This is a genomic window from Streptomyces sp. NPDC047002, assembly GCF_040704505.1.
In the GTDB taxonomy this organism is placed as follows: domain Bacteria; phylum Actinomycetota; class Actinomycetes; order Streptomycetales; family Streptomycetaceae; genus Streptomyces.
Genome location: NZ_JBEYWC010000007.1, coordinates 56,484 through 170,044, shown reverse-complemented (window position 1 = coordinate 170,044; position 113,561 = coordinate 56,484). Strand labels below are relative to the sequence as shown.

Sequence of the window (113,561 nt, the reverse complement as noted above, 5' to 3'; positions counted from 1 at the left end):
CGCGGCCCTCGACGCCTGGGCCGCGCGCCAGACCGAGGGGCGCATCGACCGGATGCCGGTCGACGTCGGCCCCGGTGTCCCGCTGGTCCTGGCGAGCGCGCTGCGGCTGACGACGCGCTGGGAGCACCCGTTCACCGGCGGCCCTGCGCGGCCCGTGGCCGCGGGCCCCTGGGCGGGCCTGCCGCTCCCCCTCCTCACCCGCACCACCCCAGGGCTCGGCGACGCCGCGGTGGCGGACACCCGGCACGGCCCGCTGACGCTGCTGCGGGTGCGGGGCGACAACGGCATCGACGTGCACCTTCTGCTCGGCCCGCCCGGCGCAGGCCCCGGCGAGGTGCTCGGCGGTGCGGTGGCCGCGCTCGCGGGGCGGTGCGCGGTGACCTCCGCGGACGCGCTGCCGTACGGGCCACAGGCGGGGCCCGGCCTCGCCAAGGACGTGATCGAGTCGACGCGCCCCGCGCCCGGCCCGCTGCTCCGCGTCGACGTGCCGGCCTTCCGCCTCACGGCCCACCACGATCTGCTGCGCCGCGCCGAGGTGTTCGGCCTAGCCGCGGCGAGCGACGCCTCGCGCGGCCACTTCCCCGGCATCTCGCCCGCGCCGCTCGCCGTCGGCTCCGCCGCGCAGGCCGCGACGGCGGAGTTCGGCGCCGAGGGCTTCGAGGCGGCGGCCGTCACGGCGTTCGGCATGCGCGCGGGCGCCGCCGCCGCGGCGCCCAGCCGGGTCCCCCGCGTCACCGCCACCCTCGACCGCCCCTTCGGCTTCGCGGCCGTCCAGCGCGCGACCGGCCTCTGCCTGGTCACCGGCTGGGTGGCGAGGCCGCCGTCCGGCACGGACCGCGCCGAGGACTGACCTGCGGACGGAGCGGCTGTGCGCCCGGTGGCCGGCCGCACCCGGGCGCACGGACCGCCCGGGGGCCCGGGGGCCGTACCCGGCGCACGGAACCGCTGCGCGCCCGAGGCCCGGCCGCACCCAGCGCACGGACCGCCCGCGGGCCCCGGGACTCCGGGATCAGGAGCGGCCGCGGGGCCTGCCCCTGCGGTTGCCCTTGGGCGCCGCCCCCGAGCGGCGCTGAGGTGTGCGGCCGCCCGCCGCCGACTGCTTGCCGCGGGCGGCGGGCTTGCGCTCCGGCCTCTGCTTCTCGGCGGGCTGCGCCGCGGTCCTCGGCCTGCCGCGGCTGCTGTTGACCGTGCGGCCGCGGACGATGCCGATGAACTCCTCGACCAGGTCGGTCGTCGCGTCCTCCCGCCACGACAGGGCGACCCGGGAGGCCGGGGCGTCGGTGACGGGGCGGTAGGTGAGGTCCCTGCGGTGGTGCAGGCGGGCGAGCGACTGCGGTACGAGGAGCACGCCGATGCCCGCGGCCACCAGCTGGACCGCGTCGGCCGTCGTCGCGGGCCGCTCGACCGCCGGGCGTCCGGGCAGCCGCTCCCAGTCGAGGGTGTCGTCGAGCGGGTGCAGCACGATCTCGTCGGCCAGGTCCTCCGTGGTGACCTCGTCGGCCGCCGCGACGAGGTGGTCCTTGGGGACCACGACGACGGTCGTCTCGGTGTAGAGGGGGATCGCACTGAGGTCCGTACGGTCGACGGGCAGCCGCAGGAACCCGGCGTCTGCGCCCCGCTCGCGCAGGACGCCCGCCGCGTCGGCCGCGGGTACGCCGGTGAGGGTCAGCGGGACCTCGGGCAGGCGCTCGTTCCAGATCCGCACCCACTTGGCGGGCGTCACCCCGGGAACGTACGCGAGCCGGAAAGCGGGGGATACGTCCGAGCCGGTCACCGCCCCAGGTTAACCGGCCGTGGTCGGGCGGGGCGCCCGCGCTCGTTACGCTGGACGGCATGACGTCGCACAAGAGCACCCAGACCATGAAGCCCGCGACCGCGGCGAAGAAGCTGGGTGTGTACCTGGAGGCCACCCCCGCGGAGTTCCGTGAGGGCACCGTCTCGCGCAGCGAGCTGAACGCGCTCCAGGCCGACCCGCCCGAGTGGCTCAAGGAGCTGCGCCGCGACGGCCCGCACCCCCGCCCGGTCGTCGCGTCGAAGCTGAGCGTCTCCATCGCGGGCCTGGCGCGCGGCGGCGTCACCGAGCCCCTCACGACGGACCAGATCGAGGCGCTCAAGCAGGACGACCCCGAGTGGCTCAGGCGCGAGCGCGCCACCCAGGCCGAGGTACGCAAGGAGACCGCCCGCCTCAAGGAGCGCGCCCGCACCCGCACCGCGGACTCCGACGACACCTGACCCTCCTCCCGCGCGCCCGTGCCCGTGCCCGTGCCCGTCCGGGAGCCGATGTGCCCGGAATCGGCCGTACCAGGGCGAAAACCGGGCTGCGGCGACCGGGGGCCGCAGCGGGTTCCGCGCCGGCGTCTATGTTCGGCTCGGCCGGAACATTCGCCAAGGGGCGGTTTTCCGCCGCATTCACGGTCCGGCTCGCCGTCATGGCGCGTCAGGACGGAATGACGGGGCCGTACCGGAGGAAAACCGGCGGCCGGCCGCGGAGAAGCCTGGGAGAGGAATGCCATGAGCATACGGAGAACCCCCGTCTCGCTGCTGCTTGCCGGCGCTGTCGCGGTCGGGCTGCCGGTGGCGGTGTCGGGCACCGCCTCGGCCGCGAGTGTGCCGTCCGGCTGCTATGCGACCTCGTTCACCTCCTCGTCGGTGACCATCACCTGCAAACAGGGTCCAGGAGAGGTGCGCGTCGCGGTGCTGTGCCAGGACGGCATCACCGGGAACACCGAGACGTCCTACGGGCCGTGGGTGGCGTGGAACAAGAAGTCCACCGGCTCCTGCGGTTCGCCGCAGCGCTATGTGGCGGTGTCCTGGAACTACCAGACCCGAGCCTGAGCCCGCCTCCCGTCTGCGGTGTCACCGCCACCCCGCGCGGGGCCAACGGGGTTGCCGCCACCCGTACTTGCCGTCCTGTCCGGCCACGGAGGCGGTCCTGTGCGATCGCCCGGGCGCGGCTAGCATGCGCGGGGCGCGGGACGTTCCGCCTGCGCCGGTGTGTCGAGCGAGGGGGCAGCCTGTGAACGCACTCGATCCCGCCGCCGAGGGGGCGGGGCCAGGCGCCCAGGACCCGGCGGACGAGCACCGGGCGGGGGTGGCGGCGGTCGCGGGCCTCTTCCGGTCCGTGCTCGACGGGCTGCGCGGCCTCGACCTCGGCGACATCCCGCCCGCCGCCGCCTACCGGGCCGTGGAAGGAGGCGACGATGCAGCCGTATGAGCTGAGCCTCACCGACGCCTCGCGGGCCGTAGAGCGCCGCGAACTCTCGCCCGTGGAGCTGGCGGAGTCCGTGCTCGGCCGCATCGCGGCCGTCGACGCGCGGCTCTGCGCCTATGTGACCGTCACGGCGGACGCGGCGCTGCGCTCGGCCAGGCAGGCCGGGAGCGAGATCGCGGCCGGCCGGTGGCGCGGTCCGCTGCACGGCGTCCCCATGGCGCTCAAGGACATGATCGACGCGGCGGGCGTGCCGACCACGGCGAGCTCCCGGGTACGGGAGGGCCATGTCGCGAAGCAGGACAGCGCGGTGGCGGCCCGCCTGGCCGAGGCGGGCGCCGTGCTGCTCGGCAAGACCCACACGCACGAGTTCGCCTACGGCCTGATCACGCCGCAGACGCACAACGCCTGGGACCCCGGGCGCGTCGCGGGCGGGTCGAGCGGCGGTTCCGCGGTGGCCGTCGCCGCGGGCGCCGCCACGTTCGCGCTGGGCACGGACACGGGCGGGTCGATCCGCGTGCCCGCGGCGTTCAACGGCATGGTGGGGTTGAAACCGACGTACGGCCTCGTCCCCCGCCACGGTGTGACGTCGCTGTCCTGGTCGCTCGACCACGTGGGGCCGATCACCCGCACCGTGCGGGACGCGGCCCTCGTACTCGCCGCCGTCGCGGGACACGACCCACGCGACCCGGCCAGCCTTGCAACGCCCCTGCCGGACCTGCGACTTGAAGACAGCGCCGCCGACCTGAAGGGCGTAAGGGTCGGCGTGCCGGGGACGTACTACTTCGAGCACGTCTCCGCCGAGGTGGAGACCGCGGTGCGCGCGGCCGTCGAGCGGCTCGGCGCGCTGGGCGCCGAACTGGTCGACGTCGACATCCCCATGGCGCGGCACGTCCAGGCCGTGGAGTGGGGGCTGATGGTGCCGGAGGCCACGGCGTACCACGAGGAGACCCTCGGCTCGACGCCCGAGCTGTACACGCCCGAGGTCCGGGTCGTGCTGGAGGCCGGCGCGCTGGTCCCCGCCGTCGACTACCTGCGGGCGCAGCGGGCCAGGACGCTGATACGGGAGGCATGGGCCGAACTGTTCCGCCGGGTCGACGTGATCGCCGCGCCGACCGTGGCCGTGACGGCCGTCCCCGCGGACCGGCAGACCGTTCAGTGGCCCGACGGCACGGTCGAGCCCGTCGCCGACGGCTGCCTGCGGCTGTCCGCCCCGGCCAATGTCACCGGCGTGCCCGCCGTCAGTGTCCCCGCCGGCTACGGCGAGGGCGGCATGCCGATCGGGATGCAACTGCTGGGACGCCCACTGGACGAGGCGACCCTGCTGCGCGTGGCCAGGGCACACGAACTGGCCGACGGCCAGGAGGGCCGGCTCGCACCCGTCGCGGCGTGAGGGCGCGGGCCGCGGAGTGCGCTGGTGGCCCCGGGGCGGACGGCCCCGGCGGTCATGCCGCGTCCTGCGGCCCAGCGAGCTCCGGCCACCGACTCGCCGTGCGCCGTGCGCCAGGCCATGTCCCGCATCAGCCGAGTGCGGGCGAGGGCGGCACGACGGCCTCCAGCCGGCCCCAGGCCCGGCCTGACACAACGTCGGCCTCCTGGCGGCAGGCGGTCGTGCGCCTCGGCACTGAGGCCGTTCAAGAGTTCGGTGGGCAGCCATGCCTCTGGGTCCAGCGGAGTCGGCGCGTGGAGGCAGGCGAGGTGCCCGTCCGTCCGAAAGTCCGAAACGCCATTTCGTGCCGCAGGCTCTCGGCCGTCGGCCTGGCAGGGCCTGCGGGGCCTTCATCCGGATCTCCGACCCGGACGACATCCGCACCGTCCAGCTATGCCCTCAGACGACCAGCCCGCGGGGGGCCCAAAGATCGTCCGAGGCAAACAGAGCGCCGGCGCATCAAGAGCCAGGATGGCCCCGCGTAGGGGCGGCGGCATGGATGTCGGGGATACTGACGCCATCGTTCCGGCGTCTGTTGCAGCCGACCACCCCAGCCACCAACAAGGATTGCTGAAAGAGCATGTCCGGGGCCGAACCACTTGCGGGAATACAGGCCCATCCGTGCCGACCCCACCCTTCCCAACCTGTCGGACGGCGGCGCCAAGGCCCTCGACGTAAACAACCCCCGTCCGCACCCTGAAGCCGCAACACTCAAAGAGCTCAACGAATCATCCAGTATGCCCGACTTAATCCACTTTGACATATAGGATATAGATTAAGTTCGAGAATTTGTTCGACATTGATCCTCCAGTAACAAGTCAACCGACGCGATCATGTACCACACAAGCTTGCCTTCGACAGGAAAGTAGCTTGTGCCGCCCTAGTGCTTTCCACCAGCGGCTCCACGTACCATGCGGCGCATGGCAGCTGACAACTCGTTCCCATACACGCCGACCCCCGGGAAGCTTGAAGAATTCCTGGAAAAGCTTCAGGGCATCGGCGTACCGGCGAGGATCGACCAGCAGTACCTTGGCTCGGTAGGGTTCGCGTCATCGAACAGTCGGCCATTCATCCCGCTAATGAAGAAGATCGGGCTGTTGGACGGCTCCAGTAAGCCAACCGAGCTCTACACCAAGGGCCTCCGCGGCGGGGAGAGCGGTCGCGCCCTGCTCGCGGCAGGTATCCGTGCCGGGTACGACAACGTGTTCCAGACCTACAGCGACGCATACGACCGGTCTGACGCCGACCTGGAGACCTTCTTCAGGAGTCACTCAGTTTTGGATGACAAGAAGGTGGGACTCGCGGTCAAGACTTTCAAGACCGTGTGCAAGTTTGGCAACTTCCACCCGGTCGCCGGTGCAGCAGGCAATGAAGACGAAGGCGGCAAGGGTGATACCGACGAGCAGGCCGAGTTGGCAAAGGGGCGCCGCAAACGCGAGCAAGGCAACAACACGTCCGGCTCGGTGGTCATCAACGTGAACATCGCACTCTCCATCGATGCGACCAGTGACGCCACTGTCTACGACGCGTTCTTCGCGGCAATGGCGAAGCACCTCAAGGGTCTGACGGATGGCGGCGCCTAGGACTCCGCGCGAGGTCGCCAACTGGGCGGCCAATGCGCAGGACGAACTGCGTAGGCTCCTCGCCAAGCGGGAGACCTCTACGTATCGCGTGATGACGGTAACCGAATCCTATGACAAGCTGATGAACCTCAACATCAAGCAGGATAAGCTTTTTCGCGAGGCACTTCAGTGCGTAGAGCATGGGCTCTATCGATCTGCCCACGTCACGTCATTCGCCGCACTGATAGATTTCATCCACGAGTGGATCGCGAACGACGCCTCCCGTCTCTCGGCGATCCAAACCAACTATCCCACATGGAACATCAAGCAGGCTTCGGACTTTCGCGATCAGAAGGATCACAGCCTCTTCGAAGTGATGAAGAAACAGGCCTTCATCACCAACGGAATGATGAAGGCCCTACAGGGGCTGCTGGCCAAGCGGAACGAGTGCGCACATCCGGACGACTACGAGCCGGGCATAAACGACACACTTGGTTACCTCGACGAAATGATGAAGCGGATTGGGACGCTACAGAAATAGTAAATAAAGCTGGGCAGGCAGTAGGCCCATCGCCTGGCTGACATCCCTGTAGAAGCTGGCGCTGCCTGAATTTCCCCCTCAGGCTCCGACATTTCCGTCGCACGTTACTGTGAGGCACAGTCGCTGGTGACGTGGGTCCTCGCCTGGTACGGCGCGATGTAGCCAACGGTCGAGTGGATCCGCTCCCGGTCGCAATGTTCCGCGATCCGCCGGAACATTCCTGCCGAGCCTGCGCCCGGTCCCCCATACCATGCCTATCTCGACTTTCAGGAGGGCGAAGGAGTTCTCCTTAGCGGCGGCATCGAAGCACGAACCGGCATGGCCAACGCTTCGCCGGATATCCAACTCAACCAAGACTCTGCGAAATTCGCGAGAGGCACTTTGCGATCCGCAGTCGACATGGAAAATCGCGTTGCCTGCCGCGCGGCCGCCCGCATAGACCACCCGGATCGCCTCTGCGACGAGTTCCGCGCGCATGTTGGGCGGCTATCGACCAGCCCACGGCCTCCGGTGCACACAGACCGATCAGCGTCGCCGGATGCAGCCACCCCTCGGCCGTCGGCAGACGGGTGATGTCGTCAACGAATTTCAGGTTCACGCCCGGCGTCGGCACGGTAAAGTCCCGCCGGACGAGATTCGGAGCCGGCGGTACCGTACGGTGCTGCTGGGTCATCGACCGCGATTTCCGTCACAGACGCTTGGTTCCCTTCCCATCATTGGTCATACCGGCATCCTCCGCCGCCTGGATGCGAGCCCTGTCGTCGCAAACCCACCTTCGCAGGATCTACAGACGAATGCCCATACTGCGGGTGATATTCGGTGAGGGAGCGGCTCGAGGAGGACCGCACCCGATCCGCAGCGCCTGTCTTGAACTCTCCGGGACAGTTCTTCCGTTTTGCCACCATGGATCGCTTTCCTTGGATGACGAAAAATCCAGCGCCCAGGCATCGGAATCTTGGCGGGCGACTCCACCTACTGAAAGAGCCCTCGATCAACCCGGAAGCCGCCATCAGAGGCGAACTTAGCGCTCTCATAGTTTGAACCCGTAGCGTGAACCGCTCCGGGGGCAGGCCGGCGCCTCCATCAGACCCGGCGATCACGAACTTCAGAACAGGCAAAAGGGCTCACCTTCCCAGGCAAGCCCTTTGAGAAAAGTGGATTAAATTTCAGTTACACATTGAACCGAAACTCTACCACGTCGCCGTCCTGCATGGTGTATTCCTTGCCCTCCATGCGGGCCTTGCCGGCTGCGCGGGCCTCGGCTACCGAGCCGGTGGCCAGGAGGTCCTCGTAGGAGATGACCTCGGCCTTGATGAAGCCCTTCTGGAAGTCGGTGTGGATCACGCCGGCGGCCTCGGGGGCCGTGGCGCCCTTCTTGATGGTCCAGGCGCGGGACTCCTTGGGGCCTGCCGTGAGGTAGGTCTGGAGGCCGAGGGTGCGGAAGCCCACGTGGGCGAGGGTGGCGAGGCCGGGCTCCTGCTGGCCGACGGACTGGAGGAGTTCGAGGGCCTCGTCGTCGTCGAGCTCGGCGAGGTCCGCCTCCAGCTTGGCGTTGAGGAAGATCGCCTCGGCGGGCGCGACGAGGGCGCGCTGCTCGGCCTTGAAGGCGTCGTCCGTGAGCTCCTCCTCGTCCACGTTGAAGACGTAGAGGAAGGGCTTGGTCGTCAGCAGGTGCAGGTCGTGGAGCGGCTCGGCGCGCTCGGTGCCCTGGGCGATGCCGGCGGCGAAGAGGGTCTGGCCGGACTCCAGGATCGACTGGGCCTCCTCGACCGCGGCGACCTTCGGCTGGATGTCCTTCTTGATCCGCGACTCCTTCTGGAGGCGGGGCAGGACCTTCTCGATGGTCTGGAGGTCCGCGAGGATCAGCTCGGTGTTGATGGTCTCGATGTCGTCCTCGGGCGAGACCTTGCCGTCGACGTGGACGACGTTCTCGTCCTTGAAGGCGCGGATGACCTGGCAGATCGCGTCGGACTCGCGGATGTTCGCGAGGAACTTGTTGCCGAGGCCCTCACCCTCGGAGGCGCCGCGCACGATGCCCGCGATGTCGACGAAGTCGACGGTGGCGGGGAGGGTGCGCTGGGAGCCGAACAGCTCGGCGAGCTTGTCGAGGCGCGGGTCCGGCACCCCGACGACGCCGACGTTGGGCTCGATCGTGGCGAACGGGTAGTTGGCCGCCAGCACGTCGTTCTTGGTCAGGGCGTTGAACAGGGTCGACTTGCCGACATTCGGCAGACCGACGATTCCGATCGTGAGCGACACGGTGGCGACTTCCGGTGGGTGCGGGTGGATGGAGGGCGTGTTCGGGGGCACGGGTGGGGGATGGGGATGTCGGCTTGCAATTCTACGGGCGGACGCGGCGATCCCGGGCCACAGGGGCACCGGGAGGCCGCAGGGCAGGGGGCGCGCTCGGTCACGGGGCCGCGGGAGCGTGCGGCCGCCGGGCAGCGGGAGCGTCCTGGCGCATCGGGCGGGGCGCTCGAACGCAGCGCCAAGGTCGGCCAAAGGGCGTGTCCTGTGCCCGTTTCCTCACCCTCAGGGACCTACGTTGGTGCGGTGGACCAGTACAGGACACGTCAACCTCAGCGCCGTACCTCCTCCTCCGTGCCGCGCGGTGCCCTGGCCCAGCCTGCGGGCGGCTACCGCACGCCCGTCTCGCGTGGTGCCTCCGCGCCCTCGGGGCGGGTGCCGCCCGTCGCCGCCGCGCTCCGCGCGCTGCCGAACCCGCGCCTGACCGGCCTCGGCACGGGGCTGTTCGCGACGGTCTCCATGGTCTTCCTCGGCTTCGTGGACAGCTTCCTCTTCGGCAGCTCGCCCGCGTTCTTCGGCGCGATGTTCCTGCCGGTCAGCGCCGCGACGGCGCTGTGGGTGCGCACCGCCGACCTGGTCACCGCGCCGATCGCGGTGCCGATCGCGTTCGCCCTGGGGACGGTGCCCGTCTCCGGCGGCACCGGCGGGTTCGCCGCGCAGGCGATGGCCGTCGTCACGTCGCTCGCGATGCACGCGGGGTGGCTGTACGGCGGGACGCTGATCGCGGGCGTCATCGCGACCGTGCGCAAGATCCGGCAGATGGGGCGGCGGCAGTCGGAGCGTGACGCCGCGGCGCGCGCGGCGGAGTCCGCGCGGTCCGGCGCCGCGGTGCGCGCCGCCGTACGGGCCCCGCGGCGCGGCTGAGTCCGTACGTCCGTATGCGTACGGACGTACGGACGTACGCGTACGGGCGGGGGGGCGGCCGCGCCGCGCCCCCTGCCCCTACGGGCTACTGGCGCGCCGCCGTCATCGCGGCGCCGACGATCCCCGCGTTGTTCTGGAGCTGTGCGGGGACGATCTCCGCCCTGATGCCCTCGATGTGCGGCAGGAACTTCTCGGCCTTGCGGCTCACGCCGCCACCGATGATGAACAGCTCGGGCGAGAACAGCATCTCCAGGTGGGCCAGGTACTTCTGCACGCGGTGGCGCGCCCAGTGGCTCCAGCTGAGGTCCTCGTCCTCCTTGGCCTTGGACGACGCGCGCTTCTCCGCGTCGTGGCCGTGCAGCTCGACATGGCCGAGCTCGGTGTTGGGTACGAGGACGCCGCCGCTGAAGAGGGCGCTGCCGATGCCCGTGCCGAACGTCAGCAGCATCACGACGCCCTTGCGGCCGCGGCCCGCGCCGAACTCCATCTCCGCGACCCCGGCGGCGTCGCCGTCGTTCATGACGGTGACCGGCATGCCGAGGCGGTCGCCGATCAGGCCGCCCGCGTCGACGTCGACCCACGACTTGTCGACATTGGCCGCGGTCCTGATGACCGATCCCGTGACCACGCCGGGGAAGGTGACCCCGATCGGGCCCGACCAGTCGAAGTGCCGTACGACCTCCACGACGCCTTCGAGCACGCCGTCCGGCGTCGCGGGATGCGGGGTCAGTACTTTGTGCCGGGGCTCCGCCAGGTCGCCGCGGTCCAGGTCGACGGGTGCGCCCTTGATGCCAGAGCCGCCGATGTCCACTCCGAAGACGTTCATGAACACCACGTTAAGGCCCGGCACCTGGCCGCACGGCAGGACCGCGGGATTCCCGCAGGGCGCGGGGCGGCGAGCACCCGCGGCCCCTTCGCCCGGCGCCCCGCGGCCCCGTCATCGAGCACCCGCGGCCCCGCAGCCCGGGGCGTCCCGCGGTGCCGTCAGGAAGCGCCGAGCTCCGCCCGCAGGTCCCTGCGCAGCTCCTTCGGCAGGGAGAAGGTGATCGACTCCTCGGCCGCCTTCACGATCTCCACGTCCTCGAACCCGCGCTCCGACAGCCACGCGAGGACACCCTCGACGAGCACGTCGGGCACGGAGGCGCCCGAGGTGAGGCCGACCGTCGTGACCCCGTCGAGCCACGCCTCCTCGATCTCCTCCGCGCCGTCCACGAGGTGCGCGGTGCGCGCGCCTGCGCCGAGGGCGACCTCGACGAGGCGTACCGAGTTGGAAGAGTTCTTCGAGCCGACGACGATGACCAGGTCCGCGGCCGCGCCCATCTGCTTGACCGCGATCTGGCGGTTCTGCGTCGCGTAGCAGATGTCGTCGCTCGGCGGCGAGACCAGCGCGGGGAACTTCTCCTTCAGCCGGTCGACCGTCTCCATGGTCTCGTCCACGGAGAGCGTGGTCTGCGACAGCCAGACGATCTTCGACTCGTCGCGCACCTCGACGTCGGCGACGTCGTCGGGGCCGTCCACGATCGTGATGTGCTCCGGCGCCTCGCCCGAGGTCCCGATGACCTCCTCGTGGCCCTCGTGGCCGATCAGGAGGATGTCGTAGTCCTCCTTCGCGTACCGCACGGCCTCGCGGTGCACCTTGGTGACGAGGGGGCAGGTCGCGTCGATCGTCGCGAGGTTGCGGGCCGCGGCCTCCTCGTGCACGACGGGGGCGACGCCGTGCGCGGAGAACATGACGATCGAGCCCTCGGGGACCTCGGCCGTCTCCTCGACGAAGATGGCGCCCTTCTTCTCCAGGGTTTTCACCACGTACTTGTTGTGGACGATCTCGTGGCGGACGTAGATCGGGGCGCCGTACTGCTCCAGGGCCTTCTCCACGGCGATCACGGCGCGGTCCACGCCCGCGCAGTACCCGCGGGGGGAGGCGAGCAGGACGCGCTTTCCTGCGGACGGCGCGGGCTGGTCGGGCGTTGCAGTCATGCGGCCCATCGTACGGGGGATGCGGGCGCGCGCGGGAGCGCCGCCCGCCCCCGGTGTCGGGGCCCTGCGGCGTGCGGCGCCGCGGTGTCGGAGGCGGCCGTTACGCTCGCGGACATGGCACTGACGACTTCCCCGGAGGCACCGCTGCCCGTCGGCGAGGTGTCGCGGCTCATCGGCGGGTGGATCGACCGGCTCGGCGCCGTCTGGGTGGAGGGGCAGATCACCCAGCTCTCCCGCAGGCCGGGTGCCGGGGTGGTCTTCCTGACGCTGCGCGACCCGTCGTACGACATCTCGGTGGGCGTGACGTGCTACCGCCAGGTGTTCGACGCCGTGGCCGACGTGGTGTCGGAGGGGGCGCGCGTGCTGGTGCACGCGAAGCCCGAGTGGTATGCGCCGCGCGGCCAGCTGTCGCTGCGCGCCGCGGAGATCCGGCCCGTCGGCATGGGCGAGCTGCTCGTCAGGCTCGAACAGCTGCGGAAGTCGCTGGCGGCCGAGGGGCTTTTCGCGGCGGAGCGCAAGCGGCCGCTGCCGTTCCTGCCGCAGCTGATCGGGCTGGTGTGCGGGCGGGCTTCTGCGGCCGAGCGCGACGTGCTGGAGAACGCGCGGCGCCGGTGGCCCGCGGTCCGCTTCGAGGTGCGCAACACGGCCGTGCAGGGGGTGAACGCGGTCGCGCAGGTCGCGGAGGCCGTGCGGGAGCTCGACGCGCTGGACGAGGTGGACGTCATCGTGGTGGCGCGCGGCGGCGGCAGCGTGGAGGACCTGCTGCCGTTCTCGGACGAGCAGCTGATCAGGACGGTCGCCGCGTGCCGTACGCCGGTGGTGTCGGCGATCGGGCACGAGCCGGACTCGCCGCTGCTCGACCTCGTCGCCGACGTGCGCGCCTCGACGCCGACGGACGCGGCGAAGCGGGTCGTGCCGGACGTCGGCGAGGAGCTCGACCGGGTGCGCGTCCTGCGGGAGCGTGCGCTGCGCACCGTGCGGGCGCTGGTGGAGCGCGAGGAGCGGGGGCTCGCGCACGCGCTGGCCCGGCCGGTGATGGAGCGGCCGCAGCGGATGGTGGACGAGCGGGACGCGGAGGTCACCGCCCTCGCCGACCGGGGCCGCCGGGTGCTGCGGCACCTCCTGGACCGCGCGGACTCCGAGCTGTCGCACACGCTCGCCCGTGTGGTGGCGCTCTCCCCCGCGGCGACGCTCGGCCGCGGCTACGCGGTCCTGCAGCGCGAGGACGGCGCGGTGGTCCGCTCCCCGCGGCAGGTCACCGCGGGCGAAGTGCTCCGCGCCCGGGTGGCGGAGGGCGAGTTCCCCGTACGCCCGGACTGACCCCGCGACGCCTGCGCGGCGGCGGGGCGTGGGGGCGGACGGCCTGCGGCGCCGCCGACCGGGTGCGCCGTGCCCGCGCGGGGCCGGCCGTCGTCGGCTCGGGACGTGGCGCCTGCCCCGGGGCGTACGGGCGCGATACGGCGACGCGTCGCGGACAGGCGTCGCGGCCCGGGGCGGGCCCGGGTCAGTCCTCGGCGGGGGTGTCGGTGGCCAGGGCGGCGTCCAGGCGCTCGCGGGCGCCGTCCAGCCAGCGGCGGCAGACCTTGGCCAGCTCCTCGCCGCGCTCCCAGAGGGCCAGCGACTCCTCAAGGCTCGTGCCGCCCGCCTCCAGCTTGCGCACGACCTCGATCAGCTCGTCCCGCGCCTGCTCGTAGCCGAGCGCACTCGTGGGCTGCGCGACTTCCTCACCGGTCTCCGTCTTGGCCATGCCCCCACCTTAGGGTCGGGCGCCGACAGTCAGCCCTTCGTCCCCGCGAAGTCCAGCGCGGCGGCCATGGCGGTGAGGTCCTGCCGCGACGCGGTGCCCGTCACGACGGTCGTGGCGCCGCCCTCGGTGCTGACGAGCGCGTCGTAGTGGCCGCCGGTCCAGCGCTGCCAGCTCCGGCCCGCGATCTCCTGGGTCCTGCCGGTGTCCCTGGCGTTCTGGCTGACGTCGGTCACATAGCCCTTCGCGGGCGAGGTCGACTGCTCGACCGCCACGTACTCGCCGTGCGGGTCGAGGAAGCCGAGGTGCCAGGCGTGGCCGTCGCTCCCGTCGTACGTGACGGACGTGGGCTTCCACGTCTTCGGCAGGCCGGTCGGCGCGGCGACCTGGTAGGGGGCGGCGCGGCGTGCGGTGAGGAGTTCGACGCGGTAGTCGACGCGCTTGACCGCGCTGCCGCCCTTGTCGTCGTGCGGGATGAAGAGGGTGTAGATCACGGCCACAGCGGCGCCGATGACGAGGAGCGAGAGGATCATGCCCCGCACGGTCCTGTTGCGCTGCCGCGAACCGCCACCGCCGGCGGCAGGCGCGGCCGTTCCCTGCGCCGCCCCGCCCGCGGTACCCGCGGTCGCGCCCGCCGCAGCGGCGCCGCGGGCCCCGCCCGTACCGGCTGCGGCACTCGCGGCCGCACCCGCCTCCGGGCCGCCCGCGCTCCGGTCCGTACCGGCTGCGGCGCCGCCGGTCGGGCCCGTACCGCCGGCAGGGCCGGTGCCGGAGCCCCGTCCGCCCGCGGCCGATCCCCCGGTTTCCGGGGCGCCCGCGGCCGATCCACCCGTGCCCGGGGCCGTCGCGTTCGGGGCTACCGCGGCCGATCCGCCCGCGCCCGGGGCCGCCGCGTCCGATCCACCCGCGTGCGGGGCGGCCGCACTCGGGCCCGCGCCGGACGCGGTCCCGTCACCCGCCGCCGGGCGGGCCGCCGCCGCGCCGGACGCCGCCCGGTCGCCCGTCGCCGGGCCGCCCGCGGGGGTGGGGGACGCGGGGCCGCCTGTCCCGGGTGCGCCCGCAGGGGCCTGAGCGGTGGCCGCCGCTTGGGAGGGTCCCGCGCCGGGGGCGCCCGCCTCCGGTGCCGCCGTGTCCGCCGTGCTCGCGCCGTGCTGTTCTTCGCCTGCCACGCCCCATATGGTCGCACCCGTACCGCGCGCTCATCCGTGGGGCCCACTGCTCAATCTGGCGTACTACCGATAGAGTCGGATCATCCGCTCTCCGTACAGGGCGGGCAGGGCCGTCACCCCGATCCGCCGACCGGCACAGCGGAGCCGGCAGGTTCCGCAGAGCAGCAAGAAAGGTGCGCGCTCCGATGACAGACCATCACCTGCCGCCGCCGCTCGACGTGGCGCCCGAGGCGCCCGACCGCAACCTCGCCCTCGAACTCGTGCGCGTCACCGAGGCGGCCGCGATGGCCGCGGGGCGCTGGGTGGGCCGCGGGGACAAGAACGGCGCGGACGGCGCGGCCGTCAATGCCATGCGGACCCTGGTCTCCACCGTCTCGATGAACGGCGTCGTGGTGATCGGCGAGGGCGAGAAGGACGAAGCGCCCATGCTGTTCAACGGCGAGCACATCGGCGACGGCACCGGGCCCGAGGTCGACATCGCGGTGGACCCGATCGACGGGACCACGCTCAACGCGAAGGGCATGCCCAACGCGATCGCCGTGCTCGCCGCGGCCGACCGGGGCACGATGTTCGACCCGTCGGCGGTCTTCTACATGGACAAGCTGGTGACCGGCCCCGAGGCCGCGGACTTCGTGGACATCAACGCCCCGGTGTCCGTGAACATCCGCCGGGTCGCGCGCGCCAAGCACTCCTCGCCCGACGACGTCACCGTCGTCGTGCTCGACCGGCCGCGGCACGACGGCATCGTCAAGGAGATCCGCGAGACGGGCGCGCGGATCAAGTTCATCTCGGACGGCGACGTGGCCGGCTCGATCATGGCCGTGCGCGAGGGTACGGGCGTCGACCTGCTCATGGGCATCGGCGGCACACCCGAGGGCATCATCACGGCCTGCGCGATGAAGTGTCTGGGCGGCGTCATCCAGGGCAAGCTGTGGCCGAAGGACGACGAGGAGCGGCGGCGCGCGCTCGACGCGGGCCACGACCTGGACCGGGTGCTGACCACGGACGACCTCGTCGGCGGCGAGAACGTGTTCTTCGTGGCGACCGGCATCACCGACGGCGAGCTGCTGCGCGGGGTGCGCTACCGCTCGGAGACCGCGACCACCCAGTCGCTGGTGATGCGCTCGAAGTCCGGCACGATCCGGCAGATCGACTCCACCCACCGGCTCTCGAAGCTGCGCGCGTACAGCGCCATCGACTTCGACCGCGCCAAGTAGCGCGCGCCGGCCGGGAGTCGGCGCGCGGCACCGAGCCACTGCGGTGACATGCGAGAGGTGCCCCCGTGTGCGGCGGGGGCACCTCCCGTACCCGCGAAGAGTGCGGCCGGGCTCAGCCGGCCGCGGCTATGCGGCCCGACGAGGCGGCGCTCGTCGCCGCCTTGCGCAGCTCCACCTCGCGCCTCCTGCGGCGGGCGAGGACCACGCGGCGCTCGGCCGCGGTGAGACCGCCCCAGACGCCGTACGGCTCGGGCTGGACCAGTGCGTGCTCCCGGCACTCCACCATCACAGGGCAGCGGGCGCAGACCCGCTTCGCGGCCTCCTCACGCGACAGCCTGGCGGCCGTCGGCTCCTTGGAGGGGGCGAAGAACAGTCCGGCCTCGTCCCGACGGCACACAGCCTCCGAGTGCCACGGGCCCGCCTGATCCTCGCGCCTCGGGGTGTGCTGGGGCAAAGCGGCGGCGACCTGTAGTGGCTTCTGCGGCAGATGCAGCACGGTCTACTCCTGACGACGGCTTCGCGAGCGAGAGACGATGCAGGGGTCCCTACCCGCTGTACGCACGCCTATGCACTGCGTGGCCCGCCGTTCGCACCGCCGAACACCGTCCGGAATACGGGACGTCGGAGGCCGAGCCGGGACAAGTACGGGCATTGCCACGGCAGCTGCCGCGCCGCCGGGCGCGCGCCCCTGGCCATTGCCACCGCGAAACCGGCGGCGGGCCCGAGCGGTCAGCCGAGCCGCTTGCGGAGGCGGTCGCGCAGGTCCGCGATGACCTTGCCGCGCTTGGGCTTGGCCTCGACGTTGCCGAAGACCGCGAGGCCGTTGACGATCACCACGGGGGCGTCGGGGTCGGGGCCTTCGAGCGTCCGCACCTCGAAGTTGCCGAAGATCCCGGTGCCGTTGCCGCGCAGCGAGATGTTCTCCGGCACGCGCACCTCGACGTTGCCGAAGACGGAGGTCGCGTTGATCACGGTCTCCCGCTGGGCGAACAGCGCCTCGGTCAGGTCGACCTCGATGTTGCCGAACAGGCTGAACGCGTTGGTGCGCGGCCCGATCCGCCACCGCCCCTTGCGGACGTTGGAGCTGAAGACGGCGACCAGGGTGTCGGCGGGGGCGCCCGCGCCCTCCTGCCCGTATCCGTAGGCCGCGCGGGGCTCGGGTCCCGCGGCGGGGCGCGGCGCGCCGCCCGCCCCGGCGGGCAGGTCCCCGACCAGCGGCTCAAGATCGCCGACGGTCTTGGCGCGATAGACCGCGTCGACGCGCTCGCTGTGCTCGTCCGCGTCGAGGCGGCCCTCGGCCAGGGCGTCCCTGAGGATGTCGGCGACCCTGTCCCGGTCGGCGTCGGAGGCGCGGATCGCTCCGGGCGCGACCGGCGCCGCGGGCTTCTTGGGGTGCTTTTCGAGGTCCACACGACCAGACTAGCGAAACGCGATAGATCGCGACCAGGGGTTGTCGCGGCCCGGCGCGCCGGTGCCCGCGGGGCCCTTGCGGGCGGCGCGGCCGCTCCCCCGAAGCCCGGCCCGCGGCCCGGCCGTGCACAGGTGAGCGTCACCTCACACAGGCGGTGTCCGCACCGGGTCCTACGCTAAGGAGGCTGCCCAAGACGAGGGCAGCCGCGGCCCGTCGAGTGAGGAATGGCCCCAAAATGCCGGATTTTGCGTACTCCGATCTGCTGCCCACCGGCGAGGACACCACGCCGTACCGGCTGGTGACCGCCGAGGGCGTCTCCACCTTCGAGGCCGACGGTCGTACGTTCCTCACGGTGGAGCCCGAGGCGCTGCGCACCCTCGCCGCCGAGGCCATGCACGACATCTCGCACTACCTGCGCCCCGCGCACCTGGCGCAGCTGCGCCGCATCGTCGACGACCCGGAGGCGTCGTCGAACGACAAGTTCGTCGCGCTCGACCTGCTGAAGAACGCCAACATCGCGGCGGCGGGCGTCCTGCCGATGTGCCAGGACACCGGCACGGCCATCGTGATGGGCAAGCGCGGCCAGCACGTCCTCACCCGGGGCGGCGACGAGGAGGCGCTCTCCCGCGGCATCTTCGACGCCTACACCAAGCTCAACCTGCGCTACTCGCAGATGGCCCCGCTCACCATGTGGGACGAGAAGAACACCGGCTCGAACCTGCCCGCGCAGGTGGAGCTGTACGCGACGGACGGCGGCGCGTACAAGTTCCTCTTCATGGCGAAGGGCGGCGGCAGCGCCAACAAGTCGTTCCTGTTCCAGGAGACGAAGGCGATCCTCAACGAGTCCGCCATGATGAAGTTCCTCGAGGAGAAGATCCGTTCGCTGGGCACGGCCGCGTGCCCGCCGTACCACCTGGCGATCGTCGTGGGCGGCACGTCCGCCGAGTTCGCGCTGAAGACGGCGAAGTACGCCTCGGCGCACTACCTGGACGGGCTGCCGGCCGAGGGCTCCCCCACCGGGCACGGTTTCCGCGACAAGGAGCTGGAGGAGCGGGTCTTCGAGCTGACGCAGAAGATCGGCATCGGCGCCCAGTTCGGCGGCAAGTACTTCTGCCACGACGTGCGGGTGGTGCGGCTGCCGCGGCACGGCGCGTCCCTGCCGGTCGCGATCGCGGTGTCCTGCTCCGCCGACCGCCAGGCCGTCGCGAAGATCACCGCGGAGGGCGTCTTCCTTGAGCAGCTGGAGACGGACCCCGCGCGGTTCCTGCCGGAGACCACGGACGAGCACCTGTCGGAGGACGACGTGGTGAAGGTCGACCTGAACCGCCCGATGGACGACATCCTCGCCGAGCTGACCAGGTACCCGGTCAAGACGCGGCTCTCCCTGACCGGCCCGCTGGTGGTGGCGCGCGACATCGCGCACGCCAAGATCAAGGAGCGGCTCGACGCGGGCGAGGAGATGCCGCAGTACCTGCGCGACCACCCGGTCTACTACGCGGGGCCGGCGAAGACCCCGTCCGGCTACGCGTCGGGCTCCTTCGGGCCGACGACGGCGGGCCGGATGGACAGCTATGTGGCGCAGTTCCAGGCGGCGGGCGGCTCGAAGGTGATGCTCGCGAAGGGCAACCGCTCGCAACAGGTGACGGACGCCTGCGCCGCGCACGGCGGCTTCTACCTGGGCTCGATCGGCGGGCCCGCGGCCCGGCTCGCGCAGGACTGCATCAAGAAGGTCGAGGTCGTGGAGTACGAGGAGCTCGGCATGGAGGCGGTCTGGCGGATCGAGGTGGAGGACTTCCCCGCGTTCATCGTCGTGGACGACAAGGGCAACGACTTCTTCACCGAGCCCGCGGCCGAGCCGACCTTCACCTCGATCCCGGTGCGCGGCCCCGGCCTCGCCTGACCCCGGGCGCCGGGCGCCGCCGCCCGGCGGTTGTGACATGCGTCCCTCGGGGAACACATCGGCGCGGACCCGCGCTGACCTGTCCAGGAGGTATATCCACGATGACGATCGAGCCGACCGACCCGACCGGCGGCCCCGGCGCCGGGCACGCGGCCTTCCGCACCGAGCACGACTCCATGGGCGAGGTGCGGGTGCCCGCAGAGGCCAAGTGGCGCGCGCAGACGCAGCGCGCCGTGGAGAACTTCCCGATCTCGGGGCAGCGCCTGGAGCGCGCGCACATCCAGGCCCTGGCGCAGATCAAGGCGGCGGCGGCGAAGGTCAACGCCGAGCTCGGGGTGGTGGACCGGGACGTCGCCGACGCGATCAGGTCGGCCGCCGACGAGGTCGCCGACGGCCGGTGGGACGCGCACTTCCCCATCGACGTCTTCCAGACGGGCTCCGGCACGTCGTCGAACATGAACACCAACGAGGTGCTCGCGACCCTCGCGACGGAGCGCCTGGGCCGCCCGGTCCATCCGAACGACCACGTCAACGCCTCGCAGTCGTCCAACGACGTGTTCCCCTCGTCCATCCACGTGGCCGCGACCGCGGCCGTCACCCGCGACCTGGTCCCCGCCCTCGGCCACCTGGCGCAGGCGCTCGAACGCAAGAGCGCCGAGTTCGCCGGGGTCGTCAAGTCGGGCCGTACGCACCTGATGGACGCCACGCCTGTGACCCTCGGTCAGGAGTTCGGCGGGTACGCCGCGCAGGTGCGGTACGCGGTCGAGCGGCTCGCGGCCTCGCTGCCCCGGCTCGCCGAGCTGCCGCTCGGCGGCACGGCCGTCGGCACCGGCATCAACACGCCGCCCGGGTTCTCCGCCGCGGTCATCGCCGAGGTCGCCGCGGTCACGGGGCTGCCGCTGACGGAGGCGCGCGACCACTTCGAGGCGCAGGGCGCGCGGGACGGGCTGGTCGAGACCTCAGGGCAGCTGCGCACGCTCGCCGTCTCCCTCACGAAGATCGCCAACGATCTGCGCTGGATGTCGTCGGGCCCGCGCACGGGCCTCGCCGAGATCCGGCTGCCCGACCTCCAGCCGGGTTCCTCGATCATGCCGGGGAAGGTCAACCCGGTGATCCCCGAGGCCGTGCTCCAGGTGGCGGCGCAGGTCGTCGGGAACGACGCGACGATTGCGGCGGCGGGCGCGGCGGGCAACTTCGAGCTCAACGTGATGCTGCCGGTGATCGCGAAGAACCTGCTGGAGTCGGTGCGCCTGCTGGCGAACGTGGTGCGGCTGCTCGCGGACCGCACGGTCGACGGGATCGAGGCCAACGCCGAACGGGCCCGCGCCTACGCGGAGTCGTCGCCGTCCGTGGTGACCCCGCTGAACAAGTACATCGGGTACGAGGAGGCGGCGAAGGTCGCCAAGAGGTCGCTCGCGGAGGAGAAGACGATCAGGGAGGTCGTCCTGGAGTCGGGGTACGTCGAGCGCGGCGACCTGACGCGGGAGCAGCTCGACGAGGCGCTCGACGTGCTGCGCATGACACGCCCGTAAGATCTGCGCATGACGGACACGGACTTCGCGGCGCACGGCACGCGGCGCTGGGCGCCGGGCACGCAGATCCTGTGGCGCTACCGGGAGAACGGCGGCGACGCCATCCACATCTGCCGTCCCGTGACGGTCGTGCGCGACGACGCCGAGCTGCTCGCGCTGTGGCTGGCCCCCGGCACGGTCTGCGTGCGGCCGGCCCTGGCCGACGGCCGGCTGCCGTACGAGGAGCCGCTGGCGACGCGCTACACCGCGCCGCGCACGGTGCGGCTCTCGCCGTGGACGGGGCCCGGCATCCTCAGCCTGGCCCGCCCGGGGCAGCCGTGGTCGGTCTGGCTGTGGTGGGACGAGAGCTGGCGCTTCAAGAGCTGGTACGTCAATCTGGAGAGCCCGCACTCCCGGTGGGCCCGCGGGGTCGACTCCGAGGACCACTTCCTCGACATCGACGTCTACCCGGACAGGACCTGGCGGTGGCGGGACGAGGACGAGTTCGCGCAGGCGCAGCAGGACGGACTGATGGATGCGGACCAGGCCGGGCAGGTGGAGGCGGCGGGGCGCGACGCCCTCGCCTCGGTCGTCGCGTGGGGCGCGCCGTTCCGCGACGGCTGGGAGGACTGGCGGCCGGACCCGGCCTGGCCGGTGCCCGAACTCCCGGACGACTGGGGCCGGGTCGGATCGGCACGCCGGGTCCCGTCGGCGTGAGACCCTTGGCCATGCCACAGGCTTGGACCGTAGGATCGTCGTCCGGATCATGGGGCCGACGGGTGGTCCCGGTGCACGAACTGACCGCGAGTCATACACAGCGGACGTGAGCAAGCCGAGCAGCACCACGACGGGGAGGCGGGACATGCGCACCAGTGGACGTGCGGCCGTCGCACGCGCCCTCCCCGCCGGAGCCGCGGCCCCAGGGCCGGCGGCCGCGCACCATCGGCCCGGACGGACGGAATTCCACGCGTGACGGAGCACCCCACCTCCCACGAAGGCCGGCAGCCCCTGGCTGCGGGGTCGCAGGAACGCAGCAGGCCGCGGCCGGGCGAGGGCGGTCCTGGCGTGGCGCCGCCGCGGTCCGGGCTCGACCCCTCGGTCGGGGCCAGGCGCGAGGGCGACATGCTGCGGTTCGTGGGCGCCGCGACGCGCAGGATCGCGCGCGGCATGGACCTGGACGAGATCGTGCTCGGGCTGTGCAGGGCCACGGTGCCGACGTTCGCCGACGCGATACTCGTCTATCTGCGCGACCCGCTGCCGGTCGGCGACGAGCGCCCCGTCTCCCCGTTCGTGCTGCGGCTGCGCCGCACGGACCGGCTGCGCCTTTCGGGTGAGGATCTGGAGTCGCTGAACGGCATCCCCTCCCGGCTGCCCGGCGGGTCCTCCGCGCCCGGCGTGCCCGCTGTGCCCGCGACGAGCGCGCTGCTGCTCGACCCGGCGAGCGATGTGCTGCCCGCGGCCGAGCTGTGCGAGGTGCGCCTCGGCGGCGCGCTCGGCGAGGTGCTGCGGGGCGTGCGGCCCGTCTTCGGCGACGCGGCCACGGCCCAGGCCGCGCTGCCCGAGCTGCTGGGCGAGGACCGGCTGCTGCCGACGGGGCACCGGGTGATCCTGGCGCCGCTGCGCGGCCGCAGGCGGGTGATCGGCGCCGCGGTCTTCCTGCGCAGGCCCGAGCGCGCCGCCTTCGACCCGAACGACCTGCTGGTCGCGGGGCAGCTGGCCACACACACGGCCCTCGGCATCGACAAGGCCATGCTGTACGGGCGCGAGGCGTACATCGCGGACGAGCTCCAGCGCACCATGCTGCCGGAGAACCTGCCGCAGCCCACGGGCGTGCGGCTCGCCTCGCGCTATCTGCCCGCCGCGGAGACCGCACGGGTCGGCGGCGACTGGTACGACGCGATCCCGCTGCCCGGCAGCCGGGTGGCGCTCGTCGTCGGCGACGTGATGGGGCGCTCCATGACGTCGGCCGCGGTGATGGGCCAGTTCCGCACGACGGCGCAGACCCTCGCGGGTCTCGACCTGCCGCCGCAGGAGGTGCTGCACCACCTGGACGAGCAGGCGCAGCGGCTCGGCACCGACCGCATGGCGACCTGCATGTACGTGGTGTACGACCCGGTGTCGCACCGGATCACCATCGCGAACGCGGGCCATCCGCCGCCGATACTGCTCCACCAGGGCGGGCGCGCCGAGGTGCTGAAGGTGCCGCCCGGCGCCCCGATCGGGGTGGGCGGCGTCGACTTCGAGGCGGTGGAGCTGGACGCGCCGTCGGGCGCGACGCTGCTGCTGTACACGGACGGCCTGGTCGAGTCGCGGCTGCGGGACGTGTGGACCGGCATCGAGCAGCTGCGGGAGCGCCTCGAAGCGGCCTCGCGGCTGACGGGGCCCGACCACGCGCCGCCGCTCGAAGCGCTCTGCGACGACGTGCTCGACGTGCTGGGCCCCGGCGACCGCGACGACGACATCGCGCTGCTCGCGGCCCGCTTCGACGGGATCGCGCCGAGCGATGTCGCGTACTGGTTCCTGGAGCCGGAGCACGCGGCGCCGGGGCGGGCCAGGCGGCTGGCCCGCAAGGCGCTGTCGCGCTGGGGCCTCGACGAGCTGAGCGACTCGGTCGAGCTGCTGATCAGCGAGGTCGTGACCAATGCCGTGCGGTACGCGGAGCGGCCCGTGACGCTGCGGCTGCTGCGTACGGACGTGCTGCGCTGCGAGGTGGGCGACGACTCGCCGCAGCTGCCGAGGCAGCGGCGGGCCAGGGACACGGACGAGGGCGGGCGCGGCCTGTTCCTCGTCAACCGGTTGGCCCGCAGGTGGGGCGCGACCCGGCTCGGCAGCGGCAAGGTGGTCTGGTTCGAGATCCCCACGGGGGCGTGAGGGGCCGCCCCGCCGCCCGGTGGCCGGGCGTGCGGGGCCCGCGCGCGGCCTCATGGACCGGTGACAGAGCTGGATCGCGTCCAAATGTTGCCGAAGGGGTGTTGTAGGAGTTCACTGGGGCACGCGGGACGTGTGCCCGCCGGGGCCCTGTGAAGGCCGGGCTCCGGGGGGCGGGACACATGTCCTCATGTCCACCCGGGGCGGTCCCCGGACCCCCGGGCCTTCTTCCTTGCGGGAGGCCACACCGTGACAGAGTCAACGCCGAAGGCGCCGTTCACCACCAACAACGTCGGCATCCCGGTCGAGAGCGACGAGCATTCGCTCACCGTGGGCCGCGACGGCCCGATCCTGCTCCAGGACCACTACGCCATCGAGAAGATGGCCCAGTTCAACCGCGAGCGGGTGCCGGAGCGCGTGGTGCACGCGAAGGGTTCTGGCGCGTACGGCTTCTTCGAAGTGACGAACGACGTCAGCCAGTTCACCAAGGCGGACCTGTTCCAGCCGGGCAAGCGCACGGAGATGCTGGCCCGCTTCTCCACGGTCGCCGGCGAGCAGGGCTCCCCCGACACCTGGCGGGACCCGCGCGGTTTCGCGCTGAAGTTCTACACCGAGCACGGCAACTACGACCTGGTCGGCAACAACACCCCGGTCTTCTTCGTGCGCGACACGATCAAGTTCCAGGACTTCATCCACAGCCAGAAGCGGCACCCGGCGACCGGGCTGCGCAGCAACGACATGCAGTGGGACTTCTGGACGCTGTCGCCGGAGTCCGCCCACCAGGTGGCCTGGCTGATGGGCGACCGCGGCATCCCGAAGACGTACCGGCACATGAACGGCTACGGCTCCCACACGTACATGTGGATCAACGGCGCCGGTGAGCGGTTCTGGGTGAAGTACCACTTCAAGACGGACCAGGGCATCGACTTCCTCACCCAGGACGAGGCCGACGAGCTGGCGGGCCACGACGCGGACAAGCACCGCAGGGACCTGTACGAGTCGATCGAGTCGGGCGACGCGCCGAGCTGGTCGCTCAAGGTCCAGATCATGCCGTTCGAGGACGCGGCGGACTACCGCTTCAACCCGTTCGACCTGACCAAGGTGTGGCCGCACTCGGACTACCCGCTGATCGACGTGGGGCGGATGGTCCTCGACCGCAACCCGGAGGACTTCTTCATCCACATCGAGCAGGCGGCGTTCGAGCCGTCCAACCTGGTGCCAGGTATCGGTCCTTCGCCCGACAAGATGCTGCTGGGCCGGCTGTTCTCGTACCCGGACACCCACCGGTACCGGATCGGCACCAACTACACGCAGCTGCCGCCGAACAGGCCGCACGCGCCCGTCAACTCGTACAGCAGGGACGGCTCCATGCGGTACACGGCCTCCAAGGCGTCGATGCCGTACGCGCCGAACTCGTACGGCGGCCCCGCTGCGGACTTCGACCGCTTCGGCGACCCGGCGAGCTGGGCGGCCGCGGGCGAGCTGGTGCGCGAGGCGTACAGCCTGCACCGGGAGGACGACGACTTCGGCCAGCCCGGCACGATGGTCCGCAACGTACTCGACGACGCGGCCCGCGACCGGCTGGTGTCGAACGTCTCGGGCCACCTGCTCCAGGGTGTCTCGAAGCCGGTGCTGGAACGGGCCGTGCAGTACTGGCGCAACATCGACAAGAACGTGGGCGACCGCATCGCGGCGAAAGTCAACGGCGGCTGACGCGAGGCCACGTGCCGAGGGCCCCGGCAGGCGCGCGCCGAGCGTGCCTGCCGGGGCCCTCGCCCGCGCTGCGGGTGGCCGGTCAGGGCGAGAAGAAGCCGTTGTCGCGGCCTGCGTCGTTGTCCGCGCCGCCCGGCTGCGCCGGCGGGGAGAACGGCGGGATCGGCGGTGACGTGTCGCCGCCCGGCGGCTCCTGGCTCGACGGCGGGGACTGGCCGTCGCCCGGCGTGGAACTGGTCGGCGGCGCGGGCGACGACGAGGACGGCGAGGGCGGCGGCGAGACGGAGTGCGTGGGCGAGGGCGACGTGCTGGGCGAGGTGCTCGGCGACGTGGGGGGCGACAGGGTCGGGGACGGCGCGACCGCGGCGCCCTGGTCGGTGTCGAGGTCGAACCTGCCGGCCGCGCCGTGCACCGTATCGGCGCCCGACATGTACGCGCCCCAGATCTGCGCCGGGTAGCCGCCGCCGTTGACGCGGCCGCCCTGCGCGACGAGCCCGCCGGTGCCGGTCAGCGGCACATGGCCGTACTGCGGGTACTTCTTGCCCTCGACGCTCTCCGCCCCGGCGGCCTCGCCGAAGAGGCCGACGGAGGTGACCAGGTCGGGCGTGAAGCCGGTGAACCAGGCGGAGACGTCGTCGTCCGAGGTGCCGGTCTTGCCCGCGACCTGGAAGTTCTTGGTGCGGACGATGGATCCTGTGCCCTGGTCGACCACGCCCGTGAGCACCGAGGTGACCGAGTCCGCCGTGTTGCGGGTGAGGACCTGCCCGCCGATGGGGTCGGGCAGCGCGATCGAACGGCCCTGGTCCTTTGCCGACTTGAGGACGGCCGGGGTGACGAGCCTGCCGTGGTTGTCGAAGGTGGCGTAGACGCCCGCCATCTGGAACGGGCTCGCGCCCATGGTGCCGAGGGTCTGCGACGGATACGGCTGCTGGTTCTTCATGTCCATGCCGAGCTTGCCGCCCGTCTTCAGCACGTCGGTCATGCCGACGTCGACGCCCATCTGCGCGAAGACCGAGTTGACCGAGTCGTCCATCGCCTTCTGGACGGTGATACGGCCGTAGTCCGTGTGGTCCTCGTTGGTGGGCGCGAACGCGATGCTGCTGCCCTTGACCGGCCGGCCGCTCGTGCCGTCGTAGAGGGTGCTCGCGCCGATCGGCTCGCCGTCCTGCGTGCGGGCGCGCTTCTCCAGGGCGGTGGCGAAGATGACCGGCTTGAACGTCGAAGCGGGCTGGTAGTCCTCGCGCGTCGCGTTGCTCGTCGCGTGGGTCGTGTAGTCCTTGCCGCCGTACAGGGCGAGCACCCGGCCGGTCCCCGGGTCCACGGAGACCGCGCCCGCCTGGGCGTCCGCGTCGCGCGGCCGCTCCTTCGATTCGAGCTTGGAGGTCAGCTGGGCCTTGACGGCCTTCTCCAGCTGCGCCTCCTTCTTGCGGTCGACGTTGAGCGTGATCGTCCAGCCGCCCGCCGCGACCCTGGCCTGCGCGTCGGACGCCGAGGCGCCCTGGGCTTCGAGGCGGTTCTCCAGCTCGCGGTCGGCCGCGTCGACCAGGTAGCCGGTCTGCCCGCCGAGCCCGGCCTGCGGCCGCGGCTCGATCGGTACGGGGAACTTCATGGCGGCCCTGTCCTGCTCGGACAGCCAGTGCATGGAGACCATGTTCTTCAGGACGTCGGCCCAGCGCTGGGTCACCAGCTTCTTGCCCGTCGGGGTGGCGACGGCCCAGTCGTACTGGCTCGGCGCCTGGAGCAGCGCCGCGAGGTAGGCGCCCTGGTCGACGGTGAGGCGGGAGGCGTCGACTCCGTAGTACGCCTGGGCGGCGGCCTGGATGCCGTAGGCGTTGCGGCCGTAGTAGCTGGTGTTCATGTACCCGGCCAGGATGTCGCCCTTGGACTTGTTGCGGTCCACCTTGAGCGAGATCACGAGCTCCTTGAGCTTGCGGGTCGCCGTCTGGTCCTGGTTCAGGTAGTAGTTCTTCACGTACTGCTGGGTGATGGTCGAGCCGCCCTGCTTGCCGTGGCCGGTGACGGTGCTCAGCAGGGCGCGCGCCGTGCCTTTGAAGTCGACGCCGGAGTCCTGGTAGAAGGTCTTGTTCTCCAGCGCGACGAACGTGTGCTGCACGCCCCTGGGCACCTGGTCGAGGCCGACGATCTCGCGGTTGACCGCGCCGGTCCTCGCGAGCACCGTGCCGTCGCTGTAGCGGTAGACGTTGCTCTGGCGCTGGGCGTCGGCGTTCGCCGCCGGCACCGGGACGGACAGGTAGAGGAAGAGGAAGGCGCCGATCGCGACGACGGCTGTGCCGAGGACCGCGCCCAGGATCTTCTTCCAGGTGAAGAGGCGGCGTATACCGCGTTTCCCCCCTTTGCCGCCCCGGCGGCCGGCGCGGCGGGCCGCCTGCTGCCGGGCGCGCCGCTCATCAGCTCGGCCCATCGCTCTGTCGCTCCGCTCTCAGGTCTCGGTCCCGGTGATCCGTGTCGGGGCCCCCATCGCAGGAATCGGCTCGCACTCTCCGCAAACCGGCTCAGAAAGCTAACACCGCGGACTGTGGCGCAGCGCCGCAGATCAGGGGCCCTGGGACGTGAGAAGAACCACCCGTCCCGACTGGAACCGACTCATTCCACCGCCGGATGGTTGCCGCGTGGGGTAATCTGATAACAGTTTGATAGGATCGCGAGGGCGGCTCGCGACGGGCGCGCGCGGGCGCGTCCGCGACCGGAACGGGGTGACGAGATGGCTTCCACCAGCGGACATCCGAACGACGAACAGGGCACGCCGCCGGGCGCGGGGACACCAAGGACCCCGGGAGCCTCGGGGGCGGCCGGCGGGCCCGATGTGCCGTCGATGCCGGCGCCCCGCGTCGCCGAGGTCCCGGCGCACAGCATCAGCGGCGGGCTTGCGCTGCTGCTCGGCCTCGTCGGGCTCGTCGCGGGGATCGCGCTGCTCGCGGTCGCGGGCGCGAGTGCGAGCGGCGCCGTGCAGGGGACGCTGGTCCCGCTGGGGATCGTGGTGGTGGTCGCCGCGTTCTTCGCGATGCGCGGGCTGAACATGGTGGCGCCCGGCGAGGCGCGGGTGGTCCAGCTGTTCGGCCGCTACCGGGGCACGATCCGCACGGACGGGCTGCGCTGGGTGAACCCGCTGACGACGCGGCGCCGCGTCTCCACCCGGGTGCGCAACCACGAGACGCCCGTACTGAAGGTCAACGACGCCTACGGCAACCCGATCGAGCTCGCGGCGGTCGTGGTGTGGAAGGTGCGGGACACCGCGCAGGCCACCTTTGAGGTCGACGACTTCCTGGAGTTCGTCTCCACGCAGACCGAGGCGGCGGTGCGGCACATCGCCATCGAGTACCCGTACGACGCGCACGACGAGAACGGGCTCTCCCTGCGGGGCAACGCGGAGGAGATCACCCAGCGGCTGGTGACCGAGCTGTCGGCGCGGGTGCGCGCCGCGGGCGTGGAGATCGTCGAGTCCCGCTTCACGCACCTCGCGTACGCGCCGGAGATCGCCTCGGCGATGCTCCAGCGGCAGCAGGCGGGCGCGGTCGTCGCGGCCAGGCGGGAGATCGTGGACGGCGCCGTCGGCATGGTGGAGGCGGCGCTGCGCAGGCTGCGCCAGGAGGACATCGTCGACCTCGACGAGGAGCGGCAGGCGGCGATGGTCTCGAACCTGCTCGTGGTGCTCTGCGGCGACCGGGCGGCCCAGCCCGTCGTGAACACGGGCACGCTGTACCAGTGACGGAGGGCAGCCCGCGCAGGGGTGGCGAGCGCAAGCAGGTGCTGCTGCGGCTCGACCCGGCGGTGTACGACGCCCTGGCCCGCTGGGCCTCCGACGAGCTCCGCAGCGCCAACGCACAGATCGAGTACCTCCTGCGCCGCGCACTCGCCGAGGCAGCCCGCCTCCCGGGCACGGCCCGCCCCATCCCCCGCAGAGGCAGGCCACCCCGAGGCGCGACGCCCGCGCCCGCGCCGACGCCCGAGGCCCCGCCCGAGGCCGGGCCCGGCTCCGAGGCCGGGCCCGGACCCGGCGAGGGACCGGGAGACGGGCCCGGCGCGGGCCCGGAGGGCAACGAGAGCGCGCGCGACTGAGGGCCCGAGACGGGGTTGGCGGCCCGGCAGGGATCCTCGGCAGCTATACGCGAGGTGTATAGCTGGCGTGTATAGTGCCGCGCATGTCCATCGGTCACACCCTTCTCGGTCTCCTGGAGACCGGCCCGCGCCACGGCTACGACCTCAAGCGCGCCTTCGACGACAGGTTCGGCCACGACCGGCCCCTGCACTACGGGCAGGTCTACTCGACCATGTCCAGACTGCTGAAGAACGGGCTCGTCGAGGTCGACAGCATCGAGTCAGGTGAAGGACCCGAGCGCAAGCGCTACGCCATCACCGACGCAGGGGTGACCGACGTGCGCGCGTGGCTCGCCACCCCGGAGCGGCCCGAGCCCTACCTCCAGTCGACGCTCTACACAAAGGTCGTCATCGCGCTGCTGACCGGCCGCGACGCGGCCGAACTCCTCGACGTGCAGCGCGCCTCGCACCTGCGGACGATGCGCGAGCTGACCGAGCGCAAGCGCCACGGCGACCTCGCCGACCAGCTCATCTGCGACCACGCGCTGTTCCACCTCGAAGCGGACGTGCGCTGGCTCGAACTGACCACCGCGCGGCTCGACCGGCTCGCCACGGCGGTGCGCACATGACGGGCCCGCTGCTGACCGCCGTCGACCTGCACAAGTCCTACGGGCCCACGGCCGCGCTCGCCGGTGCGTCGTTCTCCGTAGCGCCCGGCGAGGTCGTCGCCGTGATGGGCCCCTCGGGTTCCGGGAAGTCCACGCTGCTGCACTGCCTCGCCGGGATCGCCGTGCCGGACGCGGGCTCCATCACCTACCGGGACACCGAGCTGACGGGGCTCTCCGACGCCCGCCGCAGCGCGCTGCGCCGCAGCGACTTCGGTTTCGTCTTCCAGTTCGGCCGGCTGGTCCCCGAGCTGACCTGCGTGGAGAACGTGGCGCTGCCGCTGCGGCTCGGCGGGACCCGCCGCAGGGCCGCGGAGGCCGCTGCCCGCGCATGGCTCGAACGCCTGGAGGTCGCCGACATCGCGGCCAAGCGCCCCGGCGAGATCTCCGGCGGGCAGGGCCAGCGCGTCGCGGTGGCGCGCTCCCTCGTCACCTCGCCGCGCGTACTCTTCGCCGACGAGCCGACCGGCGCGCTCGACTCCCTCAACGGCGAGCGTGTGATGGAACTCCTCACCGACGCGGCCAGGACGGCCGGGGCCGCGGTCGTCCTGGTCACCCACGAGACCCGGGTCGCCGCGTACTCCGACCGCGAGGTCGTCGTACGGGACGGCGTGGTGCGCGACCTGACGGCGGCCGCCCGGTGAGGGCGGCGCTGCGCGACCTCGCGCTCGGGGTGCGGTTCGCCGCCGCCGGGGGCCGCGAGGGGTGGATCCGCACGGCGCTGACCGCGCTCGGCGTCGGCCTCGGCGTCGCGCTGCTGCTCGCCGCCTCCTCCGTGCCCTCGATCGTCGACGGCAGGACCGCGCGCGCCGACGCGCGGGGCATCGCCGCCGCGCACGGCGCCGGCGCGCACCGCTCGGACCGCTCGTTCCTCTTCATCGACGCCTCGACGGAGTTCCACGGCCGCCCGGTCGACGGGACCCTGCTGCGCGCCGAGGGGCCGGCCGCGGCGACGCCGCCCGGCGTCGCCGCCGTCCCCGCGCCCGGCACGATGGCGGTCTCCCCCGCGCTGCGGGAGCTGCTGGACTCGCCCGGCGGTGAACTGCTCAGACAGCGGCTGCCGTTCAGGGACGCGGGGACCGTCGCAGCACCCGGCCTGCTCGGCCCCGACGAACTGGTCTACTACGCGGGCGACGCCGCGCTCTCCACGCACCGGGGCGCGCACCGCGCCGACGCGTACGGGACCCACGAGGCGCCCGACCCGCTCGATCCGACGCTGATGGCCGTCATCGCGCTGGTCTGCGTCGTCCTGCTGGTGCCCGTGGTGGTGTTCATCGCGACGGCCGTGCGGTTCGGCGGCGAGCGGCGCGACCGCAGGCTGGCGGCGCTGCGGCTGGTCGGCGCCGACGCCCGCGCCACCCGGCGGATGGCCGCGGGCGAGGCGCTGTTCGGCGCCGCCGCAGGCCTGGTGGCCGGCGGCGCCCTGTTCGCCGTGGCGCGGCACTTCGCGGGCGGGATGCGCCTGTGGGGCATGTCCGTCTTTCCCTCCGACGTGGTGCCGGGCGCCCGGCTCGTGCTGTGCGTGGTGGCCGCGGTCCTGCTCACGTCTGTGGGCACCGCGCTGTTCGCGCTGCGGTCGGTGTCGATCGAACCGCTCGGCGTCGTACGGGAGGCGAAGCCGCGGCCGCGGCGCCTGTGGTGGCGGCTGCTCGCGCCGGTGCTCGGCATCGTCACGCTCGTCCTCACCCACACGATCGCGGGCAAGGACGCGGCGCTCGACGTCGCCCCGATCGTGGTGGGCTCTGCGCTCACCCTGATCGGCCTCGCCGGCCTGCTGCCGTGGCTGGTGGAGAAGGCCGTGGCGCGGCTGCGGGGCGGCCCGGTGCCGTGGCAGCTGGCGACCAGGCGGCTCCAGCTCAGCGGCGGCACCGCCGCACGCGCGGTCGCCGGGATCACCGTCGCGGTGGCGGGCGCGATCCTGCTCCAGATGGTGTTCGGCGGCATGCAGAGCGACTTCGCCCACCCGGACCGCTCGACCGGCGCACCGCCGTCGGCCACCGGACGTGCCGTCAGCGGGCCGCAGCGGGACGCCGAGATGACCGTGCGGATCAGCGCGGGCGACCTGGCGACGGCCGCGCGCATGCGGCGGGCGCTCGGCGCCACGGCGGGCGTCGCCGCTGCCGCCACGACCGTGGAGACGTACGCGACGGTGCCCTCGGGCGCTCCCGCCGCTCACCGGGGTTCGGCTCCGGTGACGGCCGTCACCGTCGGGGACTGCCGTAGCCTGCGGGCCTTCGCGCACCTGACCGTCTGCCGCGACGGCGACGTCTTCGTCTCGCACACCAGGGCGCGGGTCGCGGTGGCGGACCGGCCGGGAGAGACGGTCCTCCTGGACGGCGGCGGCACCGGTGCACCGCCGTCCTTCCGGGTGCCGTCGTCGGCGCCCGTGGTCGCCGCGGTGCCCGGCTGGGACGGCGAGAGCCACGCGGGCGTGCTCGCCACGCCCGCGGCGTTCGGCGCCGCGTCCCTGGCCGGCGGGGAGATCTGGGCCAGGGTCTGGACGGACGGGCACACGGCGGACGCCGTGGAGCGGGTGCGCACCGCCGCCGCGCGGGTGGACCCCGCGGCCCGGGTGGACACCCTGCTGAACGAGGAGCGCGACCGGCAGTACGCGAGCGTCCAGACGGGCCTGCGGCTCGGCGGCACGGTCACCATGGCGCTGATCGCCGCGAGTCTGCTGGTCTCGCAGACCCAGGAGCTGCGCGAGCGCAGGCGGCTGCTGTCCGCGCTGGTGGCGTTCGGCACCCGGCGCTCCACGCTGGCGTGGTCGGTGCTGTGGCAGACGGCGGTGCCCGTGGTGGTGGGCACGGTCCTCGCGGTGGCCGGCGGCATCGTCCTCGGCAAGGTCTCCCTCGACCTGCTGTACGAGCCGCTGCGCAGCTGGTGGGTGTTCTGGCCGTACGCGGGCGCGGGCGCCGCCGTGGTGCTCGCGGTGACCCTGGCGAGCCTGCCGCCGCTGTGGCGGATGATGCGGGCGGACGGGCTGCGCACGGAGTGACCGTACGGGCCTGCGGGTCGGCCGCGGCCCTACTGGGGGGACTTGACGGTCTTCAGCACCGTGCGCAGGTCGTCGGCCATGGCGGGCGCCAGCACGTCGGAGACGAGGTCGGCGGCCACATAGCGCGACCGCACCGAGGACGGCGCCGCCGGGTGGCCGCGGTAGGAGGAGTAGACGCGCACGGAGAGGGTGAACTCGGCCCTGCCGTCGAGGACCCGCAGCGTGGGCGGCAGGTCCCCCACGCTGTCGGTGACCAGGTAGGCGCGGGTGCCGAGGCCGGGCACGCGCAGCAGGTGCAGGGCGGAGCCCGGCGACTTCGGCTCGGGCAGCGCGTCGAACTCGGGCGCCGGGTCGGTCTGCCGGTGCAGCACGTACCGCAGGTCGACGAGGGCGCGCACCCCGCCGCGCGCGTCGGACGCGTCGAGCGGGCTGCCCGCCGGGGCAGGTCCGAGGTCGCTCCTGCACACGGCCGAGTCGACGGCCTCCGTCTCGTCGGACGTGGCCTGCGGCATCGAGGGCCCGCCGAGCACCTGGGAGAGGGCGGTGAGCGGGGCGTCGAGGCAGAGGTCGCGCTCGGGGCCGTAGCCGCCGAGGCCGGGCCCGCCCGCGTGGTACAGCGTCAGGCCGGCGCCCCACACCACCGATGCGGCGAGCGCGCCCCACAGGCCCCAGGTGAGGGCCGTCCTGCGGGGCGTCGGCGGCGGCCTGCCGTCGCCGACGACGACCGGCGGCGCCTGACCGCGGTCCGGGGCGCCGCCGCCGGGTCCCGGCCCCGCGGCGGCGCCACGCTGGCCCGGGATGCCGGGGTCGGCGGCCGCGCCCGACCGGCCGGGGGGCCGGTCGGACCGGCCGTCGTCCTCCAGTTCGGGCTCGGAGATCATCCGGGGCCCTCCCCCGGCCCCCCTTCGCCGTCCCGCGGGCGCCGGTCCTCGCCGCGCTCCTCGGCTCCGGGCCCGGGCGGCTCCTCGGCCCGGCCGGTCGGGGCCCCGGACGCCTGGGGCGGCCCCGGCGGCGGGGTCGGGGCGAGGTCGACCGCGGTCGCGCCGTGCGGCCGCGGCATGGCGCGCACCGCCTGCTCGTGCGCGTACGAACGCAGGTAGCCGACCACCGTGTTGGTGACCGCGACCAGCGGCACGGCCACCACGGCGCCGCCGATGCCCGCGATCAGGCTGCCCGCGGCGACGGAGAGCACCACGGCGAGCGGGTGCACCCGCACCGCGCGGCCCAGGATGAACGGCTGGAGGATGTGCCCCTCGATCTGCTGCACGGCGAGCACCACGAGCAGCACGATCAGCGCGGTGAACACGCCCTGGGTGACGAGCGCGACGACGACGGCGAGCGCCCCTGAGACCACCGCGCCGACCAGCGGGATGAACGCCCCGAGGAAGATGATCACGCCGAGCGGCACGGCGAGGGGCACCCCGAGGAAGAAGACGCCGAGCCCGATGAAGATCGCGTCGATCATCGCGACTATCACCGTGCCGCGCACGTACGCCGTGAGGGTGTGCCAGGCGCGCGGGCCCGCGCCCGCGACGCCCTCCCGTGCCTGCGCGGGCACGAGCTTGAGCGCCCACTGCCAGATCCTGGCGCCGTCGTAGAGCAGGAAGATCGTGGAGAAGAAGGCGAGGAAGGCGCCCGTCAGCAGCTCCACGATGACGGTGACGCCCTGGAGCCCCGCCGAGGTGATCTCGTTGGTGTTGGTGCCGATGGCCTTGCTGAGGTTCGCCGCGATGTCGTTGATCTGCTTGTCCGTCACATGGAACGGACTCTTCAGCAGATAGTGCTTGAACTCGTTGATGCCGTCGGTGAGCCGGTCGGAGAGGTCGCCGATGTTCTCGGAGACCTGCCAGACCACGAACCAGCCGATCAGGCCGAGGACCACGAACCCGGCGAGGGTGGTGAGCGCGGTCGCCAGGCCGCGCGGCACCCCGTGCCGCTTGAGCCTGGCCACGGTCGGCTGGAGCAGCGCCGTGATCAGCAGGGCGGCGACGAACGCGAGCACCACGAGGCGGACCGCGCTGACGATCCGCATCAGCACCCAGACGGTCGCCGCGAGCACCAGCAGCCGCCACGCGGCCTCGACCGCCACCCGGATGCCCCAGGGGATCGCCGCGACCGGGTCGGGCTTCGCCGACACCGCGGGCGCGTACGAGGGCGGCGGGGGGATCCTCGACGCCTCAGGGGGCTGGAGGGGTGCGGGCGCGTGCTGCGCCTCCGCCTCGGCTCTGCGCTGGTCCAACTTCTGGCCGAGGCGGGTCAGTTCCCCGCCCATCCGGCCAAGCCACGAAGGCACTCTCGACATGTGGTTCCTTCTTTCCCCCGGCCGTCTCCCCACTCGCTCCCCCGGGAGCCGTTCGGGACCGACCGTACACGGGCGGAGCCCCCCACCGAAGGACGGTGGAGGGCTCCGCGGAGTCGAGCGGGAAGGGACCGTGCCGAGCGGTCCTCCCTGCGGCTCAGTACCAGCTGTGGGCCTGCCAGAAGGACCAGGCGCCGCACGGGCTGCCGTAGCGGCTGTCCATGTAGTTGAGGCCCCACTTGATCTGGGTCGCCGGGTTGGTCTGCCAGTCGGCACCCGCCGACGCCATCTTCGAGCCGGGCAGCGCCTGCACCAGACCGTACGCGCCGGAACCGGCGTTCGTGGCGGTGTAGTTCCAGCCGGACTCGCGGGTGACGATGTTGCTGAAGCACTGGAACTGGTCGGCCGGCATCATCTGCCGGGCCATGGCCTGCACCGCCGAGGCGGAGTACGAGCTCTGGACCGCGAACGCCGAGGCGGACTTGATGGCGTTCTGCGCCGCCTCCGCCTTCTTGGCCTCCTCCGCCTTCTTGGCGGCCTCGGCCTTGTCGTCCGCCGCCTGCTTCTTGGCCTTGGCGTCGTGGGCGGCCTGGATGCGCGCCGCCTCCTCGGCGGACTTCTGCGCGGCCTGGTCGGCGGCTGCCGACTGGGCGCTTGCCTGCTGCGCGAGCGACACGGTCTGCACCTGTGCCTGCTCGCCGGAGGGGATGTCCGCCAACAGCGTGGCGTCCGAAGCGGTCGTCTCAAGGTTGTCGGCCGAAGCGTGCTGGGGGTCGCCCGAGGCAACACCCACGACGGCGCCGACAGTGGTGACCGCGGTGGCCGATGCCACTGCGAATCCCCGGACCGAGATCCGGCTCACACGGTGTCCTTCCAGCATCGCCCGCACAGGTGACCCCGCGGGCGCGATCGTGCCCCTGGCACTGGCCTCCGCACTACTGGTCACGGGAGACACGGGCCCGGTGGACAGTCCCTTGCGGGACTGCCGCGTGGTACTCGGGCGGCATGCGGCGGCTGTTGTGGAGTTGTGGGGGCGCCGGAGCGCCTGATGTTGGTGTGCCGCATGCGGGGCCTGACGGAAGCAAGACTCTGCCGGAAGGCGACGCCGCAGAGCAATTCCCCGTTGCGTGGGAAAGCTCACACCCCGTTTGTCCCAACGGATTTGTGGAAATACCGCACAGCACGACGCCGCCCGGCTAAGCTCCTTGGCTCTGCCGGGCGGCGCGGTGCTTTTCTGGCGCGATTCCTCAGATTTGTCCGTCTTCCAGCATCTCCGTCACCAACGCAGCGATCTGGGAGCGTTCGGACCGGGTCAGCGTGACATGCGCGAACAGCGGATGCCCCTTCAGCTTCTCCACGACGGCGACGACCCCGTCGTACCGGCCGACCCGGAGATTGTCCCGCTGCGCCACGTCGTGGGTGAGCACGACGCGCGAGCCCGACCCGATCCGGGACAACACCGTCAGCAGCACGTTGCGTTCGAGCGACTGCGCCTCGTCGACGATCACGAACGCGTCGTGCAGCGAGCGGCCCCTGATGTGGGTGAGCGGCAGGACTTCGAGCATCCCGCGGCCCAGCACCTCCTCGATGACCTCGCGCCCCGCGAACGACGACAGGGTGTCGAACACGGCCTGCGCCCACGGGCTCATCTTCTCGGCCTCGGTGCCCGGCAGGTAGCCGAGTTCCTGCCCGCCCACCGCGTACAGCGGCCTGAAGACCATCACCTTCTGGTGCTGGCGCCGTTCGAGCACCGCTTCGAGGCCCGCGCACAGCGCGAGCGCCGACTTGCCCGTGCCCGCCCTGCCGCCCATGGAGACGATCCCGACCTCCGGGTCGAGCAGCAGGTCGAGCGCGATGCGCTGCTCGGCGCTGCGCCCGCGGATGCCGAACGCCTCACGGTCGCCGCGCACCAGCCGCACGTTGCCCTCCGCGGTCACCCGGCCGAGCGCCTTGCCGCGCTCCGACTGGAGCACGAGGCCCGTGTGGACCGGCAGCTCAGCCGCCTCCGGCACGTACAGGTTCTCCTCGGAGAAGAGGAGGTCGACCTGCTCGCCGGAGAGCGTGAGCTCGCTCATGCCCGTCCAGCCGGAGTCGGTGATCGCCAGCTCGGCCCGGTACTCCTCGGCGAGCAGGCCCACCGAGGACGCCTTGATCCGCAGCGGCAGGTCCTTGGAGACGACCGTGACGTCGTACCCCTCCGCCTGGAGGTTGCGGGCGACCGCGAGGATCCGCGAGTCGTTGTCGCCGAGCCGGAAGCCGGCGGGCAGGATGCCCGGGTCCGAGTGGTTGAGCTCGACACGCAGGGTGCCGCCCATGTCCCCGATCGGCAGGGGCGCGTCGAGGCGCCCGTACCTGATGCGGAAGTCGTCGAGCAGCCGCAGCGCCTGCCGGGCGAAATACCCGAGCTCCGGGTGGTGCCTCTTGGCCTCCAGCTCCGTGATCACCACGATCGGGAGCACGACCTCGTGCTCGTCGAAGCGGGACATGGCGGCTGGGTCGGCCAGCAGGACGCTGGTGTCGAGTACGTACGTGCGCCGGTCGGAGCGGCGCTTCGAGCTGGTCACCACGGAAGGACGAACCCCCTCGGATGAGGTCGGGGATGCGACGGCGTCGCGGGCGGGTGGACCGGGCTCCTGGCCCCTGCGCGGGCCGAGCGCCGGCCCTCCACGTCGCCCGTACGACTCACCGTACGGTCGTCCTGGTGCAAAGGGCCTCCCGGGCGGACGGCAGCCTGCCGACCGCTGGAAACGATGCCCGCCGGCCTGCCCGCGAGGGACCGGCCAGTACGTTCCGGACATCGACCTGGACGGTGTATGCCCAGTTCCGTCGCGCGCCATGCCTTGGCATATGACGCACAGCCCGTGAACGACGGGTGTCGGCGAGCGGTACGGGGCCGCTCGCACCCGGCCGCCGCGGGACCCGCGCTCCCCTGTGTTCAGGCCCCGTAGCGGCGGTGCCTGGCCGCGTAGTCGCGCAGCGCGCGCAGGAAGTCGACCTTGCGGAAGGCGGGCCAGAAAACGTCGCAGAAGTAGTACTCCGAATGGGCGCTCTGCCACAGCATGAAGCCGGAGAGCCGCTGCTCGCCGCTGGTGCGGATCACCAGGTCGGGGTCGGGCTGGCCGCGGGTGTACAGGTGCGAGGAGATCATGTCGATGTCGACGATCTCCGCGAGCTCGTCGTACGAGGTCCCGCGCACGGCGTGGTCCTGGAGCAGGGACCGCACGGCGTCCGCGATCTCCTGGCGGCCGCCGTAGCCCACGGCGACGTTGACGAGTATCCCGCTGTTGCCGATGGTGGCGTGCTCCGCCTCCTTCAGCACCAGCTGGGTGTGGCCCGGCAGGAGGTCCATCGTGCCGACGTGGTGGACCCGCCAGCGGCCGTCGGCCGCGAGGTCGCGCACGGCGTCCTCGATGATGCCGAGGAGCGGTGTCAGCTCCTCCTCAGGACGGTCGAGGTTGTCGGTGGACAGCAGCCAGAGCGTGACGACTTCCACATTGGTCTCGGAGCACCAGCCGAGCAGCTCCTGGATCTTGCTGGCGCCCGCCTTGTGTCCCTGCTCCGTGGTGCCGCCCGACGCCTTGGCCCAGCGCCGGTTGCCGTCGAGGATGACGCCGATGTGCTTGGGGCCCTGGGCGAGGTCGAGGCGCCGTTCCACCCGGTGGGCGTACAGCCGGTACACAAGGTCGCGCAGGTTCACTGGGTCCACCTCATCCGTCGTGTGGGGATCGCCCGCGAGCCGCGACAGCTCCATGGCCAGCGTGCCGGAGCACAGGGCCGCGGCGGGGCCCCGAGGCCGTCACACTACTGCGCGCACGGCACAGGCACCCAACTCGGTCTGTCACAAGTCCGTGATAAGGAAAGACGTGTGACTGATTCTTCCCTGTATCTGGCCGCCGACGAGCGGTACGACGCGATGGAGTACCGCCGTACGGGCCGCAGCGGGCTCAAACTGCCGGCGATCTCCCTCGGCCTGTGGCACAACTTCGGCGACGACTTCGCGCTGGAGAACCAGCGCGCGATCCTGCGCCGCGCCTTCGACCTCGGCATCACCCACTTCGACCTGGCGAACAACTACGGGCCGCCGCCCGGCTCGGCCGAGCTGAACTTCGGCAAGCTGTTCTCCCAGGACTTCGCCCCGTACCGGGACGAGCTGATCATCTCGACCAAGGCGGGCTACCGGATGACGCCGGGCCCGTACGGCGAGTGGGGCTCCCGCAAGTACCTGCTGTCGTCGCTCGACGCCTCCCTGAAGCGGATGGGCCTCGACCACGTCGACATCTTCTACTCGCACCGGCCGGACCCCGAGACCCCGCTCGAGGAGACGATGGGCGCGCTGGCGTCCGCGGTCCAGCAGGGCAAGGCCCTCTACGTCGGCGTCTCCTCCTACAACGCGGAGATGACGGCGCGGGCCGCGGCGATCCTCAAGGACATGGGGGTGCCCGCGCTGATCCACCAGCCGTCCTACTCGATGATCAACCGCTGGATCGAGGACGACGGCCTGCTGGACACCCTGGAGAGCGCGGGCATGGGCTGCATCTCCTTCGTGCCGCTCGCGCAGGGCCTGCTCACGGACAAGTACCTGGACGGCATCCCCGAGGGCTCGCGGGCCTCCCAGGGCAAGTCCCTGGACCCGAAGCTCCTCGACGAGGAGGTCACCCGGCGGCTCAACGGCCTCAACGAGATCGCCCGGCGCCGCGGCCAGTCCCTGGCACAGCTGGCCCTGCTGTGGGTGCTGCGCGACCCGCGCATGACCTCGGCGCTGATCGGCGCCTCGAAGGTGAAGCAGGTCGAGCAGAACGTGGCCGCGCTCGCGGGCGCCCCGCTGACCGCGGAGGAGCTCGCGGAGATCGACGCCTTCGCCGTGGACACCGAGGGCACCAACATCTGGGCGGGCCGGAGCTGACGCGGCGCTGAGCGGAGGGGGCGCGGGAGGCCGCGCGTGGCGGGAGGCGCCGCGCGTGGCCGTGCCCGGCACAGAAAACGGGCCGGTCCGTGGGGGGGGATACGGACCGGCCCGAGGGGGGGTCTCCACCATAACCCTTCGTGAGGACGGACGGGAGCCGGGCCGCCGGAGGATGACGCTCCGCAGGCGGCCGACTGCCCCGTGTGGCCTCGGAATTCCGGCCTCCGGACGCCTGCGGGGAGGCGCGGCGCCGGTGCGGCGCCCCGGGTGTGTCGTAACCCTCAGGAGCGACGGAGGCCCCGGGCGCCGGCTTGACGCCGGGGCGCGCAAGCCGGTCCTGCGGACGGCTTGCGCGCCTCGATGAGGAAGCGCGTGGTCGTCGCGGTGAAGGGGCCGTCGCTGCGGATCGCGGCGTGCAGGAGCGCGAGGCGGTCGCGGTACCGCTCCACGGTGAAGTCCGGCACCATCCACACCACCTTGCGCAGGAAGTACACGACGGCGCCGATGTCGTGGAAGGCGGTGTGCAGCGCGGCCGTCCGCAGCACCACCACGTCGAGTCCTGCCGCCTCGGCCGCCGCACGCGCGGCCTCCGGGTCACGCGCCGAGCGCACCTCGGGCGGCTGGGACCCGAGGAAGTACTCCACGAGCTCGAAGACGGAGGCGGGCCCGACCTCCTGCGAGAGGTACGTGCCGCCGGGGCGCAGCACCCGCGCGATCTCGTCCCACCGCGCCCGTACCGGGTGCCGGCTGACGACCAGGTCGAAGGCGCCGTCCCCGAACGGCAGCGGCCCGCCGGTCGCGGTCGCGACGACCACGGCGCCGCGCGGGCGCAGGCGCTCGGCGGCGCGGGCGACGTTCGGGGGCCAGGACTCGGTGGCGGCGGTCAGCCGCGGCAGCACGGGCACGCCGGCGAGGACCTCGCCGCCGCCGGTCTCGATGTCCAGGGCCGCGCGGGCGCGGGCCATCCGCGCGGCGACGGTCCGCGCGTACCCCCAGGGCGGCCGCTCCTCGGTGGCGCGCCCGTCCAGCCAGGAGAAGTCCCACCCCTCCACGGACACGGCCGCCGCCTCGGCGACCAGCTCGTCGAAGCCACGGGGGTCGCCGGTGGCGCGGGGGCGGATGGGGTCGGCCATGGGGCGATGGTGGCAAGCGGGGCGGGGGCGGGGCCAGCGGTTTGTGCGGGGGCGTTGCCGGGGGGCCGGTGGTGAGGGCGGGCCGCGCGCCGGCGTCAGGCTGTGAGGGCGCCCGTCAGGAGGGCGACGCAGGCGCCGGCGATCATGAAGGGGCCGAAGGGGACGGCCGTCGAGCGGCCTGCGCGGCGCAGCGCCATCAGGGCCAGGCCGTAGAGGGCGCCGAGGAGGAACCCGGCGAACGCGCCGAGGAAGAGGACGGGCCAGCCGTACCAGCCGAGGGCGCAGCCGAGCGGCAGGGCGAGCTTGACGTCGCCGAAGCCGAGGCCGCGCGGGTTGACGAGGAAGAGTGCGGTGTACGCGGCGCCCAGCGCGAGCCCGCCGAGCAGTGCGGTGGGCCATGAGCCGCCGTGCCCCGGCACCAGCGCGGCGGCGCCGAGCAGCAGCGGGGTCGCGGCGGCAAGGGGCAGGGTCAGCGGGTCGGGCAGCCGCCGCACCGCCAGGTCCACGGTGGCGAGCAGCGCGGCGACCGGGGCGATGAGCAGCCACACCACGAGTTCGGGCCGGGGCCCGCAGGCGGCCGCGAGCAGCCCGCAGGCGAGCGCCGTGACGGCGGTGGCGGCGCGGCCGGCAGCGGGGCGGCGCGGGCAGCGGGGGCAGGGCGCCCCGCCGACCCAGCCGGCCGGGCCCGCGGGCAGCGGATGCCCCTCGGGGCAGGCCGTGGGCCGGGGCGCGCCGGGCTCGACGGCGAGCCGGTACGCGGCCCGCGGCAGGCACCGCGCCGCCAGGGCGCCCCACAGCAGCGCCGCGGCGGTCGTCAGCGGTACGGGATCCACGCAACCGACCCTAGTCCCGGCCGGGTTGGCGCGGTGCGCTCGCCCGCTGCCGCGGCCGGGCCCGCGTTACGCTCTGGCCCCATGGGCCAGTGGCGTGACGGCAGCGGGACGTTGACGGTCGAGCCGGACGGGGGCGCGGCGGGCGGGGCGGCCGTGCCGCTGGAGATCGCGGCGTCGTACGGGACCAGGCGGCGCGGACTGCTCGGGCGGGACGGGGTGGCGGGGGCGCTGCTGCTGACCCCGTGCGCCGGCGTCCACACCTTCGGCATGCGGTTCGCGATCGACGTGGCGTACCTCGACCGGCGGCTGCGGGTCCTCGCGGTCCAGACGCTGCGCCCCGGCCGCCTGCCCCGGCCCCGGCTGCGCGCCCGGCACGTCCTGGAGGCCGAGGCGGGCGCGATGGCGGGGTGGGGGCTGCGGGCGGGTGCCGTGGTGCGGGTGGAGGCCGGGGGCGCGGCCGGGGCGGGCGCGGCCGGGCGCGGGTAGCGGGGCGCGCAGGCGGGCGCCACGGGCCTCAACTGCCCACGGCCGAGCCCGCGGAGCCGGCGCCGTCGGCCGAACTCGTCGTGGTGTCCGAGCCGCTGTCCGAGCCGCTGTCCGAGCCGCCGCTCCCGGCGTCCGTGCGGGGGAACGAGACCTCGACGCGGCGGTTCTTCTTGCGGCCGTCCTCCGTGCTGTTGTCGGCGATCGGGAACTCCTCGCCGTAGCCCCGGATCTCGTAGGTGATCCCGGCGTCGGACAGCCGCTGCTCCAGCAGGCTGTGCACGGCCTCCGCGCGCTGCTTGGACAGGACGAGGCCGTGCGCCGACGTGCCGAGGTTGTCGGTGAAGCCGAAGACGCGGACGTTGCCGGCGTGCTGCCGCTCGATCTCGTCCGCGATCGCGGAGATGCGCGAGCTGGCGTCGGGCGAGAGCTTGGCGCTGTCCTTGGAGAAGAGGACCTCGGCCTGGAGGGCGAACGTCACGGTGTCGGGGGTGTCGGAGCGGCGCTCCTCGCCGCCCTGCGACTCCACGACGGACACGATGTCGAGCACGCGCGCGGGCGCGAGGGTGGCGCCGGCCCTGAGCTTGAGCCCTGGCGCGTGGCCGTCGACGGCGGGCGGCGGCGAGGACGCGGCAGCGCCGGGCGGCCCGACGGGCTCGTCGTCCGCGGACGCGGGCGCGGCGGGCAGCACGAGCGCGCACTGCGCGACGACGGTCACCAGCACACCCGCCCCGAGAGCGAGAGCACGCGGCCCACCACCGGAACGCGGCGCCCGGGGGCGCTGGGGGGCGGGCATCAGGAGATCGCAATCGTGGTCGGCGGCAGGCCGGGGAAGTCCATCTGCACCTGGGTGGTGGAGGTGGGCGGTGAGGGGAACTGCGCGAAGAAGGACACGGTCGCGTGCGGCTCGAAGTTCGGCAGGTTGACGGTGGTGAGGGGATAGCCGTCCGTGTCCCTCAGTACGTAATAGCGCTTCTTCTGGGCCGAGTCGACGAGCGTCATCGCGGCGAGCGACGAGCCCGTCCTGTTGACCTGCGACTCCTTGCCGTTCCACGCCGTGGGGGCGATCTGCACCTGGCCGGTCGAGTTGGTGATGCTGCCGGTGACGGTCAGGAAGCCGCCGTTGTCCCGCCGCGCGGAGGTGATGACGAACTGGAACGTGCCGCTGCTCGCCGTCGCCACGGTCGCCGAGGGCGAGGGCGACGCGCCACCGCCCGCCGCAGGGCCCTGGTCGCTCCGGGCGGGCGAGGCCGTCTGCTGTGTGTCGGGCGCCTTCCCCTCGTCCTTGTCCCCGCCGCTTCCGCCGCAGGCCGCCAGAGTGAGCGTCAGCGCGGCGGCGGTGACGGTGGTGGCTACCGCTCTGTGCGCCCGCGCACCATGCCACTTGTTCATGGGTGACGTTCCTTATCGCTCAATCGGGTCAGTTGTCCACGAGCCGGACGGTGAACAGGTCGGCCATGTCCGGAAGTCGGTCGAGATGTTTCGGGTCGATGGTGATGTCTCCCGTCCCCGGGCAGGCCAGACTGCCCGGGGAGACGGGCGTCGGCGACTGCGGGCCGCCCCCGGAAGCGGGTGGCGGGCTCTGCGGCGGCGTGGACGCGGCGGGCGAGAAGCTGCACCGGGGCTCCACCACGGCGGTCGCGGTGGCGGTGGCCCGGTCGTTCTCCGTGCCGGGCACCACGCTCCTGCCCACGGTGTTCTGGGAGACGACTCCGACGGTGAAACCCCAGCGGTCACCCAGGGCCGAACACCCTGTCACCGCGGCTCTGTTCGCATTGGCAAACGTTCCGGCCGCGGCGCAGGCCCCGCCGGCCGGGCCGGCCTCCGCGCCGGCGAACACCCCTGCGAGGAAGCCGGGGTCGAGCGCGGCGTCGAGGAGGTGGTCCTTGAAGTCGTCGCGCGACTGCTGCCCGGCGGCGAGCGCGGCCGCGTCGGCCGCCGACTGGGCGCCGTTGCGGGTGGCGCCCGCCTGGCCGACGACGAAGAAGGCGAGCGCGGCGAAGAGGACACCCGCGATCATCACGATGTAGAGCGCGGCGGCCTGCCCGGATTCGGGTCCTCGGGAGGTCAGCCGCCCGCGCCGGTCACCTTGGCGACCGCGGACTTCAGCGCGTCCGCGATCGTATTGTCGATCCCCGTCGCCACCACCGCCACGATGATCAGGGCCACCAGGATGATGATGCCCAGGTACTCGATGGAGCCCTGGCCGCGGTCGGAGTGGCGGGTGAGGGAACGGGTCGCGGTGTGGACCCAGGTGCCGACGTGTACCCGCGCCCTGGCCGCGCGCCGTGGCGTCGTGTCCTTCATGGTGCTCGCCTCCGTCGCTGTCATCGCCGGTCACCGCCTCTGCACGGTCGGTGACACCGGTGACCTCGGCACCGTACGGCGGGTAAGGGGCGCGGGGCGTGGGCCCGAGGGCCCAACGGTGGGCCCAGTGACGGTCAGCCATGGGTGCCGGGCCCCCTTCGCGCGGTGCCGTGCCAGCGGGCGATGGCCTCGCCCCTGCTGGCGGCGCCGACTTTGGTGAAGATGCGGTTGATGTGGTTCTTGACCGTCTTCTGGCTGATGAAGCAGGCGACGGCGATCTGCTGGTTCGTCATCCCGGACGCGATGAGCTCCATGATCTCCGCCTCCCGCCTGCTCAGTCCAGACGAATGTCCCACGTTTGATTGCTGCTGCAAAGATGCTGGAGGGCTGTTCGGCGGGTTTTCTTGCGGGCCAGGCGAGTCGGGGGCGCCGGGCCCGGTGGCGCGCAGGGCGTCGAGCACCGCGCTCGAAGCCGTGGGCGTGAGGTGGGGGCGGCCGCGCGCCACGCCGTGGACGGCAGAGGCGAGCTGGTCGGCGGTGAACTCGCCGTGGACCAGGTAGCCGCCCGCCCCCGCGCGCAACGCCCGCCGCACGGTGTCGGGTTCGCCGCTGTACGTCAGCATCAGGACGGCCGCGTGCGGCAGCAGCCACGGCAGGGCGGCGAGGCCGTCGACGCGGGGCATGCGGACGTCGAGCAGCACCACGTCGGGGCGGGCGCGCAGGGTCGCCTCGTACGCCTCGTGGCCGTCGGCCGCGGTGGCGACGACCTCGATGCCCGCGTCGTTCGACAGCAGGGAGGCGAGGCCCGCGCGGACGACGGGGTTGTCGTCGGCGACGAGGACCCGCAGCGCGGGGGCGGTGCCGCGGTCAGCCATGGGCGTGCGCCTCCTCCCCCACGGCCCGCCCCGTCAGGGGGAGTTCGAGTCGGACCTCCGTGCCGTGGGCGGCGCTCCCCCTGCCGACCCTGATGCGCGCGCCGATGGCCGCCGCGCGCTCCACCATGCCGACGAGCCCGAAGTGGCCCGCCCTGCGCAGGTCTTCGAGGGTGGTGCCGGCCGGCAGGCCGCGGCCGTCGTCGTGGACGCTGACGCGCAGGACGCCTTGCGGGGTGAGCCCGGCGGCGACGGCGACGCGGCTGCCGCCGCCGTGCCGTGCGGCGTTGTCCATCGCCTCCGCGACGATCGTCAGCACCTGGCGGCCCACCGGGTGGGGCAGCGGGGGCGCGGGGCGGGCGCCCGCGGGCTGCGCGAAGGTCGTGCGTACGCCGGTGCGCTGCCCGAATTCCCGTGTGCGCTCCGCGAGTTCCGTGGCGAGGTCGATACGGTTCGTGGCGCCGGCGACGCGGACGCTGCGCAGGTCGGAGAGGAGTTCGCGGGACTCGGCGGCGGCTCGGCGCGCGGAGCGCGCCACCAGCTCGGCCTGGCGCCGCACGGCGTCGGGGTCCGCGGTGTCCACGGACGCGGCGAGGCCGTCGGCCGCGAGGGCGAGGCCGTGCAGGGTCTTGGCGACGGAGTCGTGCATCTCGCGGGCGAGCCTGGCGCGTTCCTCGTCGACGGCGCCCGCGGCGGCCAGCCGGGACCGGGCCTCGCCGAGGGCCTGGCCCGCCTCGCCGAGGTCGAGCAGGAAGGTACGCAGAGAACTGCCGATCGCGCCCGCGGCCACGCACAGGCCGGGCAGCAGCAGCGGGGTGAACCCGCCGTGCCGCGCGCCGCCGCCCGTGACCGCGTACGCGCCCGCCAGCAGCAGCGCCTGGAGCACGGCGAACACCGCGGCGCCGCGCCAGCCGTAGACGAGCCCGGCGAGCAGGGGCGTGCAGATCGTGACGTAGGCGAGGGTGGAGTCGGGGGAGGCGGTGACCAGCAGCAGCCCGCCGATCAGCATGTCGGCGGCGAGGACCGGCGGGTGGCGCAGGAGCACGGGCCCGAACCGCTCCCAGTCGCGCACCAGCGCGTACGACACCATGAAGGTGACGAGCACGGCCGCGCCGGTCAGGACGAGCGGCAGGCCGCGCGCGGTGCCGCGCAGCGCGAACGGCGCGGCGAGCACGATCATCGCCATTCGGAAGCCGAAGACCTGGCGGCACAGCGCCTGCAGGGCGTTGACCTGAAGCGGCAGCGGCGGAACATGGCGCGGCGCGCGCCCACGTGCGGCGCCCGCAGCGCGCACGGTACGCCGCAGGGCGGCGCGGGCCGCCTGCGCGGCGGTAGAGGTCCGCAGCAGGGCCGTACGGGTCGCCGCGGCTGCGCGGTCGGCGAGGCCCCCGCGACCGCCGCCCGCAGCGGGGCGCGCGTCGGCGGCGGCGCCCTCCTGCGCCGGGGAGCCATCGCCGGCCGACGGGCCGGCTTCGGCCCCCGGATCCTCCCCCGCGCCCGGGTTCACCCTCCTACGCGGGGAGGAACCGGCACCGATCGGCCGGCCCGCGCCAGGGCCCGCGCCCGCGTCCGCGTCGCGTGGCGACGTGTGCGTGCCCGGGTGTGGCGCGTCCCGCATGGTGCCTCCTTTCCGGTCCGGTCTGCGTTCGTGTCCCCGCGTCGTACGGTCTCAGCCGCCCAGGAGTTCGCCGAAGTCCACGCCCGAGCCGTAGTAGAAGCTCATCGCGATCAGCAGCAGCGTCGCGGGGAGCATCACGAGGGTGACGACGAGGGTGGTCTTCGGGACGGCGCGGGCCGCGGCGCGGCGGGCGTTCTGGGCGTCGGTGCGGCGCATGTCCTCGGCGAGCTGGATCAGGGTGTCGACGATCGGGGCGCCCAGCTCCTCGCCCTGCTGGAGCGCGGTGACGAACGTCGAGACCTGTTCGCTGTCGTTGCGCCTGCGCAGCTGGTCGAAGGCTTCCCTGCGGGAGACGCCCAGGTCCATCTGGCGGATGGTGATGTGCAGTTCGTCGGCCCAGGGGCCCCGGTAGCTCTCCGCGACCCGTTCGAGCGCCTGCCGGAAGCCGAGCCCGGCGGAGACGACGACGGCGAGGACGTCGAGGAAGTCGGGGAGGGTGCGCTCGATGTCGTTGCGGCGCCTGCGGGTGGCGGCCCGGATGATCACGTCGGTCCAGACGAGGCCGAAGACCAGGGCCGCGACGCCCAGCGGGAACTGGCCGCGCGCGGTGAGGGCGAGGAACGCGAGGATGCCGAGCCCGCCGAAGACGGCGCGCCGCGCGGCGTAGCGGTCCACGGTGAGGCCGCCCGGGTTGCCCGCGCGGTCGAGGCGCCTGCGCAGCGCGTCCACGCGCCGGGGGCCCATGAGCCGCAGCACGGCGGGCGCGTACCGCATGCCGACGCGGTCGATGCCGGAGCCGACCGCCGAGGTGCGGGTGGCGCCGACCTCCAGGGCGACGCTGAGGTCGCTGGGGAGTCTGGCGTCCGCGCGGTACATGCGGATGCCGTGGAAGACGCCGTACACCGAGAGTCCGAAGACGACGGCGAGCGGCAGGGCGAGTGCGGTCACGGCCTGCTCGCCTCCCGCGCTGCGGCGCCTGCTGTGCTGTGGTCCACGCGTGCGGTGCCCGCTGCCTGGAGTCTCATGGGTGCGCTCCTCTCCGCCCGGTCAGACCCGGACCGTCGACATGCGGCGGATCAGGAACAGCCCGGCGCCGTACAGCAGGAACGCCACGACCGTGGCGAACCTGCCGGGGCCCGACGAGGTCATGCGGTCGAGCGCGCCGGGTGTCGCCTGGTTGATCAGCAGGAGGAAGGCGAGGCCGAGCGCGGGGACGGCGACGGCGGTGACCTTGATCTGGGACAGCATGGTGGTGACCTCCCTGCGGGTCTCCTTGCGCTCCTCCAGGGTCCTGGTGAGGTTGCGCAGCGAGCTGACGACCTGGCCGCCCGCGCGGTTCGACAGGACGAGGGTGGTGACGAGGACGACGAGTTCCCTGGAGGGCAGCCGCCGCGCGAGCTCGTCGAGCGCGTCCTCGAAGGAGTGGCCGACGGCGAGCCGGTCGGAGACCCGGCGCAGCTCCTCGCCCGCCGGGTCGTCGAGTTCGTCGGCGGCCATCGACAGGGCGGTGCGCATCGCGAGTCCTGCCTGGGTGGCGTTGGCGAGGACCCGGGTGAGCTCGGGGAGCTGGTTGATGAACGCCTCGGTGCGCTTGGCGCGCTGCCAGTTGAGGAAGGCGCTCGCGCCCCAGAGTCCGGCGAGCGCGGCGAGCAGCCCGAAGAAGGGCGCGAGGAACGCGCCGACGAAGAAGTAGACGACGAGCAGGCCCGCGACCGTGGCGAGGGCGAACTCGCCCGGGGTGAGGGAGAGTCCGGTGACGGCGATCTTGCGTTCGAGGTACCGGCCGACGCGGGTGCGGCGGAGCCTGCGGTCCACGCCGGGGAAGCGGGGGCGCCTGCCCCCTGTGTCGGCCTCCGGCGGCGCCGTCTCGGTCATCCGCGCGATGAGCGCCCGCCGCCTGGACCGTCCCGTCGCGTACGCCTGCACGCCGACGACGGCGCACAGGAGCGCGAGGAGCGTGGCGCCGAGCGTCAGCAGCGAGAGGTTCGTCTTGTCCATGGTGTGGGCCTCGGGGACGTGGGCGGGGCGTTGTCGGGGGGCGCGTCAGGCGCGGGCGTCGGGCGGCGGGCCGTGCGGGATGTGCGCCGCGCCGTTCGGGGGGCGGGTGCCGTGCGGCGGCACGGGGGCGTACGGCGCCACCGGAGCGCCGGGTCCTGGCGGCGGCGCGCCGTCGGGCGCGGGCCCCGGCCCGTACGGCTGCTGCGGCACGCCCCCGTGAGGACCCTGTGCGGTGCCCGGCGGCAGCGAGGCGGACGGCGGCGTGCGCCAGGCGGCGGAGCGGCGGGTGGCGAGCTGGTCGTCGGACTGGGCGACGCCGAACGCGGCGGGGATGTTCTCGCCCTTCATGTAGAGGCGCTCGGCGACCCGGCGCGGCAGCGGGTAGTACGCGAACTGCCCGTGGACGCGTGCGTCGGCGGTCAGAGGCCGGGCGAGGAAGCGGCAGACGGAGACGATCCGGTAGTCCTCGTGCCCGTACGAGTCGACGACGGCGATCTCGGTGATGCGGCGCGAGCCGTCCGCGTGCCGGGTGAGCTGCACGATCACATCGACGGCGCTGTTGATCTGGTCCTTGATCGCGCCGAAGGGGATCTCGACCTCCGACATGGACGACAGGGTCTGGAGCCGCATCAGCGCGTCCTCCGCGCTGTTGGCGTGCACGGTCGCGAGCGAGCCGTCGTGCCCCGTGGACATGGCCTGGAGCATGTCGAGGGTCTCGCCGCCGCGCACCTCGCCGACGATGATGCGGTCGGGCCGCATGCGCAGGGAGTTGCGCACCAGGTCGCGGATGGTGATCTCGCCCTTGCCCTCGACGTTGGCGGGGCGGCTCTCCAGGGTGATGACGTGCTGCTGCTGGAGCTGGAGTTCGGCGGAGTCCTCGATCGTGACGATGCGCTCGCCGTCGGGGACCATCGCGGAGAGGGCGTTGAGCAGGGTGGTCTTGCCGGTGCCGGTGGCACCGGAGACGATCACGTTGAACTTGGCGCGCACCAGGCCCGCGAGGAGCAGCATCATCTGCTCGTCGAGCGAGCCGAGTTCGATGAGCTCGGCGAGGGTGAAGGAGCGCGGGAAGCGGCGGATGGTGAGGACGGGCCCGGTCAGGGAGAGCGGCGGGATGATGACGTTGACCCGCTCTCCCGAGGGCAGGCGGGCGTCGACCATCGGATTGGCCTCGTCCACGCGGCGGTTGACGGTGGAGACGATGCGCTCGATGGTCTGCATCAGCTGCTCGTCGGAGCTGAACCGCAGCGGCAGCCGCTCGATCCTGCCGCGGCGCTCCACATAGACCTGGTCGGCGCCGTTGACCATGATCTCGCTGATGGAGGCGTCTTCGAGGAGGGGTTCGAGGATGCCGAGGCCGAGCGCCTCGTCCACGACGCGGCGGATCAGCTGGGAGCGCTCGGCGGAGGAAAGGACGGGGCCCTCGCGGCTGATGATGTGCCCGAGGACGCGTTCGAGGCGGGCCCTGCGCTCGGTCGCCGCGAGCGCCGACATCTCGGCGAGGTCGATCTCCTGGAGGAGCTTGGCCCGGTAGGTGCCGACGAGGAGGGACTCCTGGCTCCGGCCGCCGGCCGGTTCGTGCGGGGTGATGCGGGAGCGCAGGCTCATGGGGTGCCTCCTGGGCTTCCTTCTGGCAGGCGGTCGCGTGGCATGGTGACGCTGCGGGTGGCGTCGCCGAGGTCGAGCAGCGGGACGATGGCGGGGATGCGGACGCGGGCGGTGACGGTGATGCCGGTGCCGCCGCCGTTCTCGGAGAAGCCGGCGCCGTCGGCGAGCCAGCCGCTCATGGCGGCGCGGCCCGCGGCCTGGTAGTCGTCGCCCTCGGTCTCGCGGTAGGTGGCGGTACGTGCGGCGGCCCGCGCCCCGGTGCCGGCCTGCTGCACGGCGTATCCGGCGATGCCCAGCTGGAGGGCGGCGACGGCGACGAACAGCAGCAGCGCGACGAACCCCGCGTATTCGAGTGCGGCCTGACCGCGGTCGCGCTCGCCGCGGTTCAGCCCGCCGCCGGGGGCGCCCGCGCCGGCGGCGCCCGCCGTACGCGCGGCACCGGCCGCGCGGGCCGCGCCCGCCGCACGGGCAACATCAGCCGTACGGGCAGCAGGACCCGCCGCCGTACCGCGTGTCCCGGGCGCGGAGCCTGGGCGGGCCCCGGGCGCGGGGCGCGCGTCCGCGTCGTCAGACGTCGCCATGCTGGTCCTCCCGTACGGCCGCGGCGTGCCCGGTGACGTCGACCGGGATGTTGAAGCCGGGGAAGAACACCGGGATCTCGACGTGGACTTCGGCGGTGGTGACGGGGCCCGTGCCGCCGCCGCAGCTGGGTTCCGCGTGGAAGGCGCCCGGCATGACGCGCTGCGCCGCCGCGGCGCAGTCCCCGCCGAGGGCGGCGGCGTGCGCCGCCTCGTCCGCCGCGTCGCCCGCGAGGGAGAAGGCGTAGCCGACGAGGGCGGCCTGCCACATGAGCGCGAGGGTGGCGAGGATGACGGGCACCATCCCGGTGAACTCAAGGGCCGCCTGGCCCCTGTCGTCCCGCAGGACCCGCACCAGCGCGGCGCGCAGGGGCCGTACGGGCGCGGCCCGCCGCCGCGCCCGCAGGGGCGGCGGCGCGCCGGGCGGCGCCGCCTGCTGCCGTGCCGTTCGCTGCGTCCTCATCGCTCACCGCGCCCCCTCAGTACCGGTTGTGGCGCCAGGACAGGTCGTGTTCATGACGTCGGGCGGCCGCGCCGCGCGGCGACCTGTCCGCGCTCGCTCCGCAGCAGCCCGCCCCTGCCGGTCCGCGCGCCCTTCGCGCCGCGCCCGTGCCTGACTGCTTCCTCCCCCTCGGGCGCCCCGACGATGCCGAGTTCGGCCGCGAGGCCCCACAGGGCCTGCCTGACCGTGGACTTGGCTTCGAGGTCCTGCATGCGGCCCGCGTCGACGGCCGCCTGGAGCTCCTTGAAGTGCGCGGGGACGGCGGTCCTCGCGACGCGGGTGCCGGTGATCCGTTCGACCAGCGGCGGCTGGATCTCCGCGCTGCGCACATGGCGGTTGACGACGGTGACGGTCTCCTCGGCCTTGCGGATCTGGAGCCGGTCCCAGAGGCGGACCATGCGCCGGGCGGCGCGCACCGAGACGACGTCGGGCGTGGTCAGCAGCAGCGTCGTGTCGGCCATCTCCACGGCGGCGGCGTTCGCGCTGTTCATCTGGGTGCCGCAGTCGAGGACGACGATCTCGTAGCGGGTGCGCAGGGCGCTGACGATCTGGCGTACCGACCGGTCGTTGACCTCCTCGCCGCGCTCGCCGTCGGCGGGGGCGAGCAGCAGCCCGATGCCGGTCTCGTGCTGGAAGACCGCGTCCTGGAGCACGCCGGGCGAGATGTCCTGGATGGCGGCGAGGTCGGCGAAGGACCTGCGGAACTGCACGTCGAGGTAGGAGGCGACGTCCCCGGCCTGGAGGTCGAGGTCGGCGAGCGCGGTGGCCCTGCCGGACGCGGCCGCGGCCAGGGCGAGTTGGACGGCGACGAGGGTGGTGCCCACGCCGCCCTTGGCGCCGCTGACGGTGACGACCCGGCCGCCGGGGCCCCCGTACAGTTCGAGCGCGCCCTGCCCGAGGTGGCGGCGCACGCCGACGGACCAGGCGGCCGCGGCCTGGACGCGCTGCGCGAGTTCCTCGTACGAGAGCGGGAGGGCGATCAGGCCTCTGGCTCCCGCGTCCATCGCCGCGGCGAACAGCCCCGGGCCGGGCTCCGAGGTGATCAGTACGACCGCGACGGCCGGGAAGCGCAGGGTGACCTCGCGGACGAGTTCGAGCGCGGGCACCGGGCCGATGCGCTCGTGGACGAGGACGACCTCGGGCAGCGCCGCGACCGAGTCGGCCGCGAGCCGGGCGAGGGTGTCGACGAGCGCGGTGGAGTCGGCGACGGGCGCGGCGGGTTCGGTGTCGGGCAGCTGGCCGAGCAGGGTGGTGAGGGCGCGGGCCGCGTCGGCGTGGGCGACGGCGGGGAGGATTCTGGTGCTCATGCCGCGCTCACTTGTCCCCTTCCAGGGTGTACGTGTCCTGGCCTGGCGAGGGGGTGACGGCCTTGCCGTCGGGCAGCAGCGCGAGGCGCACGTGGTCGGCGAAGGACTCGGCGTACGCGACGCGCTGGGCGTCCTGCGTCGTGAGCGCGAACGTGATGGGCACGGCCTGCTCGGTGCCGAGCGCGCGGTCGTCGGTGTTCTTCGGCTGGAGCGCGGTGATGCGGCCGACGTCGAGGACGCGGGCGCCGCTGACGATGATGCGGGACTCGTCGGCGGTGGCCTTGGAGCCCTGCCGGCCGCCGGCGAAGGTCGCGAAGATGTTCACCCGGGAGCCGGGGGTGATCTTGCCGGCGACGCCGGTCTCCGCGTCGATCATGATCGCGATCTCCTCCTCGTCGGGGGCGAGCGCGGGCTTGGGCACGAGCATGTCGCTCTGGAGCAGCGAGCCCTTCTTCAGCCGGGTGGCTGCGGTCTTGCCCTCGATGTCGGACAGGTCGGTGACGGCGTTCGGCGAGAGCCACCGCTTCGGCATGCTCACCTTGGTGAACTGCCCCTGCTGGAGCGGGGTGTACGGGGCGACGTCCTGCGCCAGCTCGTAGGCGCTCACCTCGGGGCCGACCTTGGAGTCGACGTCGCTGATCACCAGCAGCACGCCGGCGAACGCGGCGAGCGCGCAGACGAGGGAGACGAGCAGCAGCAGGATGCCGCGGCGCTGGCGTGAGTTCATGTGGGGTTTCCTCGGGTCAGGGCACCCGCGACGCGGCGGGGGTGCTCGTCCGGGGGCGTGACGGTGGCCGAGCAGAAGCCGCAGCGGTCCCCGATGAGGTCGATCCCGCACCAGGTGCAGACCTCCCGCCGGACGGACGAGACGAGTTGGTAGAGGACGGTGATGTCGGGGAGGTAGGCGGCGAACTCGACGGCGCGCTGCGTGCCCCACCAGGCGGGCGAGGACGCGGGCAGCGGGCACTCGCCCACCTGCCGCACGCCCCAGGCGGGGGCGAGCGCCGCGGTGGGCCAGTCGGTGGCCAGCCGGCCCCTGGCGACGAGGAGTTCGGTGGCGAAGTCGGGCCCGGGGAGCCGGCCGGCGTCGCTGCCGCCGTCCGCGCCGCCCCCGCCCTGCCTGCCGTCCTTGGCCGAGCCGAGGCGCACGAGCGCGGGACGCGGCGCGGCGAGGACCGCGAACTGGGAGCCCGGCACCCAGGACTTGGCGTGCGACTTCAGGCCGACCGGCACCTGGTCGAGCCGGGCGACGGAGCCGAGCACGGCGCCCCCGTACAGGTAGTGCGAGAGCAGGCGGGCGGCCGAGGCGACGACGCCGGGGCCGAAGTCGCAGACGGACAGCTGCCGCAGCTGGCGCACGAGGACGCCGAGCGCGAGCGGCGGCAGGTCGCTCGGCAGCAGCGCGAGCCGGTCGGTCTCCAGCAGCGCGCGCACGGTGTGCAGCCGGTGCCGGTGCGCCGCGGGCAGGGTGGCGGGGTGCAGCACCACCACGTACCCGTGCTGGTCGAGCAGGAGCTGGACGGCGGACAGGGCGTCGCCCAGCGGCTGTTCCTCAGGCGGCGGGAGAACGGCTGCGGTCGGGGTCTGCCGGTCGGTGGGCGGTAACACCAGATCAGGGCTGGTGACGGCGATGGCGGTCGGCACGGTGCTTCCCCGTTCGGCTCCGGACGCCGGGGCCCCGGCTGTCGCAGCTCAACTCAGTCCCTGCTGGTGTCGTACGTGTGCGCTCCTGCCTCAGCACTTTATCCGCGACCAGCGGCCCAGTGAACACTTTTCGGAGCGCGGGTGCCACCGTCCGTACATGAACACCCGCCCGCAATCGGGGCGTTTCACCCACCGGGGCGCCACGACCCGGCGCGGGGGCGGCCGTTGCGGGCGAGCGGGCGGCGCGGCCTTCCGCGCACGAAGCCTTGACAGCGGGCATTGGTCCGGACCAGGTTGGAAGAAGATTCCCCCCACACGCATCTCCCTCTCCCCCCACGGAGGCAATGCAGTGCATCTCATGTCCCTTCCGCCGTCCCTGCGGCGCAGAGCGGCCCTCGCGGTGGCCTCGCTCGCCGCGGCCGCCGCGGCGTTCGCCCTGCCGGGCGCGGCGCACGCGGCGCCCGCCGCGGCCGCCGCCTCACCGCACGCGGTGCCGGCGCACGCGGTCACCGGCTACTGGCAGGACTTCGACAACGGCGCGAAGGTCCAGAAGCTGGCGGACGTGCCGGACCAGTACGACATCATCGCGGTGGCGTTCGCCTCCGCCACCTCCACACCCGGGCAGCTGTCGTTCAGCCTCGACCCGGCGGTGGGCTACAGCTCGGACGACCAGTTCAAGGCGGACATCGCGGCCGAGCAGGCCGCGGGCAAGTCCGTGGTGCTCTCCGTCGGCGGCCAGAACGGCACGGTGTCCGTGAACGACGCGGCCTCCGCCTCGGCGTTCGCCGACTCGGCGTACTCGTTGATGCAGGAGTACGGGTTCGACGGGATCGACATCGACCTGGAGAACGGGCTCGACTCGACCTACATGGCGCAGGCGCTGCACCAGCTCGCGGACAAGGCCGGGTCGGGCTTCGTGCTGACGATGGCGCCGCAGACGATCGACATGCAGTCGACGTCGGCCGAGTACTTCAAGACGGCGCTCGCCGTGAAGGACATCCTCACGGTCGTCAACATGCAGTACTACAACAGCGGTTCCATGCTGGGCTGCGACGGCAACGTCTACGCGCAGGGCACGGTCGACTTCATCACCGCGCTGGCCTGCATCCAGCTCCAGGGCGGGCTCGACCCGTCGCAGGTCGGCATCGGCGTGCCCGCCTCGTCGAGCGCGGCCGGCAGCGGCTACGTCGACCCTTCGGTGGTCGACGACGCGCTCGACTGCCTGACGAAGGGCACCAACTGCGGCTCCTTCAAGCCCCCGACGACCTGGCCGGGCCTGCGGGGCGCCATGGCCTGGTCGACCAACTGGGACGCCTCGGCGGGCAACGCCTGGTCCAACACGGTCGGCGCGCACGTGCACGCGCTCTGACCGACCCCGTACACGCCCCCAACCGGAACGCCGTCCGCAGCCGCGGGCGGCGTTTCCGGTTTGCGCCCGCGGACCCGCCACCCCGATCCCCCACTCCCCCGGAATTCGTCGCGATGTCTTGACAAGTCCATTGGTCTGGACCATTTTACGGGTCAGGCGGTGGCCACCGTTTCCCTCTCCGCACCTCCATCCCAACCGTCCGGAGGCAGCAAGTGGAACGCACCCGACACAGATCCTGGCTCCGCAGGGCCGCGGGCGGCGCGGTCGCCGCCCTCGCGGCCGGCGCGCTCGGCCTGGCCGGCCTCGCCGGCACGGCGCACGCCGCCGGCATCGACGTGGCGAAGAACGGCGGCTTCGAGTCCGGGCTCGCCGACTGGTCCTGCGCGGCGGGCACCACCGCCGTGGTCTCCTCGCCCGTGCACGGCGGCTCGGCCGCGCTGCGCGGCACCCCGGCGGGCCAGGACTTCGCGCAGTGCGCGCAGAGCGTCGCCGTCGCCCCCAACTCCTCGTACACGCTGAGCGCCTGGGTGCAGGGCGGCTACGCCTACCTGGGCGCGACCGGGACCGGCACGAGCGACCCGCAGAGCTGGACGCCCGGCAGCTCCGGCTGGACGCAGCTGAAGACGACCTTCACCACGGGCCCGGCCACGAAGTCCGTCAGCGTCTACACCCACGGCTGGTACGGGCAGTCCGCGTACGTCGTGGACGACCTCGCGCTCGTCGGTCCGGACGGCGGCGGGGGCAGCGACCCGGGCCCGCAGGCGCCCGGCACCCCCGGCGGGCTGAGCGCGAGCGGCGCCACCGCGTCCTCGGTCAACCTGAGCTGGGGCGCGGTCTCCGGCGCCACCGGCTACAACGTCTACCGCGGCGGCACGAAGGTCCAGTCGGCCACGGGCACCTCCGCCACGGTCACCGGCCTCAGCGCGAACACCACGTACCAGTTCCAGGTCAGCGCGACCAACTCGGCGGGCGAGTCCGCGAAGTCGGCCGCCGTCAGCGTCACCACGACCTCGGGCGGCAGCACCCCGCCCGGCGGGAGCCCTGCCGTGCCCAAGCACGCGCTGACCGGCTACTGGCAGGACTTCGACAACGGCGCCGCCGTGCAGAAGCTGCGGGACGTGCCGTCGCAGTACGACATCATCGCGGTCTCCTTCGCCGACGCGACGAGCACGCCGGGGCAGCTCTCCTTCACCCTCGACCCCGCCGTCGGCTACTCCTCCGTCGACGCCTTCAAGGCGGACATCGCGGCGAAGAAGGCCGCGGGCACGTCCGTGATCCTCTCGGTGGGCGGCCAGAACGGCACCGTCTCCGTCAACAGCGCCGCCTCCGCCGCCGAGTTCGCGAACTCGGCGTACGCGCTGATGCAGCAGTACGGCTTCAACGGCATCGACATCGACCTGGAGAACGGCGTCAACTCCACCTACATGGCGCAGGCCCTGCACCAGCTCGCCGCGAAGGCGGGCAGCGGCTTCGTGCTGACGATGGCGCCGCAGACGCTCGACATGCAGTCGACCGGCACCGAGTACTTCAAGCTGGCGCTCGCGGTCAAGGACATCCTCACCGTCGTCAACACCCAGTACTACAACAGCGGTTCGATGCTGGGATGCGACGGCAAGGTCTACTCGCAGGGCTCCGTCGACTTCATCACGGCGCTCGCCTGCATCCAGCTCCAGGGCGGCCTCGCGCCCTCGCAGGTCGGCATCGGCGTCCCGGCCTCCACCAGCGGCGCGGGCAGCGGCTATGTCCCGCCCTCGGTGGTGGACAACGCGCTCGACTGCCTGGCGAAGGGCACCAACTGCGGCTCCTTCAAGCCCCCGACGACCTGGCCGGGCCTGCGGGGCGCCATGGCCTGGTCGACCAACTGGGACGCCTCCGCGGGCAACGCCTGGTCCAACACGGTCGGCCCGCACGTGCACGCCCTGCCGTAGCACCCACTCCCCCAGCCCCCCCTCGGGGCCGACAGCGCCGCCGCGCTCCTTCGGCGGCGCTGTCGCGCGCCCGGGGTCAGCCGAGGACGGCCAGCGCGTCGATCTCGATCAGCAGGCCGGGCGGCAGGCCCACGTACACGGTGGTGCGGGCGGCCGGCGGCGCCGTGAGGTCCTGCTCGGCGAAGTAGGCGTTGTAGATCTCGTTGAGCTCGGCGAAGTGGCCGACGTCGGTGAGGTAGACGCGCATCATGACCACGTCGTCCCAGCCCGCGCCGCCCTCCTCCAGGATCGCCTTGACGTTGGCGAGGGTCTGGAGTGCCTGCTCGCGCAGCGTGGGGCCCGCGGGCGTCGGGGCCTGGCCCGGCACGGCAGGCAGGAAGCCGACCTGGCCCGCGACCTGCACGATGTTGCCCTTGCGCACGCCGTGCGAGAACTTCGCGGGCGGCTCGGTGTGGGTGGCGGGGGTCAGCGCGGTCTTGTCGCTCATGCTGTCGCTTCCTTGGGTGGTGTGGTGCCTGCGTATTCCCTGCTGACCGCGTCCGCCGTGCGGCGGACGTGCGGCAGCAGGCCGAGGAGTTCCTCCGCCGTGACCACGACGTTCGGCGCGGAGACCGACATCGCGGCGACGACCCGCCCGCCGGGGCCCTTGATCGGGGCGCCCACGCAGTTGATGGACTCCTCGTGGCCACCGAGGTCGGTGGCCCAGCCCTGCTCGCGCACGGCGGCGAGCTCCTTGAGGAACGCGGCCGCGTCGGGCGTCGAACGGGGCGTGTAGAGGGGGTAGTCGAGGCGCTCGGCGAGCGCCCGCCGCTCCGGCTCGGGGAGGTCGGCGAGGAGCAGCTTGGCGACGGCGGCGACGGTGATCGGCACGGGCTTGCCGATCCGCGAGTACATGCGCACGGGGTAGCGGCTCTCGACCTTGTCGATGTAGAGCACCTCGCGCTCCTCGTAGACCGCGAGGTGCACGGTGTGCCCGCAGCTCTCGTTGAGCGCGACCAGGTGCGGATGGGCCACGTCGCGCACGTCGAGGTTCTCCACGGCCTCCTGCGCGAGGGTGAACAGGCGGGCGCCGAGCCGGTAGTGCTGGTCGCGCTGGCGGTGCACGAGGCCGTGCTCGTGCAGGGTGCGCAGCAGCCGCAGGGCGGTCGACTTGTGCACGCCGAGCTCGTCGGCGACCGCGCCGAGGTCGGCGGGTCCGCGCGCGAGCAGCGGCAGGATGCTCAGGGCCCGGTCGACGCTCTGGCTCACGGCGTACGCACCCCCTCGGCCGCCGCGCCGCCGCGCGCCCAGCCGGCACGGAGCCGCAGCGCGGCCCACTCGCGTTCGCCGAGGGCGACGAGCCGGTCGGCGAGCGCGCGGTCGGGCGGCGCGCACACGTCGGCCTCGACCGTGAGGACGGCGGCCGCCATCAGGTGGCCGTGGCGCAGCCGCTCGGCGGGCGGCAGCCCGCGCAGCGTCGCGGAGAGCACGCCCGCGGCGAAGGCGTCACCGGCGCCGACCGGCGCGACCACGTCGACGGCGGGCGCCGGCACGGCGACCGCGGCGCCGTCCGTGTAGAGCACGGCGCCCTCCGCGCCCCGCTTGACGACCAGCGTCGCGGGCTCGGGCAGGGCCCGCCGTATCGCGTCGGCGCCGTGCACGTCCCACGCCTGTGCCGCCTCGTCCTCGCCGACGAACACCAGGTCGGCGCCGCGCGCGTACTCCAGCAGGACCCGGGCCTCCGCGGGGTCGCGCCACAGCCTCGGCCGGTGGTTGACGTCGAAGGAGACCAGCGGGCGGCCGGGCCGCGGCGCGGTGAGGGCGGCGACCAGGGCGCGGCAGTCCGCGGAGAGCGCGGCGGTGATGCCGGAGAGGTGCAGGACGCGGCAGTCGTCGAGCACGTCGAGCGGCACGGTGGCGGGCGACATCGCGGAGGCGGCGGAGCCCGCGCGGTAGTAGGCGACCTCGTGGGCGGCGGCCGAGCGGTCGTTCGCGGTGCGGAAGTAGATGCCGGTGGGGCGCTCGGGGTCGCGCCGCACGGCGGAGGTGTCGACGCCGTACGCGGCGACCGCCTCGACGAGGTGGTCGCCGAAGCCGTCGGCGCCGACCCGGCTGACCCAGGCGGTGGCGTGGCCCGCGGCGGCCAGCGCGCAGGCCACGTTGGACTCGGCGCCGCCGATGGTGCGGGCGAAGGAGGGCACGTCCGCGAGGCGGCCGGGCCGCGACGGCAGGAACGTGACCATGGACTCGCCCACGCACACAACCTCGGTCACTCGCCGACTCCTCCCAATTGACCCGATGTCGGCTCGGATGTTAGACAACGATCAGCATCATGCGCAACGCGCGTTGCGCCATGCGCAACACCCGAGCGCGGCAGCCGATCCAGCAGGCAGGAGCACATCCCCATGGGCCCGAGCACCGAGGAGGCCGTCGCCGGCCTCGCCGGAATCCGCGTCGACCACCGCTTCAAGGGCCTGCCGCCGGACGCCGGGGGGCTGACGGTCGGCGAGCTGGCCGCCCAGCGCCGCTCCCTGTTCACCGGCGGCTTCACCACGCCCGTGCTCACCCTCTCCGCCGAGCACCTGGAACACAACCTCGCCCTGCTGGAGACGTACACCACGCGGCACGGCCTCGACTTCGCGCCGCACGGCAAGACCTCGATGGCGCCGCAGCTGTTCGCGCGGCAGCTCGCGCACGGCGCCTGGGGCATCACGGCGGCCGTCCCGCACCAGGTGCGGGTCTACCGTGCGTACGGCATCTCCCGGATCTTCCTCGCCAACGAGGTCGTGGACGCGGCCGCGCTGCGCTGGCTCGCCGCCGAGCTGGACGCCGACCAGGACTTCCGCTTCGTCTGCTACGTCGACTCGGTGCGCGGCGTGGAGCTGATGGACGAGGCGCTGCGCGCCGCGGGCGCCCGGCGGCCCGTCGAGGTCGTGGTGGAGCTGGGCGCGGGCGAGGGCGCGCGCACCGGCGCCCGTACTCAGGCGGAGTGCGCGGCCGTCGCGGACGCGGTGGCGGCCGCGCCGTCGCTGCGGCTGACCGGCGTCGCCGGGTACGAGGGCGAGGTCCCCGAGCCGGACGGCGAGCGGGTGCGCGGCTATCTGCGGCGGCTGGTGGCGCTCGCCGCACACTTCGACGCGGCGGGCCGCTTCGCCGACGCCGACGACATCGTGGTGAGCGCGGGCGGCAGCGCCTGGTTCGACGCGGTGGCCGACGTGTTCGCGCAGCTCCCCCGGCTGTCGGCGCCGGTGGTCAAGCTGCTGCGGTCGGGGGCGTACGTCTCGCACGACGACGGCCACTACCGGCACCTCACGCCCTTCAACCGGGTGCCGCAGGAGGGCGCGCTCGAACCGGCGTTCCGGCTGTGGGCGCAGGTCGTGTCGCGGCCCACGCCGTCCCAGGCGTTCGTCAACGCGGGCAAGCGGGACGCCGCCTACGACCTCGACCTGCCGGAGGCGCAGGTCGTGCGGGACGCGCGGACCGGCAACCTGCGGGCAGCCGAGGGCATCGCGGTGACCGGCCTGTCCGACCAGCACGGCTGGCTGGCCACGGAGCCCGGCGCCGCCCTTGAGGTCGGGGACTGGGTGGGGATGGGGCTCTCGCACCCGTGCACGTCGTTCGACAAGTGGCAGCTGATCCCGGTGGTCACCGCGGACGGCACGGTCACGGACCTCGTCCGCACGTTCTTCTGAGGGGCGCGCGATGGATCTCGTCATCCGGGACGCGCGGGTCGTGGACGGCACGGGCGGCCCCTCGTACCGCGCGGACGTGGCCCTCGACGGCGGCCGGATCGCCGCGGTCGTGGCGGAGGGCGCGGGGCGGCGCCCGTCCGCCGCGCGCACGCTCGACGCGGGCGGCCTCGCCCTCTCCCCCGGCTTCGTCGACATGCACGCGCACAGCGACCTGGCGCTGCTGCGCGACCCCGAGCACCTGGCGAAGACGGCGCAGGGCGTGACGCTCGAAGTGCTGGGCCAGGACGGCCTCTCGTACGCGCCGGTCGACGAGCGGACCCTCGGCGAAATCCGCCGCACCATCGCCGGGTGGAACGGCGGCGGGCCGGGCGACCCTTCCGTGGACTTCGACTGGCGCACGGTCGGCGGCTATCTGGACCGGCTCGACGGCGCGTTCGGCGGCCGGGGCACCGCGGTCAACGCGGCGTACCTGGTGCCGCAGGGCTCGGTGCGGATGCTCGCGGTCGGCTGGGACGACCGGCCCGCGACGCCCGACGAGCTCGACCGGATGCGGCAGTTGGTCGCCGAGGGCCTGGCACAGGGCGCCGTCGGCATGTCGTCGGGCCTCACCTACACGCCCGGCATGTACGCGGACGACGCCGAACTGACCGAGCTGTGCCGGGTGGTGGCGCGCCACGGCGCCTACTACTGCCCGCACCACCGCAGTTACGGCGCGGGCGCGCTCGCCGCGTACCGGGAGATGGTGGAGGTGTGCCGGAGCGCGGGCTGCGCGCTGCACCTGGCGCACGCCACCATGAACTTCCCGGAGAACGAGGGCCGCGCGCCCGAGCTGCTCGCGCTGCTCGACCGGGCCCTCGCGGACGGCGCCGACATCACGCTCGACACCTATCCGTACACGCCGGGCGCGACGACGCTCGCCGCGATGCTGCCGAGCTGGGCGAGCGAGGGCGGCCCCGACGCCACCCTGGCCCGCCTCGCCGACCCCGCGGCGGCCGCCCGCATCCGGCACGGCCTGGAGGTCACGGGCTCCGACGGCTGCCACGGCGTGCCCATCGACTGGGAGACCATCGAGATCTCCGGGGTCCACTCGCCCGGCCTCGCCCCCTACGTCGGCCGGTCGGTGGCCGCGTCGGCGCGCGCGGCGGGCGAGGAGCCGTGGACGGCCGCGCTGCGGCTGCTGACCGAGGACCGGCTGGCGCCGACGATCCTCCAGCACGTGGGCCACGAGGAGAACGTCCGGCGCATCATGCGCCACCCCGTGCACACCGGCGGCAGCGACGGCATCCTGCACGGCGGCAAGCCGCACCCGCGGGCGTACGGCACGTTCCCCCGCTACCTCGGCCACTACGTGCGCGAGCTCGGCGTCCTCTCGCTGGAGGAGTGCGTGGCGCACCTGACGGGCCGGGCCGCCGCCCGGCTGCGCCTCGCCGACCGCGGTCTGGTGCGGGAGGGCTTCCGCGCCGACCTCGTGCTGTTCGACCCGGACACGGTCGCGGCGGGCTCGACCTTCGAGGCCCCGGCGACGCCGCCGGAGGGCATCCCGTACGTGCTGGTCGACGGCCGCTTCGCGGTGGCGGAAGGCCGGCGCACGGACACCCTCGCGGGCCGTTCGGTGCGGCGCGGGGCGGACGGCCTGGCGCGCTGAGCGCGCGGCCGCGGCGCAGGCCCCCCACCGGCCCAGAATCGCACACGCGCTCGATTCGTGGCATAAAACCCTATGAGATTCCTGTGGGGACTGAGCCCCCGCGCGGCTGAGCCCGTCTCTCCCCCCGACACACACGGTTGACGGGGCGGGGAAGCGGGGAGCGCGATGAGCCAGGCCGCACGGGCGCGGACATGGGGACGGGGCGCGGGACACGGGCGGCGCGGCGCCGGGGGCGCGGCGCTCGCCGCGGGCGCCGCCGCGCTCGCCGCCCTGCTCGCGGGGTGCGCGTCAGGACACCCGGGCGCGCCGGGCACGGCGTCGGCGCGGCCCGGCTCGTCGGCGGCCGCACCCGCGCGGCCCCCGGCGCCGCCGCTGCCCGCGGAGACCTCCACGCCCGACCCCGCTCTGCCGCCGCCCCTGGTGTCGATGGACATCGCGCACGCGGTGGCGGGCGGCGGCCGGGCCGTCGCCCTCACGATCGACGACGGGCCCGACCCCACCTGGACGCCGCAGGTGCTCGCCGTGCTGCGGCACAACGGCGTGAAGGCCGTGTTCTGCATGATCGGCCCGCAGGCCGCGGCCCACCCCGGCCTGGTACAGGCGGTCGTGGCGGACGGGCACCGGCTGTGCGACCACACCGTCCACCACGACGAGGCGATGGACCACAGGGCCCGCGCCTACCAGAAGTCCGAGATCCTCACGGCGGCCGGGCAGATCACCCACGCGTCCGGCGGGGTCGCGCCGCAGTACTACCGGGCGCCCGGCGGCGCGTTCACCCCGTACAGCAGGCAGACCGCGGCGGCGCACGGGTTGCGGCCGCTGGGGTGGAACGTGGACACGAAGGACTGGGAGCGCCCTGGCGCCGCCGCCATCCTGGCCACCGCCGAGGACGAGCTGGGCAACGGCCCCACGGTCCTCTTCCACGACGGCGGCGGCGACCGGCACCAGACCGTGCAGGCGCTCGGGCAGCTGCTGCCGTGGCTGCGCGCGCACGGCTACCGCTTCGGCTTCCCGGTGCGCTGAGCCGCGGGCCCCCGGGCGGGCGAACGTGGGCAAAACCACGGCGCGGCCCCGGGGCGGCGCCCGTACAGTGGCCGTCATGCAGGTGATCCAGTCGACCAAGCTCGCCAACGTCTGTTACGAGATCCGGGGCCCGGTGCTCGACGAGGCGATGCGCCTTGAGGCGGCAGGCCACCGCATCCTCAAGCTCAACACGGGCAACCCGGCGGCGTTCGGCTTCGAGTGCCCGCCGGAGATCCTGGAGGACATGCTCCGCAACCTCGCCACGGCGCACGGCTACGGCGACGCGAAGGGCCTGCTCGCGGCCAGGCGCGCAGTCATGCAGCACTACCAGACCAAGGGCATCGACGTCGGCGTCGAGGACATCTACCTCGGCAACGGCGTCTCCGAGCTGATCCAGATGGCCATGCAGGCGCTGCTCGACGACGGCGACGAGGTGCTGGTCCCCGCGCCCGACTACCCGCTGTGGACGGCCTCGGTCTCGCTCGCCGGCGGCACCGCCGTGCACTACAGGTGCGACGAGCAGGCGGAGTGGCAGCCCGACCTCGCGGACATCGAGCGCAAGATCACCGACCGCACCAAGGCGATCGTGATCATCAACCCGAACAACCCGACGGGCGCCGTGTACGGGCCGGAGATGCTGACCGCGCTCACCGACGTGGCGCGCCGCCACGGCCTGGTCGTCTGCTCGGACGAGATCTACGACCGCATCCTCTACGACGGCGCCACCCACACCCCGACGGCCGCGCTCGCGCCCGACCTGCTGACGCTGACGTTCAACGGCCTGTCGAAGAACTACCGGGTGGCGGGCTTCCGCTCCGGCTGGCTCGCGGTGTGCGGCCCCAAGAGCCACGCGGCCTCGTACATCGAGGGCCTGACGATCCTCGCCAACATGCGGCTGTGCGCCAACATGCCCTCGCAGTACGCGGTGGCCGCGGCGCTCGGCGGCCGGCAGTCCATCGACGACCTGGTGCTGCCCGGCGGCCGGATCCTGGAGCAGCGGGACACGGCGTACGAGCTGCTGACCCGAATCCCCGGCGTGACCTGTGTGAAGCCGAAGGGCGCGCTGTACCTCTTCCCGCGCCTCGACCCGGCGGTCTACAAGATCAAGGACGACCGGGAGATGGTGCTCGACCTGCTGCGGGCCGAGAAGATCATGGTGGTGCACGGCACGGGCTTCAACTGGCCCGAGCCCGACCACTTCCGCATCGTCACGCTGCCCGCCGCGGCCGACCTGGCGGACGCGGTGACCCGGATCGGCACCTTCCTCGACGGCTACGGGCAGCACTGAGCGCGGCAGGCCCCGCGGCCCCCGGGCGCCGCGGGGCCCATTCGCGCCCGCGGCGGTCGTACCCAAGACCCCGCTGCGGTCACGCAGGGCAGCCCCGCGCCCACGCCGCGCGCACGCGGCGCCCCGCTCCGGCACACCGCCACACAACGATCATCGATTCCCCTCAGTTTTAGACTGATTCCAATGTAGGATGGTTTCCTGACGATGCCAGGAGGCCCTGCCATGTACGAGCCGATCCGTACCAAGTCGGTCCACTCGATGGCCGGCCCGCGCCCCGACGTCCCGCACCGCAGCCGCGAGGAGGAGCTGGACAGCCAGCTCGCCGGCTATCTGACGGCCCTCCTCACGGTCACCGACGAGCTCGGTCTCGACGAGGCCGCGGCGCGCGTGCTGCGGGAGATCGTGCGGCTGCGCGGCGCCGAGCCGGCGCGCGCCGCCGCGGACGAGGACCGCGACCACCACCCCGAGCTGCACCACCGCGCGGCGGCAGCGGCGGCCCGCGCGCTCGTTGTCGCCGAGGCGCGCGCGGACGTGCGCGCAGCGGAACTCCTCGCGGAGCGCCTGGAGGCGCACACCGCGGCCCAGGCGAACCTGCCGGAGCTCACGGGCGCGCGCTGACCCGCGGGTCCCGCACCGTGCGGGACTCAGCGGGGGCACCGTGCCGCCCGACCGCGAGGCCGCCGCCCCCTCAGGCCGGAACAGATACCTCCGGTTCGTTACCGGGATGCGCACTTCACCCGCCGTCCACCGGAAACCGCCCGGAATGTGGGGTTCCGAGAGCACGCTCCCCCTGTGAAGACACGCATCCTGGGAATCGTTCTCGCGGTGGTGCTGACCGGCGGCGTGGCCTCCCTCGTGGTCACCCGCCTCTCCGCGGACGGTACGGGCCCGGCAACGAAGACCGCGGTCCAGGTACACGGTGTGATCGGCTCGGAGAAGGCGGACTTCTTCGCCGACCCCGCCGTACGGAAGGCGCTCGCGGCCGAGGGCTTCACGGTCAAGGCCGTGACCTCGGGCTCGTGGGCCATGCAGGACCAGCCGCTCAAGGGCGAGGACTTCGCCTTCCCCTCCTCGCAGGCGCCGGCCGACGCGCTCGCCGCGCAGCTCCATGTCACCCGCGAGCTGCCCCGGCCGTTCTACTCGCCGCTCGTCGTGGTCGCCACCCGCGCCGCCGCACAGGTGCTCGCGGACAACGGCCTCGCCTCGCTCGACGCCGCGCACCGGGGCACGCTGCGGATGGCCGCGTACCTCAAGGCCGCCGACCGCGACACCACGTGGCAGGACCTGAAGGGCGCGGCCGCCCACGCCGAGCTGCGCGGCACCCTCACCATCACCTCCACCGACCCCGAGACCTCCAACTCGGGTGCCCTGCTGCTCGCGGACGCCGGCTATGTCGCCAACGGCGACAGCGTCGTCACCGACCAGGCAGGACTCGACCGCACCGCGCCGCTGCTGAAGAAGCTCGTGGCGGCGCAGGGAGCGCAGAAGTCCAGCTCCGAGGAGCCGTTCACGGACTTCATCAGCGGGGTCGGCACCCCGCTGGTGCTCGCCTACGAGTCGCAGGTGGCCGCGCTGCTGCTGGCCCACCAGGACCCGGGCGACCTGGTGACGCTCTACCCCGACACCACCGTGAGCAGCGACCACACCGTGGTACCGCTGACGCCCGCGGGCCGGCGGTTCAGCGAGCTGCTCACCTCCGACCCGGAGCTCCAGCGCCTCGAAGTGGCGCACGGCTTCCGGCCGCGGGCCGCCCGCGCGGCCTTCGACACGGCCACCGCGGGCGACGACGCCTATCTCAACAGGCCGCTGCGGGGCATCGTGCTCGCGCCGGTGCCCACCAGCGACATCATCCGGCGGATGGCCAGGGAGGCCAGGTCCTGACGCCGGGCGCCGTGGCGGTCCCCGGCCGCCGCCCATCCGCGTACGCGCAGCAGTCCGTACGCCCACCGCATGCCCAGGGGGGCCCATGTCCACACAGAACAGCACGGAGGTCAGCGGCGTGCCGGACGATTCGAGCGAGCTGGTCCTCACCCCGCCCGATCCCGTGCGGCCGGTGCGCACCGACCAGGCCTCAGGTCTTGTGCCGCTCGACACGTCCGTGCGCGAGGAGATGGAGCGCAGGGCCGCCGAGTACGTCTCCTCGCTCTCCGTACTCGACGCGCGCTCGCCCGAGTTCACCGCGCGCATCGGCGAGATCGCGCACCTCGGCGCGGGCGACATCCGCAGCGCGGCCCAGCAGTCCAACCGGATGCTGGAGCGCACGGTGCGCTCGCTGGCGAGCGGCGGCGAGGACGCCCAGGCCCGCGTGGGCAGTTCGCTGGTCGAGCTGCGCCGCACGGTCGAGGACCTGGACCCGCGCGACGGCGCGGGCCGCGGCCGCCGCCTGCTGTCGCGGCTGCCGGGCGGCAACAGACTGCGCGACCATGTCGCCAAGTACGCCTCGTCGCAGGCCACTCTCCAGAAGATCGTCGGCGCGCTCCGCAGCGGCCAGGACGAACTGCGCAGGGACAACGCCGCGTTGCACACGGAGCGCACCCGCCTGTGGGAGACCATGGGCAAGCTCCAGGAGTACGCGGTGCTCACCGAGGCACTGGACGCAGCGGTCGAACGGCGGGTGACCGCCGTCGAGTCGACGGACGCGGCCCAGGCGGACGCGCTGCGCGCAGACGTCCTCTTCCCCGTCCGCCAGAAGCACCAGGACCTGCTCACCCAGCTCGCGGTGTGCGCGCAGGGCTACCTCGCGATGGACGTCGTGCGCCGCAACAACGACGAGCTGGTCAAGGGCGTCGACCGGGCCGCCACCACCACGGTGTCGGCGCTGCGCATCGCGGTGATGCTGGCGCAGGCGCTGGAGAGCCAGCGCACGGTCGGCGAGCAGGTCACGGTGTTGCGGGCGACGACGGACGACCTGATCAGGGGCAACGCGGAGATGCTCGCGACCCAGTCGGGCGACGTGCAGCGCATCGCCGCAGACCCGGCCGTCGGGGTGGAGACGCTGCGCTCCGCCTTCCAGCAGATCTACCGGACGCTCGACGCGATCGACTCGTACAAGGTGCAGGCCACGGAGGCGATGGCGGCGACCGTCGAGTCGCTCAGCGGCGAACTGCGCACCGCGCGCACGCACGTGGAGCGCAGCAGGTCGGCGAGCGCGCTGGAAGGCGGTGCCGGATGAGGCGGCGGCCGCGCACCGGACCGCTGCGGGCGCTCGCCGCGCTGGCGGCGACGCTGCTCACGGCGACGGCCTGCACCTCGGGCGGCGCCGGGGACCCTGCGGCGAGCCGGGACGCGCCGGGCGCCCACCACCGGGGCGTGCTGCGCGTCCTCGCGTCGAGCGAGCTGTCCGACATGGCGGGGATCCTCAAGGACGCGAAGCAGGCGACCGGCGTGGAGGTGCGGATGACGTACTCCGGCACGCTCGACGCGGCGAAGCTCGTCGCGGACGGCGGCGCCGCGGGGACGTACGACGCGGTCTGGCTCTCGTCCAACGACTACCTGCGGCTCCTGCCGGGCACCGAGGCGAAGATCACCGACGAGACGCCGGTGATGGCCTCGCCGGTGGCGATCGGCGTGCGTTCGGCGGACGTCGGGCGGCTCGGCCGCGATCCGGCGGACGTGACCTGGTCCGACGTGTACGACGCGGTGATGCGCCGCGGACTGACCTACGGCATGACCGACCCGGCGCGCTCCAACTCCGGCTACGCGGCGCTGGTCTCGGTCGCCTCCGCGCTCTCCGGCGCCGAGTCGGCGCTGAGCGGGTCCGACGTGGCGGGCGCCTCGGACAGGCTGGCCGCGTTCTTCGCCGGGCAGAAGCTGACCTCGGGCTCCTCGGGGTGGCTTGCGGCGGCGTACCGGCGCGACACCTCGGTGGGTGCGGTGGTCAACTACGAGTCCGTCCTGACGGAGCTGAACCGCACGGACCACGCGGGTCTCACCGTGATCCGCCCCGAGGACGGGGTGATCACCGCCAACTACCCCTTCACGCTGCTGACGTCGGCGCCGCGTGACGCGCGCGCCGCGGCCGACGCGCTCACCGCGTACCTGCGCACCCCGGCCGTCCAGCGGCGGATCAGCGCGCAGACGTACCGGCGGCCGGTCGTGCCCTCGGTGGCGCCCGCGGCCGGGCTCGCCGCGGGCAAGCGGCGCGAACTGCCCTTCCCCGGCTCGCTCGCGGTGGCGAACGGCCTGCTCGACGCGTACGAGAACAAGCTGCGGCGCCCCTCCCGCACGGTCTACGCGCTCGACACGTCGGGCTCCATGGCGGGCCCGCGCCTCGCGGGCCTCAAGCGGGCGCTCGGCGGCCTCACCGGCTCCGGGGAGCAAGGCGGCGGCGCCGCCGACCACTTCAGGGACCGCGAGCAGGTGACGCTGCTGCCGTTCGGCACCGCCGTCAAGCACGTCACGACCCGCACGGTCGACCCGGCGGACCCGCAGACGTCGCTCGCGGCCCTCCACACGGACATCGGACGCCTGACGGCGTCCGGGAACACCGCGGTCTACGACAGCCTCGAAGCGGCGTACGCGCACCTCGGCTCCGGCGGCGGCGACGCCTTCACCTCCATCGTGCTGATGACGGACGGCGAGTCCAACTCCGGCTCCCCCGCGGGCGCGTTCGACGCGTTCTACGCGGCACTCCCGGCGGCGCGGCGCAACACGCCTGTCTTCCCCGTCGTGTTCGGGGACGCCGACCGGGCCGAGCTGACGCACATCGCGGCGCTGACGGGCGGCCGGCTGTTCGACGCGACGGGCGGTGACACGGCGCTCGACGGCGCCTTCGAGGAGATCCGTGGCTACCAGTGACGACGGCCGCAGGGCGCCCGGCCGGGTCCTCGGCTATCTGGAGTCCGGCAAGAACATCACGGGGTGCGCGGCGGGCCTCGTCGGCGTCGTCCTCGGCGCGACCGGCCTGACAGGACCGTTCTGGCCCGCCGCCGTGGCCGGACTGTACGCGGCGGGCGCGCTGGTCCACCCGCCGCGCCGCCCGGCCGCCCCGGTGTTCACCGAGGGGGCCGCGGGCGACAGCGGCGCGGACGCCGAAGGGCTCGGCGGCCTGCGCGCCGACCTGGCCGCGCTGCGGGCGTACGTGGCGGAGGCGGACCTGCCCGACGCGGCCCGTGCGGCCGCCGACGAGCTGCTCGGCCTGCTCGGCATGCTCCTCGGACCCGGCTGGGCCGGCGACGCGCTCGCCGGCGACCCCGAGGCCGTCCACGTGCTCTCCCGTGCGATCAGGCAGGACGTGCCGGAGTCCGTCGACTCGTACGTCAGGACCCGCTGGTGGCACCGGCTCCAGCCGGGCGCCCAGCCGCCCGAGCGCCATCTGGAGCGCCAGCTCGCGGTGTTGCGTGAGGAGGCGGGCGCGCTCGCCGAGGCCCTGCGCGAGGCGGGGGCGCGCCGGCAGCAGACCCACACCCACTACCTGGAGAGCCGCCACCGGGCACCGGGCACCGACGGCGCCTGACCCCGGCGGCTCAGCGTCCTTCTGCGGCCCGCAGCTCCTCGACGGCGGCCCTGGCCGCAGCGCCGATCACCGCGTCGGCGCGCGGCAGGCGCCGGTCGGCGCGGGCCGCCCGGGTGAACACCACGGCGGTGTACGCGCTGCCGTCGGCCAGCTCCACGACGCCCGCCTCGTGGCGCATCGCGCCGAACGTGCCCGTCTTGCCCGACACCGTCACATCGTCGTACGGGAAGCCGGACGCGAGCCGGTGGCTCCACGCCTGGCTGCCCATCGCCTCCCGCATGAAGCGGCACCACTCGGCGGACGCGGCGCGGTCCGTCCAGATCGCGCGCAGCAGCCGCGCCATGTCGGCGGGCGTGCTGGACGCCTTGGAGACCGGGTCGTACACCGCGTCGGAGACGGCCTCGTCGTTGTCCGCGACCCGGGCGAGCGCGGCGGCCGGCGAGGCAGCCCCGGTCTCCTCGACGAGCCGCTCCCAGGCGCGGGCGGCGCCGCCCCTGATGTGCGTACGGGGCATCCCGAAGATGCGGCAGACCTCCTCGACGGCCGCGGGGCCGACCGCGCGCAGCACCGCGTCGGCCGCCGTGTTGTCGGAGACCGTCATCATCAGCACGACCAGGTCGCGCAGCGACAGCGTCGCGGCGTCCCGCAGCAGCGAGAGCCCGGTGGGCCCGGGGACCCGGTCGGCGGGGTCGAGCGTGAGCCGCCGCACGGGGTCGAGCACGCCCGCCTCCGCGAGCCGGCAGAACGCGACCATCAGCGGCACCTTGTAGAGCGAGCCCACGGGGACGTTGCCCTCGGGGTCGACCGCCACGCGCGCCGCGGGGTCGCGCACGTCCGCCACGTGCAGCCAGCCCCGCACCCCCGCGTCGGCGAACAGGTCGCGCAACTCGCGTTCGATCCCGCTCATGGCGCGTCCCCCGCGGTGCGGGCGGGCGCCCCCGCGAGCAGCGCGCCGGTCAGCGCCCGCGCGGTGCGCCCGGTCTCCTCGGCCGCCGGAATGCGCGGGTCCCACACCACGCGCAGCCGCAGCGGAAGCGGCGGGTCGGTGGCCGCGGTGCGCTCGACGCCCTCGGCGGCGAGGGACCCGTCGGCGGTGACCAGCGTCGCCTGCCCGGCGGCGACCAGCGCGAGCGCGGCGCGCTCGTCCGGCACCACGACGGTCTCCACGCGCCGCCCCCTGCTGGCGAGCGCGTCGACGAACAGGTCGTGGGCCGCGGGCGCCTCGCTGCGCGGCCGCACGGCGACCGGCAGCCGGCGCGGCCCGCCGGGCCCGGCGGCAGGGGCCAGGCGCCAGGTCGGGAGGAGGGCGACGCGCCCGGCGGCGAGCCCGCCGAGGACCGCGGGATGGCGGATCACCGCGAGGTCGAGCCGCCCCGCGGCGACCTGCGCCAGCAGGGACGCGGTCGGCGCCGTCACCACGCCGATCCGGCCCCGCAGCCCGGCACGCGCGGGCGCGGCGGCGAGCGCCGCGACCAGCCGGGACGGCACCTCAGGCGCGACCCCGAGGCGGATGCTCGGGCCCTCGGCCCGCTCTCTGGCGCCGCGTTCGCGCAGCTCGCCGATGGCGGCGAGCGCGGTGCGCGCGTGCGGCAGCAGCCGCGCGCCCTCGTCGGTCAGCGCCACGCCCCTGCCCCGGTCGAACAGCCGCACCCCGAGCAGCGCTTCGAGGCGGCGCAGCCCCTGCGAGAGCGGCGGCTGGGTGATGCCGACGCGCCGGGCCGCGCTGCCGAAGTGCTCCTCCTCGGCGAGCGCGACAAAGATTTCCAAGTGCCGTTCCGTGAGCAAGCGGCCCCTTCCGCGTGCGGCGATACGACCTGTGAATAGCTCGTGGTGCGAGAGCCTATTCGACATGGCGGCGCGGCGCCGGTTGACTCCCCCTACCGCAGCCACCGCCGAAAGGAAGCGAGCAGCGATGTCACCGCAGATCCCCCCGGCCGCAGGCCACCGGCCCACGTCCCGCCGCACGGCCCTCGCGCTGGGCGCGGGCACCGCGCTCACCGCGGCGCTCGGCGCTGCCGCACCCGCGCGGGCGTCCGCACCGGCCCCCGCGCCCGCCGGCGAGCAGGCCGCCCGGCTCAGGGACGCGGCAGCCGCGCTCCGGGAGGTGGAGCGGCTGCGCGGGGTGCGGCTCGGGGTGTTCGCCCGCGACACCCGCACCGGCCGTACGGTCGTCCACCGCGCGGACGAGCGGTTCGCGATGTGCTCGGTCTTCAAGACCCTCGCGGCCGCCGCCGTCCTGCGCGACCTGGACCACGACGGGTCGTACCTGGCCCGGCGGGTGCACTACAGCCGGGAGTTCACCGAGGCGTCGGGCGGCGCGCCCGTCACGGGGAAGCCGGAGAACCTGGCGCACGGCATGACGGTCGCGCAGCTGTGCGCGGCGGCCGTCGGCGTCAGCGACAACGCGGCGGGCAACCTGCTGCTGCGCGCGCTCGGCGGCCCTGCCGCCGTCACCCGCTTCGCCCGCTCGGTCGGGGACGCGCGGACGCGGCTCGACCGGTGGGAGCCCGACCTCAACACGGCGGAGCCCTGGCGCGTGACGGACACGACGAGCCCGCGCGCCATCGGGACGACGTACGGGCGCCTTGTGCTGGGGAGCGTGCTTGCGCCCGCCGACCGGCGGCTGCTCACGGGGTGGCTCACCGCCAACACCACGGACGGGGAGCGGTTCGGGAAGGGCCTGCCCGCCGACTGGGTGCGGGCCGACAAGACCGGCACGGGCACGGGGTACGGGGCGGCCAACGACGTCGGGGTCGTACAGCCGCCCGGCGGGGCGCCGATCGTGCTCTCCGTGCTGTCGGCCCGTCCCGGGCGCGACGCCCCGATGGACGAGCCGGCGATCGCCAGGGCGGCGGCGGTCGTGGCCGCGGCGCTCACGTAGGCGCTCGCGGGCGCTTGGCCGCGGCGCTCGCGCGACCCGCGCAGGGGCCGACCGCGACCTGTGCCGTACGGGGTCGACCGCCGAACCAGGCCGACCGCCGGTACGGGTCCGCTGCCGTGCGCGGGGTCAACCGGGCCCCCGGAACCGTCGCCACGGCTCCGGGGGTTCGACCTCAGCCGAGGCGCTTCACCAGGGCGCGGTACTCGTCCCACAGCGCGGCCGGCGTGTGGTCCCCGAAGGTGTCGAGGTGCTCGGGGATCAGCCCGGCCTCCTCGCGCCAGACCTCCTTGTCGACCGTGAGCAGCAGGTCGAGGGCGGCGTCGGAGAGTCCGAGGCCCTCGATGTCGAGCGCCTCCCTGGTCGGCAGGGTGCCGATCGGGGACTCCACGCCCTCGGCCGTGCCGTCGAGGCGCTCCACGATCCACTTCAGGACGCGGCTGTTCTCGCCGAAGCCGGGCCACACGAAGGAGCCCTTGTCGTCCTTGCGGAACCAGTTGACGTAGTAGATGCGCGGCAGCTTCGCCGGGTCGCGGTCGGCGCCGACCTCGAGCCAGTGGTTCATGTAGTCGCCCATGTTGTAGCCGCAGAACGGCAGCATGGCGAACGGGTCGCGGCGCAGCTCGCCGACCTTGCCCTCGGCGGCCGCGGTCTTCTCCGACGCGACGTTCGCGCCGAGGAACACGCCGTGCTGCCAGGTGAAGGACTCCGTCACCAGCGGTACGGCGGAGGCGCGGCGGCCGCCGAAGAGGATCGCCGAGATCGGCACGCCCTTGGGGTCCTCCCACTCGGGCGCGATGATCGGGCACTGCCCCGCGGGCACGGTGAAGCGGGCGTTGGGGTGGGCGGCGGGCGTCTCGGACGCGGGCGTCCAGTCGTTGCCCTTCCAGTCGGTGAGGTGGGCGGGCGGCTCCTCGGTCATGCCCTCCCACCACACGTCGCCGTCGTCGGTGAGCGCGACGTTGGTGAAGACGGAGTTGCCCCACATGGTCTTCATGGCGTTGGCGTTGGTGTGCTCGCCGGTGCCGGGCGCGACGCCGAAGAACCCGGCCTCCGGGTTGATGGCGTAGAGACGGCCGTCCTCGCCGAAGCGCATCCAGGCGATGTCGTCGCCGATGGTCTCCACCGTCCAGCCGGGGACGGTGGGCTCCAGCATGGCGAGGTTGGTCTTGCCGCAGGCGGAGGGGAAGGCGGCGGCCACGTACTTCGGCTCCGCGGCCCCGCCGCCCTCGCTCGGCGGGGTGAGCTTGAGGATCAGCATGTGCTCGGCGAGCCAGCCCTCGTCGCGCGCCATCACGGACGCGATGCGCAGGGCGTAGCACTTCTTGCCGAGCAGCGCGTTGCCGCCGTAGCCGGAGCCGTACGACCAGATCTCGCGGTCCTCGGGGAAGTGCGAGATGTACTTGGTGGTGTTGCAGGGCCACGGCACGTCGGCCTCGCCGGGGGCGAGGGGCGCGCCGAGGGTGTGGACGGCCTTCACGAAGAAGCCGTCGTCGCCCAGCTCGTCGAGGACGGCGCTGCCCATGCGGGTCATGGTGCGCATGGAGGCGGCGACGTACGCGGAGTCGGTCAGCTCGACGCCGGGCGCGGAGAGCGGGGAGCCGAGCGGGCCCATGCAGAACGGGACGACGTAGAGGGTCCTGCCGCGCATCGCACCGCGGAAGACGCCCTGCTCGCCGGTGAAGACGTCCCGCATCCGCGCGGGGTCCATCCAGTGGTTGGTCGGCCCCGCGTCCTCCTCCTTGGCCGAGCAGATGAACGTGCGGTCCTCGACGCGCGCCACGTCCGACGGGTCGGAGGCGGCGTAGTACGAGTTGGGGCGTTTGGCCGGGTCGAGCCGGGTGAACGTGCCCTTGGCGACCAGCTCCTCGCACAGGCGCTCGTACTCGGCCTCGGACCCGTCGCACCACACGACGCGGTCGGGCTGGGTGATCGAGGCGATCTCCTCGACCCACGAGAGCAGTTCCCTGTGCCGGGTGGGCGCGGTGGTGTCGGTGGGCGTGAGGACGGGGGCTGCCATGTCGCGTGCCACGCGTGCTCCTTGATGAGGGTGTGAGTTGGGGCCCCTTGGGGGCTGCGACCCGGACGCTTGCACGCCATGCTCATCCGGTGCCGACCGCACTCATTTGATCATCCGGCCTGGGTGCCCATCTGTCCAGAGGGCCGCACACGTGAGCATCGCCACGGCCGGGCGGCGGAACCGCCGCGCGGCGGATCAAGGGACGCGCAGGTCGGCGAGGCGGAAACGTGGCAGGGCGCGGCGGCGCGGCGGGCGTTCGGAGCGTGCTGAAGGGGCCCTGACGTGGGCGTAAAGAAAGGGCTAAAGATTTGACAAATCCGCGGGGCGAGGGCCCGGCCGGGCGTGTCGACGGGCCGCTCGCGCGTCGGGGCCGTAGGCGGGGCTGCCCGTACGCCGGGGCCGTACGCCGGGGCTCGCGGAGGCGAGCCGGGCGGGCGCGGTGCGCGCCGCCCGGTCGCTGCCCCTCAGCGCTTCCGCGAGTTCCCCGTCAGCGGCGTGTAAACGCGCAGACGGCGGCGCCGCGGCAGCGACTCCGCCCCCACGCGCCACGCCACGGCGGCGGCCACCGCGGCCGCCACGCCGAGCGCGGCCGCCGGTCCGGCCAGCAGGAAGCCTCCCACGCACGCCACCGCGGCGACGGCGACCAGCAGATGAATCCCGTTCCTCATCCGAACCCTCCCCTCCGACCGCTCCGGCACCTGACGCCGGAGCACATACGAACGCTGCGTGCATCTACCCCGAACAGTACGTGACAAGCGCACGGCGCTCACACGGTCCGCGGCTGGTCCGCGCCTCCCGGGGTGCCCGACAATGAGCGGCATGGACCTCACCCCGAACCTCGCCTGCCTCGCGGACCGCCGGGCGGGCCTCAGCCTGCGCGAGCGCAAGAAGATCAGGACGAGGAACGCCATCCGCCGCGCCACGTACCGGCTGATCGCGGTGGCGGGGTACGAGGCGACGACGGTCGAGCAGATCGCGGAGGCGGCGGAGGTCTCGCCCTCCACGGTCTCCCGCTACTTCCCTGTCAAGGAGGACATTGTCCTCACCGACGAGTACGACCAGGTCATGGCGGACCTGCTGCGCGGCCGCCCGGCCGGCGAGCCGCCGCTCGACTCGCTGCGCTCCGCGGTCGTCGACGGCCTGCGCTCCATGCTGCGCGACCGGCCGGAGGAACTCCGGGCGACGACCCGGCTGATGGTCGACGTGCCCTCGGTGCGCGCCCGCCTGACCGAGGCCATGTCGGCCACGACCCGGCTGCTGACCGCGGTGCTCGCGGAGCGCACCGGCCGCGACCCGGCCGAGCTCGAACTGCGCGTCCTCGTCGCCGCGGTGCTCGGCGCGCTCCGCGAGGCCCTCCTCCACTGGGGCGAACACGGCTTCGACGACGACCTGTTCGCCCTGGTCGACCGCGCGGTGGCCGCGCTGCGCACGACGGACGGGACCGGCCGGGCACGGCCCTGAGCGCCGGGGGCCCCACGACGTGGCGCCCCCGGAACCGCCCCTATGCGCGCCCGAGCTCGGCGGCGAGCGCGGCCGGGTCGGTGGTGGGCGCGCGGCACACGAAGTGCCGGCAGACGTACGCGGCGGGCGCGCCGCCCACCAGCGGCCGGTCGGCGAGCAGCGGGAACTCGTCGCTGCCCGCAGGCCCCGTCGCGAGCACCGCGCCGGGCGCCGTCGCCAGCAGCGCCGTGCGCCGCAGCGCGGCCGCCGCGTCCCCGTCGCCGACGACGGCGACCTCGCGCGGCCCGTCGAGCGCGGCCTCCGCGACCGCGAGGCCCCAGCCGATGAACCGCGGCACCCGCGGACCGAGCGCCCGCACCACCCCGAGCGCCCGCTCGGCGGCGGTGCGGTGCGGCTCCGAGCCGGTGTGCGCCGCGTACGAGAGCAGCGCGCCCGCCGCTGCCGTCCACCCGGAAGGGGTGGCGTTGTCCGTGGGGTCCTGCGGGCGGCGGATCAGCGCCTCCGCGTCGTCCGCGGTGTCGTAGAGCGTGCCGTCCGCGCCCGTGAACCGGTCGAGGACGATGTCGAGCAGGAAGCCCGCGAACTCCAGCCACACGCCCTCGCCGGTCACCGAGGCCAGCGCGAGGAAGCCCTCGGCGACGTCGCCGTAGTCCTCCAGCACGCCGGCGTGCGCCCCCGCGGCGCCGTTGCGCGACGTGCGGGCCAGCCGCGCCGCGTCGTCGAGGTGCAGCCGTACGAGCAGGTCGGCGGCCTCCGTCGCCCGCTCCACCAGGTCGGGCCTGTCGAAGTACGCGCCGGTCTCGGCGAGCGCGGCGACGGCGAGGCCGTTCCACGCGGCGACGACCTTGTCGTCCCGGCCCGGCGCGGTCCTGCGGCCGCGCGCGGCGAGCAGCCGCTCCCGCACGGACGCGACGCGCGCCGCGTCCGCCACCCCGCCGCCCTGCGGCAGCCGCAGCACGGAGGTGCCGTGCTCGAAGGTCCCCTCGGGGGTGACGCCGAAGTACTCCGCGGCGAAGTCCGCGTCCTGCTCGCCGAGGACCTCGGTGAGCTGCGCGTACGACCACACGTAGTACGCGCCCTCGACGTGCGCGCCCGTGCCGTCGTCGCTGTCCGCGTCCAGGGCGGAGGCGAACCCGCCCTCGGCGGTGCGCAGTTCGCGGACGATGAAGTCCGCGGTCTCGACGGCGACCCGACGCGCGAGGTCGGAGCCCGTGGCGCGCCACAGGTGCGCGTAGACCCGGCACAGCAGCGCGTTGTCGTAGAGCATCTTCTCGAAGTGCGGCACCACCCAGTCGCGGTCCACCGAGTACCGCGCGAACCCGCCGCCGAGCTGGTCGTACATCCCGCCGCGCGCCATGGCCTCGCACGTGTCGGCGGCCATCTGCAGGGCGCCGTCGGCACCCGTGCGCCCGTGGTGGCGCAGCAGGAACTCCAGCACCATCGACGGCGGGAACTTCGGCGCCCCGCCGAACCCGCCGCGCTGCGCGTCGTAGTCCCGGGTCAGCCCCAGCAGCGCCTGCGCCAACTCCGGCTCCCCAGGCGGCCCGTCGCCGCTGTGTGCGAGCGAGCGCCCCGCCAGCTCCGTGACGATGCGCCCCGCGACCTCCCCCACCTCGTCCCTGCGCTCCCGCCACGCGCTGACGACCCCTTCGAGCACCTGCGGGAACGACGGCATCCCCGAGCGCGGCGCGGGCGGGAAGTACGTACCGAAGTAGAACGGCCGCCCCTCCGCGTCCAGGAACACCGTCATCGGCCACCCGCCCTGCCCCGTGGCGGCCTGCACGGCCTCCATGTACACGGCGTCCACGTCAGGCCGCTCCTCGCGGTCCACCTTGACGCTGACGAAGTGCTCGTTCATGTACGCGGCGGTCCCCGCGTCCTCAAAACTCTCGCGGGCCATCACATGACACCAGTGGCACGCGGAGTAACCGACCGACAGCAGAACGGGCACATCGCGCCGTTTCGCTTCCTCGAACGCCTCGGGCCCCCACGGCCACCAGTCGACCGGGTTGTCAGCGTGCTGGAGCAGATAAGGCGAGGTCACACCAGCCAACCGGTTCATACGCCCCAGCCTCTCACACGACACTCGGCTGCCTGTGGAACCCGCATGCCGCCATCCGCATGCCGGGGTGCGCCCATCCGCCGTTGCTCGGCGTAAGGCTATGTCCAGCCCAGAGGGCCGGCATGAATGCGCACCATGACCCCGGAGAAACGGTGCAGAACGACAGCATGCATCTCCGGCACCCGAGCCAATCATTGGCCTCGCCGAACGACCACAGAATCCCGGCCGCGGTGGTGCAGGGAGCACAGGACGAGCTTCGCGTCGTAAACCAACGAATGCTCTCGAAAACCAAGGAACCATTGAGTGATGTCCCAGGTGGCCCCGCTGTTGCCCCGCCCTCCGGGGAACCGCCTCACGGCAGAAGAACGTAAACACGCAGGATCGTGTGGCGCCGCTGGCCGTCGAGCCAACGGCGAATAAGTTCGCACCTTCGAGATGGCGTGGCCAAACCCGGAATCACTGTCCCTCACTCGGTGTCGATGTCGGCCTCACCAATCTCCTTATCCGCCGACTTGATGCCCAGGCTCTCGATGAACTGCCTCTCCCGCGCGGCCAGCTCATTCTGGCGCGCCATAATAAATTCGTTGAATTCGTCGCCCTTGAGGTGCTCGATGGACGCGAGACTGACCCCGTGTGAGTCTAGGATGTCGGTCCTCTCCTCCTCCGCGAGTCTAATGAGCGCCTGCCGGATCGACACGCCCGGCGGTGTCCTCATGACGATCCTATTAGCGGGGCTAGATGCCCCCGGGACCCCACTCTGAGTGATGATGTGGCGATAGGTCTCGGTATGTGCCGTCGCAAGCTGCTCCAACACGTTGGCGGTGTCGCCGTCGAGGTCCTTCCGCTCCGGGAACGTTTGCAGATCCCAAAGGAGGTATGCGCGCACGCGCGCGCTGCGCAGGTCAAAACGCTCGGGGAAGGAACGGGCCCGCTCACCGGAGTAGCTGAGCCCTCCCTTGCCCCGGGCGAAAGCCTTCATCTCCGTGATGAAATTCCGGACCTGAGTGGTGGTCGACCCGGCGAAGGTGCCCGCCAGCGACGTCGTCCAGAACCAGTTCCGGAGCTTGAGCCGCTGCTCCGCTTCGACCTTGTCGGAAAAGTGGAAGAAAACAGCGAGCAGCATAATCTGGATATTGTACGGAACCAATCGGGCCAGCGGAACCCGGACCTCGTCCCGCAAGAACTCAACCACCCGCTGGAGGATCAGGTCGGTATCCGTCACTGCGGCCATGAGCTGGTCCTGGACCTTGCGAGCCATCGTCTCCCAGGATGTGTCCCGCTGCACGTCCTCTTCGCCGGACAGCGCAAGGACGATCTGAAAGATCGTCATGATCGGAATCTCTCCGAAGCCAGAAGCAGCGACCCGCCCCTTGATCTCCTCCATCTTGTCGCTGAGCGTCTCCGAGCCAATGGTCCCGTAAGTCAGAGCGGAGACCATCTGGTCGGGACGCATCTTCTGGCCACTGCTATTGATCCTGGAAAAGACCTCGATGGCCTGCTGGAGAGTTCCGCCCTCCATGCGTACCACGGAAACCTTGTAGTTCTTTACTCGCTTTGCGATGCGCTCACTCTCTGTTGTGAGTCGGTCAGCCTCCTCACGAGAGGCGGAGACATCGGACAGCTTCCGTGCGTATTCGAGGAAATCCAGGGTCCCGAGAACCGACCGCATGGGCAGATAGTGGCTGGGAACCTCCTCGCCGCTCTTCCAGTGCCGGTAGCGCAAGCCGTCGTTTTCCGACCGGACGAGCGGCCGGTAGACCCACCACATCCAGTCCTCTTGCCGCGTTGACCGCGGAGCATCAGCCGAGCGGTGAAGGACGCCGAAGAGCGTCGAGAGCCGCTGATGACCGTCTAGCACGTAGGCGACCTTCGCTCCCTCTGATGCCGGCGGAATCCTGCGTCCACCGATGGTGTCGAGGCTTTCGAGCGGCATGGTGGTCTCCCAGATGAGCAGGCTTCCCATCGGATAGCCACGCTCCATGCTATCGAATAGCTGCAGCATCTGCTCAGGGCGCCACAGAAAAGGGCGCTGGAACTTCGGCACCCGCAGCTCGCCCTGCGAAATCCGCTCCAGCACCTGCTCCAGGAAGTGGACCTCCGGCACCACCGAGATATCCTTGACCACTTCAACATCTCCCATAATCAGATAACGCCCCGAATCTTCTCGAACATCGATTGCAATTCCTGCTTCACTCCGGGACCCAGGCCATCCAGGTCTCGCTCCGATATGCCGCCGCGCATCACCTCTTTCAGGAACAAACCCGGCAAGTCCGTTCCGAATCCCTCCTGGAGGGTGATGAGGTCCTGTACCGCCACTTCGTCGTACAGGTCACCATGGCGCGAGGGAATGACATAGGTCGTCTCCGCCCTCCCGGAATGCCGCCCCTTACGGTCGGAGCGATTCTGCGGTTTCCCTTTGAATCCATGCTTCATGTCAAAGTGGGCGCGCTGATCGGGTGAAAATTTTTTGAGGGATTCCAGACGCTTGGCCATGGAGGACATTCCGACGGTACTCTTCGGCTGGCGGGCTAGGACCCGATTAGGAATGTAGTTCTCCATCTCCCGGAGTCCGAGGACGTGCGAACTGACGCCTTCGCGGGCCGCAGCTTCGGCCTTCTCGTGATTGCCATTTCGGTCCGCGGGGTGGAAACTGTCACTATCAATGACCAGAACCACGCGCTTGGTCCTGGAGAACTGCCCCGCCTGGTCGACGGCATGCCGAATCGCGCCGTCCTTGCCACCTCCGTTGTACACGCCGAGACGACTGTCGTCCTTAGCGTCGACGACGTCCTCGCAGCCCAATAGTCGCGCGAGCGCCTCGATCATCTGCCAGTCGTAGGCCGCGTTCTCCACAACCAACACAGCTGGCCGCTCCAAATCCCGGAGATCTGCCGCCAGCGTCTCCCCAGCCACTCTGACCACCTCGGCCTCCCCCCCATGAGGCGCCCAAACCTGAGCCATGCTCGCCTTCTGCGCGAGCAGTAGGTAAATCTGCGCCAAGACCGGGACATGACGTTCCAGGAAGGCATGGACGGTGTCCACATCACGGGGGGAGATAACCCACTCGTGCCGGGCCTCCCTGAAAAACGCGATCAGCCTCAATATGAGCTCCGCGTTTTCGTCTCCCTGACCGCCTGTCAGTAGGTCGACCGGAATCTCAACGCGCATCGTTGATCCGATTCGCCTGCGCGTCAGCGAGGGCGCGAACCTCCTCGAAGTCCTCAGCGAAGACTCCCCGAGGCCAGTAGTCGAGGTTGCCGAGGGCGTCCACTTCGATCTTTCGCAAGGCAGAGGTCCCCTCGGCCTGTTCGACGAAGTAGATCTTCACGTCTTCCGGCACCAGCTTCCGCTCCGCAACCCGTCTACGCAGCCTCAGGAGAAAATTCTCGCTGTGCGTCTCCACTAGGAAACGCACGTGTGATTTCTGAACGGCATCGACATAGAGATCGGCAATGGCTGCGTGCGCCGAAGGATGCAGATGGAGCTCGGGCTCCTCCACGATTTCAATCACATGTCCGGCGGGCGGCTCCACGCGGTCCGCGGCCCGCTGAATCGCTATCGGCAGGAACTGGACCACTCCGGTGCCGACGTCATCGATGTGGACGACGAGATCAGGATCGCGCAGAGAACGCAGCTTAGGGATATACATCCCGGATCCGACGTCGGTGACTTCGAGGCGCCAGCCGGGCAGGATACTTTTCAACAGAGTGTTCACTTCACGGCCTATCAGGCCGCGCCCATACATCTCATCCGCGGCGAGTACGCCGAAAGCTCTTTCCCCCCGGTGACCGACATTCCCCAAGGTTCTGACCGGTGACCGGAAGAAGCGTTCCGGGCTCCTTCTGAACGGGCCCAGATACCGGATCTCATCGAGGCCTTCCCGAATCAAACCGGTGACTCCGTGTACACCACCGACGGAGTCCGGCCAGTCGGCCGGATCGGGCAGCAGTCCGCGGAATCCAACTTTGCCCTCGTGGCCGTCGACAAAATAAGCGCGCTTCTCCGGGGAGTAGGCGTCCTTACCGGGGATCCAGGAGATATTCGCAACCTCCGCTCCACAGGAGATCTCTAACGAGGAAACCAGTTGCATGCCCTGGTTGGCGATGTTCTGGACCTCGGCGACGGCTTTGACAACCTTGCCGTCCCCAATGCCGATCGATGCCCCCAGGCGAACGTGCCCGTGCGGTGACGAGCCGTGGATCAGATCGGCGAACGAAGGAGTGAAGCCTTGGATCAAGTCCAGGTCCAGAGGGTACGGGGAGTCACCGCGGATACCGATTGACAGAAGCGGGAGCGCTCGCACGACGGCACTCTTGCCAGCGTTGTTCCGCCCCAGCACGATGGTGATCTTGCCGAGCTCGACCTCCTGCTTCTCTTTGAAGCAACGATAGTTCTCCAGCGAGAACCTCTCCAACGACACTTGAGCTCCGTTCACTCGCACCATGCCCGGCGCACGCCGCCCCAACGGCGCGTCAGCGTGGCTGCGGCAATACTCTCAGACAGCGTAAGCACGGCACCCGAGTTTGGCTCTTCCCAGAGCTGCCCTGCCGTCAAGCTTACGGCTGAACGGTTTTGAGCGTCTGCAGAGCGGCGTGGATCTCCTCGACCGCGCTGATGCGCTCGGCGAGGCTCTGCTATGGGGACTGCCAATCCGTGGCCTCCTCCTCTGCGTCATCCCAGCTTAAGCAAGGTGGGGAGGGCTCTCTGGGCCCGTCGGTTCGCCATGCCCCATCCCCGCGTACTCCCCCCGCCACGGAGCGGAGCGCGAAGGACAAGTGGATCAGGTATGCCCGTCCGGGGCGGACGGCAGGCTGTAGACACTGTTGAGGGTCACGGCATCGCCGCTATCCCCGAGCGACCGCGCGCTGCTCGGCAGCCTGGCGACGAACGGTTTGGGTTCGCGGCCAGGCAGTGGATCTGGCTCGGCATGGTGTGCCGCGGCCTGTCCGCGACGTCTGCCCGAGCGCTACGGGGGCGTCTTCGCGCCACCGCGGACGGGCGGCCGGAGTGCGGGCTACACGAAGCGGCGATGTTGGCGGCGCCCCGGCCCCGGACGCCGCGGGACGTACCAGCATTCAGGAGCCGCGGTCGGGCGCCGGCGCGAGGTGGCGGCTCGACCGGCGGCGTGGGGGCCGGTCGCGGGCAGGGACGGTTGCGGCGCCACTTTTCCGGGCGCGCGGTCCCGGCGCCCGAGCGCCAGGGGTCAGATGGGCCGGGAAAGGGCCTCGTATTCCTTGTCCGTCAGGCGGAGGCCTGCCGCCGCGGCGTTCTGCTCCAGGTGCGACTTTCGAAGTGCCGGGGATCGGGAGCATGTTGGGTGAGCGGCGGATCAGCCAGGGCGAGGGCACCCGGGCTGGATCCGCGCTGTGCGGCGATAGCGTCCAGCGGGCCGCCAGGGCGGGCGAGTTCGCCGGCGGCCATGGGGAACCACGGGATGAGGGCGAGGCCCTCGCGCTCCGCGTGGTCGCGGACGGCCTCGGCGGAGCGGTCGGGCAGGTTGAACAGGTTCGGCATGGACACGATCCGCGCCAGGTCCCCGGTCGCACGCAGATCCTCGGCCGACACCTCGGACAGGCCGATGTGCCGGATCGTGCCCTCTTGTTGGAGCAGCGCAAGCCCGGCGAGCTGGTCGGCCAACGGCGCCTATGCGTCTATGCGGTGGAGCTGGTAGAGGTCGATCCACTCGACGCCCAGGTGGCGCAGACTCAGCTCCGTCTGCTGCCGCAGGTACTCGGGGCGGCCGACCGGGCGCCAGTCACCGGGACCCGATCGGGTCATGCCGCCCTTGGTGGCGATCACCAGGTCGTCCGGGTAGGGGTGCAGCGCCTCACGGATGAGGCGCTGACGAACGGCCCGTAACTGTCGGCCGTGTCGATCAGGTTGACCCCAGCTCCACGGCACGGCGGGGCACCCGCACCGCCTCCCGCGGGTCTGCGGGCTCGCCCCAGAGCCCCGGGGCCGGTCAGCTGCATGGCGCCGTAGCCGAGACGGAGCACCGGCAGGTCCCGCCGAGGAGGAAGGCGCCGGAGTCGGCCACGGGCCGCGTCGCCGCATCCGTCGCAGGAAGCCCCTTCGTCCGAGGTGCGCACTGGTCCGTGTGCAGGGAGGGCATGCGCGAGAGGCGCGCGGCCCGGCGGTGGAGAGGTCGGTCGCTGGGATCCTCTGGAAGGCCCCGGCGTTGTTGACGAGCACATCGAGGCGCCCGTGCCGCGCGCCGGCGTACACGGCAGCCGCGCGGACGGACTCGGGGTCGGCGACGTCGAGCCGGAGGAAGGCGGTGGACAGCCCCCCGGCGGTGAGCGCGTCGGCCAGGCCGGTTCCCCCAGCGGTCCGCCGGCCGCCGATGACCGCGTGCATGCCCGCTCGGCCAGCCGGGACGCGGTTTCCCGGCCGAGGTCTCGGTGGGCCCCAGGGCGACAGGGCGGGTCAGCCGAGCGCGGTGTAGGTCAGGCCAGGTCGGCGGCGTCGTTCTCGACGGCGCCGAGGAGGTTGCTCGCCGGGGAGATGCACACTCCGAGCGGCTCCGGCCCGACGGCCTCGGGCACGGCTCGCGCCGCCTCCACCGCGAAGCGGACGCGCCCGTCGGGCGAGCCGCCCCAGACGTCGTTCCTGCGGTTGGAGCTGGGCGCGAGGAACTGCTGGATGAGATAGCCGTTGGCGCCGTGCAGCTCGACCCCGTCGAAGCCGGCCTCGACCGCGTTGTGCGCCGCCGAGGCGAAGTCCGCGACGATGCCGTGGATCTCGGCGTCGGTCAGCCGTGCGGGGTCATGAAGTCCTTGAGGCCGTCACGGGTGAAGGTCCCCCTCGGCCGCGACCGCGGACGGGCCTACCGCTACGAGCCCCGTGATGTCGGGGTGCCCGACGCGGCTGGAGGGAGATGACGCCGCCTCTGGCGTGCACGGCCGAGGTCGCCTTGTGCCATGCCTCGATCTGCTGCGCCGAGTGGATGCCGGGGGTGTCGATGTCCCCCTGGCCCGACGGCGAGGGCTGGGGCCCCCTCCGTCACGATGAGGCCGGTGTCCACACGCTGCGCGTAGTACTGCGCCGTCAGGTCGGTGGGCTGTTCCCCGGGCCGTACGCCCTGCTGCGCGTCATGGGGGCCATCACGATCCGGTTGGACGGCCGGACGCCGCCCAGCTCGAACGGTTCGAAAACCTTGGACATGATCACCTTCCTGATCCGGGAACCCGGGAATCCGGGAGACGGGCACGCCGGCCCGCGGGCCCGCCGCCCGTGTGTGCCCGGCCGTGCGCCCACGTGGAGGGCGTATCGAACCGCCTGGGCGGCACCGGCAGGAGCGGCTCGCTCGTGGCGAAACTCCTCGCGGACCGGGGACTGCGCGCCAGGACCGCGTCGCGCAGCGGAAGCGACGTACGCTTCGACTGGGACGACCCGGCCACCCACACCATCGCCCTCGACGGCGCGGCCTCCGTCTACCTGGTCACCCCGACCGTACGGGTCACCTACGCGGCCCAGGTGGCGCGGTTCCTCGATCTCGCGGAGTCCGCTGGCGTGCGCCATGTCACCTACCTGAGCACGTACAACGCCGACGCGGCACCGGAGGAGATCGACATCGCGGCGGTCGTAGCCCACCTGGCCGGCTGGCCGGGCCTCACACATTCCGTCCTGCGTCCGGCCTGGGTCATGCAGAACTTCAGCGACGACCACCTCCCCCTGGTCGACGGGGTCCTCGCGGTGCCGAGCTGCGGCAACACGGAGGCGTTCGTCGACGCGGCCGACATCGCCGCCGTCGCGGCGGAGACCCTGGCGCGTCCCGGCGCCCATGCGGGCAAGCGGTACGCGCTCACGGGACCACAGGCCCTCACGTTCCAGGAGGTCGCCGAGACGATCGCCGAGGTCAGCGGCCGCCCCGTCGCGTACCAGGATCTCGACTCCGAGGCATGGATCGCCGGTGCGCTCTCCGTGGGCCTTCCCGCGCCGTACGCGGTGATGCTGCGTTGGCTCACCGGAGCCGTCGTCTCCGGCAACGGTTCCACGCCCACCGACGACGTCGAGAAGGTCACCGGACGACCCGCAGGCACCTTCCGCGCCTTCGCCGAACGCAACGCCGCCGTCTGGACCGCCACGGAGCCAACATGACCAAGCACGTCGCCGACACCGCCCTCTTCGGAGCGCTCAGCGCGTTCTTTCACCTCATCAAGGAGGGGCTGGCCGACCTTGTCGACGGGGAGGACTACTTCAACCTGCTCGCCGAGGACGTCGTCTTCGAGTACGTGATCTCCGTGCCCGGCTACCCTCGGCGCGTGCAGGGGCGACAGGGCATCATCGACCTGTACGGCGGCTACGGCGATTACATGAACGCGTCGAGCGCGGACAGTTCCGCGTCCACCTCGACCCGGAGAAGTCCACTGTGGTCCTGGAGTACGAGGTGCAGGGCACGTACGTACGCACCGGCCGACGCTACGACAACCGCTTCATCTCCGTCATCACCGTCGCCGACGGCAAGGTGACCCACTGGCGCGACTACCTCGACCCGGTCGCGGTCTTCGACGCCGTGGGATGACCGGCCGAGCCCCCGGCGGCCGGACGCAGCCGCGGCGCCGCGGGGAGGTGACTCCCCTCCCCGGCCCCGCGGATGGGGCGCCCGGCACGGGGGCGCAAGCACGCCCGCCGGCTCGCCGTGCCGGGTCAGCCGTCGTCCGCCACGGGGTGGGCGGCGAGCGCCTCGCTCCGTGTGCCGTAGACGGCGAACACCCCTTCGGCGCCGGTGAGGGCGAGGAGACGGGCCACGTTGGGCGGCGGCGCGGCGAGAACCAGCTGCCCGCCTGCCTCGTCGGCCCGACGGCGCAGGCGGAGCAGGGAGTTGAAGCCCGACGAGTCGCAGAAGGCCACTCCCGACAGATCCATGACCATCAGGGGCTGGGCGGCGAGCAGGGCTCCGGCCCTCGCGTAGAGCTCCCCCGCGGTGTTCAGGTCGAGGTCGCCCTCGACGCTCACCACGGCGCGGGCGCCGCGGACGCTGTGGACTGCGAGGGTCAGGTCGGATATCTCGGACATCAGAACGCTCCCGTGCCGACGGTGTACAGCCATCGTGCCCCTCCCGGGCAGCGCGCAGCCAGAGGGGCCCGAAGCGCGACAGGGCGACAGCGCGGCAGCCGCGTCTCGACTGCGGCCGAAGCGCGAGCGCGCGCATGCCCCTTGTAGTACGGAGTGGTCGACTGCCATGCCCGGCCCCTGCGCCAAGCGGCGCGTCACGGTCGTCTCGGCAAGCGTGGGCGCGGGCCACGACGGCGCGGCAGCCGAGTTGTCCAGGAGGGTGGAGACTCTCGGACTCGCCCTGTTCCCGTGGAACGCGGGTCCCGCCGCCGCCATCGCGGCAGCCGCGGGCGCCGCGGGCACGCACTCCCGTACGCACCCCGCCGGGCCGCCGCGCGCCGGAGAGCGCCCGCGGCGCGCGCCCGCACCGTACGGCCGCGCTCGCCGGTGCGGGCGCGTGGCAGGGTCGTAATCGAAGGACGCGCCTTCGGGCAGCGGGGAGTGTGCCGACGCTCGGACTCGGCGTCGCGCGGGCCCCGCGCCGCCGCGGTGGACCTGGCCAGGACGTACGAGCTGACGGCGCATGCGCTCGGCACACCGCCGAGCTGGCACCGGCCGCCCTGCGGCGTGCTGACGACGCCCGCGCTCCTGTCCTGCCGCGCGCTCGGCACGCGCCCGGTCCCGTGGACGGCCTGGGGCGCGGACTGGCGGCGCGGCGCGACCCCGCAGCCCGTGCACGACACCGTCGTGACGTCCCTCCGCGGGGGCGGCACCGTACTGCTTCACGACTCCGACCGCACGTCAGCTCCCGGCTCCTGGAGGGTCGCCGTGGGCGCCCCGCCCCGGCTGCTCCGCACCTGCGCACAGCGCGTGCCGGCGGGTGGGGCCGCTGCGCGAGCGCACGGGCCGGATCCCGTGCTGCGGGGCGGTCCTGGCGCCCGCGGCAAGTAAAGTGACGTCGCGCCCGCAGAATTCGCCCGGTCGTGGAGAGGGCAGAGCGATATGGTTCCCCGACGTGGCCGCTCCCCCGGCGCTCTGGAGCAGAAGGTCATCGACTGCCTTTCGGCGGCCGACAGGTCCATGACCCCGGCCGAGGTGCAGGAGGCACTGGGATCCGGCCTCGCGTACACCACGGTGCTGACGGCGCTCTCCCGCCTGTACGCCAAGCAGGCCCTGACGCGCGCCCCCAAGGGGCGGGGCTTCGCCTACCGGCTCGCCGGGATCGACGCCGCGGACGCCGAGGCGAGCATGACCGCCCATCGCATGCGCCGGGTCCTCGAAGGGGGCTCGGACCACTCCACCGTGCTGGCCCACTTCGTCTCCGGCCTCGACGAGGAGACCACCGAGGTACTCCGCGCGCTGCTGGCCGAGTTGACCGACGACGAGGCGTGAAGCACCCGGCGTGAAGTGCCGCGCGCCGACCCGGCCGCCGCACCGTGCGGCGAGCGGGGGCGCCGACCTCGGCCGCCGGGGGCCCCGGAGTGGTGCGTACCACTCAGCGTCTCGGCTCCCCCTATTCCGCCACAACTTAGGTATGGCTATCCTTATGGAACTACACCGCTTGTAGGAGTTCAGGCGCGAAGGTAACGCGAAGGAAAGTGGGCTTGACCGTGAGAACCCTCCACCGGGGCGGCACCTGATGCTCACCACCTTCGTGATCGGGCTGCGCGAGGGGCTCGAAGCCGTCCTCATCGTGAGCATCATCGCCGCGTTCCTGCGGCGCAACGGCATCCCCCGCCGGCCCATGTGGTGCGGGGTGGCCCTCGCCGTCCTGATCTCCGTCGGCGTCGGCCTCGCCCTCCAGGCCTTCGAACAGTCACTGCCCCAGTCCAAGCAGGAGGGCATGGAGTCGGTCATCGGCCTCGTCGCGGTCACGTTCGTGACAGGGATGATCGTCTGGATGGGCAGGAACGCCCGCGGGCTGCGCGCCGAACTCGAAGGCTCTGCCCGGGCCGCGGCGTCCAAGGGAACGGGCTGGGCCCTCGCCGGCATGGCCTTCCTCGCCGTGGTGAAGGAGGGCTTCGAGACGGCGGTGTTCCTGCTGGCGACCCTGCACGCCTCCACCAGTGCGAGCTCCGCGGCGCTGGGCGCCGCCATCGGCATCGTGGTGGCGTGCGTGGTCGGCTACGTCCTCTATGCCGGTGGGACCCGGCTGAACCTGGCCAAGTTCTTCAAGATCTCCGGTGTCTTCCTGGTGTTCGTCGCGGGCGGCCTGCTGCTGACCGCGTTCAGGACCGCGCGCGGTGCGGGCTGGATCGACATCGGCCAGCAGCACACCGTCGACCTCTCCTGGCTCTCGCCCATCGGATCCGTACGCTCCGCGCTCATCACCGGGGTGCTCGGCATCCCCGCCGACCCCCGGGCGATCGAGGCGCTGGCCTGGCTCTGCTACGTCATCCCGGTGCTGGCCGTCGCGGTGTGGCCGCGGCGCTGGCGGCCGAGCCCCGCCAGGGTCCCCGCCGTCAAGTTCTCCCTCGCCGCACTCGCCGCGCTCGCCGCGCTCACCCTGCCGCTCGCGGTGCCGGCGGGCCGGCCCGAGGTGCCGAGCACGATCGAGCTCAGCGCGGGGAAGACAAGTCCCCTTCGCACACCGGCGCCGAAGGCGGCAACGGCCTCGCTCAGCACACACGGCGGGTCCGCGTCCCTCGCGGTGCGCGAGGGCGGCGCGACGCGGACCCTCGCGTTCGCGGCCTCGGCCCGCACCGTCACGAACCATCTGGGCGTGACGGCCGAGCAGTGGACCGACCGGACCCGCACAGCGGACGACGGCCACCCCTCGACGCTCACCATCGGCGCACTGGCCGCCCTCTTCGGCCGCGTCCCCGTCGGCATCTCCAACACCCAGAACCCCGGCCCGTACCACGCCGTCTGGGACACGAGGGCGACGACCACGCTGTGGGCGGCCCACCACGGCATCCTCGACGTCCGCCGCGTCGACGAGACGACCCTGACCCTGACGGGCGGCGGCCTGGCCCAGCCCCGCACACTGACACTGACCCAGCCCTACTGGTCCGTGCCCAGTGGAGTGGCCGCCAGGACGGGCGAAGCGGTGGCGGCCGGAGAAGTCACCGCGCACGAACGCCTGTTGTGGCGGGCCTGGCTGCCGGTCGCCCTCGGCGCCGCGGCTCTCGGGCTGGCACTGACAGGTTGGCGGACACGCAGCAAGCAGGCCAGGACAGCGGCGTACGCCGGCGGGCCCGCCGACGCGGCAGGCGCCTCGTCCGGTGCCGCCGACTCCACCCACACCGGCGACGAAGCGTCGCAAGAACCTCCAAGGAGCACAGACCATGTCGGCCACTGACCGCCTTCTCAGAGCAACTCGCAGACGCAGCGCCATCGGTGCCGTCGGCGTGCTCACCGCGCTCACCCTCGTCAGCTGCTCGTCGGGGAACTCCGGGTCGGAGGTGGCGTCCGGGCCGAGCGGCACCGCATCGGCCGGGGCCTCCAAAGGTGCTTCGGCAGTCGATGTGACGCTCAGGAGCGGCGGCTCGGGAGACGTCTGCGAGGCGAACACGACGACGGCGAAGGCCGGTCCGGTCACCTTCACGGTGAAGAACGAGTCCGCCACGGGGATCATCGAGTTCGAACTGCTCCAGCAGCAGCGCATAGTCGGCGAGAAGGAGAACCTCGCGCCCGGTCTCGCGCCGGTCTCCTTCACCGCCACGCTCGGCGGCGGCAAGTACCAGCTGTACTGCCCGGGCGCCACGAAGGAGCTGACGGACTTCACCGTCACCGGCAAGCCTGCCAGGGCCGCGAGCGGCAGCACGGCCGGGCTGCTCGCCGACGGCGCGAAGGGCTACGACACCTACGTCACCGCGCGGCTGAACGACCTGCTCGGCGGCGCCAAGGCGCTCAAGGCCTCGATCGACGCGGGCAACCTCAAGCAGGCGAAGACCGACTACGCGGGCACCCGGCAGTTCTACGAGAAGGTCGAGTCCGACGTGGCCGGGTTCGTGAAGCCCGGGTTCCAGCCCACCGACAACGCCGGCAACCTCGACTACCTCGTCGACATGCGCGCCTCCAACCTCGACCCGCCGGTCGGCTGGCACGGGTTCCACGCCATCGAGCGCGACCTGTGGAAGGGCGGGGCCATCACGCCCTCGACCAAGAAGCTCGCCGCCGAGCTGGTGACCAACGTGACCACGCTGCAGAAGCTGGCGCCGACGCTGCAGTTCAAGCCCGAGGACCTGGCCAACGGGGCGGCAGGACTGCTGGAGGAGGTGCAGTCGAACAAGATCACCGGTGAGGAGGAGGCGTTCAGCCACATCGACCTCGCCGACCTCGCCGCCAACGTCGAGGGCGCACGCCAGGCGTTCGCGTACCTCCAGCCGGGTCTTGAGAAGATCGACCCGACGGTGACCACCACCATCCAGAAGCGGTTCACCGACGTCGACACCGTCATGGGCAAGCTCCGCGACTCCACCGCGCTCGGCGGATACGTCCGATGGGACGCCGCCACCAAGACCGCGCACGCGAAGGAGATCTCGCAGTCGGTCCAGGCGCTGCAGGACCCGCTGTCCCAGCTCGCGCAGAAAGTCGCGACCGCACAGTGACGACGCCTCACGACCGGTCCGGGGCGAACGACCCGCGGGGCGCACGTCCCGGTATGTCCCGGCGCACCCTCTTCGGCGGCGGCCTGGCCGCCGCCGGAGCGGGCGCGGGCGCCCTCGCCGGCGTCGAGGCCCTGTTCCACCATCAGCAGGGCCCCGTGCGGCCGGCGGGCGAGTCGATCGACCTCTCCCGGCGCCACCCGTTCTACGCGGCCAGGACGGCGGCGCCGCAGGCCGGGGTCCGGACGGAGCCGCAGCGCTACTGCGTCTTCATGACCTTCGACCTGCCGTCGACGGGCACGGCCACCGACCTCCAGGTGCTGCTGGCCACCTGGTCGGCCTCGATCGCCCGGCTGCAGGGCGGCGACACCGTCGGCGTCGTGGAACCGGCACACGGCACGGGGGTGGGAGGCGACACGGGCGAGGCCCTCGACCTCGGCCCCGCCTCGCTGACCGTGACCCTCGGGCTCGGGCCCGGTGTCTTCGACGGGCGCTTCGGCCTGGCAGGGAAGCGTCCTTCGCGCCTGGCCGCCCTGCCCGCCCTGCCGAGCGACCACCTCAGCGAGTCCCTGACCGGCGGTGACCTCTCCCTGCAGGCGTGCGCCGACGATCCGCAGGTGGCCTACCACGCCATCCGCGACCTCGCCCGCATCGCACGCGGCAGGGCCGCGGTGCGCTGGACCGTCCTCGGCTTCGGCCGAGCGGCCGCGGGCCCCCACCAGGCGACCCCCCGCAATCTGCTCGGCTTCAAGGACGGTACGCGCAACATCCAGAGCGATGCCGACTACCGGCGCTGGGTCTGGGCGGGGGCCGACGAGGGGTGGATGGCCGGGGGCACGTACCAGGTCGCCCGCAAGATCCAGATGAACATCGAGATCTGGGACGCGGACCCCGTCAGCGACCAGCAGCGCGTCATCGGCCGCACCAAGACCGAGGGCTCCCCGCTGTCCGGAGGTACGGAACACACCACTCCGGACTTCCACGCGACGCACGGCGGGGCCAAGGCGATCGATCCGACGTCGCACATCGCGCTGGCCGCGCACGAGGCGAACAACGGCACCAAGATCCTGCGGCGTTCGTACAACTACACCGACGGGATCAACCAGTACGGGCAGCTCGACGCGGGCCTCCTGTTCCTCGCCTACATGAACGACCCCGCGCACTTCGTCGCACTCCAGAAGAAGCTCGGCGCGTCCGACCGGCTCAACGAGTACATCTCGCACATCGGTTCAGCCGTCTTCGCGGTCCCGCCTGCGCCGAAGCCCGGGGCCTACATAGGGCAGTCGCTGTTCGACTAGCCGTCCGACACCGAGGAGGGGCAGCGCCATGCACCGCGGGACAGTCGTCGCAGCCTCGCCTCCGCCGGGGCCGTGCCGCGTACCCCGCCCCTCGGACGCCACGGCCCCCGCGGCGATGTCCGAGAATCCACCTTGTCCCGTCGAATCCACCTTGTCCCGTCCCCCACCGAATGTGAAGGCCTGCGAACCGTGCTCACCTCTCCGCGCCCCCTCCGGGGCTCCGCCGCCACCCGGACCGTGTCCGTGCTGGTCTCCGCCGTACTGGTCGCCCCCGTTCTCGCCGGGTGCTCCTCCTCGTCCGGCGGCTCCTCGTCCTCCGCCGCGAAGACCGGCTCGTCCTCCTCCGGCGGGTCCTTCCCCGCCACCATTGCCACCAAGTTCGGCGACGTCACCGTCGACAAGAAGCCGACCCGGATTCTCGCCCTGGGCTGGGGCGACGCCGAAACGGCGCTGGCGCTCGGCGCGCAGCCGGTCGGAGCCAGCGACTGGCTGGCCTTCGGCGGGGACGGCGTGGGCCCCTGGGCCAAGGGCCTGTACAAGAAGAAGCCCGCGATCATCGGAACCCTCGAACCCAGCTACGAGAAGATCGCGGCCCTCAGGCCCGACCTCATTCTGGACACCAAGTCGAGCGGCGATTCCAAGCGCTACCAGACCCTCAGCAGGATCGCGCCCACCGTGGACGTGCCGAAGGACGGAGACGCGTACAAGACGTCGTGGCAGGAGCAGATCAAGATGATCGCCGCGGCCCTCGGGAAGAAGGACGAAGGCACCAAGCTGATCGCGGGCGTCGACAAGAAGTTCGCCGACGCCGCGAAGCAGCACCCGGAGTTCAAGGGGAAGACGATCTCGGTCGGCGCGCTCAGCGGCGACGGGTACGGCGCCTACGTCAAGGGCGACAGCCGCGTCTCGTTCGTCGAGAAGCTCGGTTTCCGGAACAACCCCAAGGTCGAGGCCGAGGCCGGGAGCAACTTCTTCATCAACGTCTCCCGCGAGAACCTGAACATGCTCGACGCCGACCTCGTCGTCATGGCCCCCATCGGCGTCGGCCCTCAGAAGATTTCCGGGGACAGACTCTTCCAGACCGTCCCCGCGGTGCAGAAGGGCCACTCCGTCGTTCTGGGCAACCACGACATCAGCCAGGCCTTCGCCACCGACTCCGCGCTGTCCATCGGGTACGCGATCGACAAGACCGTCCCCCTGTTCGCCAAGGCGCTGCGCGACTGAGCCGGTTCCGGGACCGCCACGCCCGTTCACGACGAGGCAGGGCATGCCGCGGTCGGCATGCGCGCTGCTCGCACAGGGCGGGGACCGGGCCGCTGACGTCGCGCGCTCGCGCTCGCACCCGCCTGACGCGCGGCGGTCACCGGATTTCCCGCCGGCGGAACCCATGCCGTCCCAGCGAGCGTCTACAGTTGCGTAGTCCTGACGCGTCGCCGCGTGAGACCGTCGATCTCCCATGCCCCCGCGCCCCCGTGCCCCGCCAGCCGGTCCCGCCGCCTGCGGGAGGGCGCCGAACGTGGTTCGCCTGATCCGCGACGGGTTCCGCGCCGGTGGTTCAGCGGCCGCGTACGGCGGCGGAGGCGTACTCCACGTACTCGTGCAAGCCGTACGCCAGGGCGAGGGCGGCGAGCGCGGCCGCGGCCACCGTCCCCGCAAGGGCGGCGGCGGCGCGTGCGCGCTGGACGCGTCCGCGCGGGGCCGTGGGCTCGGGCAGCAGCAGGGCCTCGATGCGCTGCGGCACCGGCCCGCTCGTCGCGGAGAGCAACGGACAGCCCTCCGCCCCCGGGCGGCCGCGTGTCGCACACGCGAGGGCGGCTCGCGCGAGGGCGGCGGCAGCTGCGAGCCGACGCCCCCCAGGAGCCGCGACGCGGCTCCCCACCGCGCCGCGAACAGTACGCTGACTCCAGCAGCACCGGATCCGGCGAACACCCTCGACCAAGGAGGTACGCCATGACCGCCGAAATGGTGGCGCCCGCGTGGATGCACGCACAGATCAGCGCGGAGCAGTACGACTCCTGGTCCGAGGAGCAGTGCGCCGGCATCGAGATCGTGGACGGAATGGTCGTCGTGAGCCCCAGCGCGTCCAAGCGCCACAGCCGGTTGGCCAGGGTTCTGGCCAACGCCCTGGACGCCGCCGCGGGCCCGGACTGGAACGCCGACACGGACTTCGACGTCCGCCTAGGCGTACAGGGACGGCGAGATGTTCACCGGCGCCATCAAGACTGCCGCACCCTTCTCCGTCACAGTCGACCTGGGCGCCATCTGACCGCGCGCACCTGAACGAGCGGTCGACGCAGTCGGCCCCGTGTTCGTGACCATGTCCGGCTGCACGTGGCGGCGGCCTGGGGCGGCGGGGATGCTGCGGAGTCGTTGCTAGGACTGCGCTGACGCTATCGAATCGGCGCGCTCGCCCTGGATCACGCGGACGCCCTCGGCGTAGTCGGATGTCAGGGAGGCGCGGCTGACGCGGCTCTCCCACTGGGCGGGCCACCGGGTGGTGGCGTCCCACATGACGCCCTCCAGGACGACGTCGTCGAGTTTGGCGGCGCTGAGGTCGGCCCCGATGAAGTCGTTGCTGGCGTTCTGCACGTGACCGACAGCGCGTGCCAGAAGGTCTGCGGCGGAGCACGCGTGCGCCAGGTCGTCAGTGAGGTCCTCCACCGTGCATTCCATGCTGATCAGGGCTTCTTCGTCACTGGCCCCAGGCCGGTCGACGTGCACGACGAGCTCGTCGTCGAGGCACTCCAGGATCCGTAGCAGGCTCTGCGCGAGGGCATCGGCGGGCCGCGCGAGATGCTGCTCGACGGCGTCGAGATAGTTCAGGTCGGCGGGGAGTGCGGGGAGACGGGCCGGGGCGAGCAACCGGGACAGCGGCGCCAGCTCGTTCCGCAGTTCGACCATCGCCTCGATGACCTTGTCCACCTGGCGCGTGGCGTCCGCGATCTCTCCGATCCTCTGGGCGCGTACGAGAAGGGGCCGCACGGCCTTGGCGAGGTCGGCGGGCCAGTAGGCGCGTACGAGTCTCAGTGCTTCCTCCCTGTGCTTGATCCGGGCTGCCGGGGAGCGGCGGGCGAGTGGGCCCTCACGGGAGAGGCGGGCCTGCGCTCTCGTCGGGTGCAGCTCCAGGACGCTGCCGTAGTCCGCCTTCAGGCGGCCTTCGACGGCACCGCCGAGCGCCCGGTGGGCCGCGCCCAGCAGACGGTCGAGGGCGAGGTCGGGGGTACGAAGTTCGGGCGGGCCGCCGGCGGCGTTGAGGCGATCGCCGACGGCGATACCGAGATGGGTGTGCAGCTCGCCCAGGACCGTGTCGAGACGTTCCTCTGCGTCGGCGGGGTGGTCGGGGTGACGGGCGCTCACGTCTGCCTCTCTTCGGGGATGTCGCCTTCCCATCGCAAGCCGCGTTTGAGGGCGGTGCGCGCCCGCGCGAGGTTCTGCCGTACGGCCGCGGGCGTGGTGCCCATGGCCCGCGCGCTTTCCTCTGTGGTGAAGCCGTCCAGGTGCCAGGCGATGGCGGCACGCTGCTTGGCCGGAAGCTGCTGCAGAAGGAACATCACCCGGCGTTCCTCCTCTGCCAGTTCGGCGGCCTGGTCGGGGGTCTGCCAGCGCAGACTCGGATGCGGCTCCGGCATCTCGGGGCAGGTCTCCTCCAGCTTGACCTGCTGCTTCACCCAGGACCTCCAGGCGACGGTGCGCAGCCAGGCACGCGGGTAGGTGACGGAGACCCCTGGTGCGCACAGTTGCGTGAACGCGTCCTGAGCGGCGTCCTGGGCCTCGCTCCAGGCCGCCCCGTGCATCAGGAGGAAGCGGACCAGGGCGGGGTACTGCTTGTCGTGCAGGACACCGGCCAGTTCGATCCCCGGCGTGGGGATCGCTTCCGGGGGGAGGGGCAGGTCGAGATCCGGGTTGACGTCAGTCCTGAGTCCCTCTTCCATGTCGCGCACCTCCCGCCCTGGGGGACGACACCGGCACCGGGCGGTCCAGCCCGGCCCGTGCCGCCACGGCCGGCCGGCCCGTGACGCAACGGATCCGCTCGGTCTTCGCGGTCTCGGCGATCCGCGCCATGTCGACCGCCCTGCTCGACAGTCGATCGGTGATGCTCACGGCCGCGTTGACGACGCGCACCGCTACGGCCACGGCCGCTGCGACGATCACAGGCTCCATGCCCTCTCTCCGCTTGCTCGATAGGTCCTCAGCACTTCTGCCTCCTGCTCAACTGTGCCCATGAAGCCTTCAGTTGTGACATTTCGCAGATCAGCGGCCGCAGACGTCCGTGGGGCTGCCGCGGGCGCGTACGGAGGCCGTCCGGGGGCCGCGTTCCGATCCACCGGGGGGCGGCCGCGTGGTCTCAGGGCCGGGGCCCGTCTCCCTGTGTCGCGTGCCGTAGGACTGCGCGGGGCTCCAGTGCGGCGACGGCGTCCGTGAGCAGCTCGTCGAGCGTGGGCAGGAAGGCGTGGACCGTGGCAGGTGCGCGACTCACGGAGCGCGAGGGCCGCGGTGGCGGGGGAAGGGGCCCCGGCTCGCCGCACAGCACGATGACCGCGTCGGTTGGGGGCTGGGCGCCCGCCGGCCGAGCAGTGCGTCCTCGGCCGTCAAGTGCTGCTCGGTCTGGTGGAGTTCGCGGCGCTCGTACTCGGAAAGCCCCATGCCGCAGCTCCCGCCACGAGTCCCACCGCCGTGTACATGCGGAACGGTACCGGGTCGCGGCCGCCGGCGGGAGAGGCACGCGCCCGCGGTGGGGCCGCCCCCGCGTCCGGCCCCTCGGCGGGCGGCGCGGTACGGCCGTCTTGACCGGCGCGGTCGCCGGATGTTGACTGGAAGGCAGGCGATGGATCCCGCCTGCGGCTCCTCGGAGCCCGAACCGCCTCCCGGGCTGATGGCTCCTGACCGACAGGTCGGGCGTGCCGTCGAAGGAGGCGTGGTGGAGGTGGGCGACCGTTTCCCGGGCCCCTGGTCCTCCCTCTCTCTTCCTTCCGCGGCCGTTCCGGCGTGCAGGCTCCGCCGTGTGCGCCCATGGCGCCGGACGAGATCGGAAGCTTCGATGAACTGCTACGACTGCCAGTCCGTTCAGCAGACGTCCCCGGCCGTCGCCTCGTGCCGCTCCTGTGGCGGCGGGGTGTGCTCCGACCACGCGAACGCCCTTCCGCTGACCGTGCACCAGCCGCACGGGATGGGCCTGTCCACGCTGCCGCTGACGGCGCGGCGCATCCTGTGCGACACGTGCGCGCGGGCCGAGCAGAGCCGCTGAGGGAACCGCCAAGCCCGTCCGCCGTCTGGTGCTCGACGTCGACAAGACCGTGCACGAGCCCGACCTCGTCGTCCTGCGCGCAGAACGCACCCGGGACGGACCCGCGGTCAGCCCTGGGCGGCGTCCGAGACGGCGGCCCAGGCGTCCCATTCCGCGAGCCGCTCCGCGTAGGTCCGCCGGAACAGGGGCAGGGACTGCGAGCCCAGGACGAGGCGCAGCGGGGGCCGTTCCGCTTCGAGGGCCGCGAAGAGGGCGGGCGGCGTGGCGGACGGGTCGCCGAGGGGCAGGCCCGCGCTCAGCTCGGCGAGGGCGCGGCGGGCCGGGTCGTAGGCCGGGATCGGCGCGGCCCTGCGCGTCGAGGCGTCGGTGAAGAACGTCGTACGGTAGGCGCCTGGCTCGATCAGCGTGACACGGAGGCCGAAGGGCGCGACCTCCGCGGAGAGCGACTCCCCCAGTGCTTCGACGGCCCACTTGGTCGGCTGGAAGAACATCGGCCCCGCGACGATCCCGCCCATGCTGGAGACGAGCAGGAAGTGCCCGTGTCCCTGCGCGCGCAGGATGGGCAGAGCGGCCTGCACGACGGCGAGCGTGCCGAAGAGATTGGCCTCCATGTTGTGGCGCGCCTCCTGCTCGGAGACTTCCTCCACCGCACCGAACAGCCCGTAGCCCGCGGCGGTGAGGACGACGTCGAGCCCGCCGAAGTGCTCGCTTCCGCGCTCCACCGCGGCGAAGACGTCGTCGTGCCTGGTGACGTCGAGGGCCAGCGGCAGCACGGCGTCGCCGTACGCCTCGACCGGGCACTGGCCGAGCAGTTCGACGCGGTGGCCGCCGTGGTCGGCGACGGTGCCTGACCCCGCGTCAGGACGTGGCGGGCCGGTCGGAGTCGAGAGCGGCGGCGCGCCCTCGGCGGAGCAGGACCGCGTGGTCACACCCTGAGAATTTATTTTAGCGCTGGATAATCCAGTGATATATTAGAAGGTGCCAAGGCTCCCCTCAGGGGGGAGCACCTCGGCCGCGATCACACAGCGAGGAGCGCCTCTCTTGTCCACCACCGCACCGCGGCAGCGGCCCTTCTCCTGGCAGTTCGTGACACCGCTCCTGCTCGGATCGGCCCTCAACCCCGTCAACAGCACCCTCATCGCCACCGCCCTCGTCCCGATCGCCCACGCCCTCGGGGTGTCCACCGGACGTACGACGGTGCTGGTGTCCGCCCTCTACCTCGCGTGCGCGGTCGCCCAGCCCACGGCGGGCAGGCTCGCCGAGGAGCTCGGGCCCCGCAAGGTCTTCCTCACCGGGATCGTGCTCGTCCTCGTCGGCGCGCTCATCGGCGGCTTCAGCCACGATCTGGTGTCGCTGGCCGTCGCACGCGGCGTCATCGGCATCGGGACCTCCGCCGGATACCCGTGCGCCATGGTGCTCGTACGCCGGCGCGCCGCCGAGGCGGGCGTGTCGAAGCCCCCTGGCGCGGTCCTCGCGGGCCTCTCGGTCGTCGGACTGGCCTTCATCGCCATCGGACCGACCGTGGGCGGGCTGCTGGTGGGCGGGCTCGGCTGGCGCTCCACCTTCCTGGTCAACGTGCCGTTTACGGTCGTGGCCTTCGTCCTCGCGGCGCTCCGGCTTCCGCGCGACACCCCCTCGGGGCGCCGCGGGGGCGCGCGCGAACTGCTCGGGCGCATCGACCTCGCGGGCATCGCCGGTTTCAGTTTCGCCATGACCTGCCTGCTGTTCTTCCTCCTGGCCCTGCCGCGCTTCGACGCACCGGCGCTCGCCGCGGCGCTCCTGGTGGGGGCCGTGCTCGTGGTGTGGGAGAGGCGTACGGCCACGCCGTTCCTCGACGTCAGGCAGCTCGTCTCGAACGGCGCGCTGACCCGCACGTACCTGAGGAACGGCCTGACCATGCTGGGCGCCTATGCCGTCCTCTACTGCCTCCCCCAGTGGATGGAGGCCGCCCGGGGCGTCTCGGCCGACCGCGCCGGTCTGCTCATGGTCCCGATGGGAGGGGTGGCGGGCATCCTCTCGACCCTGGTCGCGAAGCGGGGCAGCGTCCGCGGCCCGCTGATCGCCGCCGGGGCCGCGCTGACGGTCGGCGCTGCCGGGATCTGCTTCCTCACCTCCACCACTCCGCTGCTCCTGGTCGTCGCCGTCGCCTTCGTGTTCGGTGTCACGCTCGGGGCGGGCAACTCCGCGAGCCAGACCTCCCTCTACCTGCAAGCGGGCCAGGACCAGGTCGGCACGGCCTCCGGCCTGCTGCGGACGTTCACCTACGTCGGCTCCATCGCCTCGTCCACCACCACCGGCATCGTCTTCAGGAACCGTGTCGACGACGGCGGCCTGCACACCATCGCGCTCCTGCTCGTCGCAGTCGGTGTGATCACCGTTCTCATGACCGTCTGCGACCGCTCCCTGCGCGGCCGGGGCCCCGGAGGCACCCGGGCGACACACCGCGCCACCGCTGCCACCGCTGCCACCGAAGCGCTCCCCCCGGAGGCCGCTCCGTCCACGCCCCGGGGCGCGGATCAGTCGGCGAACCCCACGGATGCCGCCACGGACTGCTGGGCTTCGAGGGCGGCGATGCGTCCAGTGAGGGCCTCGTGGACGGCCTCGTAGGCGTCGGCGCCCAGGGTGAGGCGCAGTGGCGGCACGGCCTGTCGGGTGGTCTCGTAGATCGCGGCGGCCAGCTTGGCGGGATCGCCGGTGAACACACTGTCGTCGGCCGTCGCCACCCAGCGGCGCATCTCCCCCACGGGGGTGTCGCGGTAGGCGGCGGTCTCGTCCGTGTAGCGGACGGCCGAGCCGAAGCCGGTGCGGGTGGCGCCGGGTTGCACGACGGTGAGATGGATACCGAAGCCGGCCACCTCGTGGCTGACGCTCTCGCTGTAGCCTTCGAGCCCCCACTTGGCCGCGTGGTAGGCGCTGGAGGCGGCGAGGGCCGCCTGCCCGCCGAGGCTGGAGATCTGGATGACGCGGCCGCCGCCCTGTTCGCGCATCGGCGCGAGGAACGACCTGGTGATGAGCAGGGGGGCGACGAGGAGGGTTTCGAGCTGGTGGCGCACCTGCTCGACGGTCATCTCCTCCGCGGCCCCCATCACGGCGTAGCCGGCGTTGTTGACGACGATGTCGACGGGTCCCGCCGCGAGCGTCCTGGCGATCACCTCCTCGACCTGCCCGGGGTGGGTGACGTCGAGGAGTTCGACGGTCAGCCGGTCGCCGTGGCTGTCGCGCAGCCCGTCGAGGGCGGCGGGACGCCGGACCGTCGCCGTGACGTGGTCGCCACGGTCGAGTGCGTACGCGGTGAGCGCGCGGCCCAGGCCGCTCGATGCCCCGGTGATGAACCAGCGGCGCACGGGCTTGTCGGCGCAGGCCCTCGGTGCGGTGGGCATGGAGGTCTCCTTGGACTAAGGTATATCCGGAATCTATTCCGCTTACCAGTCAAGCGGAATGCATTCCGGAAAGCAACAGCCGTCGGCCACCGAAGGATCCCGCATGCCGCCCACGCCCCGCAGGACCAGGAGCGACGCGGTGGAGAACCGGACGCGGCTGCTGGAGGTCGCGGCCCGGGTCTTCGCCGAGCAGGGCCTCGACACCGCGCCCGCCGCCATCGCCAAGCAGGCGGGGGTCGGTGTCGGCACGCTCTACCGGCATTTCGCGACCCGGGAGGCCCTGATCGACGCCGCCTACCGGCAGCAGCTCACCCGGGTCTGCGAGAAGGCCGTCGAGCTCCTCGCCCGGCACACCGGTGCCGAGGCGCTCCACGCGTGGATGGACCACTTCCTCGACTACGCCAGGGCCAAGAGCGGCATGTCGGCCGCCCTCAACACGGTGATCGCCTCCGGCGGCGACCCCTACGCCGACAGCCGCGCGCTGCTGTCGGGCGCCGTCGGATCGCTCCTGCGGGCCGGAGCCGAGGACGGCACCCTGCGCGACGACGTCACCCCCGACGACGTCCTGCTCCTGGTGGGATGCGTCGCCCAGTCGGCGGGTGAGTACGGGACCAGGGAGCAGGCGCGCAGGCTGGTGGACCTGCTGCTGGACGCGCTCACCGGGCGCACCGCCGCGAACTGACCGCGGGCGCGGCACAATCGCCGCCGTACGCCGGTGTCACCCCTCCAACAAGGCGTTCGCACCGCTCGCCGAGGCCCGGGCCCTCGGCGCGGACGAACCCGGCAGCGCCATCCACGACACACTGCGCTCGTCAGGCGAGCCGCACACGGTCGTCAAGACGCGCATCAGCGCCTTCAGCACCACCTCGCTCGACCCGTTCCTGCGCGAGCGGGGCATCGACACCCTCGTCCTCGCGGGCATCTACACCAGCGGTGTGGTCCTGTCCACGGTGCTCGACGGCGCCGACCGCGACTACCGCCTGCTGGTCATCGGCGACGCCTGCGCCGACGCCGACCAGGACCTCCACACGTCCCTGCTCGGGTCGGTCCTGCCCCTGCACGCCGACATCCTCGGTGTGGCCGACTCCGAGGCCGCAGCGTACGCGGCGGCCGAGCGGCAGCAGGGCTGAGCGGCGGGCGACCGCGACCGGGCGGAGTGCCGCACACCGACACCCCGTCTTCTCCGTTTCTCCCGCTCAGCCGCCCGTGATGTCGCTCGACCGGGAGAGCTCCTCGAACTCAAGCGCGCTGTCCGCCAGTTCGCGTGCGCGGCGCTGGAACGAGTCGATCGCGTCGCTGCCGGCAGCCCACCTGACGGGCGGCTCGGACATGTTCGCGAGCCGTACGATCGCGGGCCCGAACGCGGCCGGGTCGCCCAGCTGGGTGTGGTTGCTCTCCGTGAGGTACGCGCCCTGCGTCTCGCGGTACCCGCGGTAGTCGTCGATCTCGTGGTCGCCGTGGCGTACGGAGCTCGGGTCGAGGAAGTCCGTACGGAACATCCCCGGATGCACCACGGTGGCGTGGATGCCGAACCGGCGTACCTCACGGCTCAGCCCCTCCGACCACCCGGTGACCGCGAACTTGGTGGCCCCGTAGACGGTGGAGCCGTCGATGCCGACGATGCCGGAGAGCGACGAGACGGTGATGACGTGCCCGGAGCGCTGGGCCCGCATGACCGGGAGCACCGCGCGTGTCACGTGGAACACACCGAACACATTGGTCCTGAACTGCCGCTCGATCGACTCGGCCGACAGCTCCTCGAACACCCCGAGCTGTCCGTAGCCGGCGTTGTTGACGAGCACGTCGATGCCCCCGAAGCGCTCCTGCGCCGCGGCGACCGCCGCCTCAGCCGACGCGGCCTCGTCCACGTCGAGGCGTACGCACAACAGGCGCTCGCCGTGTCCCGCGAGGGCCGCCTCCGCCTGCTCGGGCCTGCGGGCCGTCGCCACGACGCGGTCGCCCGCGTCGAGCGCGGTCTTCGCGATCTCGTATCCGAAGCCCCGGTTGGCGCCGGTGATCAGCCAGGTCTTGGCCATGGCCCCTGCCTCCCTCTCTCACTCCCACTGCGGTACGTCGCGGCGACGCCCGTCCTCCCGATCACACCACCGGCGGGCGCCCGTACGGCCGCTTCAGCGCGCCCGGGGACACCGGGTACTCGCAGTGCGCGTTACCGCTCCGCCCCCCGGCCCGTTCGGCGGGACAATGGGCGGATGAGCACGGACGGCAACCTCCGCGACTTCCTCACCTCGCGACGGGCCCGGCTCGACCCGGCCGCGGTCGGGCTGCCCGCCTCGTCGACGCCGCGGCGGCGCACGGGGCTGCGGCGCGAGGAGGTGGCCGCGCTCGCGGGGGTGAGCGTGGACTACTACGCGCGCCTGGAGCAGGGCCGGATCGGCAAGGTCTCCCACCAGGTGCTCTCCGCGATCGAGGACGCCCTGCGACTCGATCCGCTGGAGCGGCAGCACCTGCGCGCGCTGGTCGAGACCCACACCACGAAGGTGCGCTCCCGGCCGCCGGAGCGCCTGGTCGCCCGGCCGGCCCTCGCCGAGCTCGTCGACCGGCTCGACCCGCTGCCCGCGATGATCCAGAGCCGTCGCATGGACATCCTCGCCGTCAACCGCGCGGGGAGGGTGCTGCTGACGGACTTCGACGCCATGCCCGCACGGGAACGCAACATCGTCCGCTGGCTGTTCACCGACCCGGTGGCCCGTACCCGCTACCCGGAGTGGGACCAGGTCGCCCGCACGACCGTGGCCGCGCTGCGGCACGCCCACGACCCGCGCTTCCAGGACCCGGAACTCGAACGGCTCGTCGGTGAACTCTCCGTCGCCTCGCCGGACTTCGCCAGATGGTGGGCGGACTACGGGCTCGCCGAGCACACCAACGGGGCGAAACGGATCTTCCACGAGGCCGTGGGCGTGCTGGAGCTCGGTTACGAGACCTTCGACGTCCCCGGCGGGGAGGGCCAGACCCTCACCATCTACACCGCCCCGCGCGGCTCCGCCTCCGACGAGAACCTCCGGCTCCTGCTCAGCTGGGACGCGACGGACGCCACGGGACCGCGCCCCGGCCAGGCACGCGGCGAGGAGGGCGGCACGCGGGAGAGCGGGCACGGGCGTGCCGGTCGCACCCGCTGAGGCCGACGCCCCAGCAGGGGGCGCCCGGCCCGTGCGCGGTCGAAGCCGCACGACGGGGTGGACGGGCTTGCCCCTGCGGTTGAAGCTGTCGCCCTCGCCCACCGAGCCCCTGCCCGCCGACGCCTGGGCGCCGGCGACGACCGCCGGGTTCACCCAGGAGAGCGAGCGCACCGAGGGCCGGCGGCAGGCGGCGGGGGCCGGCCGCCGCCCTCGCCGACGAGCTGCGCGGCGCCGACGCCGCCGTGCTGGCGGTCCCCTTCTGCAACTACGGCGTCTCCCTGCACTTCAAGGCCTGGGTCGACCTGGCCATCGCGGGTGCGGGCCCCACCGACCCGCTGCTGAAGGACCAGCCGACCGTGCTCGTGACGACGCTCGGCGGCGGGTACGGCCCCGGGAGCCGCGCGAGGGGTGGGACCACTCCACCGCCTACCTGGAGCGCACCGTCCGCGACGTCTGGGGTGCGGACCTGACCCTGGTCAAGCGCGAGCTGAGCCTCGCCGCCACCACGCCGGGCATGGAGTCGCTGAAGGACATCGCGGCCGAGGGGTACGAGACGGCCAAGGACACCGCACGCCAGGGAGGCAGGAGGCTCGCGGAACACTGAGCCGCCGGCCCCTCGCGCCCGGCGGTCCGCACGGTGCAGCGCGTGCCCGCTCCCCCGACCCGGAGGATCATCGGTATGTGCTGACCGACGGGCCGGAAGGGCGGTTGGATGTTCGAGATCGAGGGTCTGGAGGACGCCGCCGTCGCTGCCGCGCTGGTCACGGGCCCCGGCCATCGCCTGGTGCAGCACAACGGGGCCTTCAGGGAGCTCTTCGGTTTCTGGCGTCCGGGGCAGGAGGCGGGCGTCGCCCTGAGCGGTCCCAGGCTGCGTCCTGTCCTGCGGGCCCTCGACCTGGCGGGCACCGAGCGATCCTCGCCCCTGGTCGACGCGGCGGGGAACGCGGGCGACGGCTCGTACGGGCACCGCTGGTGGGTGGTGAACTGCGTGCCGGTGGTCTCCCGGCACGGCGCTTCGGTCCTGCTGCTCGGAGCCAGGGTCCCCGAGGGGCCCGCGGCCGCGGCGGACGCGCGGCCGCGGGGCACGGCGGAGCGCGAAGCCGACCTGGCGCGGTACGAGGCGCTGCTCTCCGCGGTGCCGCAGGTCGTGTGGCGGATGGACCGGGACGGCGAGGTGTCCGCGCTGGTCGGCAGGCTCGGCGAGGCCGCGGGCGGCCTCTGGCACCCGGGCGGCGGCCTCTCGTGGAGGGACGCCGTGCACCCGAAGGACCGTGCCGCCTTCGGTGCGCGGTGGGCCGCGACGGCCAGGGGTGAGGCACCGCTCGACACGGTGGTGCGGGTGCGCAGGGCCGGGGAGCCGGTGCGCTACCGCCATGTGCAGATCGTCGCCGTGCCGGTCCTCGACGGCGGCGAGGTGTGCGAGTGGGTCGGCACCGTGACGGACGCGGAGGACCAGTGGCGCGTACGGACGAGGGACCGGCTGCTCGAACGCGCCTCCGCGGTCGCCTCGGCCCGTGACCTGCAGGAGGCGTTCGCCGCCACCGCGGCGGCCGTGGTGCCCGACCTCGTCGACGCCTTCGTCGTCTTCCAGCTGCGGCGCCCGGGACGGCACCAGGACCCGGGCGCGGGCCGCGACGTCCTGTACGCCACCAGGGGGCGGCGGGCGCTCGCCCCCGGCGTGCCGCCGCTGCCGCCGCTGACGGACGACTTCGCGCTCGGCGCCATGTCGCGGAAGGTGATCGCCGAGGGCAGGACGAAGCTGCTGGCCTTCCCGCCGGGCCAGCCGCCGAAGGACCTGGTGTCGGGGCCCTCCGCCGACTGGCTGACCGAGGCGCGGGCCACCAGCCTGGCCATCGTGCCCATCGTCATCGACGACCGGACCGTGGCGCTGGCCTCGGCCGCGACCTGCTGCGACAACCCGCCGCCCGCCGAGTCCGAGCTCGGCATGCTCGAAGAGGTCCTGCGCAGTGTGCAGGACCCGCTGCGGCGCACCCTGGAGCTGCAGAGCGTCCGCGACACGGCCCTCGTGCTCCAGCGCTCGTTCCTGATCACACCGCCGCGGGTGGCGGGCGCCGAGCTGGCCGCCGTGTACGAGCCCGCGAGCACGACGGCGGAGATCGGCGGCGACTGGTACGACGCGGTGGCGCTGCCCGACGGCACCGTCACCCTCTCCATCGGCGACGTCGCGGGCCACGACCTGGCCGCGGCGACGGAGATGACGAAGGCGAGCAGCATGCTGCGGGCGTTCGCCTACTCGGACGGCGCGGCCGGGCCCGCCCGCGCGCTCAGCCGGCTCGACCACGTCACCCAGGGCGTCAGCACGGCCGCGCTCATCACGGCGCTGCACGCCGTGCTCCGGCCGGTGCGCGCGGGCCGCTGGGACGTGACGCTGTCCAACGCGGGCCATCCGCCGCCGCTGCTCGTCCCGGCCGCGGGGCCGCCGCGCTATCTGCACGGCCGTCTCGGCCCCGACCCGCCGCTGTGCGTCGCGCCCGACGTGGAGCGCACGGACTTCCGCCACGGCCTCGGGCCCGGCGACACCCTGCTGTTCTACACGGACGGCCTGGTGGAGACGCCGGGCACCGACATCTCGGCGGGCATGCGGCTGCTCGCCGAGCGCGCCACGGGACTGCGCCGCACGGACCGGTCGCTCGCCGACCTCGTGACCGCGCTGCTGCCGCCCGCAGGCGGCGTCGAGGACGCGGAGGACGCGGGCGACGACATCGCGCTCATCGCGTTCCGCGTGGCCGAGCCGCCGCCACAGCCGTAGCGGCGGCACCGGCGCACCGCGCCCGGCGCACGGCAGCGGCCGCGGCCCCCGCCCGCGTGCCCGTATCCGTGACCGGACCCGTCCCTCCGGGTCAGGGCCGGCGCAGCGCCCCGAGGAACTGCTCCGCGAGGGCCCCGGTGTCGAGGGTGGCCGCGTCGCGGCCCGAGAGGACGTGGAAGAAGGCCGGGCCGATCAGGAGGGCGTTCGCCTGGTCGGAGGTGAGGGCGGTGGCGGCGGCCGAGCGCAGGGGCTCGACCACCTCGGCCGCGCTCTGCCTGAGGGGGTCGCCGGACGCGAGCAGGGCGGCGACGTCCGCGTCGTGCTGGGCCTCGCCGACGAGGGCGCGGTAGGCGGCGCCCGCGTGGGAGCGGGCGAGGAAGGCGACGAGGGCGTCGAGGTACGCCGTGAGGTCGGTGCGCGGGTCGCCGCTGCGGGGTACGGAGAGCTCCTCGCGCGCGTCCGTGACGCTGGCCTCGTACAGCACCTCGGCCTTGTTCGACCACCAGCGGTACACGGTCTGGCGGCCCACGCCCGCGCGCTCGGCGATGCCCTTCATCGTCAGCGCCGCGTACCCGACCTCGACCAGCAGGTCGTCGACGGCGTGCAGCACGGCTGTGCGTGCGCTCTCGCTGCGGGGCCGTCCGCGGCCGCTTCCATCCCTCATGGGTCCACTTTAAACGAGGCACGGTGTCTCGCATCCGTGGTACCTTTACGGTGCACGGTGACTCGGAAAGCTGCGGCCCCGCCGCGCCGGAAGAGGCGCCGACCCGCCGTGCCCGAAACCCGAAGGGGACGGCGCGCACGCCGCGCCCCCGCACCGCACCCCGCCCACGAGGAGACGAGAGCCATGGCTGCCACCCTGGAGAGCCCCGCGCGCCCGGCGCAGAGGTCCGGCCCTGTGCTCGCCTGTACGAGCGTGTGCACCGCGCTGGTGGTCGGCTTCGTCGCGGCCATCAACCTGGCGGTGCCGAAGCTGGCCGCGAGCTCCCTGCACCCGACGTCGTCCGGCCTGCTGTGGATCGTCGACGCCTATGTCGTGGTCTTCGCCTGCCTGGTCATCCCCGCGGGCGCGGCAGGCGACAGGTTCGGCCGCAAGGGGACCCTCCTGACCGGGCTCGGGGTCTTCGCCGCGGGCGCCCTCGTCTCCGCGGCCGCGCCGGACGTGGCGGTGATGCTGGCCGGGCGGGCCGTCACCGGCATCGGCGCCGCCTGCGTCCTGCCCCACTGCGTCGGCATCCTCCTGCACGCCACCGCGCCGGAGCGCCGCCCGCACGCGCTGGCCGTCTGGGCGGCCGCCTCCGGCATCGGCGGGGTCGTCGGCAACGTCGGCGGCGGCGCCGCCTTGACCAGGGGCTCCTGGCACACGCTGTTCCTCGCCGCCGCGCTCGTCGCGGTGTGCTGCCTGGGGTGGGCGGCGCGCTCGGCCCCGCGCACCGCGCGCCACGACCGCACCCTCGACATACCCGGCACGCTGCTGTTCGTCGCGGCCGTCGTGGCGCTGCTGACCGGCATCATCGAGGGGCCCGAGCACGGCTGGCTCAGCGCCGTCGTCCTCGGCGCCTTCGGCTGCGCCGCGCTGCTCGGCGTGTGCTGGACCCTGGTCGAACTGCGCGTCGCCCACCCGGTGCTTGACCCGCGGCTGCTGCGCGACGCGGCGCTCGGCAGCGCCTGCCTCGGCATGGCGGTCACCTTCTTCGGCAACTTCGGGCTGTTCTACGTCAACGCCTCGCTCCTCCAGTACGGCCGCGGCTTCTCCGTGCTGGAGACCGGGCTCGGCATCGTGCCGCTGACCGTGCCGCTGCTGCTCGGCACCCGGTACGTGCCGGGGCTGATCCGCCGCTTCGGGGTCCCCGCCACCCTCAGCACCGCCTTCGCCCTCACCGGCGCCGGGCTGTTCGCGCTCTCGTACTCCTCGGGCGCCGGCTACCCGGTGTACGCGGCGGGCCTGGTCGTCATCGGGCTCGGCATCATGCTGGCCGCGCCCTGCCTGACCGCGCGCATCGCCTCCGCGCTGCCCGTGGAGCGCGCCGGGATCGCGGGCGGACTCCAGTCCGCCACCCGCGAGTTGGGCAGCGCACTCGGGGTCGCCGTCGTCGGCACCGTACTGACGGCGGGCTTCACCCGGCACCTGCCGGCCGCCCTGACCGCGCACGGGCAGGCCCCCAGGACCGTGGGCGAGGCGCTCGCACTGGTCCCCGCCGACCGCACCGCCGTCACCGGCGCCTTCACCCAGGGCGCCGACACCGCGCTGCGCGCCGCCGCCCTCGTCGTGCTCGTCGCGGGAGCGCTCGTGGTCGCCGGCCTGCTGCGCGCCCGCGGGGGCGCCCCGGACCAGGGGCCGGAGCCCGCCTCCCCCGGGCGGCCCGCCGGTCCGTGACCGGGGGCTGCCCGACGGAAAGACCAACTCCATTACTACAAAGCCCCGTTGGGGGCGAAGGAGGTCACGCTCATGCGTGTGTTCGTCACCGGAGCCACCGGCTGGATCGGCTCAGCCGTCGTCGACGAGCTCCTGTCCGCGGGCCACGAGCCCACCGGCCTCGCGCGGTCCGACGCGGCCGAGGAGGCCCTCACGTCCAAGGGGGCGGCCGCGCTCCGCGGCGACCTGGACGACCTCGGCTCGCTGCGCCGCGGCGCGGCCGCCGCCGACGCCGTCATCCACCTGGCCAACAAGCACGACTGGGGCGACCCCGCAGAGTCCGACCGCTCCGAGCGCGCGGCCGTCGGGGCGCTCGGCGACGAACTGATCGGCACCGGCCGCCCGTTCGTGGTGGCGGCCCCGCTCTCCGGCATCGCAGAAGGCAGGCCCGCGACCGAGGACGACCCGTCCCCCGCCGTGGGTCCCGGATCCGACAGGGGCGGCAGCGAGAACCTCGCGCTCGACTACGCCGCGAAAGGCGTGCGCACGGTGATCACCCGGTTCGCGCCGAGCGTGCACGGCCGCGGCGACTGGGGGTTCGTCAACTTCCTCACCGCCGCCGCCCGCGAGCGCGGGGTCTCCGGCTATGTCGGCGACGGCTCGGCCGCCTGGTCGGCGGTGCACCGCGCCGACGCGGCACGCCTCGTGCGGCTCGGCATGGAGCACGCACCCGCGGGGACGCGCCTGCACGCCGTCGCCGAGGAGGCCGTGCCGACCCTGGCCATCGCCGAGGCGATCGGCGAGGCCCTCGGGCTGCCCGTGGCCTCCGTCGAACCCGGGGACGCCGGGGGCCACTTCGGTTTCGTCGGCGGCTTCTTCGCCTCGACCATGACCGCGTCGAGCGCCGCGACCAGGCGGCTCCTGTCCTGGGAGCCCACCGGCCCCGCGCTGCTCACGGACATCAGGACCGGCGCCTACCCGGGCTGAGCCCTTCCGTAACCCACCACCGCAGCAAGCGACTTCCGAGGAGTCCACAGTGTCCGCGACGCCCACGTATTCCCACACCCTGGCAGACCCGCGGGTCGCCACCGCCCTGGCCGGCCTGTTCGACGCCGCGGCCCGCGACGAGCAGACCGTGTCGCGGCTGCCCGCCGAGCCGTCCGCGCTCGCCGCCCTGACGGCGCAGCAACTCGCCGACGCCGCACAGGAGATCTACATGCCGGTCTCCGCCGACGGCGGCCGGCTCCTGTACAACCTGGTCCGTGCGGCCAGGCCCGAGACGGTCGTCGAGTTCGGCACCTCGTACGGCATCTCCACGCTGCACCTGGCCGCCGCCGTACGCGACAACGGCACGGGCCGCGTCGTCACCACCGAGATGAGCCGCACCAAGGCGGCGGCCGCCCGGCGCACCTTCGCCGAGACCGGTCTCGACGAGGCGGTCACCCTGCTGGAGGGCGACGCACTGGAGACGCTAGCCGCGCTGGACGGCCCGGTCGGCTTCCTCTTCCTCGACGGCTGGAAGGACCTGTGCCTGCCGGTCCTGCGGCTCCTCGAACCGCGCATCGCGCCCGGCACCCTGGTCGTCGCCGACGACGTCGTCCTGCCGGACCTCGGCCCCTACCTGGAGTACGTGCGCGACGACGCGAACGGCTACCACAGCGTCACGTTCCCCGTGGAGGACGGCATGGAGATCAGCTGCCGCCTCTGACCCGCACGCGCGGGGTCCCGGTGCCGCACGGCGCCGGGACCCCGCGCGCCGCTCACTCGCTGCGCGGGAAGCCGAGGTCGATGCCGCCGTGGCTC

Annotated in this window: 101 protein-coding genes, 6 pseudogenes and 1 riboswitch (2 of these 108 cut by a window edge); of the genes and pseudogenes, 54 read left to right on the top strand and 53 right to left on the bottom strand. The window is 72.9% G+C overall.

Features of this window, described 5'->3' with window-relative positions; all coding sequences use genetic code 11:
* Window positions 1–850, top strand: the 3' portion of a protein-coding gene (locus tag AB0910_RS09930) for a serpin family protein (protein WP_366744037.1). Its footprint begins 362 nt before the window's first position; the window shows 850 of its 1,212 coding nt (coding positions 363–1,212); its start codon lies beyond the left edge, outside the window; it ends in the stop codon at window positions 848–850.
* Window positions 851–1,009: 159 nt separating this feature from the next.
* Here AB0910_RS09930 and AB0910_RS09925 read toward each other — a convergent pair whose 3' ends face one another.
* Window positions 1,010–1,774 carry a LysR family substrate-binding domain-containing protein gene (locus tag AB0910_RS09925; protein WP_366744036.1) on the bottom strand — a complete coding sequence of 255 codons (765 nt, stop codon included), beginning with the start codon at window positions 1,772–1,774 and terminating at the stop codon, window positions 1,010–1,012.
* A 59-nt stretch (window positions 1,775–1,833) separates the two neighbouring features.
* Between AB0910_RS09925 and AB0910_RS09920 the strand changes: the two genes are divergently transcribed.
* The 6 genes from AB0910_RS09920 (at window position 1,834) to AB0910_RS09895 (ending at window position 6,740) form a co-directional block, all read left to right on the top strand.
* Complete coding sequence (locus tag AB0910_RS09920; RefSeq protein WP_366744035.1) at window positions 1,834–2,232, top strand: DUF5997 family protein; 399 nt, start codon at window positions 1,834–1,836, stop codon at window positions 2,230–2,232.
* A gap of 279 nt (window positions 2,233–2,511) precedes the next feature.
* A complete protein-coding gene (locus AB0910_RS09915) occupies window positions 2,512–2,835 on the top strand; it encodes a hypothetical protein (protein WP_366744034.1) in 324 nt (107 codons plus the stop codon).
* Between the two features lie 181 nt (window positions 2,836–3,016).
* Window positions 3,017–3,214: a hypothetical protein gene (locus AB0910_RS09910; protein WP_366744033.1), complete on the top strand. Its 198-nt coding sequence runs from the start codon at window positions 3,017–3,019 to the stop codon at window positions 3,212–3,214.
* Complete coding sequence (locus AB0910_RS09905) at window positions 3,201–4,601, top strand: amidase (RefSeq protein WP_366744032.1); 1,401 nt, start codon at window positions 3,201–3,203, stop codon at window positions 4,599–4,601. Before AB0910_RS09910 ends, AB0910_RS09905 begins: the two co-directional genes overlap by 14 nt.
* 956 nt (window positions 4,602–5,557) lie before the next feature.
* A complete protein-coding gene (locus tag AB0910_RS09900; protein WP_366744031.1) occupies window positions 5,558–6,220 on the top strand; it encodes a DUF5343 domain-containing protein in 663 nt (220 codons plus the stop codon).
* Window positions 6,207–6,740 carry a hypothetical protein gene (locus tag AB0910_RS09895; RefSeq protein WP_366744030.1) on the top strand — a complete coding sequence of 178 codons (534 nt, stop codon included), beginning with the start codon at window positions 6,207–6,209 and terminating at the stop codon, window positions 6,738–6,740. The genes AB0910_RS09900 and AB0910_RS09895 overlap by 14 nt, the downstream gene beginning before the upstream one ends.
* A gap of 1,170 nt (window positions 6,741–7,910) precedes the next feature.
* Here the strand turns inward: AB0910_RS09895 and ychF are convergent.
* Window positions 7,911–8,999, bottom strand: a complete 1,089-nt coding sequence (gene ychF, locus AB0910_RS09890) for a redox-regulated ATPase YchF (protein WP_366744029.1) — start codon at window positions 8,997–8,999, stop codon at window positions 7,911–7,913.
* Window positions 9,000–9,422: 423 nt separating this feature from the next.
* Between ychF and AB0910_RS09885 the strand changes: the two genes are divergently transcribed.
* Window positions 9,423–9,911: a DUF6542 domain-containing protein gene (locus AB0910_RS09885; protein WP_366744107.1), complete on the top strand. Its 489-nt coding sequence runs from the start codon at window positions 9,423–9,425 to the stop codon at window positions 9,909–9,911.
* Window positions 9,912–9,996: 85 nt separating this feature from the next.
* On the opposite strand, the gene ppgK is transcribed toward AB0910_RS09885, so the two are convergent.
* On the bottom strand, window positions 9,997–10,737 hold the full coding sequence (gene ppgK, locus AB0910_RS09880) for a polyphosphate--glucose phosphotransferase (RefSeq protein ID WP_366744028.1): 741 nt from the start codon (window positions 10,735–10,737) through the stop codon (window positions 9,997–9,999).
* 158 nt (window positions 10,738–10,895) lie between these two features.
* Window positions 10,896–11,888 (bottom strand): 4-hydroxy-3-methylbut-2-enyl diphosphate reductase, encoded by a 993-nt coding sequence (locus AB0910_RS09875; protein ID WP_366744027.1) that lies wholly within the window; start codon window positions 11,886–11,888, stop codon window positions 10,896–10,898.
* 114 nt (window positions 11,889–12,002) lie between these two features.
* On the opposite strand from AB0910_RS09875, the gene xseA reads away from it, so the two are divergent.
* A complete protein-coding gene (gene xseA, locus AB0910_RS09870) occupies window positions 12,003–13,208 on the top strand; it encodes an exodeoxyribonuclease VII large subunit (protein ID WP_366744026.1) in 1,206 nt (401 codons plus the stop codon).
* A 184-nt stretch (window positions 13,209–13,392) separates the two neighbouring features.
* Here the strand turns inward: xseA and AB0910_RS09865 are convergent, their stop codons facing one another.
* Window positions 13,393–13,635, bottom strand: coding sequence for an exodeoxyribonuclease VII small subunit (locus tag AB0910_RS09865; protein ID WP_366744025.1), 243 nt, complete (start codon window positions 13,633–13,635; stop codon window positions 13,393–13,395).
* A gap of 29 nt (window positions 13,636–13,664) precedes the next feature.
* Window positions 13,665–14,174, bottom strand: a complete 510-nt coding sequence (locus AB0910_RS09860; protein WP_366744024.1) for a DUF4245 domain-containing protein — start codon at window positions 14,172–14,174, stop codon at window positions 13,665–13,667.
* Between the two features lie 812 nt (window positions 14,175–14,986).
* Between AB0910_RS09860 and glpX the strand changes: the two genes are divergently transcribed.
* Window positions 14,987–16,018 (top strand): class II fructose-bisphosphatase, encoded by a 1,032-nt coding sequence (glpX, locus tag AB0910_RS09855; protein WP_345655265.1) that lies wholly within the window; start codon window positions 14,987–14,989, stop codon window positions 16,016–16,018.
* Window positions 16,019–16,130: 112 nt separating this feature from the next.
* Here the strand turns inward: glpX and AB0910_RS09850 are convergent, their stop codons facing one another.
* Window positions 16,131–16,514, bottom strand: coding sequence for a WhiB family transcriptional regulator (locus AB0910_RS09850; RefSeq protein ID WP_366744023.1), 384 nt, complete (start codon window positions 16,512–16,514; stop codon window positions 16,131–16,133).
* Window positions 16,515–16,747: 233 nt separating this feature from the next.
* On the bottom strand, window positions 16,748–17,428 hold the full coding sequence (locus AB0910_RS09845) for a DUF1707 domain-containing protein (protein WP_366744022.1): 681 nt from the start codon (window positions 17,426–17,428) through the stop codon (window positions 16,748–16,750).
* A 236-nt stretch (window positions 17,429–17,664) separates the two neighbouring features.
* On the opposite strand from AB0910_RS09845, the gene AB0910_RS09840 reads away from it, so the two are divergent.
* From AB0910_RS09840 to AB0910_RS09820, 5 genes are all read left to right on the top strand, one after another.
* Window positions 17,665–19,329, top strand: coding sequence for a fumarate hydratase (locus AB0910_RS09840; RefSeq protein WP_366744021.1), 1,665 nt, complete (start codon window positions 17,665–17,667; stop codon window positions 19,327–19,329).
* 101 nt (window positions 19,330–19,430) lie between these two features.
* Window positions 19,431–20,861: a class II fumarate hydratase gene (locus tag AB0910_RS09835; RefSeq protein ID WP_366744020.1), complete on the top strand. Its 1,431-nt coding sequence runs from the start codon at window positions 19,431–19,433 to the stop codon at window positions 20,859–20,861.
* Window positions 20,862–20,870: 9 nt separating this feature from the next.
* The gene (locus AB0910_RS09830) at window positions 20,871–21,557 is read left to right on the top strand and encodes a DUF402 domain-containing protein (protein ID WP_366744019.1); all 687 of its coding nucleotides are present in this window, start codon (window positions 20,871–20,873) and stop codon (window positions 21,555–21,557) included.
* Window positions 21,558–21,809: 252 nt separating this feature from the next.
* Window positions 21,810–23,711 (top strand): SpoIIE family protein phosphatase, encoded by a 1,902-nt coding sequence (locus AB0910_RS09825; RefSeq protein ID WP_366744018.1) that lies wholly within the window; start codon window positions 21,810–21,812, stop codon window positions 23,709–23,711.
* A 246-nt stretch (window positions 23,712–23,957) separates the two neighbouring features.
* A complete protein-coding gene (locus tag AB0910_RS09820; RefSeq protein WP_366744017.1) occupies window positions 23,958–25,421 on the top strand; it encodes a catalase in 1,464 nt (487 codons plus the stop codon).
* Between the two features lie 82 nt (window positions 25,422–25,503).
* Here the strand turns inward: AB0910_RS09820 and AB0910_RS09815 are convergent, their stop codons facing one another.
* Window positions 25,504–27,843, bottom strand: coding sequence for a transglycosylase domain-containing protein (locus AB0910_RS09815; RefSeq protein ID WP_366744016.1), 2,340 nt, complete (start codon window positions 27,841–27,843; stop codon window positions 25,504–25,506).
* A gap of 411 nt (window positions 27,844–28,254) precedes the next feature.
* On the opposite strand from AB0910_RS09815, the gene AB0910_RS09810 reads away from it, so the two are divergent.
* The 5 genes from AB0910_RS09810 (at window position 28,255) to AB0910_RS09790 (ending at window position 33,140) form a co-directional block, all read left to right on the top strand.
* Window positions 28,255–29,148 carry an SPFH domain-containing protein gene (locus AB0910_RS09810; RefSeq protein ID WP_366744106.1) on the top strand — a complete coding sequence of 298 codons (894 nt, stop codon included), beginning with the start codon at window positions 28,255–28,257 and terminating at the stop codon, window positions 29,146–29,148.
* Entirely contained in the window at window positions 29,145–29,498 is a 354-nt protein-coding gene (locus AB0910_RS09805; protein ID WP_366744015.1) for a hypothetical protein, read from the top strand. The genes AB0910_RS09810 and AB0910_RS09805 overlap by 4 nt, the downstream gene beginning before the upstream one ends.
* A gap of 83 nt (window positions 29,499–29,581) precedes the next feature.
* Window positions 29,582–30,106, top strand: a complete 525-nt coding sequence (locus AB0910_RS09800; RefSeq protein ID WP_366744014.1) for a PadR family transcriptional regulator — start codon at window positions 29,582–29,584, stop codon at window positions 30,104–30,106.
* Complete coding sequence (locus tag AB0910_RS09795) at window positions 30,103–30,786, top strand: ABC transporter ATP-binding protein (protein WP_366744013.1); 684 nt, start codon at window positions 30,103–30,105, stop codon at window positions 30,784–30,786. The genes AB0910_RS09800 and AB0910_RS09795 overlap by 4 nt, the downstream gene beginning before the upstream one ends.
* On the top strand, window positions 30,783–33,140 hold the full coding sequence (locus AB0910_RS09790) for an FtsX-like permease family protein (protein WP_366744012.1): 2,358 nt from the start codon (window positions 30,783–30,785) through the stop codon (window positions 33,138–33,140). Before AB0910_RS09795 ends, AB0910_RS09790 begins: the two co-directional genes overlap by 4 nt.
* Window positions 33,141–33,169: 29 nt before the next feature.
* On the opposite strand, the gene AB0910_RS09785 is transcribed toward AB0910_RS09790, so the two are convergent.
* The 5 genes from AB0910_RS09785 to AB0910_RS09765 all read right to left on the bottom strand — a co-directional run bounded on the left by AB0910_RS09785 (window position 33,170) and on the right by AB0910_RS09765 (window position 39,136).
* A complete protein-coding gene (locus AB0910_RS09785) occupies window positions 33,170–34,021 on the bottom strand; it encodes a hypothetical protein (RefSeq protein WP_366744011.1) in 852 nt (283 codons plus the stop codon).
* Complete coding sequence (locus AB0910_RS09780; protein ID WP_366744010.1) at window positions 34,018–35,442, bottom strand: AI-2E family transporter; 1,425 nt, start codon at window positions 35,440–35,442, stop codon at window positions 34,018–34,020. Before AB0910_RS09780 ends, AB0910_RS09785 begins: the two co-directional genes overlap by 4 nt.
* 154 nt (window positions 35,443–35,596) lie before the next feature.
* Window positions 35,597–36,301, bottom strand: coding sequence for a lytic transglycosylase domain-containing protein (locus AB0910_RS09775; RefSeq protein WP_366744009.1), 705 nt, complete (start codon window positions 36,299–36,301; stop codon window positions 35,597–35,599).
* 385 nt (window positions 36,302–36,686) lie between these two features.
* Window positions 36,687–38,006: a PhoH family protein gene (locus AB0910_RS09770; RefSeq protein ID WP_366744008.1), complete on the bottom strand. Its 1,320-nt coding sequence runs from the start codon at window positions 38,004–38,006 to the stop codon at window positions 36,687–36,689.
* Window positions 38,007–38,374: 368 nt separating this feature from the next.
* Entirely contained in the window at window positions 38,375–39,136 is a 762-nt protein-coding gene (locus tag AB0910_RS09765; RefSeq protein WP_366744007.1) for an isoprenyl transferase, read from the bottom strand.
* 168 nt (window positions 39,137–39,304) lie between these two features.
* Here AB0910_RS09765 and mgrA point away from each other — a divergent pair, with 168 nt between their 5' ends.
* A complete protein-coding gene (gene mgrA, locus AB0910_RS09760; RefSeq protein ID WP_366744006.1) occupies window positions 39,305–40,342 on the top strand; it encodes an L-glyceraldehyde 3-phosphate reductase in 1,038 nt (345 codons plus the stop codon).
* A 281-nt stretch (window positions 40,343–40,623) separates the two neighbouring features.
* On the opposite strand, the gene AB0910_RS09755 is transcribed toward mgrA, so the two are convergent.
* On the bottom strand, window positions 40,624–41,475 hold the full coding sequence (locus tag AB0910_RS09755; RefSeq protein ID WP_366744005.1) for a class I SAM-dependent methyltransferase: 852 nt from the start codon (window positions 41,473–41,475) through the stop codon (window positions 40,624–40,626).
* Window positions 41,476–41,570: 95 nt separating this feature from the next.
* Window positions 41,571–42,308: an A24 family peptidase gene (locus AB0910_RS09750; RefSeq protein WP_366744004.1), complete on the bottom strand. Its 738-nt coding sequence runs from the start codon at window positions 42,306–42,308 to the stop codon at window positions 41,571–41,573.
* Window positions 42,309–42,389: 81 nt separating this feature from the next.
* Between AB0910_RS09750 and AB0910_RS09745 the strand changes: the two genes are divergently transcribed.
* Window positions 42,390–42,794 (top strand): DUF192 domain-containing protein, encoded by a 405-nt coding sequence (locus AB0910_RS09745; protein WP_366744003.1) that lies wholly within the window; start codon window positions 42,390–42,392, stop codon window positions 42,792–42,794.
* A 28-nt stretch (window positions 42,795–42,822) separates the two neighbouring features.
* On the opposite strand, the gene AB0910_RS09740 is transcribed toward AB0910_RS09745, so the two are convergent.
* The 14 genes and pseudogenes from AB0910_RS09740 to AB0910_RS09675 form a co-directional block, all read right to left on the bottom strand.
* A complete protein-coding gene (locus AB0910_RS09740; protein ID WP_366744002.1) occupies window positions 42,823–43,509 on the bottom strand; it encodes an OmpA family protein in 687 nt (228 codons plus the stop codon).
* Window positions 43,510–43,586: 77 nt separating this feature from the next.
* Window positions 43,587–44,183 (bottom strand): hypothetical protein, encoded by a 597-nt coding sequence (locus tag AB0910_RS09735; protein WP_366744001.1) that lies wholly within the window; start codon window positions 44,181–44,183, stop codon window positions 43,587–43,589.
* 28 nt (window positions 44,184–44,211) lie between these two features.
* Window positions 44,212–44,862 carry a pilus assembly protein TadG-related protein gene (locus AB0910_RS09730; protein WP_366744105.1) on the bottom strand — a complete coding sequence of 217 codons (651 nt, stop codon included), beginning with the start codon at window positions 44,860–44,862 and terminating at the stop codon, window positions 44,212–44,214.
* Window positions 44,859–45,122, bottom strand: a complete 264-nt coding sequence (locus tag AB0910_RS09725; protein ID WP_366744000.1) for a hypothetical protein — start codon at window positions 45,120–45,122, stop codon at window positions 44,859–44,861. Before AB0910_RS09725 ends, AB0910_RS09730 begins: the two co-directional genes overlap by 4 nt.
* Window positions 45,123–45,232: 110 nt before the next feature.
* Window positions 45,233–45,973 carry a response regulator transcription factor gene (locus tag AB0910_RS09720; protein WP_366743999.1) on the bottom strand — a complete coding sequence of 247 codons (741 nt, stop codon included), beginning with the start codon at window positions 45,971–45,973 and terminating at the stop codon, window positions 45,233–45,235.
* Window positions 45,966–47,264, bottom strand: coding sequence for a histidine kinase (locus AB0910_RS09715; RefSeq protein ID WP_366743998.1), 1,299 nt, complete (start codon window positions 47,262–47,264; stop codon window positions 45,966–45,968). The genes AB0910_RS09720 and AB0910_RS09715 overlap by 8 nt, the downstream gene beginning before the upstream one ends.
* A 375-nt stretch (window positions 47,265–47,639) precedes the next feature.
* Window positions 47,640–48,536 carry a DUF5936 domain-containing protein gene (locus AB0910_RS09710; protein WP_366743997.1) on the bottom strand — a complete coding sequence of 299 codons (897 nt, stop codon included), beginning with the start codon at window positions 48,534–48,536 and terminating at the stop codon, window positions 47,640–47,642.
* Between the two features lie 99 nt (window positions 48,537–48,635).
* Window positions 48,636–49,586, bottom strand: a complete 951-nt coding sequence (locus AB0910_RS09705) for a type II secretion system F family protein (RefSeq protein ID WP_366743996.1) — start codon at window positions 49,584–49,586, stop codon at window positions 48,636–48,638.
* Window positions 49,587–49,856: 270 nt separating this feature from the next.
* Window positions 49,857–51,194 (bottom strand): annotated as a pseudogene (locus AB0910_RS09700) (CpaF family protein); the annotation flags it as partial.
* A complete protein-coding gene (locus AB0910_RS09695) occupies window positions 51,191–51,775 on the bottom strand; it encodes a hypothetical protein (protein WP_366743995.1) in 585 nt (194 codons plus the stop codon). The gene AB0910_RS09695 and the pseudogene AB0910_RS09700, both read right to left, overlap by 4 nt.
* Window positions 51,762–52,235 (bottom strand): TadE/TadG family type IV pilus assembly protein, encoded by a 474-nt coding sequence (locus AB0910_RS09690; RefSeq protein ID WP_366743994.1) that lies wholly within the window; start codon window positions 52,233–52,235, stop codon window positions 51,762–51,764. Before AB0910_RS09690 ends, AB0910_RS09695 begins: the two co-directional genes overlap by 14 nt.
* A gap of 50 nt (window positions 52,236–52,285) precedes the next feature.
* Window positions 52,286–53,581 (bottom strand): AAA family ATPase, encoded by a 1,296-nt coding sequence (locus AB0910_RS09685; RefSeq protein WP_366743993.1) that lies wholly within the window; start codon window positions 53,579–53,581, stop codon window positions 52,286–52,288.
* A 7-nt stretch (window positions 53,582–53,588) separates the two neighbouring features.
* Window positions 53,589–54,308 carry a Flp pilus assembly protein CpaB gene (gene cpaB, locus AB0910_RS09680; protein ID WP_366743992.1) on the bottom strand — a complete coding sequence of 240 codons (720 nt, stop codon included), beginning with the start codon at window positions 54,306–54,308 and terminating at the stop codon, window positions 53,589–53,591.
* The gene (locus AB0910_RS09675; protein WP_366743991.1) at window positions 54,305–55,225 is read right to left on the bottom strand and encodes a hypothetical protein; all 921 of its coding nucleotides are present in this window, start codon (window positions 55,223–55,225) and stop codon (window positions 54,305–54,307) included. The genes cpaB and AB0910_RS09675 overlap by 4 nt, the downstream gene beginning before the upstream one ends.
* 358 nt (window positions 55,226–55,583) lie before the next feature.
* Between AB0910_RS09675 and AB0910_RS09670 the strand changes: the two genes are divergently transcribed.
* Entirely contained in the window at window positions 55,584–56,594 is a 1,011-nt protein-coding gene (locus AB0910_RS09670) for a chitinase (RefSeq protein ID WP_366743990.1), read from the top strand.
* 212 nt (window positions 56,595–56,806) lie between these two features.
* A complete protein-coding gene (locus tag AB0910_RS09665) occupies window positions 56,807–58,522 on the top strand; it encodes a glycoside hydrolase family 18 protein (RefSeq protein WP_366743989.1) in 1,716 nt (571 codons plus the stop codon).
* Between the two features lie 76 nt (window positions 58,523–58,598).
* On the opposite strand, the gene AB0910_RS09660 is transcribed toward AB0910_RS09665, so the two are convergent.
* The 3 genes from AB0910_RS09660 to AB0910_RS09650 are packed head-to-tail and all read right to left on the bottom strand — an operon-like array spanning window position 58,599 to window position 60,774.
* Window positions 58,599–59,009 carry a RidA family protein gene (locus AB0910_RS09660; RefSeq protein WP_366743988.1) on the bottom strand — a complete coding sequence of 137 codons (411 nt, stop codon included), beginning with the start codon at window positions 59,007–59,009 and terminating at the stop codon, window positions 58,599–58,601.
* Window positions 59,006–59,770, bottom strand: a complete 765-nt coding sequence (locus AB0910_RS09655) for an IclR family transcriptional regulator (RefSeq protein ID WP_366743987.1) — start codon at window positions 59,768–59,770, stop codon at window positions 59,006–59,008. Before AB0910_RS09655 ends, AB0910_RS09660 begins: the two co-directional genes overlap by 4 nt.
* On the bottom strand, window positions 59,767–60,774 hold the full coding sequence (locus tag AB0910_RS09650; RefSeq protein WP_366743986.1) for a sugar kinase: 1,008 nt from the start codon (window positions 60,772–60,774) through the stop codon (window positions 59,767–59,769). Before AB0910_RS09650 ends, AB0910_RS09655 begins: the two co-directional genes overlap by 4 nt.
* A gap of 132 nt (window positions 60,775–60,906) precedes the next feature.
* Here AB0910_RS09650 and AB0910_RS09645 point away from each other — a divergent pair, with 132 nt between their 5' ends.
* The 9 genes from AB0910_RS09645 to AB0910_RS09605 all read left to right on the top strand — a co-directional run bounded on the left by AB0910_RS09645 (window position 60,907) and on the right by AB0910_RS09605 (window position 71,604).
* On the top strand, window positions 60,907–62,193 hold the full coding sequence (locus tag AB0910_RS09645) for an alanine racemase (protein WP_366743985.1): 1,287 nt from the start codon (window positions 60,907–60,909) through the stop codon (window positions 62,191–62,193).
* A gap of 10 nt (window positions 62,194–62,203) precedes the next feature.
* Window positions 62,204–63,838: a D-aminoacylase gene (locus AB0910_RS09640; RefSeq protein ID WP_366743984.1), complete on the top strand. Its 1,635-nt coding sequence runs from the start codon at window positions 62,204–62,206 to the stop codon at window positions 63,836–63,838.
* A 165-nt stretch (window positions 63,839–64,003) separates the two neighbouring features.
* Window positions 64,004–64,861 (top strand): polysaccharide deacetylase family protein, encoded by an 858-nt coding sequence (locus AB0910_RS09635; RefSeq protein WP_366743983.1) that lies wholly within the window; start codon window positions 64,004–64,006, stop codon window positions 64,859–64,861.
* 76 nt (window positions 64,862–64,937) lie between these two features.
* Window positions 64,938–66,149, top strand: a complete 1,212-nt coding sequence (locus tag AB0910_RS09630; RefSeq protein ID WP_366743982.1) for a pyridoxal phosphate-dependent aminotransferase — start codon at window positions 64,938–64,940, stop codon at window positions 66,147–66,149.
* A 222-nt stretch (window positions 66,150–66,371) separates the two neighbouring features.
* On the top strand, window positions 66,372–66,767 hold the full coding sequence (locus tag AB0910_RS09625) for a hypothetical protein (protein WP_366743981.1): 396 nt from the start codon (window positions 66,372–66,374) through the stop codon (window positions 66,765–66,767).
* Between the two features lie 174 nt (window positions 66,768–66,941).
* The gene (locus AB0910_RS09620) at window positions 66,942–68,030 is read left to right on the top strand and encodes a substrate-binding domain-containing protein (protein WP_366743980.1); all 1,089 of its coding nucleotides are present in this window, start codon (window positions 66,942–66,944) and stop codon (window positions 68,028–68,030) included.
* An 85-nt stretch (window positions 68,031–68,115) separates the two neighbouring features.
* Entirely contained in the window at window positions 68,116–69,321 is a 1,206-nt protein-coding gene (locus tag AB0910_RS09615) for a toxic anion resistance protein (protein ID WP_366743979.1), read from the top strand.
* Window positions 69,318–70,946 carry a VWA domain-containing protein gene (locus tag AB0910_RS09610; RefSeq protein WP_366743978.1) on the top strand — a complete coding sequence of 543 codons (1,629 nt, stop codon included), beginning with the start codon at window positions 69,318–69,320 and terminating at the stop codon, window positions 70,944–70,946. The genes AB0910_RS09615 and AB0910_RS09610 overlap by 4 nt, the downstream gene beginning before the upstream one ends.
* A complete protein-coding gene (locus AB0910_RS09605) occupies window positions 70,933–71,604 on the top strand; it encodes a hypothetical protein (RefSeq protein ID WP_366743977.1) in 672 nt (223 codons plus the stop codon). The genes AB0910_RS09610 and AB0910_RS09605 overlap by 14 nt, the downstream gene beginning before the upstream one ends.
* 10 nt (window positions 71,605–71,614) lie before the next feature.
* Here the strand turns inward: AB0910_RS09605 and AB0910_RS09600 are convergent, their stop codons facing one another.
* Together AB0910_RS09600 and AB0910_RS09595 are read right to left on the bottom strand one after the other, a co-directional pair.
* A complete protein-coding gene (locus tag AB0910_RS09600; RefSeq protein ID WP_366743976.1) occupies window positions 71,615–72,511 on the bottom strand; it encodes a serine hydrolase in 897 nt (298 codons plus the stop codon).
* Window positions 72,508–73,371, bottom strand: a complete 864-nt coding sequence (locus tag AB0910_RS09595; RefSeq protein WP_366743975.1) for a LysR family transcriptional regulator — start codon at window positions 73,369–73,371, stop codon at window positions 72,508–72,510. The genes AB0910_RS09600 and AB0910_RS09595 overlap by 4 nt, the downstream gene beginning before the upstream one ends.
* Window positions 73,372–73,516: 145 nt before the next feature.
* On the opposite strand from AB0910_RS09595, the gene bla reads away from it, so the two are divergent.
* Entirely contained in the window at window positions 73,517–74,485 is a 969-nt protein-coding gene (bla, locus tag AB0910_RS09590) for a class A beta-lactamase (protein ID WP_366743974.1), read from the top strand.
* 172 nt (window positions 74,486–74,657) lie between these two features.
* Here the strand turns inward: bla and AB0910_RS09585 are convergent, their stop codons facing one another.
* On the bottom strand, window positions 74,658–76,514 hold the full coding sequence (locus tag AB0910_RS09585) for a phosphoenolpyruvate carboxykinase (GTP) (protein ID WP_366743973.1): 1,857 nt from the start codon (window positions 76,512–76,514) through the stop codon (window positions 74,658–74,660).
* 452 nt (window positions 76,515–76,966) lie between these two features.
* Window positions 76,967–77,170 (bottom strand): hypothetical protein, encoded by a 204-nt coding sequence (locus AB0910_RS09580; RefSeq protein ID WP_366743972.1) that lies wholly within the window; start codon window positions 77,168–77,170, stop codon window positions 76,967–76,969.
* Window positions 77,171–77,321: 151 nt separating this feature from the next.
* Here AB0910_RS09580 and AB0910_RS09575 point away from each other — a divergent pair, with 151 nt between their 5' ends.
* On the top strand, window positions 77,322–77,963 hold the full coding sequence (locus tag AB0910_RS09575; RefSeq protein ID WP_366743971.1) for a TetR family transcriptional regulator: 642 nt from the start codon (window positions 77,322–77,324) through the stop codon (window positions 77,961–77,963).
* A gap of 40 nt (window positions 77,964–78,003) precedes the next feature.
* Here AB0910_RS09575 and AB0910_RS09570 read toward each other — a convergent pair whose 3' ends face one another.
* The 7 genes and pseudogenes from AB0910_RS09570 to AB0910_RS09540 form a co-directional block, all read right to left on the bottom strand.
* Window positions 78,004–80,025, bottom strand: a complete 2,022-nt coding sequence (locus AB0910_RS09570) for a thioredoxin domain-containing protein (protein WP_366743970.1) — start codon at window positions 80,023–80,025, stop codon at window positions 78,004–78,006.
* 466 nt (window positions 80,026–80,491) lie between these two features.
* The gene (locus AB0910_RS09565) at window positions 80,492–82,165 is read right to left on the bottom strand and encodes a DUF262 domain-containing protein (RefSeq protein WP_366743969.1); all 1,674 of its coding nucleotides are present in this window, start codon (window positions 82,163–82,165) and stop codon (window positions 80,492–80,494) included.
* 2 nt (window positions 82,166–82,167) lie between these two features.
* Window positions 82,168–83,193 (bottom strand): hypothetical protein, encoded by a 1,026-nt coding sequence (locus AB0910_RS09560; protein WP_366743968.1) that lies wholly within the window; start codon window positions 83,191–83,193, stop codon window positions 82,168–82,170.
* A complete protein-coding gene (locus tag AB0910_RS09555; protein ID WP_366743967.1) occupies window positions 83,183–84,445 on the bottom strand; it encodes a DUF3696 domain-containing protein in 1,263 nt (420 codons plus the stop codon). The genes AB0910_RS09560 and AB0910_RS09555 overlap by 11 nt, the downstream gene beginning before the upstream one ends.
* A gap of 783 nt (window positions 84,446–85,228) precedes the next feature.
* A pseudogene (locus AB0910_RS09550) lies at window positions 85,229–86,137 on the bottom strand (aldo/keto reductase).
* Between the two features lie 32 nt (window positions 86,138–86,169).
* Window positions 86,170–86,382: pseudogene (locus AB0910_RS09545) on the bottom strand (SDR family NAD(P)-dependent oxidoreductase); the annotation flags it as partial.
* A 134-nt stretch (window positions 86,383–86,516) separates the two neighbouring features.
* Window positions 86,517–87,189, bottom strand: a pseudogene (locus tag AB0910_RS09540) (alkene reductase); the annotation flags it as partial.
* A gap of 93 nt (window positions 87,190–87,282) precedes the next feature.
* Between AB0910_RS09540 and AB0910_RS09535 the strand changes: the two are divergent.
* Window positions 87,283–88,125 (top strand): NmrA family NAD(P)-binding protein, encoded by an 843-nt coding sequence (locus AB0910_RS09535; RefSeq protein WP_366743966.1) that lies wholly within the window; start codon window positions 87,283–87,285, stop codon window positions 88,123–88,125.
* A 232-nt stretch (window positions 88,126–88,357) separates the two neighbouring features.
* Window positions 88,358–88,549: pseudogene (locus AB0910_RS09530) on the top strand (nuclear transport factor 2 family protein); the annotation flags it as partial.
* A 125-nt stretch (window positions 88,550–88,674) separates the two neighbouring features.
* Here the strand turns inward: AB0910_RS09530 and AB0910_RS09525 are convergent.
* Window positions 88,675–89,043, bottom strand: coding sequence for an STAS domain-containing protein (locus AB0910_RS09525; RefSeq protein WP_366743965.1), 369 nt, complete (start codon window positions 89,041–89,043; stop codon window positions 88,675–88,677).
* Between the two features lie 480 nt (window positions 89,044–89,523).
* Between AB0910_RS09525 and AB0910_RS09520 the strand changes: the two genes are divergently transcribed.
* The 6 genes from AB0910_RS09520 to AB0910_RS09495 all read left to right on the top strand — a co-directional run bounded on the left by AB0910_RS09520 (window position 89,524) and on the right by AB0910_RS09495 (window position 96,094).
* The gene (locus tag AB0910_RS09520) at window positions 89,524–89,973 is read left to right on the top strand and encodes a hypothetical protein (RefSeq protein ID WP_366743964.1); all 450 of its coding nucleotides are present in this window, start codon (window positions 89,524–89,526) and stop codon (window positions 89,971–89,973) included.
* Between the two features lie 51 nt (window positions 89,974–90,024).
* A complete protein-coding gene (locus AB0910_RS09515; RefSeq protein ID WP_366743963.1) occupies window positions 90,025–90,414 on the top strand; it encodes a BlaI/MecI/CopY family transcriptional regulator in 390 nt (129 codons plus the stop codon).
* 247 nt (window positions 90,415–90,661) lie between these two features.
* A complete protein-coding gene (gene efeU, locus AB0910_RS09510; RefSeq protein WP_366743962.1) occupies window positions 90,662–92,323 on the top strand; it encodes an iron uptake transporter permease EfeU in 1,662 nt (553 codons plus the stop codon).
* Window positions 92,310–93,575 (top strand): iron uptake system protein EfeO, encoded by a 1,266-nt coding sequence (efeO, locus tag AB0910_RS09505; protein WP_366743961.1) that lies wholly within the window; start codon window positions 92,310–92,312, stop codon window positions 93,573–93,575. The genes efeU and efeO overlap by 14 nt, the downstream gene beginning before the upstream one ends.
* Window positions 93,576–93,628: 53 nt before the next feature.
* Window positions 93,629–94,870 carry a Dyp-type peroxidase gene (locus AB0910_RS09500; protein WP_366743960.1) on the top strand — a complete coding sequence of 414 codons (1,242 nt, stop codon included), beginning with the start codon at window positions 93,629–93,631 and terminating at the stop codon, window positions 94,868–94,870.
* Between the two features lie 189 nt (window positions 94,871–95,059).
* On the top strand, window positions 95,060–96,094 hold the full coding sequence (locus AB0910_RS09495) for an iron-siderophore ABC transporter substrate-binding protein (protein WP_366743959.1): 1,035 nt from the start codon (window positions 95,060–95,062) through the stop codon (window positions 96,092–96,094).
* Between the two features lie 331 nt (window positions 96,095–96,425).
* Here the strand turns inward: AB0910_RS09495 and AB0910_RS09490 are convergent, their stop codons facing one another.
* Window positions 96,426–96,635 (bottom strand): hypothetical protein, encoded by a 210-nt coding sequence (locus AB0910_RS09490; protein ID WP_366743958.1) that lies wholly within the window; start codon window positions 96,633–96,635, stop codon window positions 96,426–96,428.
* 185 nt (window positions 96,636–96,820) lie between these two features.
* Here AB0910_RS09490 and AB0910_RS09485 point away from each other — a divergent pair.
* Window positions 96,821–97,136: pseudogene (locus AB0910_RS09485) on the top strand (hypothetical protein).
* Between the two features lie 107 nt (window positions 97,137–97,243).
* Here the strand turns inward: AB0910_RS09485 and AB0910_RS09480 are convergent.
* The gene (locus AB0910_RS09480; protein WP_366743957.1) at window positions 97,244–98,227 is read right to left on the bottom strand and encodes a hypothetical protein; all 984 of its coding nucleotides are present in this window, start codon (window positions 98,225–98,227) and stop codon (window positions 97,244–97,246) included.
* A complete protein-coding gene (locus AB0910_RS09475; RefSeq protein WP_366743956.1) occupies window positions 98,224–98,802 on the bottom strand; it encodes a sigma-70 family RNA polymerase sigma factor in 579 nt (192 codons plus the stop codon). The genes AB0910_RS09480 and AB0910_RS09475 overlap by 4 nt, the downstream gene beginning before the upstream one ends.
* A gap of 880 nt (window positions 98,803–99,682) precedes the next feature.
* Window positions 99,683–99,760, top strand: a riboswitch (Fluoride riboswitch).
* 148 nt (window positions 99,761–99,908) lie between these two features.
* Here AB0910_RS09475 and AB0910_RS09470 point away from each other — a divergent pair.
* Window positions 99,909–100,115, top strand: coding sequence for a DUF2180 family protein (locus AB0910_RS09470; protein ID WP_366743955.1), 207 nt, complete (start codon window positions 99,909–99,911; stop codon window positions 100,113–100,115).
* A gap of 107 nt (window positions 100,116–100,222) precedes the next feature.
* Here AB0910_RS09470 and AB0910_RS09465 read toward each other — a convergent pair whose 3' ends face one another.
* Entirely contained in the window at window positions 100,223–101,044 is an 822-nt protein-coding gene (locus AB0910_RS09465) for an SDR family NAD(P)-dependent oxidoreductase (RefSeq protein WP_366743954.1), read from the bottom strand.
* A 112-nt stretch (window positions 101,045–101,156) separates the two neighbouring features.
* Here AB0910_RS09465 and AB0910_RS09460 point away from each other — a divergent pair, with 112 nt between their 5' ends.
* Window positions 101,157–102,722: an MFS transporter gene (locus AB0910_RS09460; RefSeq protein ID WP_366743953.1), complete on the top strand. Its 1,566-nt coding sequence runs from the start codon at window positions 101,157–101,159 to the stop codon at window positions 102,720–102,722.
* Here the strand turns inward: AB0910_RS09460 and AB0910_RS09455 are convergent.
* Window positions 102,632–103,495, bottom strand: a complete 864-nt coding sequence (locus tag AB0910_RS09455) for an SDR family oxidoreductase (RefSeq protein WP_366743952.1) — start codon at window positions 103,493–103,495, stop codon at window positions 102,632–102,634. The genes AB0910_RS09460 and AB0910_RS09455 overlap by 91 nt on opposite strands.
* A 103-nt stretch (window positions 103,496–103,598) precedes the next feature.
* On the opposite strand from AB0910_RS09455, the gene AB0910_RS09450 reads away from it, so the two are divergent.
* Both AB0910_RS09450 and AB0910_RS09445 read left to right on the top strand, forming a co-directional pair.
* Entirely contained in the window at window positions 103,599–104,177 is a 579-nt protein-coding gene (locus tag AB0910_RS09450) for a TetR/AcrR family transcriptional regulator (RefSeq protein WP_366743951.1), read from the top strand.
* A complete protein-coding gene (locus AB0910_RS09445; RefSeq protein WP_366743950.1) occupies window positions 104,095–104,625 on the top strand; it encodes an isochorismatase family cysteine hydrolase in 531 nt (176 codons plus the stop codon). Before AB0910_RS09450 ends, AB0910_RS09445 begins: the two co-directional genes overlap by 83 nt.
* A gap of 66 nt (window positions 104,626–104,691) precedes the next feature.
* Here AB0910_RS09445 and AB0910_RS09440 read toward each other — a convergent pair whose 3' ends face one another.
* Window positions 104,692–105,531: an SDR family NAD(P)-dependent oxidoreductase gene (locus tag AB0910_RS09440; RefSeq protein WP_366743949.1), complete on the bottom strand. Its 840-nt coding sequence runs from the start codon at window positions 105,529–105,531 to the stop codon at window positions 104,692–104,694.
* Between the two features lie 174 nt (window positions 105,532–105,705).
* Between AB0910_RS09440 and AB0910_RS09435 the strand changes: the two genes are divergently transcribed.
* From AB0910_RS09435 to AB0910_RS09425, 3 genes are all read left to right on the top strand, one after another.
* Complete coding sequence (locus AB0910_RS09435) at window positions 105,706–106,632, top strand: helix-turn-helix transcriptional regulator (protein ID WP_366743948.1); 927 nt, start codon at window positions 105,706–105,708, stop codon at window positions 106,630–106,632.
* A 242-nt stretch (window positions 106,633–106,874) separates the two neighbouring features.
* Window positions 106,875–107,102 (top strand): hypothetical protein, encoded by a 228-nt coding sequence (locus tag AB0910_RS09430; RefSeq protein ID WP_366743947.1) that lies wholly within the window; start codon window positions 106,875–106,877, stop codon window positions 107,100–107,102.
* A 242-nt stretch (window positions 107,103–107,344) separates the two neighbouring features.
* A complete protein-coding gene (locus tag AB0910_RS09425; RefSeq protein WP_366743946.1) occupies window positions 107,345–109,402 on the top strand; it encodes a SpoIIE family protein phosphatase in 2,058 nt (685 codons plus the stop codon).
* A 91-nt stretch (window positions 109,403–109,493) separates the two neighbouring features.
* On the opposite strand, the gene AB0910_RS09420 is transcribed toward AB0910_RS09425, so the two are convergent.
* Window positions 109,494–110,066 (bottom strand): TetR/AcrR family transcriptional regulator, encoded by a 573-nt coding sequence (locus AB0910_RS09420; protein WP_366743945.1) that lies wholly within the window; start codon window positions 110,064–110,066, stop codon window positions 109,494–109,496.
* Window positions 110,067–110,249: 183 nt separating this feature from the next.
* Between AB0910_RS09420 and AB0910_RS09415 the strand changes: the two genes are divergently transcribed.
* The 3 genes from AB0910_RS09415 (at window position 110,250) to AB0910_RS09405 (ending at window position 113,466) form a co-directional block, all read left to right on the top strand.
* Complete coding sequence (locus tag AB0910_RS09415) at window positions 110,250–111,779, top strand: MFS transporter (protein WP_366743944.1); 1,530 nt, start codon at window positions 110,250–110,252, stop codon at window positions 111,777–111,779.
* 72 nt (window positions 111,780–111,851) lie between these two features.
* Window positions 111,852–112,745: an SDR family oxidoreductase gene (locus AB0910_RS09410; protein ID WP_366743943.1), complete on the top strand. Its 894-nt coding sequence runs from the start codon at window positions 111,852–111,854 to the stop codon at window positions 112,743–112,745.
* A gap of 49 nt (window positions 112,746–112,794) precedes the next feature.
* Window positions 112,795–113,466, top strand: coding sequence for a class I SAM-dependent methyltransferase (locus AB0910_RS09405; protein ID WP_366743942.1), 672 nt, complete (start codon window positions 112,795–112,797; stop codon window positions 113,464–113,466).
* A gap of 52 nt (window positions 113,467–113,518) precedes the next feature.
* Here the strand turns inward: AB0910_RS09405 and AB0910_RS09400 are convergent, their stop codons facing one another.
* Window positions 113,519–113,561 carry the 3' portion of a CoA-acylating methylmalonate-semialdehyde dehydrogenase gene (locus AB0910_RS09400; RefSeq protein ID WP_366743941.1) on the bottom strand. The gene runs 1,478 nt beyond the window's last position, so 43 of the gene's 1,521 nt are visible here — the last part of the coding sequence; the start codon falls outside the window, past its right edge; its stop codon occupies window positions 113,519–113,521.

Bases quoted from the DNA above. Each gene is read 5' to 3' on its own strand.
- AB0910_RS09920 (WP_366744035.1), top strand. From the start codon at position 1,834: ATGACGTCGCACAAGAGCACCCAGACCATGAAGCCCGCGACCGCGGCG.
- AB0910_RS09915 (WP_366744034.1), top strand. From the start codon at position 2,512: ATGAGCATACGGAGAACCCCCGTCTCGCTGCTGCTTGCCGGCGCTGTC.
- AB0910_RS09905 (WP_366744032.1), top strand. From the start codon at position 3,201: ATGCAGCCGTATGAGCTGAGCCTCACCGACGCCTCGCGGGCCGTAGAG.
- AB0910_RS09900 (WP_366744031.1), top strand. From the start codon at position 5,558: ATGGCAGCTGACAACTCGTTCCCATACACGCCGACCCCCGGGAAGCTT.
- AB0910_RS09895 (WP_366744030.1), top strand. From the start codon at position 6,207: ATGGCGGCGCCTAGGACTCCGCGCGAGGTCGCCAACTGGGCGGCCAAT.
- ppgK (WP_366744028.1), bottom strand. From the start codon at position 10,737: ATGAACGTCTTCGGAGTGGACATCGGCGGCTCTGGCATCAAGGGCGCA.
- AB0910_RS09875 (WP_366744027.1), bottom strand. From the start codon at position 11,888: ATGACTGCAACGCCCGACCAGCCCGCGCCGTCCGCAGGAAAGCGCGTC.
- xseA (WP_366744026.1), top strand. From the start codon at position 12,003: ATGGCACTGACGACTTCCCCGGAGGCACCGCTGCCCGTCGGCGAGGTG.
- AB0910_RS09865 (WP_366744025.1), bottom strand. From the start codon at position 13,635: ATGGCCAAGACGGAGACCGGTGAGGAAGTCGCGCAGCCCACGAGTGCG.
- glpX (WP_345655265.1), top strand. From the start codon at position 14,987: ATGACAGACCATCACCTGCCGCCGCCGCTCGACGTGGCGCCCGAGGCG.
- AB0910_RS09840 (WP_366744021.1), top strand. From the start codon at position 17,665: ATGCCGGATTTTGCGTACTCCGATCTGCTGCCCACCGGCGAGGACACC.
- AB0910_RS09835 (WP_366744020.1), top strand. From the start codon at position 19,431: ATGACGATCGAGCCGACCGACCCGACCGGCGGCCCCGGCGCCGGGCAC.
- AB0910_RS09830 (WP_366744019.1), top strand. From the start codon at position 20,871: ATGACGGACACGGACTTCGCGGCGCACGGCACGCGGCGCTGGGCGCCG.
- AB0910_RS09815 (WP_366744016.1), bottom strand. From the start codon at position 27,843: ATGGGCCGAGCTGATGAGCGGCGCGCCCGGCAGCAGGCGGCCCGCCGC.
- AB0910_RS09810 (WP_366744106.1), top strand. From the start codon at position 28,255: ATGCCGGCGCCCCGCGTCGCCGAGGTCCCGGCGCACAGCATCAGCGGC.
- AB0910_RS09800 (WP_366744014.1), top strand. From the start codon at position 29,582: ATGTCCATCGGTCACACCCTTCTCGGTCTCCTGGAGACCGGCCCGCGC.
- AB0910_RS09795 (WP_366744013.1), top strand. From the start codon at position 30,103: ATGACGGGCCCGCTGCTGACCGCCGTCGACCTGCACAAGTCCTACGGG.
- AB0910_RS09785 (WP_366744011.1), bottom strand. From the start codon at position 34,021: ATGATCTCCGAGCCCGAACTGGAGGACGACGGCCGGTCCGACCGGCCC.
- AB0910_RS09780 (WP_366744010.1), bottom strand. From the start codon at position 35,442: ATGTCGAGAGTGCCTTCGTGGCTTGGCCGGATGGGCGGGGAACTGACC.
- AB0910_RS09755 (WP_366744005.1), bottom strand. From the start codon at position 41,475: ATGGCCGACCCCATCCGCCCCCGCGCCACCGGCGACCCCCGTGGCTTC.
- AB0910_RS09745 (WP_366744003.1), top strand. From the start codon at position 42,390: ATGGGCCAGTGGCGTGACGGCAGCGGGACGTTGACGGTCGAGCCGGAC.
- AB0910_RS09735 (WP_366744001.1), bottom strand. From the start codon at position 44,183: ATGAACAAGTGGCATGGTGCGCGGGCGCACAGAGCGGTAGCCACCACC.
- AB0910_RS09725 (WP_366744000.1), bottom strand. From the start codon at position 45,122: ATGACAGCGACGGAGGCGAGCACCATGAAGGACACGACGCCACGGCGC.
- AB0910_RS09720 (WP_366743999.1), bottom strand. From the start codon at position 45,973: ATGGCTGACCGCGGCACCGCCCCCGCGCTGCGGGTCCTCGTCGCCGAC.
- AB0910_RS09705 (WP_366743996.1), bottom strand. From the start codon at position 49,586: ATGGACAAGACGAACCTCTCGCTGCTGACGCTCGGCGCCACGCTCCTC.
- AB0910_RS09695 (WP_366743995.1), bottom strand. From the start codon at position 51,775: ATGGCGACGTCTGACGACGCGGACGCGCGCCCCGCGCCCGGGGCCCGC.
- AB0910_RS09690 (WP_366743994.1), bottom strand. From the start codon at position 52,235: ATGAGGACGCAGCGAACGGCACGGCAGCAGGCGGCGCCGCCCGGCGCG.
- AB0910_RS09685 (WP_366743993.1), bottom strand. From the start codon at position 53,581: ATGAGCACCAGAATCCTCCCCGCCGTCGCCCACGCCGACGCGGCCCGC.
- cpaB (WP_366743992.1), bottom strand. From the start codon at position 54,308: ATGAACTCACGCCAGCGCCGCGGCATCCTGCTGCTGCTCGTCTCCCTC.
- AB0910_RS09670 (WP_366743990.1), top strand. From the start codon at position 55,584: ATGTCCCTTCCGCCGTCCCTGCGGCGCAGAGCGGCCCTCGCGGTGGCC.
- AB0910_RS09660 (WP_366743988.1), bottom strand. From the start codon at position 59,009: ATGAGCGACAAGACCGCGCTGACCCCCGCCACCCACACCGAGCCGCCC.
- AB0910_RS09645 (WP_366743985.1), top strand. From the start codon at position 60,907: ATGGGCCCGAGCACCGAGGAGGCCGTCGCCGGCCTCGCCGGAATCCGC.
- AB0910_RS09640 (WP_366743984.1), top strand. From the start codon at position 62,204: ATGGATCTCGTCATCCGGGACGCGCGGGTCGTGGACGGCACGGGCGGC.
- AB0910_RS09635 (WP_366743983.1), top strand. From the start codon at position 64,004: ATGAGCCAGGCCGCACGGGCGCGGACATGGGGACGGGGCGCGGGACAC.
- AB0910_RS09630 (WP_366743982.1), top strand. From the start codon at position 64,938: ATGCAGGTGATCCAGTCGACCAAGCTCGCCAACGTCTGTTACGAGATC.
- AB0910_RS09625 (WP_366743981.1), top strand. From the start codon at position 66,372: ATGTACGAGCCGATCCGTACCAAGTCGGTCCACTCGATGGCCGGCCCG.
- AB0910_RS09615 (WP_366743979.1), top strand. From the start codon at position 68,116: ATGTCCACACAGAACAGCACGGAGGTCAGCGGCGTGCCGGACGATTCG.
- AB0910_RS09610 (WP_366743978.1), top strand. From the start codon at position 69,318: ATGAGGCGGCGGCCGCGCACCGGACCGCTGCGGGCGCTCGCCGCGCTG.
- AB0910_RS09600 (WP_366743976.1), bottom strand. From the start codon at position 72,511: ATGAGCGGGATCGAACGCGAGTTGCGCGACCTGTTCGCCGACGCGGGG.
- bla (WP_366743974.1), top strand. From the start codon at position 73,517: ATGTCACCGCAGATCCCCCCGGCCGCAGGCCACCGGCCCACGTCCCGC.
- AB0910_RS09580 (WP_366743972.1), bottom strand. From the start codon at position 77,170: ATGAGGAACGGGATTCATCTGCTGGTCGCCGTCGCCGCGGTGGCGTGC.
- AB0910_RS09575 (WP_366743971.1), top strand. From the start codon at position 77,322: ATGGACCTCACCCCGAACCTCGCCTGCCTCGCGGACCGCCGGGCGGGC.
- AB0910_RS09570 (WP_366743970.1), bottom strand. From the start codon at position 80,025: ATGAACCGGTTGGCTGGTGTGACCTCGCCTTATCTGCTCCAGCACGCT.
- AB0910_RS09565 (WP_366743969.1), bottom strand. From the start codon at position 82,165: ATGGGAGATGTTGAAGTGGTCAAGGATATCTCGGTGGTGCCGGAGGTC.
- AB0910_RS09560 (WP_366743968.1), bottom strand. From the start codon at position 83,193: ATGCGCGTTGAGATTCCGGTCGACCTACTGACAGGCGGTCAGGGAGAC.
- AB0910_RS09525 (WP_366743965.1), bottom strand. From the start codon at position 89,043: ATGTCCGAGATATCCGACCTGACCCTCGCAGTCCACAGCGTCCGCGGC.
- AB0910_RS09515 (WP_366743963.1), top strand. From the start codon at position 90,025: ATGGTTCCCCGACGTGGCCGCTCCCCCGGCGCTCTGGAGCAGAAGGTC.
- efeU (WP_366743962.1), top strand. From the start codon at position 90,662: ATGCTCACCACCTTCGTGATCGGGCTGCGCGAGGGGCTCGAAGCCGTC.
- efeO (WP_366743961.1), top strand. From the start codon at position 92,310: ATGTCGGCCACTGACCGCCTTCTCAGAGCAACTCGCAGACGCAGCGCC.
- AB0910_RS09500 (WP_366743960.1), top strand. From the start codon at position 93,629: ATGTCCCGGCGCACCCTCTTCGGCGGCGGCCTGGCCGCCGCCGGAGCG.
- AB0910_RS09475 (WP_366743956.1), bottom strand. From the start codon at position 98,802: ATGGAAGAGGGACTCAGGACTGACGTCAACCCGGATCTCGACCTGCCC.
- AB0910_RS09470 (WP_366743955.1), top strand. From the start codon at position 99,909: ATGAACTGCTACGACTGCCAGTCCGTTCAGCAGACGTCCCCGGCCGTC.
- AB0910_RS09455 (WP_366743952.1), bottom strand. From the start codon at position 103,495: ATGCCCACCGCACCGAGGGCCTGCGCCGACAAGCCCGTGCGCCGCTGG.
- AB0910_RS09450 (WP_366743951.1), top strand. From the start codon at position 103,599: ATGCCGCCCACGCCCCGCAGGACCAGGAGCGACGCGGTGGAGAACCGG.
- AB0910_RS09440 (WP_366743949.1), bottom strand. From the start codon at position 105,531: ATGGCCAAGACCTGGCTGATCACCGGCGCCAACCGGGGCTTCGGATAC.
- AB0910_RS09435 (WP_366743948.1), top strand. From the start codon at position 105,706: ATGAGCACGGACGGCAACCTCCGCGACTTCCTCACCTCGCGACGGGCC.
- AB0910_RS09425 (WP_366743946.1), top strand. From the start codon at position 107,345: ATGTTCGAGATCGAGGGTCTGGAGGACGCCGCCGTCGCTGCCGCGCTG.
- AB0910_RS09420 (WP_366743945.1), bottom strand. From the start codon at position 110,066: ATGAGGGATGGAAGCGGCCGCGGACGGCCCCGCAGCGAGAGCGCACGC.
- AB0910_RS09415 (WP_366743944.1), top strand. From the start codon at position 110,250: ATGGCTGCCACCCTGGAGAGCCCCGCGCGCCCGGCGCAGAGGTCCGGC.
- AB0910_RS09410 (WP_366743943.1), top strand. From the start codon at position 111,852: ATGCGTGTGTTCGTCACCGGAGCCACCGGCTGGATCGGCTCAGCCGTC.